Source organism: Haloferula sp. BvORR071 (assembly GCF_000739615.1).
Classification (GTDB): Bacteria; Verrucomicrobiota; Verrucomicrobiia; order Verrucomicrobiales; family Akkermansiaceae; genus Haloferula.
The window spans coordinates 57,672-158,948 of the sequence record NZ_BATP01000025.1; the positions used below are offsets into that span (position 1 = coordinate 57,672).

General features: G+C 63.2%; 77 protein-coding genes and 1 pseudogene (1 of these 78 cut by a window edge). 38 read left to right on the forward strand and 40 right to left on the reverse strand.

The genetic code is table 11. The features are described 5' to 3' along the window. The 5 genes from BV071_RS14130 to BV071_RS14150 form a co-directional block, all read left to right on the forward strand. On the forward strand, positions 1 to 1,306 hold the 3' portion of the coding sequence (locus BV071_RS14130) for a monovalent cation:proton antiporter-2 (CPA2) family protein (RefSeq protein WP_265594432.1). It extends 569 nt beyond the left edge of the window; only the last 1,306 of its 1,875 coding nucleotides appear in the window; the start codon falls outside the window, past its left edge; its stop codon occupies positions 1,304 to 1,306. Between the two features lie 74 nt (positions 1,307 to 1,380). Continuing rightward, the gene (gene wrbA / locus BV071_RS14135) at positions 1,381 to 1,980 is read left to right on the forward strand and encodes an NAD(P)H:quinone oxidoreductase (RefSeq protein WP_035608228.1); all 600 of its coding nucleotides are present in this window, start codon (positions 1,381 to 1,383) and stop codon (positions 1,978 to 1,980) included. A 12-nt stretch (positions 1,981 to 1,992) separates the two neighbouring features. After that, positions 1,993 to 3,522: an alpha/beta hydrolase gene (locus BV071_RS14140; protein ID WP_035608231.1), complete on the forward strand. Its 1,530-nt coding sequence runs from the start codon at positions 1,993 to 1,995 to the stop codon at positions 3,520 to 3,522. Positions 3,523 to 3,597: 75 nt separating this feature from the next. After that, positions 3,598 to 4,299, forward strand: coding sequence for a phosphatase PAP2 family protein (locus tag BV071_RS14145; protein ID WP_265594433.1), 702 nt, complete (start codon positions 3,598 to 3,600; stop codon positions 4,297 to 4,299). Positions 4,300 to 4,361: 62 nt separating this feature from the next. After that, positions 4,362 to 5,135 carry a rhomboid family intramembrane serine protease gene (locus BV071_RS14150; RefSeq protein ID WP_075090915.1) on the forward strand — a complete coding sequence of 258 codons (774 nt, stop codon included), beginning with the start codon at positions 4,362 to 4,364 and terminating at the stop codon, positions 5,133 to 5,135. Between the two features lie 121 nt (positions 5,136 to 5,256). Here the strand turns inward: BV071_RS14150 and BV071_RS14155 are convergent, their stop codons facing one another. Further along, complete coding sequence (locus tag BV071_RS14155; RefSeq protein ID WP_075090916.1) at positions 5,257 to 5,802, reverse strand: very short patch repair endonuclease; 546 nt, start codon at positions 5,800 to 5,802, stop codon at positions 5,257 to 5,259. 26 nt (positions 5,803 to 5,828) lie between these two features. On the opposite strand from BV071_RS14155, the gene BV071_RS14160 reads away from it, so the two are divergent. After that, entirely contained in the window at positions 5,829 to 6,482 is a 654-nt protein-coding gene (locus tag BV071_RS14160) for a protocatechuate 3,4-dioxygenase (RefSeq protein WP_035608237.1), read from the forward strand. 10 nt (positions 6,483 to 6,492) lie between these two features. Here the strand turns inward: BV071_RS14160 and BV071_RS14165 are convergent, their stop codons facing one another. Beyond that, positions 6,493 to 7,365: a cation diffusion facilitator family transporter gene (locus tag BV071_RS14165; RefSeq protein WP_265594434.1), complete on the reverse strand. Its 873-nt coding sequence runs from the start codon at positions 7,363 to 7,365 to the stop codon at positions 6,493 to 6,495. A gap of 159 nt (positions 7,366 to 7,524) precedes the next feature. On the opposite strand from BV071_RS14165, the gene BV071_RS14170 reads away from it, so the two are divergent. Beyond that, on the forward strand, positions 7,525 to 8,295 hold the full coding sequence (locus BV071_RS14170; protein ID WP_035608238.1) for a hypothetical protein: 771 nt from the start codon (positions 7,525 to 7,527) through the stop codon (positions 8,293 to 8,295). A gap of 73 nt (positions 8,296 to 8,368) precedes the next feature. On the opposite strand, the gene BV071_RS14175 is transcribed toward BV071_RS14170, so the two are convergent. Genes BV071_RS14175 through BV071_RS14185 form a run of 3 tightly spaced genes read right to left on the reverse strand, consistent with a single transcriptional unit; the run spans position 8,369 to position 12,753 of the window. Next, on the reverse strand, positions 8,369 to 9,274 hold the full coding sequence (locus tag BV071_RS14175) for a tetratricopeptide repeat protein (protein ID WP_035608240.1): 906 nt from the start codon (positions 9,272 to 9,274) through the stop codon (positions 8,369 to 8,371). An 11-nt stretch (positions 9,275 to 9,285) separates the two neighbouring features. Then, positions 9,286 to 9,960 (reverse strand): DNA repair protein RecO, encoded by a 675-nt coding sequence (gene recO / locus BV071_RS14180; protein WP_035608242.1) that lies wholly within the window; start codon positions 9,958 to 9,960, stop codon positions 9,286 to 9,288. 57 nt (positions 9,961 to 10,017) lie between these two features. Next, positions 10,018 to 12,753 (reverse strand): FAD-dependent oxidoreductase, encoded by a 2,736-nt coding sequence (locus BV071_RS14185; protein ID WP_075090917.1) that lies wholly within the window; start codon positions 12,751 to 12,753, stop codon positions 10,018 to 10,020. Between the two features lie 179 nt (positions 12,754 to 12,932). Here BV071_RS14185 and BV071_RS14190 point away from each other — a divergent pair, with 179 nt between their 5' ends. Together BV071_RS14190 and BV071_RS14195 are read left to right on the forward strand one after the other, a co-directional pair. Then, on the forward strand, positions 12,933 to 14,981 hold the full coding sequence (locus BV071_RS14190) for a histidine kinase (protein WP_035608245.1): 2,049 nt from the start codon (positions 12,933 to 12,935) through the stop codon (positions 14,979 to 14,981). A 4-nt stretch (positions 14,982 to 14,985) separates the two neighbouring features. Continuing rightward, complete coding sequence (locus BV071_RS14195; RefSeq protein WP_035608247.1) at positions 14,986 to 15,624, forward strand: response regulator transcription factor; 639 nt, start codon at positions 14,986 to 14,988, stop codon at positions 15,622 to 15,624. A 59-nt stretch (positions 15,625 to 15,683) separates the two neighbouring features. Here BV071_RS14195 and BV071_RS32965 read toward each other — a convergent pair whose 3' ends face one another. Beyond that, positions 15,684 to 18,695 (reverse strand): GDSL-type esterase/lipase family protein, encoded by a 3,012-nt coding sequence (locus BV071_RS32965; RefSeq protein ID WP_052573350.1) that lies wholly within the window; start codon positions 18,693 to 18,695, stop codon positions 15,684 to 15,686. Positions 18,696 to 18,993: 298 nt separating this feature from the next. Next, complete coding sequence (locus BV071_RS32970; protein WP_265594435.1) at positions 18,994 to 20,061, reverse strand: HD domain-containing protein; 1,068 nt, start codon at positions 20,059 to 20,061, stop codon at positions 18,994 to 18,996. 134 nt (positions 20,062 to 20,195) lie between these two features. Between BV071_RS32970 and BV071_RS14210 the strand changes: the two genes are divergently transcribed. Beyond that, positions 20,196 to 20,768, forward strand: a complete 573-nt coding sequence (locus BV071_RS14210) for a DUF3239 domain-containing protein (protein ID WP_265594436.1) — start codon at positions 20,196 to 20,198, stop codon at positions 20,766 to 20,768. A gap of 89 nt (positions 20,769 to 20,857) precedes the next feature. Further along, complete coding sequence (locus tag BV071_RS14215; protein ID WP_035608252.1) at positions 20,858 to 21,199, forward strand: hypothetical protein; 342 nt, start codon at positions 20,858 to 20,860, stop codon at positions 21,197 to 21,199. A gap of 10 nt (positions 21,200 to 21,209) precedes the next feature. On the opposite strand, the gene BV071_RS32975 is transcribed toward BV071_RS14215, so the two are convergent. Both BV071_RS32975 and BV071_RS14225 read right to left on the reverse strand, forming a co-directional pair. Then, positions 21,210 to 21,653, reverse strand: coding sequence for a response regulator (locus BV071_RS32975; RefSeq protein ID WP_052573352.1), 444 nt, complete (start codon positions 21,651 to 21,653; stop codon positions 21,210 to 21,212). An 84-nt stretch (positions 21,654 to 21,737) separates the two neighbouring features. After that, the gene (locus tag BV071_RS14225) at positions 21,738 to 21,926 is read right to left on the reverse strand and encodes a DUF4250 domain-containing protein (RefSeq protein ID WP_035608254.1); all 189 of its coding nucleotides are present in this window, start codon (positions 21,924 to 21,926) and stop codon (positions 21,738 to 21,740) included. A gap of 114 nt (positions 21,927 to 22,040) precedes the next feature. Between BV071_RS14225 and BV071_RS14230 the strand changes: the two genes are divergently transcribed. Further along, complete coding sequence (locus BV071_RS14230) at positions 22,041 to 22,487, forward strand: hypothetical protein (RefSeq protein ID WP_035608257.1); 447 nt, start codon at positions 22,041 to 22,043, stop codon at positions 22,485 to 22,487. 195 nt (positions 22,488 to 22,682) lie between these two features. Here the strand turns inward: BV071_RS14230 and BV071_RS14235 are convergent, their stop codons facing one another. Continuing rightward, positions 22,683 to 23,192: a hypothetical protein gene (locus BV071_RS14235; RefSeq protein ID WP_035608259.1), complete on the reverse strand. Its 510-nt coding sequence runs from the start codon at positions 23,190 to 23,192 to the stop codon at positions 22,683 to 22,685. Positions 23,193 to 23,637: 445 nt separating this feature from the next. Further along, a complete protein-coding gene (locus BV071_RS14240) occupies positions 23,638 to 25,611 on the reverse strand; it encodes a right-handed parallel beta-helix repeat-containing protein (RefSeq protein ID WP_052573353.1) in 1,974 nt (657 codons plus the stop codon). A 127-nt stretch (positions 25,612 to 25,738) separates the two neighbouring features. On the opposite strand from BV071_RS14240, the gene BV071_RS32980 reads away from it, so the two are divergent. Both BV071_RS32980 and BV071_RS14250 read left to right on the forward strand, forming a co-directional pair. Beyond that, positions 25,739 to 27,799 carry a hypothetical protein gene (locus BV071_RS32980; RefSeq protein ID WP_052573354.1) on the forward strand — a complete coding sequence of 687 codons (2,061 nt, stop codon included), beginning with the start codon at positions 25,739 to 25,741 and terminating at the stop codon, positions 27,797 to 27,799. Positions 27,800 to 27,876: 77 nt separating this feature from the next. Then, on the forward strand, positions 27,877 to 28,608 hold the full coding sequence (locus tag BV071_RS14250; protein WP_035608263.1) for a GDSL-type esterase/lipase family protein: 732 nt from the start codon (positions 27,877 to 27,879) through the stop codon (positions 28,606 to 28,608). Between the two features lie 159 nt (positions 28,609 to 28,767). Here BV071_RS14250 and BV071_RS14255 read toward each other — a convergent pair whose 3' ends face one another. Then, positions 28,768 to 31,686, reverse strand: coding sequence for a hypothetical protein (locus tag BV071_RS14255; RefSeq protein WP_035608265.1), 2,919 nt, complete (start codon positions 31,684 to 31,686; stop codon positions 28,768 to 28,770). Between the two features lie 193 nt (positions 31,687 to 31,879). Here BV071_RS14255 and BV071_RS14260 point away from each other — a divergent pair, with 193 nt between their 5' ends. Then, positions 31,880 to 32,332: a carboxymuconolactone decarboxylase family protein gene (locus BV071_RS14260; RefSeq protein ID WP_035608410.1), complete on the forward strand. Its 453-nt coding sequence runs from the start codon at positions 31,880 to 31,882 to the stop codon at positions 32,330 to 32,332. Between the two features lie 10 nt (positions 32,333 to 32,342). Next, the gene (gene sigJ / locus BV071_RS14265; RefSeq protein ID WP_265594437.1) at positions 32,343 to 33,203 is read left to right on the forward strand and encodes an RNA polymerase sigma factor SigJ; all 861 of its coding nucleotides are present in this window, start codon (positions 32,343 to 32,345) and stop codon (positions 33,201 to 33,203) included. 119 nt (positions 33,204 to 33,322) lie between these two features. On the opposite strand, the gene BV071_RS14270 is transcribed toward sigJ, so the two are convergent. Together BV071_RS14270 and BV071_RS14275 are read right to left on the reverse strand one after the other, a co-directional pair. Continuing rightward, positions 33,323 to 38,305 (reverse strand): autotransporter-associated beta strand repeat-containing protein, encoded by a 4,983-nt coding sequence (locus BV071_RS14270; protein WP_035608268.1) that lies wholly within the window; start codon positions 38,303 to 38,305, stop codon positions 33,323 to 33,325. A gap of 272 nt (positions 38,306 to 38,577) precedes the next feature. Then, entirely contained in the window at positions 38,578 to 40,683 is a 2,106-nt protein-coding gene (locus BV071_RS14275) for a prolyl oligopeptidase family serine peptidase (protein ID WP_081885994.1), read from the reverse strand. A gap of 169 nt (positions 40,684 to 40,852) precedes the next feature. Here BV071_RS14275 and BV071_RS14280 point away from each other — a divergent pair, with 169 nt between their 5' ends. The 3 genes from BV071_RS14280 (at position 40,853) to BV071_RS14290 (ending at position 44,518) form a co-directional block, all read left to right on the forward strand. Continuing rightward, positions 40,853 to 41,470 (forward strand): hypothetical protein, encoded by a 618-nt coding sequence (locus BV071_RS14280; protein WP_265594438.1) that lies wholly within the window; start codon positions 40,853 to 40,855, stop codon positions 41,468 to 41,470. A gap of 12 nt (positions 41,471 to 41,482) precedes the next feature. Next, positions 41,483 to 42,010: a HEAT repeat domain-containing protein gene (locus BV071_RS14285; protein WP_265594439.1), complete on the forward strand. Its 528-nt coding sequence runs from the start codon at positions 41,483 to 41,485 to the stop codon at positions 42,008 to 42,010. A gap of 204 nt (positions 42,011 to 42,214) precedes the next feature. Next, the gene (locus tag BV071_RS14290; RefSeq protein ID WP_075090918.1) at positions 42,215 to 44,518 is read left to right on the forward strand and encodes an FdhF/YdeP family oxidoreductase; all 2,304 of its coding nucleotides are present in this window, start codon (positions 42,215 to 42,217) and stop codon (positions 44,516 to 44,518) included. Between the two features lie 32 nt (positions 44,519 to 44,550). Here BV071_RS14290 and BV071_RS14295 read toward each other — a convergent pair whose 3' ends face one another. Continuing rightward, a complete protein-coding gene (locus BV071_RS14295) occupies positions 44,551 to 45,279 on the reverse strand; it encodes a hypothetical protein (RefSeq protein ID WP_265594440.1) in 729 nt (242 codons plus the stop codon). Between the two features lie 75 nt (positions 45,280 to 45,354). Then, positions 45,355 to 46,128 (reverse strand): formate dehydrogenase accessory sulfurtransferase FdhD, encoded by a 774-nt coding sequence (gene fdhD, locus BV071_RS14300; protein ID WP_052573355.1) that lies wholly within the window; start codon positions 46,126 to 46,128, stop codon positions 45,355 to 45,357. A 27-nt stretch (positions 46,129 to 46,155) separates the two neighbouring features. On the opposite strand from fdhD, the gene BV071_RS14305 reads away from it, so the two are divergent. Continuing rightward, the gene (locus BV071_RS14305; RefSeq protein ID WP_265594441.1) at positions 46,156 to 46,680 is read left to right on the forward strand and encodes a tyrosine-protein phosphatase; all 525 of its coding nucleotides are present in this window, start codon (positions 46,156 to 46,158) and stop codon (positions 46,678 to 46,680) included. Between the two features lie 12 nt (positions 46,681 to 46,692). Here BV071_RS14305 and BV071_RS14310 read toward each other — a convergent pair whose 3' ends face one another. From BV071_RS14310 to BV071_RS14365, 12 genes are all read right to left on the reverse strand, one after another. Then, a complete protein-coding gene (locus BV071_RS14310) occupies positions 46,693 to 48,282 on the reverse strand; it encodes a hypothetical protein (RefSeq protein WP_035608279.1) in 1,590 nt (529 codons plus the stop codon). Continuing rightward, on the reverse strand, positions 48,279 to 50,306 hold the full coding sequence (locus tag BV071_RS14315) for a hypothetical protein (RefSeq protein WP_265594442.1): 2,028 nt from the start codon (positions 50,304 to 50,306) through the stop codon (positions 48,279 to 48,281). The genes BV071_RS14310 and BV071_RS14315 overlap by 4 nt, the downstream gene beginning before the upstream one ends. Before the next feature lie 123 nt (positions 50,307 to 50,429). Beyond that, positions 50,430 to 50,792, reverse strand: coding sequence for a lysozyme inhibitor LprI family protein (locus BV071_RS14320; RefSeq protein ID WP_035608426.1), 363 nt, complete (start codon positions 50,790 to 50,792; stop codon positions 50,430 to 50,432). Between the two features lie 57 nt (positions 50,793 to 50,849). Continuing rightward, the gene (locus BV071_RS14325) at positions 50,850 to 52,439 is read right to left on the reverse strand and encodes a hypothetical protein (protein ID WP_035608284.1); all 1,590 of its coding nucleotides are present in this window, start codon (positions 52,437 to 52,439) and stop codon (positions 50,850 to 50,852) included. Then, positions 52,436 to 54,382 carry a hypothetical protein gene (locus BV071_RS14330; RefSeq protein WP_035608286.1) on the reverse strand — a complete coding sequence of 649 codons (1,947 nt, stop codon included), beginning with the start codon at positions 54,380 to 54,382 and terminating at the stop codon, positions 52,436 to 52,438. The genes BV071_RS14325 and BV071_RS14330 overlap by 4 nt, the downstream gene beginning before the upstream one ends. A 172-nt stretch (positions 54,383 to 54,554) precedes the next feature. Further along, the gene (locus tag BV071_RS14335; RefSeq protein WP_035608289.1) at positions 54,555 to 55,145 is read right to left on the reverse strand and encodes a hypothetical protein; all 591 of its coding nucleotides are present in this window, start codon (positions 55,143 to 55,145) and stop codon (positions 54,555 to 54,557) included. Then, complete coding sequence (locus BV071_RS14340) at positions 55,088 to 56,104, reverse strand: hypothetical protein (RefSeq protein ID WP_035608291.1); 1,017 nt, start codon at positions 56,102 to 56,104, stop codon at positions 55,088 to 55,090. The genes BV071_RS14335 and BV071_RS14340 overlap by 58 nt, the downstream gene beginning before the upstream one ends. After that, entirely contained in the window at positions 56,101 to 58,155 is a 2,055-nt protein-coding gene (locus tag BV071_RS14345) for a hypothetical protein (protein WP_035608293.1), read from the reverse strand. Before BV071_RS14345 ends, BV071_RS14340 begins: the two co-directional genes overlap by 4 nt. A gap of 45 nt (positions 58,156 to 58,200) precedes the next feature. Continuing rightward, positions 58,201 to 59,133: an ABC transporter permease gene (locus BV071_RS14350; protein WP_035608295.1), complete on the reverse strand. Its 933-nt coding sequence runs from the start codon at positions 59,131 to 59,133 to the stop codon at positions 58,201 to 58,203. 15 nt (positions 59,134 to 59,148) lie between these two features. After that, positions 59,149 to 60,669, reverse strand: a complete 1,521-nt coding sequence (locus BV071_RS14355; protein WP_035608298.1) for a sugar ABC transporter ATP-binding protein — start codon at positions 60,667 to 60,669, stop codon at positions 59,149 to 59,151. A gap of 139 nt (positions 60,670 to 60,808) precedes the next feature. Next, a complete protein-coding gene (locus tag BV071_RS14360; RefSeq protein ID WP_035608300.1) occupies positions 60,809 to 61,786 on the reverse strand; it encodes a substrate-binding domain-containing protein in 978 nt (325 codons plus the stop codon). 233 nt (positions 61,787 to 62,019) lie between these two features. Further along, positions 62,020 to 63,801: an L-fucose isomerase gene (locus tag BV071_RS14365; protein WP_035608302.1), complete on the reverse strand. Its 1,782-nt coding sequence runs from the start codon at positions 63,799 to 63,801 to the stop codon at positions 62,020 to 62,022. 158 nt (positions 63,802 to 63,959) lie between these two features. Between BV071_RS14365 and BV071_RS14370 the strand changes: the two genes are divergently transcribed. Together BV071_RS14370 and BV071_RS14375 are read left to right on the forward strand one after the other, a co-directional pair. Continuing rightward, a complete protein-coding gene (locus BV071_RS14370) occupies positions 63,960 to 64,841 on the forward strand; it encodes an AraC family transcriptional regulator (RefSeq protein WP_265594443.1) in 882 nt (293 codons plus the stop codon). A gap of 3 nt (positions 64,842 to 64,844) precedes the next feature. Next, entirely contained in the window at positions 64,845 to 65,609 is a 765-nt protein-coding gene (locus BV071_RS14375; protein WP_035608306.1) for a class II aldolase/adducin family protein, read from the forward strand. A gap of 121 nt (positions 65,610 to 65,730) precedes the next feature. On the opposite strand, the gene BV071_RS14380 is transcribed toward BV071_RS14375, so the two are convergent. Continuing rightward, positions 65,731 to 66,873: a hypothetical protein gene (locus BV071_RS14380; RefSeq protein ID WP_035608309.1), complete on the reverse strand. Its 1,143-nt coding sequence runs from the start codon at positions 66,871 to 66,873 to the stop codon at positions 65,731 to 65,733. Positions 66,874 to 66,917: 44 nt separating this feature from the next. Beyond that, positions 66,918 to 67,382 (reverse strand): ribonuclease HI, encoded by a 465-nt coding sequence (gene rnhA, locus BV071_RS14385; protein WP_035608312.1) that lies wholly within the window; start codon positions 67,380 to 67,382, stop codon positions 66,918 to 66,920. Positions 67,383 to 67,658: 276 nt separating this feature from the next. Here rnhA and BV071_RS14390 point away from each other — a divergent pair, with 276 nt between their 5' ends. Both BV071_RS14390 and BV071_RS32985 read left to right on the forward strand, forming a co-directional pair. Beyond that, positions 67,659 to 68,951, forward strand: a complete 1,293-nt coding sequence (locus BV071_RS14390; RefSeq protein WP_052573358.1) for a nucleoside transporter C-terminal domain-containing protein — start codon at positions 67,659 to 67,661, stop codon at positions 68,949 to 68,951. 79 nt (positions 68,952 to 69,030) lie between these two features. Then, a complete protein-coding gene (locus tag BV071_RS32985; protein WP_052573359.1) occupies positions 69,031 to 70,683 on the forward strand; it encodes an ATP-binding protein in 1,653 nt (550 codons plus the stop codon). Here BV071_RS32985 and BV071_RS14400 read toward each other — a convergent pair. Further along, on the reverse strand, positions 70,680 to 71,102 hold the full coding sequence (locus BV071_RS14400) for a globin domain-containing protein (RefSeq protein WP_035608314.1): 423 nt from the start codon (positions 71,100 to 71,102) through the stop codon (positions 70,680 to 70,682). The two genes, BV071_RS32985 and BV071_RS14400, sit on opposite strands and share 4 nt — an antisense overlap. A gap of 100 nt (positions 71,103 to 71,202) precedes the next feature. On the opposite strand from BV071_RS14400, the gene BV071_RS14405 reads away from it, so the two are divergent. The 4 genes from BV071_RS14405 to BV071_RS14420 all read left to right on the forward strand — a co-directional run bounded on the left by BV071_RS14405 (position 71,203) and on the right by BV071_RS14420 (position 76,308). Next, positions 71,203 to 71,856 (forward strand): response regulator transcription factor, encoded by a 654-nt coding sequence (locus tag BV071_RS14405; protein WP_035608316.1) that lies wholly within the window; start codon positions 71,203 to 71,205, stop codon positions 71,854 to 71,856. A 132-nt stretch (positions 71,857 to 71,988) separates the two neighbouring features. Continuing rightward, on the forward strand, positions 71,989 to 75,273 hold the full coding sequence (locus BV071_RS14410; protein WP_035608319.1) for a hypothetical protein: 3,285 nt from the start codon (positions 71,989 to 71,991) through the stop codon (positions 75,271 to 75,273). Then, on the forward strand, positions 75,270 to 75,962 hold the full coding sequence (locus BV071_RS14415) for a YrzE family protein (RefSeq protein ID WP_035608322.1): 693 nt from the start codon (positions 75,270 to 75,272) through the stop codon (positions 75,960 to 75,962). The genes BV071_RS14410 and BV071_RS14415 overlap by 4 nt, the downstream gene beginning before the upstream one ends. Before the next feature lie 34 nt (positions 75,963 to 75,996). Then, positions 75,997 to 76,308: a hypothetical protein gene (locus BV071_RS14420; protein ID WP_265594444.1), complete on the forward strand. Its 312-nt coding sequence runs from the start codon at positions 75,997 to 75,999 to the stop codon at positions 76,306 to 76,308. A 261-nt stretch (positions 76,309 to 76,569) separates the two neighbouring features. On the opposite strand, the gene BV071_RS14425 is transcribed toward BV071_RS14420, so the two are convergent. The 3 genes from BV071_RS14425 to kbl all read right to left on the reverse strand — a co-directional run bounded on the left by BV071_RS14425 (position 76,570) and on the right by kbl (position 80,642). Beyond that, positions 76,570 to 78,510 (reverse strand): lamin tail domain-containing protein, encoded by a 1,941-nt coding sequence (locus BV071_RS14425; protein ID WP_035608328.1) that lies wholly within the window; start codon positions 78,508 to 78,510, stop codon positions 76,570 to 76,572. A 547-nt stretch (positions 78,511 to 79,057) separates the two neighbouring features. After that, entirely contained in the window at positions 79,058 to 79,225 is a 168-nt protein-coding gene (locus BV071_RS35420; RefSeq protein ID WP_265594445.1) for a hypothetical protein, read from the reverse strand. A gap of 220 nt (positions 79,226 to 79,445) precedes the next feature. Then, entirely contained in the window at positions 79,446 to 80,642 is a 1,197-nt protein-coding gene (kbl, locus tag BV071_RS14435; RefSeq protein WP_035608436.1) for a glycine C-acetyltransferase, read from the reverse strand. A 135-nt stretch (positions 80,643 to 80,777) separates the two neighbouring features. Here kbl and BV071_RS14440 point away from each other — a divergent pair, with 135 nt between their 5' ends. Beyond that, positions 80,778 to 81,536 (forward strand): hypothetical protein, encoded by a 759-nt coding sequence (locus BV071_RS14440; protein ID WP_035608331.1) that lies wholly within the window; start codon positions 80,778 to 80,780, stop codon positions 81,534 to 81,536. 41 nt (positions 81,537 to 81,577) lie between these two features. Continuing rightward, complete coding sequence (locus BV071_RS14445; RefSeq protein ID WP_035608333.1) at positions 81,578 to 82,414, forward strand: hypothetical protein; 837 nt, start codon at positions 81,578 to 81,580, stop codon at positions 82,412 to 82,414. 3 nt (positions 82,415 to 82,417) lie between these two features. On the opposite strand, the gene BV071_RS14450 is transcribed toward BV071_RS14445, so the two are convergent. Further along, on the reverse strand, positions 82,418 to 83,236 hold the full coding sequence (locus BV071_RS14450) for a DUF4328 domain-containing protein (RefSeq protein ID WP_035608335.1): 819 nt from the start codon (positions 83,234 to 83,236) through the stop codon (positions 82,418 to 82,420). Positions 83,237 to 83,375: 139 nt separating this feature from the next. Here BV071_RS14450 and BV071_RS14455 point away from each other — a divergent pair, with 139 nt between their 5' ends. The 3 genes from BV071_RS14455 (at position 83,376) to BV071_RS14465 (ending at position 87,980) form a co-directional block, all read left to right on the forward strand. Next, positions 83,376 to 85,685, forward strand: coding sequence for a hypothetical protein (locus BV071_RS14455; RefSeq protein ID WP_035608337.1), 2,310 nt, complete (start codon positions 83,376 to 83,378; stop codon positions 85,683 to 85,685). An 82-nt stretch (positions 85,686 to 85,767) separates the two neighbouring features. Beyond that, positions 85,768 to 86,208, forward strand: coding sequence for a PTS sugar transporter subunit IIA (locus tag BV071_RS14460; protein WP_035608340.1), 441 nt, complete (start codon positions 85,768 to 85,770; stop codon positions 86,206 to 86,208). Further along, complete coding sequence (locus BV071_RS14465; protein ID WP_052573360.1) at positions 86,205 to 87,980, forward strand: ClcB-like voltage-gated chloride channel protein; 1,776 nt, start codon at positions 86,205 to 86,207, stop codon at positions 87,978 to 87,980. The genes BV071_RS14460 and BV071_RS14465 overlap by 4 nt, the downstream gene beginning before the upstream one ends. A gap of 212 nt (positions 87,981 to 88,192) precedes the next feature. Here BV071_RS14465 and BV071_RS14470 read toward each other — a convergent pair whose 3' ends face one another. The 3 genes from BV071_RS14470 to BV071_RS14480 all read right to left on the reverse strand — a co-directional run bounded on the left by BV071_RS14470 (position 88,193) and on the right by BV071_RS14480 (position 94,799). Continuing rightward, entirely contained in the window at positions 88,193 to 89,749 is a 1,557-nt protein-coding gene (locus BV071_RS14470; protein WP_075090919.1) for a reverse transcriptase domain-containing protein, read from the reverse strand. Positions 89,750 to 90,069: 320 nt separating this feature from the next. Next, positions 90,070 to 91,719 (reverse strand): SWIM zinc finger family protein, encoded by a 1,650-nt coding sequence (locus BV071_RS14475; protein WP_035608343.1) that lies wholly within the window; start codon positions 91,717 to 91,719, stop codon positions 90,070 to 90,072. Further along, positions 91,716 to 94,799 (reverse strand): WGR domain-containing protein, encoded by a 3,084-nt coding sequence (locus tag BV071_RS14480; protein WP_035608346.1) that lies wholly within the window; start codon positions 94,797 to 94,799, stop codon positions 91,716 to 91,718. Before BV071_RS14480 ends, BV071_RS14475 begins: the two co-directional genes overlap by 4 nt. Before the next feature lie 170 nt (positions 94,800 to 94,969). Between BV071_RS14480 and BV071_RS14485 the strand changes: the two genes are divergently transcribed. From BV071_RS14485 to BV071_RS14495, 4 genes are all read left to right on the forward strand, one after another. Next, a complete protein-coding gene (locus BV071_RS14485; RefSeq protein ID WP_265594446.1) occupies positions 94,970 to 95,749 on the forward strand; it encodes a hypothetical protein in 780 nt (259 codons plus the stop codon). A 156-nt stretch (positions 95,750 to 95,905) separates the two neighbouring features. Beyond that, positions 95,906 to 97,834, forward strand: coding sequence for a DUF262 domain-containing protein (locus BV071_RS14490; protein WP_035608351.1), 1,929 nt, complete (start codon positions 95,906 to 95,908; stop codon positions 97,832 to 97,834). A gap of 116 nt (positions 97,835 to 97,950) precedes the next feature. Continuing rightward, positions 97,951 to 98,097, forward strand: coding sequence for a hypothetical protein (locus BV071_RS35425; RefSeq protein ID WP_265594447.1), 147 nt, complete (start codon positions 97,951 to 97,953; stop codon positions 98,095 to 98,097). 183 nt (positions 98,098 to 98,280) lie between these two features. After that, positions 98,281 to 98,796, forward strand: coding sequence for a hypothetical protein (locus tag BV071_RS14495; RefSeq protein WP_035608353.1), 516 nt, complete (start codon positions 98,281 to 98,283; stop codon positions 98,794 to 98,796). A 17-nt stretch (positions 98,797 to 98,813) separates the two neighbouring features. Here the strand turns inward: BV071_RS14495 and BV071_RS14500 are convergent, their stop codons facing one another. Beyond that, positions 98,814 to 99,929, reverse strand: a complete 1,116-nt coding sequence (locus tag BV071_RS14500; RefSeq protein WP_081885997.1) for a glycoside hydrolase family 76 protein — start codon at positions 99,927 to 99,929, stop codon at positions 98,814 to 98,816. A 69-nt stretch (positions 99,930 to 99,998) separates the two neighbouring features. Further along, a complete protein-coding gene (locus tag BV071_RS14505) occupies positions 99,999 to 100,733 on the reverse strand; it encodes a hypothetical protein (RefSeq protein WP_035608357.1) in 735 nt (244 codons plus the stop codon). A gap of 161 nt (positions 100,734 to 100,894) precedes the next feature. On the opposite strand from BV071_RS14505, the pseudogene BV071_RS14510 reads away from it, so the two are divergent. After that, positions 100,895 to 101,277 (forward strand): annotated as a pseudogene (locus BV071_RS14510) (hypothetical protein); the annotation flags it as partial.

Below are 101,277 nucleotides of genomic sequence, written 5' to 3' on the forward strand. Positions count from 1 at the left end.
ATCTTGGCCGGTCTGGACGCGGCCGCTGGCGACCATCGGCGCAGTGGTGCTGATCGTGCTGGTGGCCCGTGTGGCAGTGCGGCCCTTCTTCCGGGCAATCGCGCAGACGCGTCAGCGCGAGGCCTTCACCGCGACCTCCCTCCTCCTGATCATCGCCGTGGCCCTGCTGATGACCAAGGTTGGACTCTCGGCGGCTCTGGGCACCTTCGTCGCGGGCGTGGTGCTGGCGAACAGCGAATACCGCCACGAGCTGGAGAGCGACATCGAGCCCTTCAAGGGTCTGTTGTTAGGCCTGTTCTTCCTCGGGGTCGGCACCAGCATCGATTTCAAGCACATCGCCTCGCATCCCGGGACCGTCTTCGGTGCCTCGGCAGGCCTGCTTTTGCTCAAGGGTGGCCTCCTCTTCGGCTTGGCGCGGTGGCGGGCCAACCCTTCCTGCTCGGCACTGGTCTTCGCCTCGGCCCTCGCGGCCGGCGGGGAATTCGCCTTTGTGCTGATCGCGCTTGCGACCGGAGCTGAAGTCTTCAGCGCGGAAGTCGAGCACACCTTGGTCGCGGTGGTGGCACTGACCATGGCTGCAACGCCGCTGCTGATCATGGCCAGCCACCGCTTCTCCCTGAGTGGACCTCCAGATCCGAAGGAGGAGCGCGAGAGCGATGTGCGGGACGAGGGGGCTTCGGTCATCATCTGTGGCTTCGGCCGCTACGGCCACGCGGTGGGCCGTCTGCTCCACACCCAGGGCATCGAGTCCACCGTACTCGACAACGATCCGGAGCAGGTGGACACCCTGCGCCAACTCGGCTTCCCGGTTTTCTATGGCGACGCGGGCCGGCCGGATCTGCTGCTGACCGCGGGTGCCGCGCGGGCAAAGGTGCTGGTCATCGCGCTGCGCGATCCGGAAATCAGCCTCAAGATCGTCGGCGTCGCGCGGAAGCACTTCCCCCATTTGCAGATCTTCCTGCGCGCCCACAGCCGTCGCGAGGCTTACGATTATCTTGAGGCCGGCGAGGAGCGGGTCTATCGCGAGACGCTGGATTCCTCGCTGCGGATGGGCAGCGATGTCATGCGGATGCTCGGAATGCCCGCCTATACCGCCCAGCGCGCGGCCAAGCTCTACCGCAAGGCCGACGAGACCTTCGTCCGCCGCATGGTGGCCCACCGCCACAACCGCGCGACCTTCCTCAGCGTCGCCCGCGAGTCGCAGGTGATCTTCGATGAAGTGATGCGCGCGGACCCGCTGCAAGGCGTGGACGAAGGCTGGATCCCCCCTGCCAAGGGCGATACCAAGGACGACCTCGTGCCCTGAAGTGGGACAACTTTCGAAGCTGCCCCACTTTCCGCCTGTCACATGGCCCGGCGTTTTCCTAAAACAGGAGAACCATGACCAAGATTCTCGTCCTCTACTACTCCACCTACGGCCACATCGAAACCATGGCGGGCGCGATCGCTGAAGGCGCGCGCTCTGTCGAAGGCGTGGAAGTCAGCCTCAAGCGGGTCCCGGAAACCATGCCGGAAGACATCGCCAAACAATACGGCGCGAAGCTGGACCAGGCCGCCCCTATTGCCAACCCCGCCGAACTCGCGGACTACGATGCGATCCTCTTCGGCACGCCGACCCGCTTCGGCAACATGGCCGCGCAGATGCGCAACTTCCTCGATCAAACCGGCCAGCTTTGGCTGAAGGGCGCGCTGATCGGCAAGGTCGGCAGCGTCTTCGCCAGCACCGGCACCGGTGGCGGCAATGAATCGACCATCCTGACCTTCATCCCCACCCTGCTCCACCACGGCATGATCTACGTTGGCCTGCCCTACTCGGCTCCGGAGCTCACGGACATCAGCGAACTCCGCGGTGGCAGCCCCTACGGCGCGGCGACTATCGCCGGCCCGGACGGCTCCCGCCAGCCGAGCGCGAAGGAACTCTCGCTCGCGAGATTCCAGGGCCAGCACGTCGCCACGATCGCCGCGCGGCTCAAGAAGTGATCCACTGCCGGCGTGAGACGGCTCGCGACCATTGCCCTGACCATCCTTAGCCTCGCCGTGACGGCCTGCGTCCCGGCGAAGCTCGAGCGTTTGGTCGAGAAGCGCCGCGCTCCGCACACTGCGGTGGAGACGGACGAGGACCTCGCAAGAGCCTTCGATGGGGCGAGTGATGAGGCCGCCACCCGATGTTTGGGGCGCTGGATTGAGGAGCAGTATGCCAAGGGCGTTACTGCGGCTGCGGTGCAGGTAGGCAGCCATCGCGTGCACTTCCACCCGGGTGGCGAGGGAATCTTCGCACCCGGCTATTTCGACAAGTTGGAGTGCGTCGATCACTTCCGTGTGGTCGGACTGAAGGACCATCATATCGACGGTGTCGGCGCTGTGATGACAGGACACCGCGAGAACAAGCACACCGAACCCGTCGAGCAGTGGTATCCGCCGGAGGCGATTACGCGGGCGGTCACTGCGGTGGCGGTACCCGGAGCGCCACGCGGCGGGATCCGCGAAGTGGAGATCCGGCTCTACAACCGGATGAAGACGGAGAGCGTGGTGCTCGCGGCCAAGCGGCAGACGCTGGCGGCGGATTTCACGGTGCCATTTGCCAGCTTGCTGGCGAATACCCGCAGCCTGGCGCGGAGCGGCCTGACTTCCGTATTGCAGCAAGACACCGGAAAGAAGACCGGCTTCTACATGACGGAGGAGTACGATCCACATCGTACCCCTTTGATCATGATCCACGGCTTGTTCTCGACGCCGCTGGCTTGGGCGGAACTGACGAACGAACTGCGGGCCGACCCGGCGATCCGGCAGCGCTACCAGATCTGGCACTATCTCTACCCAACGAATGCGCCGCCGCTCTACTCGGCGCGGATCATGCGCCTGCAGCTCGATGAATTCCGCCGCTTCCTCGATCCAGAGGGAGATGATCCGGCGATGCAGCGGACGGTAGTGGTGGCCCATAGCATGGGCGGCTTGCTGGCGAAGTCGCTGGTGGTCGATCCGCAGGAGGCATTCTGGAACCCGATCTTCACCCTGCCGCTGGCAAAGATGAATCTTACCAAGGACGAACGGGCGATGATGAAGGAAGCCTTCTACTGGAAACCTCGTAAGCACGTGGACCGGATCATCTTCTGTTCGACACCCTTCGCGGGCAGCACTTGGGCGGCCTCGTGGGTCGGAAGCTTTGGCAAGCTCTTAGTAGCACGCAGCCATGGCTTCACCGATTTCTTCGAGGAGATCGAAAGGAAGAACCCCGGGATGTGGCAGCCCGCCTACAACTCCACCTCCGACGGCACCGTGAACAGCATCTTGAGCCTGAAACCCAAGCAGCGCTCCATGGAGATTTTCCGGCAATTGCCGGTGGTGCCTACCACGGCGACCCATGTGATCAAGGGCCAGCGCGACCTCTTCGTATCTCCCGAAAGTGCCGACATTGCCGGAGCTGAGTCCACACTGACCGTACCTTCCGGCCACGGCTCATTCCATCACCCGCAGGCTATCGCGGAGATCAAGCGCATCCTCGCGCTGCCAGCGGCGCATTGAACGAGAGCGAGTCGAGGTTGCGCAGGGCCTTGTCCGGGTCCAGCTTTGCCAATGCCTCGCGCCATCCCCGGTTTTTTGATCCACCGTCTCGGCGAATGGCGCCGCAAGCCCCTGGGTCCCCTGTTGCTACTGGCGGCGGCCGCCGGGGTTTTGTTCTTCTTGAAGCTCGCATCCGAGGTTCGCGAAGACGAATTCCGCCGCGCCGACGAAGCGATCCTCCTGATGATGCGCGAGCCGGGCAATCCCGCCGATCCGCTGGGCCCTCCGCGGGTGGAGGAAATGGCACGCGATCTCACCGCGCTGGGCAGCTTGACGATTCTCACCATCGTTTCGACGATTGGGATCTCGTCAGCCTTCTTTGCCGGCCGCTGGAAGCTCGCGCTCGCCGGGCTTGTCTCCGTCTTCAGCGGCATGGCGGTCATGAACCTTCTCAAGAGCACCTACGCCCGGGCGCGTCCCGACCTCGTCGCACATGTCACGACGGTTCACGACGCCAGCTTCCCGAGCGGCCACACGACGATGGCCTCGGTGGTCTATCTGACGCTCGGAATCATGATCGCTCGAACCCAAGCGCGAAAGCGGGTCCGGATTTTTGTGATCGCCCTCTCGATTCTCATCACCCTGGCGGTCGGGATTAGCCGCGTCTACCTCGGCGTCCACTGGCCCACCGACGTTCTCGCCGGCTGGGCCCTCGGCACCGTGTGGGCGGTTCTGTTCTGGTTTGCGGTAGTGAATATGGATTCGCGGAAGGCGCGACTCGCGGCGGCGGGGCACTGAACCTGGAAGCAGGGCCCGGGAATCCCGTGGACCGCGGACCCAGGCTCGGGCATGTTAGGCGCATGTTTTTCCCGATCAGCGACGACAACCGCGAAGTGATGGGCACAGCCTACGTGTCCATCGCGTTGCTTCTGGCGAATGTGGCGCTCTTCATCGTGCAGCTCATGCACCCCGCCTTCACCTACGGTTGGAGCGTGATTCCCTACGAAATCACACACGGCACGGACCTGGTGGGCGTGGCCCACATCAATGCCGGAGGAGCGATCCACGACGTTCCGCAGGTTGCCGGTCCGTCACCGATCTACCTGACAATCTTCTCGGCAATGTTCATGCACGGTGGCTGGATGCACATCGGCGGAAACATGCTCTACCTCTGGATCTTCGGCGATAACGTGGAGCACCGCTTCGGCTCACTGAAATTCCTGATCTTCTACCTCGTCAGCGGCATCGTCGCCACCTTCGCCCAGATCGCCGTGAATCCGCAAAGCGTGATCCCGAACCTCGGTGCCTCCGGTGCCATCGCGGGGGTGCTGGGAGCCTATTTGGTTCTATTTCCGCGGAACAGGGTGAACGCGGTCTTCTTCTTCACCATCGTCTCGGTGCCAGCCGTCTTCGTGATCGGAATGTGGGCCTTCACCCAGTTCGCCAGTGGCTTTGGCTCCATCGCCACAACGGATCAGACCACCGGTGGCGTCGCCTACATGGCCCACATCGGCGGCTTTCTCGCCGGCGTTGCAATGGCGCTATACGCCCGCAAGCGGATGAAGAATCACGAGCCACCCTCGGTCTTCCGGAGGATCTACGAGGAGCAGCCGAGGGTGCGGAGATATTGGTAGGCCCTGTGGAGGGCGGACACTTTTGTCCGCCCAAGGCTTCGGTGGAAGGGACTCCAGCGACAGGAATGTCGCTGCTCCTTACCGAGCGGACATGAGTGTCCGCCCCCCACAGCGCTTCGCGTCATTCAGGCTCCTCCGCCACCCGCGCCCGAAGCACCCTCACCAAGGGCCTCCCTATCAAGGCCGGCAATCTCGCCTCCAGCCACTCCCGTGCCGCGGCATTCTTCACCGCACAGGCCCACAGAGTCACCACGTGCCAGCCCATACCCTGGAGCTGCTTCTCCACCCGCGCATCCCGTGCCTTGTTCCCTGCCAGCTTCGCCCTCCACCACTCGGTCTTGGACGAAGGCATCTTGAAATCCGGGCAATGCTCGTGCCCGTGCCAGAAGCAGCCGTGGACGAAGATCACCACCTGATATTTTGGCAGCACTAGGTCCGGCTTCCCCGGCAGGCTCTTGTTCTTCGGCCCTGTCACCGTGAAGCGGTATCCCAGCCGGTGCAGCATCGAGCGCACCAGTAGCTCCGGCTTGGTATTCCCGCCGCGGATGCGGGACATGACCTCCGAGCGCTTTTCGGGTGACCAGATGTCGGCCATATGGGCAATAGCGCGGAGCTTGGAGCCTGGAGCAAGAAGGAAGAGACCATCGGTGGAATTTCTCGCCTTCATGCTCCTCACAATTCAAGATTCCCGCCATGTACCTGCCCTCATCCCGCCGGCGCTTCCTGCGCAACTTCACCCTCGGGGCCGCCGGGCTCTGGGTCCCGGGTGCCTTCGCCGAGGCGCTCACCCTAACGCCCAAGCAAACCGAGGGCCCCTTCTACCCGATCAATCTGCCGCTCGATACCGACAACGATCTGATCCGCCTGAATGACAGTCTGACTCCGGCGCTCGGCGAAGTCACCCACCTCAGTGGCAAGGTTACCGACGTGCAGGGTAATCCAATCCGCAACGCGCTGGTCGAGATCTGGCAAGTCGACCACAACGGCGTCTATCTCCACAAGGACAGCGGCAATGCAGAGAAGCGCGACTCGAATTTCCAGGGCTTCGGGCGCTTCATGACCGGCTCCAGTGGCGAATACTATTTCCGCACCATCAAGCCCGTCCGCTATCCCGGCCGCACCCCGCACATCCACTTCGCCGTGAAGATGAAGGGCCGCGATAAGTGGACCACCCAGTGCTACATCAAGGGCGAACCGCAAAACGAAACCGACGGCGTAATCCAAGGCATCAAGGATGAGATCCAGCGTACCTCGGTGATCGTGGACTTCGCGCCCCTGCCCGGTGTGACCACTGGCGAGCTGGCCGCACGTTTCGATATCGTGATGGGCTTCACGCCTGCCGCTTGAGGCAAGCGCCTCAGCGCACCTCCCACTCGTGCTCCACACCCTCGGCCGAGCGCGGCTCAAGGTGCGAGATCACCCTGACCTCCGGCCCGAGCAAGGAGGCCACCTTGCTCTCTATCAGCGTGGCAATCTCATGGGCATCGTGCAGGCTGGTTTGATCGGGGAAGACCAAGTGGAACTCCACCCAGTGAATCCGACCGGAATGGCGGTGACGAAGATTGTGATAGGATAGTCCGCGCGCATCGCACTCGGCATCCAGGCAATCGCGCAGCTCCTTCTCCACCTGCAGGTCCGCTTCATCCATCAGGCCACCGAAGCTCTCACGCATCAGCTTGGCTCCCGTCCACAGTAGCTTGCCAGCAGCGAGCACCGCACAGATCGGGTCCCACCATTTCCAGCCGGTGAAGTATACCAGCAGCAGTGCGATGAGCACAGCCGCGCTGGTCCACACATCCGCCAGCACATGGTGACCATTGGCACGCAAGAGGGCGGACTGGCGCTTCTTGCCCACCCGCAGCAGTGCCGAGCCGAGGAAGAGATTCACCACCGCAGCCGCAGCTGTCAGGATCATGCCGATCCCCATGTCGGTGATTACGGAACCCACGAAGATCTGACGTCCCGCCTCATAGACGATCAGCAGTGCGGCCGCACTGATCATCGCCCCCTCGAATCCCGAAGAAAGGAAGGCCACCTTGTCGTGGCCGAAGTGATGAGTGTCATCCGAGGGCTTGTGCGAGAGCCTCAAGGCCCATGCCGCGAAGGCCACCGCGAGAATGTGCGTCACCGATTCCGCAGCATCCGAATAGATCGCCGAGGAGCCGGTGATCACCGCTGCGGTCACCTTTACCACCAGCAGGATGATCGCCACCCATAGGGAAAGTCCCATCACCTTCGATTGATCTTCCGACAGCCCGCTGCTCACGCCGGAAAGCCTGCGGAATCGTCATGGCATGGCAACCATCGGAAAATTCCCTTCATAGGAGCTCGTATAAGTGATTGAATAGCCGTTGTCCGAGTGAAGCGCCTTGCCCTAACTTTCTTAGCCTTGGCTGCAATTGTTTGCGCGGTCTGCTGGCATTACCGCGACTCACTCGGTCGGCTCTGGCAGCAGACCCGTGCCACCGTCGTCGCCCCGATGATCCCCGGTCCCCGGCCCGACCTCGCCCGCTACACCACCTTGAAGGAGGAGGCGGAGAACAAGCGCAAGGACCTGGCCAAGCGCCTCGCTGAGGCCCGCACAGCAGCAGAGAAGGAGAAGGTTCTCACCGAGACCCGCAGCTATCTGGAGACCCTGCTGCCTCAGATGATGCTTTGCTGGCTCGGTACGCCGTGGGACTTCCACGGCACCGCCGAAGGTCCGGGACAGGGCAAGATCGCCTGCGGCTACTTCGTCGCCACCGTGCTCAAGGACGCCGGCTTCCGCGTGGATCGCTACAAGCTCGCCCAGCAGGCATCGCAAAACATCCTCCGTAGCTTCCTGCCCAAGGAAGCACTGCAAGTGCAGGTCGGTGCTCCCTATGACAACTACGCCGCCGCGATCGCGAAGGCCGAGCCCGGCGTGCGTATCGTCGGCCTGGACAGTCACGTCGCCTTCCTCGTCACCGGCCCGGATGGCTTCCGCTTCATCCACTCCTCCGGCTCCAAGCCTTGGTGTGTGGTGAATGAGGACCGCGACAGCGCTGGAGTCCTCGCCCGCTCTAACTACCGCGTCCAAGGTCTCCTCACCGGCGACAAGGAAGTCCTCAAGCGCTGGCTCGCGGGAAAAAAGATCGAGGTGAAGATGGACGGGCCGACGACCGCATCGGCGGGGAAGTGAGGCGACCTTCCCAAGAAAGAAAAAAGCACACGGGCCATTGGCCCGTGTGCCCTGAAAACTTTGTCCTAACGGATCACGCCAGCTCCGGCTCGGGGATCTGAATCCCGCCCGGAACCCGCGCGGCGATCTCCTCGGCATGGGCGTAGTCGCCTTCCGCTTGGAGCACCGCACAGTAGTTCTCCGCGACGGCCTGCAGATCCGAGACGTACTCCACTCCCAAGGTCTCGAAGCCGCTGACGGCCTTCTCAAAGTGGCGGCGTGCCCAGGCACTGTCGCCCGTGGCAAGCAGGGCCAAGGCGAGATTGTTGTGGGACTGGGCGGTGTCGTGGTGATTGTCGCCGAAGTTCTTGCGGCGGGCTTCCAGCGCCATCATGTGCATCTCGCGGGCCTGCTCGTGCAGACCGGCGGACTGATAGAGCGCGCCAATGTTGTTGCACACGGCGGCGGTCTCCTCATGGTCCGCACCCAGTTCGCGGTGCAGGATTTCGAGCGCCTTGAGATACTCGGCTTCAGCGCCTTCGGTGTCGCCCTCGTTGCGCTTCAGCACGGCCAGGTTGTTGGACATCGACGCGATGTCGAGCGAGGCCTGCGGATCCGACATTTCAAAGTAGCGGACGGCTTCCTGCCACAGCTCCTTCGCGCGGATCGGGTGATCGAGTTGGTCGTGCACCGAGCCGTAGCCGGCGTGCAGGCGGCCGAGCTGAAGGCAGCGGTCTGGACGGTTGTCGAGCTGGTCGATGGCCTGCTTGTAGTCGTCGCGAGCCTCTTCAAAGCGGCCCAAGAGGCGATAGACGTCGCCGCGGACTTCCAGCGAGCTGGCAAATTCGTCGATGCTGTCGAGATCGCTGCTGAGCGTCTGCTGTGCCTTGAGGACGGCAGCCGTGGCGGCGTGAACGGCCTCATCGAGGTCGCCGGCGGCAACGAGTTCGTCCACCCGGTTACGGAGGATGTGGATGAGTGTGGTGGTAGGTGAGTCCATGGCGTGTGTATTTACTTTAAATCACCGGATTCCGATTCTGCAACGGGTAATTCCCGCGCGGGTGAAAGTCGTTCAAGGAGCTGGGCGCGCTGGGGTGGCAGACCGCCCAAGGCCTCGCGCAGGGCGGGTGCCACGTGACGGCGCTCCCTGGCAATTCCCAGATATTTAGCCAGTTCCTGCTCAAAGTGCTGCATCGCACGGATCGAGGGGCCCTTCTCAACCACATGGTCGAGGCCTCGTTTCAGGAGTCCGAAAAGCTCAGGTTCCGGATGTTCCCGTTCCACAGCCAGCTCTAGCAAACGGCACCAATACCCCGACAAAAGCATTGCATTGTAATCACCGCGGATCGCTTCCCGGGTCGAGATCGGCGCCGATTCCCGGAGCTGGTGGAGCTCTCCGGTCCGCGCCCGGTTCCAGTGGACCTCGGCGTCAAAAAACAGGTCGAGTTTGCCCGCAAAGGGACTCCTCGGGCTGCGGGCACCCTTGGCCACGGTCTTGATCAGACCGTGCCCCGCCGTGAACCAGTGAACGATCCAACTGGTATCGGTCAGCTTGGTCAGGCGGATCAGGATGCCTTGGCAATGCTCCATGATGACGGAAAGGGAAACCCGGCAATCCGCCGATAGTTTCAATGCGATGCCCGCCAACTTGCCCAGCTTCGCGAATTGCGCAAGCAGGCGCTGCACCTTTAGCGGCCGATTTTCATCCTCTGACGTTCCTTTGCCGACAAGCGGCACTCATGCTCAAGGCGCAAAGGGCGTCCGCGAAATGGACACGCGAAAGAAATTCCCCCCGCTCAGGATCGAGCCAATCGGAAAACGCAGGACCTGATGGGCATCGTCCGCCCCGAGAGCGACATCCGGCTCCGCGCTCGCTTCAGGCTGCCAACTCGCGAGATCTCGGGAGCCCTCGAGGCGCATGAAAAGTTCCCGCGCCTCGCGGTTCCGCTCCACCTCCACAGCTGGTGCAGGGTCCAACAGAAATCGGGTGATCGCCGCCCCGTCCACGACCAGGGGATCACGGCCGGCGAAGAATTCGACCAGGTTGCTCGAGCCATCCTGATCCGGATCGGCATCAGCCCCTGAGATCAGGGGATCCGCCAATTGTTGGGTACGGAAATGAGAGGTTTTCCAAAAATCGAAAGGCCCATCCAGGATCCTCAGCTCCGCGCTGGGCAACTCGCCAATCACATAGGCCGCATCCGCCCCAATCGACACCACCACTGACTCGCTGCCCTCCGCCAGGGAATCCGCTGCAGGTGTAACTGTCAGCGTGGCGGTCCCGGCACCGGCGGGGATCGTCACGGTGGCGGGGAGCGCGGGATAGTCGCTGCCCGCCGTCGCGGCCCCACCGACAGCAAGCTTGATCACCAGCGGCGCGGTGCGAGCGCCCGTGCGATTGAAGCTCAGTTTCGCCGAAGCCGCGAGGCCCGACTGCGGTTCCAACACCGTGCCGTTGGTCGCCCACACGTTCACTACCGGCTGTTCCGGTCCGGCCATAAAGCGCACCGCATCGGCAATCACGTAGCCATTGGTGGCGGTGTTGCGGATGGTAACGCTGCCATTCTGAGTGGAATTGCCCGCAGCGAAAGAGAAGCTGCCCACCGAGACCCACTCGCCGCCACGGGTCTGCTGGTTGACCGTGGCGGTCGTCAGGCCGCCGGAGTGTCGGATGTCCACCGGCACATTGGTGGCGCGGTTGGTGTAGGCTGGCCAACGAACAAAGACTTCATACGTCCCCGCATTGGGAAGAGTCGGCGTAAAGCGCGCGGAGCAACTCCCATTCTGCGTGTTGCCGTCATGGATGTAGTTGCCGCCATAATAGCCGGCGGTGGAAGTCGTCTGCGTCCAGGTGCCCGTGAGCGCCACGCCCGTGGCATCCGAGTTGTCCAGGATGATCCCCGAGGTTTCGGTGCTGTGGTTGTTTGTCAGCCGTTGCCCATCGGCCAGCAACTGCGCCTTCAGCTTGGCATAGGGCACCGCCTGCACCGCCACCTTGTCATCGATCGCGAAGGCCGCGGCAGTCGCCGCCGACTGACCGAGGATCATGAACACCGGCTCCATCCGGATCGAACCGAAGGCGATGTGCGTGGCGGACAAGCTCCATGGCACCAGCAGATTCGTGCACTCACCGGTCTTCGGCACGATCGAACGATAAGAGATCGGATAGGGCCCTGGCACCGCGCGCTGGATGTCGCCCTCATTCTTCACCATCCCGTTCAGGACGATGCGCTGGCAGTTGTGCGAATCCATCGTATAGGCGCCCATCCCGATCGAATCCGGGGCCACCTCGGTGCCCATGCAGTTCTTCTCGGTCATCACGTAGTCGGAGACCATGCGCCGTGCCTCGCGGATGTAGAGCTGGTGCGGCCAGTGATCGGTATCGGGGAACTCATCCTTCGCCAGCCCCCACTGACTCCAGTTACTCCGAATCGCCGCTGGCACGCGCGGATGGTTCTGCACGGTCCACACCAGGCCGCGCTGCCACTTCTCGTGCTGCTTCGCGAGTTGCTCCCGGGTCTCGTAGCTGGCTTCGATCCAATCCGCGGTGGTGCCGCTGATGAAGTCGCAGGAGATGCCGGAGTCGTTGTTGGAATCGGTCTTGCTGTTAGGCACCGGGCGGAGCTTCCAGAAGCGGTCCGTCTGCCCGGCTGCAATCGAACGGAACAGGATCTCGTAGTCGGCCTCGTTGTAGCCTTCCGGCTGCTCGATCATCACGCGGTTCGCCGCCACATTGGTCAGGCACATGCGGTAGCAATAGGCCTGGATCAGCGAGTCGGCGCTACCGTTCGCCCCGGCCGGTGCGGCATTGACTCCGGGCAGCAGTCCGCTCGCCGGATTGCCTGCCACGACAAAGGGATCGATCCCGTACGGCAACTGGTTGCCGCTGGTCTGCGTCTGAATGCCGTCGATCGTCTCGCCATATTGCGCATTCGCCTCGCGGCCGCTGGTGTAGGTGACGTTCGCCTGCTTCATCAGATCGCCTTCGTAAGAGGCATCGATGAAAACCTTGGCGCGGAAGACGTCTCCGCCATTGGTGGTGATGCGGGTGATGCGCCCGTTCTCCATCGTGGTGGAGATCACGTGGCGATCCTTGTAAACCGGCACCTTCGCGTCCGCGATCATCTCATTGAAGACCGCCTCCGCCACCTTCGGCTCGAAGGTAAACTTCGCGCCGCCCAGGCCATACTTCGTCCCGATCCGCGTGTAGAACTCACGCGACATCCCCTGGATGTAGGCATCGCCATTGTTGCCAATGTCCGTGTCCCCAAGCCCACCCGAGCTCAGCCCACCAATGTGATTGTTCACGGTCACCAGCGCGACGCTCTTGCCCATCCGTGCCACCTGCACCGCCGCGGTCACGCCACCGGCAGCGCCGCCGTATACGCAGATATCCGTTTCAATGATCTTGCCGGCATGACTGAGCGTGGCCGTGGCCAACAGGAGAAGAGTAGAAAAGAGACGCTTGTCGGGCTTCATGAATGAAGAGCGGGTGAAGGATCGCCCTCATCGCAAAGGCACGCAGATCCCTCGGGTTTAAACCCCGTATCGTGAGCCCACAGCGGAACTGCCGAATCCCCCTTAGGTAGCAGCAGCCACGAATTTTTTCCGCGACGAAAGGGGGGCATCTTCGGATATGATCCCGCGATTGCACCGGCATGATCGCCCGCCTCCTACTCTTGATTTTACTCGGCACCGCCATGCACGTGGCGGCGCAATCCCCTTCTGCCGCCCCGAAGGCGCGAACCGTGCGCGAGCTGCAAAACGAGGCCACCGCTGAAGCCTTCACCGGCGCGGACGTGGTCATCGAAGCGGTCGTGACCTGGGCCGACCCATCGGCCGGCAAATACTTCTACATGCAGGATGCCTCCGCCGGCATGAAGGTCATCTACCAAGGCGACATCGACCCTGCGGTGGGTGACAAGGTGCGCGTCACCGGTCGACTCAGCCGCGGTCCCTTCGCCCCTGTTATCGAGAACGCCAGCTTCGAAAGCCTCGGCAAGGGCGTCCTGCCCGGCTGCGCCAATGCTTCGGGAGGCGGCCTGCTCAATGGCTCCTTCAACGGCGAACGCGTCGACGTGGACGGCTGGATCCGCACCGCGGAGTTTGTCGACGGAAACGACCTCGTGGTGGTGGTCGACTCAGGGGCCTGCCGCATCAGCTTCCGGATCAGCAACACCACCGGCCTCGATCCCGCGAAGCTCATCGCCTACAAGATCAGGGTGCTTGGGGTAGCAGCATCCTTGCGCGCCCGCAAGGCCACCAACCAACTGGTGGACGTTCAAATCCTGGTGGCCTCGCAAAAGGACATCCAGTTCGGCGAGCGCGAGAAGCAATCGCCCTGGGATCGCCCGCCCACGCCCTTGCGTGAAGTGTTCCGCTATCATCCCGGCCAAACCCGCGCCGACCGCCTGCAAGTCACCGGCACCGTCTTGCACGTCGCAGATGAGATCGCGTGGCTGCATGACGGCGATGCCGGGCTCGCGCTGCGCGGCGCGGATGTCGCCCGCTTGCACCGCGGCGATCGCATCTCCGCCGTCGGCTTCCGGGACATGCTGGATTCCCTCCCGGTCCTCTCCGATGTCATCGTGAGGAAGAGCGACACCCCCGGAACGCCACCCAAGGCCAAGGAGGTGCCCGCATGGCAGCTGGGCGATGGCCTCCACCACGCCGACTTGGTGGCGGTCTCCGGGCTTCTGTTAGATCGGATCCAGACTTCCCTTGAAGGCGGCGGGCAGCACACCGTGCTCGCCCTGCAATCGCCGCGCGGCGTCTTCACCGCGCAACTCGACTCCACCGCAGGTGCCACCTGGGAAACCGGCAGCACCCTGCGCGTCAGCGGCGTCTGCGCGGTACAGACCGATTCCGCGGGCGACCCGAAAAGCTTCAAGATTCTGGTGCCGGATGACGCCTCAATCACCGTCTTAAAGGCCGCACCCTTCTTCACCGTGCGCCGCATGCTGATCCTGCTGTGCATCATCCTGGGAGTGCTGTTGGCCGTCACCGCGACCGCCTTTCTCCTGGCCCGGCGCAACACCCGCCTGCGCACGGAAGTCCGCGAGCGCCAAGCCGTCGCCGCCGAGCGCGGACGCCTCGCCCGCGACCTGCACGACACCCTCGAGCAGGGCCTAACAGGACTCCAGCTCCAGATCCGCGGCCTGAGCTTGTCGCTCGGCAATGGTGCCAGCGATGCCCCGGATCGCATGGAAGCGATGCGCGGCCTGGTCCGCCAATGCCGCACCGAGCTGCGCCAATCGATCTGGGACCTGCGGGCGGACTCGCAGGAGAACTTCGACCTCGGCGAGGCCCTGCAACGCATGGCACAATCGCTCTTCCTCGGCGCTGCCACGCGGGCGGAGTTCCACCAGCAGCGCAGCCGCACGGAGATCCCCGGCCTCATCGCCGATAACCTTTTGCGCATCGGCCAGGAAGCGATGACCAATGTCCTCAAGCACGCCGAGGCCGGCCTGATCCGGATCGAACTCGTGACCACGCCTGAGAGCGTGACCCTCAGCGTGAGCGACAATGGCCAGGGCATCGCCAATCAAGACTCCGCCACCGTGAAGGCCGGCCACTTCGGCATCGCCGGCATGGAAGAACGCGCCGCCCGCATGGGCGCCCAACTCAGCATCGAAGAAAGAAACGGCGGCGGCACCGTCGTCAAAGTCCAAGTCCCTCTCCCCGCTGAAGCCAAAACCCGCTCCTGAAGCCATGAACGCGAAACGCCCTTACAAGATCCTCGTGGTCGACGATCACTTCGTGGTCCGCGCCGGTCTGCGCGACATCCTGAGCCACGAGCCGGACTTCCAGGTCGTGGGCGAGGCCGCGAATGGCCACGAGGCCCTCGCCGCCTACAAGCGCCTGCTGCCGGACGTCACCGTCACCGACCTGCGCATGCCCGTCTGCGGCGGCCTCGAAGCGATCCGCCTGATCCGCGCCGAGCAGCGCCTTGCCCGCATCCTCGTCCTCAGCAGCTACGAGGGCGATGAGGACATCCACGCGGCCCTCGCCGCAGGGGCCATGGGCTACATTCTCAAGCACAGCTCCGACGACCAAATCGTTCCCGCGATCCACGCGCTGCTTCAGGGCAAGCGCTGGATCCCCTTGGAGGTCGCGGGCCAGCTCGCCGCCCGCGAGCGCGGCGAGGTCCTCTCGGAGCGCGAACGCGAGATCGTCAGGCTGCTCGTCAAAGGTGAGGCCAACAAGGAGATCGGCCAAGCCCTCGGCATCACCGAGCTCACGGTAAAGTCGCACATGAAGAACATCCTCGCGAAACTCCGCGTCCGCGACCGCACCGAGGCAGTGACCGTGGCCCTGCGCCGCGGCATCGTGCAATTGCCCGACGCTTGATCGAAAGATGGGAAAGCGTGGTGCCGGGTAACCCATCCCGACACCACGCGGTGCTATGGTCAGGGAGTCACCCGCAAGCGGATGAACTCACTGGCCGCCGACCCCATGGCTGCGACAGACCGCGCCGTGACTTGTTGAAGGGTTCCCGCATCGCCGGTCGCAGTGAGCTCCAGCCAGCTTGCTCCGCTGTGCCATGTTTGCAGGTCATTGCTGACTTCCGGCGTGCCCACCAAGCCAGTGCCTGGAGCATGCGGAAAGCTCATTGCCCCGTAATTCGTGCCGCTCACGTTGACAGGCGCGCTGACGATCGGTCCTTGGTTCGCCACCAGCGGTGCGAGCCCCATGTAGCGCTCTATCAGATTGCTCAAGCCATCCCCATCCGGATCCGCATCTGGTCCGGAGATACTGAGATCTGCCAGGTCCGCCGGACCGAAGCTCGCGCGCTGCCACGCGGCGAAGGGCGAATCATCGGCATCCGCAATCTGCAGCGAGACGCTGGCCGGCGTGCCCCCCTCATAGCCATCGGGAGCCACCGCGGCGATGGTCAGAGACTCGGCATCCTCTGCCACAGCATCGGCCTTCGCCGCAATCGTCAGCTCCACCGATGACTTCCCGGCGGGAATGATCACGCTGGCAGGCAGCCCATCGTAGTCGCTGCCGTTCACCGCGCTTCCGCCCAGGGTCAGAGATACTTCCAGCGGCGCGGCCAGCGATCCGGTCCGGCTCACGATCAATCCGGACTGCGACGCTTGGCCCGTGGTGCCACCCGGCTCGGCCAGACGCCCATTCGTCGCCCGCAGCGAGACCGCGGGCAGATCCACTGCCACTGCATCCGCGATCACGAAGCCATCGGTTCCCGTGGTTTCGATCACCACCTTCTCACCCGGATCACCCGTGAAGGCGAAGTCGCCCAGCTTGTTCCAGACCCCGCCATTGACCTTCTGGCTCACCGTGAGCGCCGTGCTGCCACCAGCGTGATAGACCGTCACCGGCACATTGCTGGCGCGGTTATCAAGCGACGACCAGCGCAGGTAAACTGGATAGGTGCCGGGCGTCGGCAGGAAGAGCTCATAGCTCACCGACTTCGTGCCCTTGGCCGCATTCCCATCGGTCAGATAGGTGGTATTGTAGGCCCCGGCGGTCGCCGAGCTCGACGGCCAATCGCCGACCGCAATTGCTCCCGTGTTGTCGACGATGATGCTCGGGATCGGAGCACGCGGACCGCCGATGGCATCCATCAGCGCCGGCAGCAGGAATTTTTCCTCACCTCCGGCATTCGGATGCAAGCCATCCGGCACCCATGGCAAAAAGTTGCCTTCGCCCTCTTCCAGCAGCGCCTGCCAGCGCGGATGATGGTCCGCCAGGATGAAGTCATGCGCGGCAGCCGCATCGCGATACACCTGCTCGTAGTAGGGCAGCAGCGGCCTCCAGCCGGCATCACCTTCGGGACGACCTGTGACCGGGTTCAAGACCTGCAGGATGATCTCGCATTTCGGCAGCGCAGTCTGGATGCCGGAGATCATGCCTTCGAGGTTCGCCCGCGCCTTGGATACGGGGATGTCGAGGCGAGCCACCGCATCATTGATCGAGAACTCGAGGAACACCACATCCGGTGCGGCGGCGATGACCTGGGTGGCCAGGTTCGCAATGCCATAGTCCGACGCCATCCCGCTGGCTCCGCGGTTGACGAGTGTCGCCACACCCGGCCCCTGCGAATTCAGGATCGAGGTCATGCGCGCGGGCCACACACCGTTGGCTGTCTCGCTCGTGCCGTAGGTCAGCACCTTCTGGGGAAGGCCCACGGACAGCTTCTGGACAAAGCGCGCCTGCGTGGCACGCGCCCCCGTCGGCCGGTCGGAAAGCGTCACCGTGCCGGACGGACTCGGCGGTACGATGTAGCCGTCTCCTGCAATCACCGTGAAGGTCACCGTCTCATCATTCTCATCCACCTGATCGGTATAGGCGGGGATCTGCACTGTTAGAGAGGATGCACCGGCGGGAATCAGCACGCCAGGCGGGATCTCCGGATAGTCGATTCCCGGAGCCGCGGTGCCCCCGGACTGCAAACGGACCAACAAAGGATCGGTGGTCGCACCGGCACGCGTCAGGGTGAAGCTCCCCACCGCATCACCCGCCGTTGAAGGCTCCTGGGCCGAGGCCGAATTCACGGTGAGCGTAACCGCAACTGGATCCGGCACAACCGCCACCAGCGGCAACACTTCGTTCAAGCTGCTGCCAAAGCGGAACTCATCGTACGCAACGGTCTGGCTCACCCCCGCATTGCCGGGGCCGAATTGAATCCCGTTGCCCGAAGTCAGCGTGTAGGTTGCGGTGGTGACAGGCGCATCGGAGACGCGTGAGGTCACATTGCTCGGGCCACTGCCGATCGCGGCACCGTCCAGCTCTGCATCGGTGAAGCCGCCCTCCTTGAAAAAATCGAATTGTGCGGCCGTTAAAACAAAGGTCGTCGCCACGCCCGGCGTTCCTGCGGACAGCGCGGTGCCGACATTCGTGAAACGCCCCAGCACCACGTATGGAGTGTTGGTCGCCAGCGTGGTGGCCGATGCAGTGGACATGTTGTTCGCGTCGTACTGGCTGGAGGTGAAGCCATTCCCCAGGTTGTCCGCATAGGCATGGAAGTAGGATGCGGTGCCACCCGAGGTCGGCGTGGCATTGACCCGCAGCGACACCACCGAGGCGGCATTCTGCGCGGTCACGAGCTTCACCAGATAGCTGCTGTAGAGCGTGCCCGTGACCGTCGGCCCGGTGTAGGCGAAACCGATGTACGAAGCCCGCCCCGTCGCATCGCTGTAAAGACCACTGCCGCCGCTGACCACCAGATTACTGAAGCTCATGCCCGCCTCTTGGAAGACGTTGGCATTCGCGCCGGTCCCGGCACTCGTGACGGTCGCTGCTGCATTGAGGCCCACAACATTGCTGCCAATGGTCTGGCCCGGCAGTGGCGTGGCGCTGTAGCCATCGAAGCCCTGATAGACGAAGGGCGCGGCGGAGGCGATCGATAGACTCGCCACGGAAAAGGCGGCGACCGGGAGGATACGACGGGGTTTCATGAGGTCGGGTTTTGATTCGGGCGTATGGGCATTGCGGCAGCACACGCAAGCGTCCCCTTCAAGGAAGAGTCACCATGCGATGGCGCACACCGGCTTGGGTTTCCATCGCCCCTCACTTGGGTGAGTGACGGGGAAGCCACGGCGGTGCTCCACCGCAGCTTGCGCCACTCTTCACTGACCCGGCCGAATCATCATCCCCCTTTAGTGGGTGCGCTCTCCGCATTGTAGCGGAACGGCTGCGGACCTCCACCACAAGCACCCCACTATGATTCACCGGAGAATTCTCTCCTACGCCCTCTTATAGCAAGGTCTCCTCCGCATCTTCCTCCTCGCTCACCACCGCCACCTCAAAGGCCGGCAAGGGCTCCACCAGATTAGCCGGCAGCGGAAACACCTTCTCATAAATGCCATCTGCCAACTGATTCGCCTGCGCATACGCATCGCGCATCATCTCAAGCTTCGCATCCAAGTTGTCGATGTAGTGCAGCGCGATCGCTTCCGGCGTGCGCGGCAGCACCGGCGATCCGAAAGCCAGCTCCCCGTGATGGCTGCCGATCAAATGCAAGAGATGCAGCCGCACCGTTTCGCTCGCCGGCTCCAGCACCAGCCAATCCTTGGCCACGGGAGACTCCGCAACATCGCGCCACAGCTTGTTCACCAGCTCGATCCCCAACGGGATGTGGCCTAACATCTCACCATGCAGCGTGTAGCCCTGGGTGAAGCCGCGCTCCGGATACTGGTTCTCCCACAGCTTCCCACAGTCGTGGAAAAGCACTCCTGCGATCATGAGATCGCGGTTCAATTCCGGATAGACACTGCAGACCACCTCCGCAGTCCGCATCATCTGCGCCACGTGCTCGGTCAGGCCGCCACGCCGTGCATGGTGATTCTTCCGCGCCGCCGCCGCGCGACGGAACTTCGCGCCCAGATCGGTGATGAAATGCTCTACCAGCGCATGCAGCCGCGGATCGCGGATATTGCCGCACAGGTTCAGGATCGTCTCCCAATCGCGCCGCTGTTTCTCCGCCGTCTTGGCATCGCCCGCGAAGAATGCCTCCAGCGCATCGCCGTCCAGGACTTCCCACGCGATCTGCGTGGCATTCACTCCATATTGGTTCTGCGTCCACTGCGCATCCAGCCGCAGCACCGTGCCATCCCGCATGCTATTCGCCGCCTCGAATAGCGCTGCATCCGACCAGGCGTTCAGATTGAAGCTCCCCGTCGCATCCGCAAAGGTCAGCACCAAGTAAGGCTTCCCCGCCTTCGTCTGGCGCAAGCTGCGCGACTGCAATTCACAATCGACGAAGGCGACAAGCGCTTGCTCGCCCGCCTGCTCCTTGAGCGCAGCCACTGTCAAAAAAGTCACGCGCGCAGCATCCATGCCCCGCGATTCCTGTCACGAAAGATGCGTGAATTGCCGCCGCAATTGCAAAGGGAGCTTTATGACCTCCCTTGGTTTAACATAGAATCCGGGAAACTTCCATGAGCGACAGCAAGACCTTGGACACCTACGCCACACTTCCCGGCGAATTGGAGATCTCGCGCTGGCGCTACCGCGCTTACTTTGCGAGCTGGCGAATGTGGCTTCTTAGCTTTCTGCCCGACTCGGCCGGCCAATGGCCTTTGGTCGGGCGGGACGTGAAGATTTGGGTTCGCTACCGGAAGCTTTTGCAGGTCGGCGACCTTCTTCCCGCGATCGTTTATAACCGGGAGACGGGCTTGGTGGCAGCCTACACCAACCTCCAATGCAGCGGCAATCGTCCTTGGCCGGTCATCAAAATTTTCAGGGATCGGCTCAGCATGTTGCCGAATCTCCAGCATCGGCAGCAGCTCGCCGTCGTGGCGTTTTACGGCGGCAGCGAGGAGAGCAGGGCGGAAGGCCACTGGGACAACATCCATCCGATCGTGGTCGACTGCTTGGTGTCGGATCGCGAAGCCCGTGCGAGAACCCTCGAACGGATCAGCAAGACCAGTTGGCAGGCCCTGGAAGCCGGACTGAAAATGCTGCCGCCCAGCCCGGGCGAGGGCATCTATCACGTCAAGGTTCCCGACGAGCTCGCGTGGGAGGCGTGAGACTCGATCCGGATGCCGCTTGAAATCCCAGCAGGGCCCGGCAATTTCAGCTGTGGTCGCGGCGGCAGACAGCCCAGCCCGCACAGCTCATGCGCATCCCGCTCCAACCCGAAGGCTACTACCGGCTCTCGCAACTCAAGCAGAACCAGGTCTTCGCTGCGGCGAATCGCGGCGGGCGCCTCGTCATCGTGACCGTGCTGGCTTTCGTGATCCTGCTCGCGGCCTCAAATGGCTTCAGCTTGTGGATCTATCATGAAGTCGGCGGCAGCGACATCGCCACGGCCGCCCTGATGTCGACCTTGGGATGGACGCTGTTCCTCGCGCCCCTGCTCGTTAGATTTCTCTCTCTGCCACTGCTCGCGCATTGGATCGGAAAGGAGCTGCAGCGGCGAGCTCAGCTCGAAGACCGCTTCCAGCACGAACTCGACTAGGCGGTCGCCATCACCCGAGATCCCACACTTCCGCACTACGGCTCGGAGCTTCCTCCTCCGCAGGATTCTCCCGCGCTTCCTCGATGTGCTTCTCGATGCACCCGAGGATGGTCCCGAAGTCCGAGGTCTTGCTCACAAAGGGCAGACCGCCCGTCTGGGTCTCGCCGTCCGGCGTATTCGGATTCTCCTCCACCAGTGCGGTCAGCATCAGCACCGGCACATTCTTGAGGTCGGGATCCGCACGCAGCTGCGCGACCACATCCCCGCCATCCAGGCCGGGCATGACCACATCGATCACGCACAGCTCGGGCATGAACTCCTTGGCAGCCTTCAGCGCCTTCGCGGAGTCATTGACTTCCATCACTTCGAAATTTCCCACCTCTTCGAGGTTCGCCTTCAGGAGGGCAGTGAAATCCGGTTCATCGTCCACGATCAGAATCCGGGTGGTATCCATGGTGTCTCCTTTTAAGCCAGCCTTCTGCCATTCGCAAGAAATGCCGGGAGGGTGACGCGAAATTTCGGGCCGGGTGCCCCCCTCCTAACGGAACTGATTCTGCCCCGCCTGATAGGTATAGCCCGCCTTCCCGAGCACCTTCACCAATTCTTTCTCATCCAGACCATGGGTCTTCACCAGATCCTCCAGCGAGTCGCAGTGATTCCTCAGCTCCGTGTTCACCAGCCCGAGCAGGAGATTCGGGTCCATCTTGCGATAACGGGAAAGGTCCACGCCCCAGATTGTCCGGCGGCCCCACCCGCTGGCAAGTGACAGTGCTCGACAACCAATGCTGGAATTTCAGCATTTGAGCTTGCGCCCGCAAACCTCATGTGCTGTTTTTCCAGCATGACCGCACGAGCGTTTGCGACCAATGCCTTCAAGATCGGTGTGATCACCGCTGCGGTGGGAATGTTCTTCCCGAGCTGCAGCCTGCTGTGGTCACGCCAGCAAGCCAACCCCGTGGCCCAGACCATCCTGCCCCGAAACCAGGCACCGGCGGCACCGAGCAATCCACCCGGCCCCGCCGCCACGCACACGGCAGGTGACCGGCCTCTCGCCCAAGGCGATACCACCACCCCCACTCCCGGCGGGCCCAAGCCTAGCGAAGGAACGATCCCAATTCAGGGCAAGATCAGCTACCCGGTCGCCAAGACCGTCCCGGGCCGTGACGGCTTTGTCTTCAGTCCCTTCGACCAGCAGCGGGTCATCGATGTCACCGAGTTCAAGAGCGGTGCCCTCGTCGCCGATCCAACCTTTCCGCTCTCCGACAAGAAGTTCTTCCGGGTGCCCTGAAGCATAGGCACCCATCCCCCCCTTTCCTTGGTGGGAATAACCCGCCGCGCGGCCTGAGCTGGTGACGCGTGGCGAAACGGCGGCGCCGTTCCGGCGGGGCGGGTCCTTGGGAGAAATCGCCACTTCATTTTCTCCCCCGGGCTCCCCAAGCCGGAGCGGCGCAACTGACGCTCACGCCCTTGGGCCCTTGCTCGCTCAAGGTTTCGCCTTGTCTCCAGCCTTCGCCGGGCCCGCTTTCCCCGGCTCATCGCGATAGCCGTAGTCAGTTACCAGGTCATCGTGCGTGTGATTCACGAAGACCGAGCTGCCGAAAGGATGGATATCCCCCAGCACCTTGCGGATCCCGCGCCGCCACAGCTCGATCGCCCCGGCTGCCGCCTGCGCGGCCAGGATCACCGAGGAAGGATTCGACTGGTGCAGGAAATGCGCCTCGTTCTCGACCGAGGTTTCCTCGTTCTCAATGTGTCGCAGCAGCGTCTCGATCCGCGCCAAACGCACGGAATCCGGCTCGCCCCGGGCCTGTGACTCCTCGAAGTTGCGCCGCAGCGCCTTCTCTTCGATTTTCAAGGCTTCAAGCCGTTTCTGGAGATCGTAGCCCGCCGGCAGGCCGATCTCGGAGATCTCCTTCTCAAGCAATTCAAGCTTCGCCTCCACTTCCTCGATCTTCGTGGCAAGCAGCGTGGCGGTATCGGTTTCGGAGTTCATGGGATGCTCTGGAGAATGTTGCACCCTACACTCTAGCCGATTCCCCGCCGCATACCACGCCTTTTTGCCGCTGGAGATTCGGGGTGGACTCCGGTCGGACTCGGGCGAACTTGTTTATCAGTTCACCTCCCGCTTTCCGCATTGAGGCGGACGACTCCCCGGGGCAGCATGGGCTCAAGCCCCAATCATCCCAATGCGTTTCACCGCTACCCTATTGGCTTGCGGATATGCTCTCGCTCTCCCCGCGTCAGCAGCCTGGGAACAGGCTGGGCTTGCCAAGTGCAGCCCAGTTAATGAGCTCGCGGCGACCACTCAAGCTCCCCAGTCGTCTCACTTTCCCCTGCCGATCTTCGCAGGAGTTCTCGTCGCACTGGGCGCGGGCATCGGGTATGCGATTCGACGTCGCAAAGGTTCCTGAGTTTGGCGTTCAGGCCCCTAATCGAGTTCAATGCGCGAAGACCTTCCAATCCACCGGCTCCTCCTTGGCCAGGGCTTTCCAGCGCTCCGCTCCCCTGACTCCCGCGTCCTGAAACAGGAAGGGCCCGATCGGCAGCGGCAAGACTGCCTTCGGATCCTTGAAGGCAAAATTACCTGTGGCGGGATCCACGAAACCGGGATCCGCGATCACTGACTTTCCGTCGTGCCCGCCCACCTGCCAGTCGCTGAACTTTTTGCCGAAGCAGGTGATCTCCCCGCCACCACCGGCCTGCCAGTAGAGATTGCTGTCGCACTCGAAGTTTCCCTTCCCCTGCGCACCTCCGCTCCACAGCGGGCCCTTGTCCCAGAGCACGATATTGTGGCTGAAGTGGAAGGACACATGCTCCTCCGGCCGGCTGAATTGCAGCTGCTGGTCCCGCGCGTAGGCGAAGATGTTGTTCCGGATGATGTTCTCTTTCCCGTAGTGCTGGTGGTAGCCGCCAGTGGTCGTGCGATAGACGAGGTTGCCCTCCGACACGATGCCGGTGCTGCCCTCGTCATTGTAGATGCCCCAACCGCCATAGTCGTAGGAGACGATGTCATGGATGCGGTTGCCGCGCAGCACTGTCCCCTCTGAGGGACCGAGCGTGTAGATCCCGCCCATGTCGCTCAGCAGGCCATTGCCGATGTGGTGGATGTGGTTGCCCTCGATGATGTTGCCCTTGGCCCCCTCGCCTTCGTAGCCCCACATCCAGCCCAGCGAGACGCCCGTGTAGGCGAAGTGGCTGATCTCATTGTGCACCACCCGGTTCCCGCCGCTGCTGCCGATCCACACACCCACCGCGCAGGGGAAGACCTTGCCGCCATCGCGGATGATGCAGTCCTCGATCACGTTGCCGCTGGTCGCCATGCCCTGCTCCATCGTGCCGATCCGCGCGCCGCCGGCCCCGAGGTCATGCAGGTAGCTGCGCAGCAACTTGCAATCGCGGCAGCCCTTGCGGAACCACACGCCATACAAACCCGTGCCGCTGACCTCGCAGTCCTCGATGGTGATGTGTTCCGCGTTATCGACTTGGATCACCGCCTCCACCGGTGCCGCCGCCTGGCTCGGCTCGAAGCCACCCGGAGGGCAATACCAACCGGCATGCGCGAAGCTGATGCCGCGAATCGAGACATGCTTCGCGCCCTCGATCACCAGCAGCTTTTCCAAGCCTCCCGCGATCACCTCGCTCTGCTTCGGATCTTCGCCCGGCCGCGGGATGTACCTCAAGGGCTTGTCAGGATCCCCGTCAGGATTCACGCGCTCGGACAGATACCACTCTCCCGGCTCATCAAGGCCGGCCGGCACGTTCTCGAAGATCAGTCCACTCTTCGTATCCCAGCGGTTCCACGACTTCATATCCTCGCCAATGGTCGAGAAGCTGGAGCCCTCCACCTTCTCGATGAAGCGGCGGGTGTTGTCCCACTTGTGATAGGCCAGCATCTGGACCTTCTCCAGCGACTCGGGGCTCAGGTCACGCAGCCAGCGCAGCGCATCGTCCTCCATCTCCACGGTCTGGCGGAACTTGCCATTCTGCAGTTTCTCCTCCTTCACGCCCTTCATGCGGAAAAAGCCGCTGTCCGGCTCGCGGGCCCGCACGGCCCGCCGTCCGCCGACCCAAAGCTGCTGGAAGGGTGGCCCTTCCAACCTGGCCTGCCAGCGGCCGTCCGCTTCCACGATGAAGCCACCCAGCTTGATGCCGCCGGAAAGGATCACCTTCTCTCCCGCCTTCGCGGAAATCTGCAGATTGGAATCTTCCGGTCCCAGACAGAGTGTCTCCGTGAGCCGGTAGGTGCCACCGGGGAAGACGATCTCGATGAGCTCATCCGGCCTCTCCCGGCGGAGCGACCGGGCCTTTTCCAAGGCCGAGGCCGGGCCTTTGAGGCCCGGTTCGACCTCAATCCGGGCCGCCATCGCCACCCCGCCCGCGAGCGCCAAAACCAAAACCAAACTGCGGAGCATAAGAGGAAGGATACTTCCGCGATAGGGGCGCTATTTCAGCGCAAACCCCGCCAGGTTGCGTAGATGCCGCGCCTAACGGAGGGAATTGCACCTTGAAAATGGGGCCATTTCATTGTCTTTAAGTGAAATGTATCTTTTTCACTCGGCGAAGAACCTCGGCGCGCGATGGACAGGATTGCTCGGGATTATTTCACTGCTTGCTCCGGCCAATCTGAGCGCCGCCGAGCTCCTGAGCCCGTCGCAGGCGGCCGTGAACGCCGCAATCTCCTGCCAGTTGATTAGTTACAATCGCTCGTTCTCCGGCGGCGCCCACACCAACGGAGCATGGTTCGGCGGTGCCTCGATCGCGCTCGCGGTAGCCAGCTACGCCGGGAACACCAGCGCTGATGCTCGCCTGCTGGCCCAGATCCGCCACACCCTGACTCCCGGCAATGAGCCAACGCTGAATGGCGGCTATCCCGCGCAGCATGAGCGCCATGTGACGACGATGTTCGTGATCGCCAAGAACACGCCTCGGATCTGGGACCAGCTCACGGTTGCGGAGAAGGCGCGGATCGACCTGATCGAAAAGGCCGCCCTGGTGGCGGACGCCTTCACCACCAGCGACAATAACCCTTTCATCAAGGCCAACGGCACCGAGTACGCGCTGGACGGGGACGACAACCTGAACCGCGACTGGAACCCGAACTACCGCGAGGGGATGATCGGCGGGGTGGTCAACGGAGTCGCCTACTTCGGCAGCGCGGGGGCGGCGCAGACCTTCCTGTCCAACTACAGCCACAGCGCTTTCGTGGCGGAGCTGAGCGCGAACAACCTGCCGAACATCTACGAGACCTTCAACTGGAAGACTGCGAACTCGACCTCCAAGGCACCCAGCGGCAGCCAGATCGAGACCGGGGTGCGGAGCTACAAGTATTACGGCTCCACGCTGGCGGACTACATGAAGATCTATGAGGCGCTGCTGAACGACACCTACGGCAAAACCGTGAACGCCGGCCTGAACAACGGCGCGGGGATCAGCGGTGCAGGCAAGATCGTGAGCGGTGCAGACACCTTGCCCAACAAGGGTGCGACCGGCATGCTCAAGGAGTTCGAGTCCAGCGATGCCAATGGCGCGCGCAGCTCCTTCGTCTACGCCTTCGACGGCTACCGGCCACACATGAGCAACCAGATCGCGCTGATCGTGAGCGGACTGTGGACAAAGGGGTCGGCCGTCGCGACCAAGGCCGCCAGCCGCATGAACGTCGGCAACACCGACCTGTGGTACAAGGCGGAGAAGGGCTACATCGGCTACGCCAAGGGCAAGGCCCAGGCGACAGTGGACTACCCCTCCTACAGCGGCAGCCGCGGCTTCGCCTACAACCGCTCGCTGTGGGACGACGTGCTGAAGCCCTTCCACGGCTTGGGCAGCGGCAATCCCAACCCGGATCCTGATCCAGAGCCTGAACCGACGCCGCTTTATCCAGCAGGCACGCGCGTGACCACGGATGCGGTCGCCAGCGTGCGCGCCACAGCTTCCGGCACCGGTAGTGTGGTGGGCAGTATGGCGCTCGGCAGCTTCGGCACCGTCTTGGCCGGACCGACCACTGCGGACAGCGTGGAGTGGTGGCAGGTGTATTTCGACAACGGTCTCACCGGCTGGGTGGATGTGGAACAGATCGCCGCAGCGCCAGCTTCGGAGTTCCTCACGACGGTGAACGGCGAATGGCAGAACCGCACGATCAGCGCGCAGACCGGGACCTTCACCATTTCCTTCAACATGCGGCCTGCGGCGGCAAACATCGATGCACTCACCGGTGTCTCGACCTCGGCGGCCTCGGCCTTCGGGAATGTAGCGGCGGTAGTGCGCTTCGCCACCACCGGGAACGTGGATGCCCGCAACGGCGGTGCCTATGCAGCGGCCAATGTCTTCCCCTATCAGGCCGGGGTGACCTACCGGGTGCAGATGACGGTGAACGTCGCCACGCGGACCTACTCCGCCACCGTGGCCGCACCGGGCGGCTCGCCGGTGACGATCGCCAACAGCTACGCCTTCCGCAGCGAGCAGGCCTCCGCCACTTCGCTGGCGAATCTGGCGGTCTTCGCGCAGACGGGCTCTCACACGACCTCCGGGATAGTGATCCAAGGGGCAGGCACCCCGACGCCGCCCAGCGCGCCGACCGGATTGCGGATCGTGGAGAATCAGTGATTGGCCAAGCGGCGCGGCGGGCTGCGATGACAGGCCGCCGCGTATGGTTTCCCGGCTTGGCTGCGTAGGTTCGCACCATGAAGTTGCTGTTCACCGCGCTCGCGCCGATTTTCCTGTTCTCTGCCTGGCTGAAGGCCGAGCCCGCGCCTGCCCCGGCAGCCCCTGCTCTCACCAAGCAGGAGGTCCCCGACCCGAAGCCTGAGCGCTTTGCCAAGGAGATCGATGCCTTCGACGCAGCGGATGCGAACTCGGCTCCTGAGAAGAGCGGAATCGTGTTCACCGGCAGCTCGAGCATCCGGCTGCTGAATATTCCCGAGGTGTTTCCAGAGGTGAAGGCGCTGAACCGCGGCTTCGGCGGAGCGCACATCTCGGATGTGAATCACTACCTCGACCGCTGCCTGCTGCGCTATGAACCGGCGCTGGTGGTCTTTTACTGCGGCGGGAACGACCTGTGGGACAAGAAGTCGCCGCAGCAGGTGGAGGAGGATTTCACGGAGTTCCGCACGCGGCTGTTCAAGAAGGTGCCGGAGGCGAAGCTGTTAGTCCTGGGGGTACGCCCCAGCATCCAGCGGATCTCGATCAAGGAGATCGAGGCGGATCTGAATGCGCGCTTCAAGAAGGCGGCGGACGCAGACAAGCGGATCACCTACATCGCGGGGAGCTGCGACCGCTACCTGGACAAGGACGGGAAGCCCATCCCGGAGCTGTTCGTGCAGGACGGGCTGCACATGAGCAAGGCGGGCTATGCCATCTGGAAGGAGATTTTGACGCCGTATTTGAAGGTGGAGACCCCGGCGGGCGCGCATTGAGGGCGGGAGCGGAATGGCTGCGCCATTCCGGCCGGGACCGGCCCCAAAGGAGGAAGGAAGACGGCGATTTCAGGGCGAACGCGCCCTGCCGGAACGGCGCAGCCGTTCCGCTACGGTGGTCGCTTCGTCCGCACACGGCGTGTGCGGACGAGCTTGAACTCAAGAGAGCGGCGGGAGCTTGATGCCGATTTGTTCGAGCTTGGGAAGCATCTGGGCGGCACCTGCGGAGTCGCCGTCGAAGAGCTTTTGCCAATAGTCTTCGAGGATGATTGTGGGCTCGTCGTCGCGCTGGAGCTCGCGTTGCAGGCGGGTGGCTAGGCTGTGGGTGTCGTTCTTGGCGGCGAGCTGGTGGAAGACGGCGTCTTGCTCCGGGTGGAGCCCATCGACGATTACCCAATCGTGGAAGCTGAAGGAGCCGGGGAAGGTCTTCTGGCCGGTGGCTGCGGCCTCACGGGCTTCGACCACGAGGGGTTCCTTGCGGATCTTGTCGCCGAGTTGACCTTTGGCTCGCACCAAAAGGCGGATGATCTCCCCGGGGCTGAGAAGGCGGCGATCCGCTTCAATGATCGCAGCGCAGGCCGGGTCCATGGCGGCCAGTTTCTCCAAGGCGGCGACTTCCAAGGCGGATTCCAAGGAGGATTGGAGACGCGACGAGGGCGTCTCCTTCGCCGCCTTGCGCAGATCGGCCAGCCACTTGGCGGCATCCGTCGCCTCGCCGATGGAGAAGGGAGAGAGCCGCGCATCCGCGATCACGGACTGGGCCATGCCGCGGGCGCGGGGATCCTGCAAGGAGGCCAAGAGCTTGTCGGCCCGCTCGCAGCCGCCCTTGATCCGGGTGCGGAGTTCCGTGTCGTGCTCCTTCTTGAGATGCTTGGCAAATTCCTCGCGATCGGTGCTGAAGTCGAATTCCTGTTCGGCCGCCTTGGAGCGCAGCTTCTCCAACGATTCGGTGTCGTCGAGGTAGTCGAACAACTCCGCCCCCCACGAGTAGTGGCTGCGGTTCTTGGGTGCCAGCAGGATGGAATTCCAGTAGTGGACGAGTGACTTGCGGAAGTTGGGATCCGCCTTCAAGTCCGCCACCACCTGAGCCTTCTCTGCTTCAGCAGCATAGAGGAAGCGCAGGGCATCCAGACTGGAATCAAACTGCAGCAGCTTGGGATCAACGCGATCTCCAACGACGCGCAGGACCGCGGCGACCAGCAGGGATTCGCCGGCATTCGAGCTGAGGATACTATTGGCCGGCTCCAGCTCCACGGCCTCGGATAGCAGGCGGGCCGAGGTTTCGAAGTCCTCGGGCTTGCCTTCCAAGCGGTAGAGCGAGCGATAGAGAAGAGCGGAGTTGTTAAGCGAAGCCGAGTCCCGCCCCGATGCCTCATAGCCTTTTAGCGCCTCGCGGTAGAAGCCTGCCGCGGCCTTGAGATCACCGGCGATCTCAGCCTTTTCACCGCGTGCCTTGGCGAGGCGGGAGATGATCACCGGGGTTTTGACCGGCGCCTTCGAGAGCCATTCGATTTCCTCGTCGTTGTTGCGGCAGAAGAAGGCACGCATCTCGGCGATCATGGACTTCAGCTCGTCATTTGTGGCCTTGGGGTAAGCTTCGTCCAGGAGACTGCGGGCATCGTTCGACTCGCCCAGATCGCGGAAAATCCGCGCCAGGCCGAGCAGGGTTTCCGGCTTGCGCTTATTGGCCTCCAACAATTCATCGAAGAGCTTGCGGCCTTCGGTCTCACGGCTGGACCAGAAATAGACTTGGCCGAGGAAGAGCCGGTATTCGTCGCTCTCGCCAGCAAGGGATTGCAGCGTCAGGAAGGCCTCCTCGGCCTTCTTCAAGAGGTTGGCACGCTCCGCGGCGTCGTTGCTGGCCTGGGCTAGGCGCAAGCGGGCGACACCGAGATCCATGGTCGGGCGGGCGATCTTGGCGGCGGCTTGGTAGCGTTGGCGGGCGACATGGTAGCCGGGATCCCTTTCCACGCGCTCGGCAAGGTATTCCTCCACCATGCGGATCTGCTCGGTTTCGTCCGCCTTTTCGTAGCGGGCCCTGAATCCCGGAGGTCCTTCGCCGCGATTCAAGACCGCGATTGCTTGCTTGCGGGAATGTTCAGAGGTGCGCTCAAGGGCCGTCTCGGCCTTCTTCCACTCAACCTGGCGTGAGCCGACATAGCGTTCGAGGTGCGGCACGGCCTCAGTCTCGCGGCCGGCGTCCATGAGCAGGCTGCCATAGAGGCGGGCACCCTCACCATCGGCGAGATGATCCTTCGCCGGCTCCAGCAGTTCCAAGGCGCCTTCGACCTCGCCGACTTCCTCGCGGAGGAGGGCCAGCTTGATGCGGGTGGCCTCATCTTCCGGCTTGGCCTTGTGGAGATCCTCCAGGGATTTGCGGAGGGCGGCGTGGACCTTGGGAAGGTCCGTGGGAGTGGGCTCGAAGGCGGAGAGAAGAGTGGCCGCGGTGGCGGGATCACTGCACTGGCCGGCCGCCCTCACGGTGCGGTCGGCGAGGTCGGGGACAAGCGCCCGGGGGCCACCGGCGAGCCTCTTCTTGTCCGCCATGCGGATGGCGGCTTCCACCTGGGCGGGGTTGCCGGAGTCGATCTCTGTGTCCAGCAGGGTGGCCATTTCCTGACGCCACTCGGCGGGATTGCCCCAGCCTTTCTGGAGCATGCCGTGATAGGTCTCCACAGCTTCCAGCGGCTTGCCGGCCTCCACCTGGGCCTTGGCGGCGGCGCGGCCCTGCTTCATGCGGTATTCGGGCGATTGCAGGTGGGCGTTCCACGAGCTGACACCGAACAAGGCGGCAGCGCCGAGCACCACGCACCAGCGCGCGCCGCGGATAAAGCTGCTGCTCTTCTCGCGGCCGAAGAAATACCAGCCGCCACCCTGGGCATCCGCCACGCGGTAGGAATCCAAGGGGAAGATCGGGATGAAAACCACACAGATCCAGCGGGTCTTGACGTAGGTCCCGGTCGGCGGATCGAAATCCCGGCGGCCATACATGCCAACGCCGATGCCATTGATGCGGGCAAGGGCCGGCGTCGACTTGAGCGGCTTCATCTCCGGGAAGCGGCTTTGCAGATCATTCATGGGTGAGGAAGGAGGAGTGGGTGTAACCTGTGCAGGTTGCGCGGGAGTTATAAACTCTTGCGCCTTCCGTCACGCCCGGAATCCCATCTGCCCCTAGGTGGAGGGACGATTCACAAAAATTTCACGCAGGCTGTCACGTCCGGGTAGGCTATCTCGTTCATGATGGTGAGCGCGATGAATGCGCACCAAGGATATGCAACCTCGAATCGATTACTTCAAAGCCGACCCCGCTTCCGTCCAAGCCATGCTGCAGATCGAGAAGCACGTGACCAGCACCGCGATCGAGCCGCGGCTGCGGGAGCTGATCAAGCTGCGCGCGTCGCAGATCAACGGCTGTGCCTACTGCGTGGACATGCACTCGCGGGATCTGCGGAAGGGCGGCGAGACGGAGCAGCGGCTGAACCTGCTGTGCGTGTGGAAGGAGTCGCCGCTGTTCACTGACAAGGAGCGCGCAGCGCTGGCTTGGACCGAGGCGGTGACGCTGGTGTCTCAAACCGGCGTCCCGGATGCAGTATATGAGGAATTCTCGCGCCACTTCACTGAGGCTGAGCAGGTTCAGATCACGCTGCTGATCGGTGTCATCAACTCGTGGAACCGTCTGGCCATCTCGTTCCGGGCCATCCACCCTGTGGTGGCCGCCACCTGACTGACGGGTCGTGACTGACTTGATGGATTCCGCCGCCATTTTCGAAGAGCACCGCGCCTTCCTGCATTCCCTCGCGTATCGCATGCTGGGTATCCTGGCTGATGCCGAGGACATTGTGCAGGAGGCGTGGCTGCGTTGGGTGGCGGTGCCGGCAGCGGAGATCGATGCCCCGCGGTCCTTCTTGGCGAAGACGGTCACGCGCTTGTGCCTGGATCACCTGAAGTCCGCACGGGTGCGGCGGGAGACCTACGTGGGCGAGTGGCTGCCCGAACCGGTGGCAGATGAAGAGACCGGCGCGCCCGGGAGTGACGAGGTGTCGTATGCCATGCTGCACGCGATGGAGCGGCTGACGCCCACAGAGCGTGCTGCGTTTCTGCTGCACGATGTCTTCGGTGAATCCTTTGAGGAGATCGGGAATTTCCTGTCGCGGACGGCGGAGAGCTGCCGGCAGTTGGCATCGCGGGCGAGGAAGCACTTGAAGGCCGAGGCACCGCGGCATGAGGTGGAGGCGGGGGCCGGGCGGCGGCTGGCGACGGCATTCCTGAAGGCGGCGCGTGGCGGGGATTTGGCGGGGCTGAAGCGGCTTTTGTTAGATGATGCGATCTTGATCTCCGATGGCGGCGGCGTGGTGCGCGCGGCCCTGTGGCCGATTTATGGGAGCGATCGCATCGCGCGGATGTATGAGAGCCTGACGCGACGGAACCGGATACCCGACGAGGTGCGGGAGGTTCGGTTCAACGGGCTGGATGGATTGGCGTATGTACGCGAGGGCCAGGTGAGCGACGTCATGTTGTTCGAGCCATGGGGGGCTAAGATTGGGCGGATGTACGTGATGAGGAACCCGGGTAAGTTGGAGCGACTGGGGATTTGAGCAGGCCGCTACGCCGCAAAAAGGGCGACGCTTCGCTGGCAAAAGAATGTCCCGGTCCTCTTGCGAGAACCGGGACATGTGAGGGTTGCTTCTGAGGCCTTGCGCCTGGCTGAGCTCCTTTAATTCTGCGTCACCTTGAAGCGGACGAAGATCTGCTTGTTGCTACCGAGCGGAACGAGGACCTTGACGTCGTCGGCAGCCGCACCGTTTTCGGTGACGGTCACGCCGGGCGCCGGGGTGGGGCTCACCGCGATATCAGTCCAGGACAGGCTATCGAGGGTGGTGGACCACTGGGCGACCTGGGTGGTATCGACCTCCGACTCATCGCTGCGCTTGAAGGTGAACTCGAGGTTGCTGCCGACGATCTGCGACTTGGGCAGCAGGGCACTGCTGTCGGTCGTCGGGTTACCGCCGAGGGTGTATTCGAGCAGGTTGACGATGCCATCCTTGTCCGGATCGCCACCGGGAGTGGTGTCCGAAAGGCCCGGGAAACCGGCGAGCCACTGGGTGTAGCCGCTGGCGACGGCGACGAGGATGAACTTGTTGGTCTCATCATACTGCACGCTGTAGCCAACTGGCAGGCCGGTGACAGCGCCAAAGGCACCGGTGCGGGTGCCCGTCCAGCTACCGACGATGTAGCTGTTCTGGGTGACTCCCGCGCCCGCAGAGGAGATGTTCAAGGTCGCACCGGTGAGGTTGAGGTTGCCGGTGACCTGAAGCACGCTCGCATCAGCACCATCGATCACAGTGGAGTAGCTCCCCGTGAGGGTGAGCGCGCCGGTGCGAAGGGTGGTAGTAGCGCTACCGGGGACCAGACCGCCGGCTGCGGTAACCGCGCCACCCGCCGTGCCATCGCCGGTGATGGTGGTACCCGCAGCCGTAGTCACGGGACCCGTGCCAGTGGCGCTACCGACGCCGCCATTCGAGACGCGGATCGTGCCCTGGCTGAGGGTAGTACCGGCGCTGTAGCTGTTTGCCGCAGCGAGCTCCAAGGTGCCAGGGCCCGTCTTGACGAGGAGCCCGTTGTTGGAGTCGCTGTTTTCCACTTCTGCGGTGATCACGAGGTCCGAGGCGGAGCTGCCGGTGACGTCAGCGACCGTGAAGGTCTTGCTGGCCGCGATGGCGAGGCCTTGGTTGGTGATCGGCTCGGCCGACTGGATGATGGAAGGCGTGCTGCCGCCTACCGTGACGTTGCCATTCAACTGGAAGGACTCACCATTGTAGATGGTGCCCGAGCCAGAGTAGGTGAAGTCGACCGTGCCGCCGTTGAGGGTGACATTGCCGAGGTGGCAGTGGCTGTTGGAAGCCGGTGCTCCGGCGCTGAAGCCGGTAACAATCCGCAGGGTGCCGCCGGCATTGACCACCAGATTGGGCGAGTTCGCGGCGTTCGGCATCGCATTCACACCGCGCACCTCGAAGGTGCCGGTGTTGTTCACGGTGATCAGGTTGCCAGCGCCCTGGCGGTTCACGTTGCCATTGCCATCGACGATCAGCGAGCCGCCGTTGATGGTAGTGCCGGCGGTCGTGCCCATGTTCACCGTGAGCAGCGCAGAGCCGTTGCCCGATTTGATAAGCGGGGCGTTCGGATTGACGCTGCCAGCACCAGTGAAGGTGTAGGGCACCGCAGTGGTGTTGTTGATGGTGACCGATGCCGGGGCCAGGGCGGCAGTGACCGTCACGGTGGCATTGGCCGCGCCAGCCGCATCCGTGAAGGTGACGGTATCACCCTGGTAGAAGGCGCTGGCGGCGGGAGTGGTGTCCAGCCAGTTGGCGGTGGTGCCGATGTCCCAGGTCAGGCCACCGGTACCGGACCAAGTGACGGCCTTCGTGCCGAGATCCAAGGTGGCGGAGTTGGTTCCGACATTGAGGATCGCCTGGCGGAAGCTGGTCGGGTTCGCTACGGCGAGGTTCGCCACGGTGCCGGTGACCGAGCCGTAATTCATCAGCGTGATGACGCCGCCCGGGGTAAGGCCCGGAGCGGGGGTCACGGTCACAGTGGTGATGCCGCCCAGGGTCACATTGCCCGCTACGGTGAGCGGACCGGGCGCGACGAGATTCGCGCTGAATCCGGTGGCTGCACCGGCGAAGTTCACAGCGCCAGCGATGCTGCCGTTGCCACCCAGGCTGGAGCCGTTGTTCACGGTGACCAAGGGGCTGGCGAGGCTGCCACGCACGCTCACGTTTGCGGTATTGATCGTGGTGTTGCCGGTATAGGTGCTGGCTCCGGAGAGCGTGATGCCGGAAGCGGAGCTGGTTCCGCCGAGTTCCAGATTCCGCACGCCGCCGCTTTCGCCAATGGCACCGCCGATATTCAGGGTGGAGCCGTGAGCGGAGATGCGAGCGTCGCCGATCAGGGTAATCGGACCATTGAGGCTGGCACCGTTGGCACCGCGGATCGCGCCGAAGGGCCCGCCGGTTTCAAGCCAGCCGTTGCCCGTGAGGTTGATGGGGTTCGTATAGACTCCCGCGGTCGGCCAGAACTGGCCATTGGTGCCGGTGGTCAGGGTCGCCGTGCCGACATCGTTGACATTATCGAGGTTCACCCGGCTGTTGGTCGAGGTGATCAACCCGCTGAAGCCGCTGTTGTTCCCGCTGATGGTATAGGAGGATTGCAGGTTAGCGCCGGTGCCGTTGAAGTTGACGGTGCCCGAACCCGTGAGGACGTTCGCAATCGCAGCGAAGGAATTGTCGCTGCGGAAATAGGTCAGGTTCGCGCCGGAGGCGATGCCGATCGGGCCGCTGCCGATGGTGCCGGCGGTGCCGCCGGTGCCCACTTGGATGGTTCCGGCCGAGATGGTGCCCGCGCCGGTGATATTGGTGGCGCCGCTCAGGGTCAGGGTACCCGCAGTGGTCTTGGTGAAGGTGCCCGGACCGGTGACTGCGGCGGAGATGGTGCCGGACTCAAAGGTGAAAGGCCCGGTGAAGGGAATCGTTCCGTTCGAGAGGGTGGAACCATTCGTCAGCGTAAGGCTGGAGTGCGCCGGGAAGGTCTTGCCACCGAGGTTGAAGGTACCGCCGGTGACCGAGATCGCGCCGCCGCCCGAAGTGTAATTCAGGTTAGCCCCCAGGGTGAGCGAGCCAGTGCCTGTCTTGGCGATGCTGGTGGCGCCGGTGAGGGTGCCCGCCGCCGCGGTGGCCGCGGTGAGGGTGTAGTCGTTGCCCGTGCTGTTGTTCACCGTGATCGACGCGGGAGCAACGACGCCGGCAACATTGACGGTCTTCGCGGCGGCCGGGGCCACCGTGTCATCAAAGGTCACCGAATCGAAGGCCTTGAAGACATCATTGCTGCCGCCGTTGTTGAAGTTGGCGCTGAGGTTCGTGTCCCAGGTGCCGGCCGCAATGCCTCCTGCGGAGGCATTGTTCCAAACCAGACCGGAACCAAGGCCGGTGACTGTGAACTGGATCTTGTTGCCATTGATCGATGCGCTACCGGTTGCCCGGGTCGCCCCAAAGGCATTGAGGACGGTGGCTACCGTGCCAGTGCCAGTGATGCTGCCCGCGGTCGCCAGATCGTAGGTGCCATTGACGGTACCTGCGCCCAGAATTGGCGAGACGTTGATCGTGCCGCCATCAGCGAGATTGAGCGCGCCGGTGACCGTGGTGGTGCCGGACGGAACCGCTGGCAGGACCAAACCCGAGGTATTGGCGGCAGCGAGCGAAGGCAGGGTTTTACCCGCTACTTCAGAACGGAAGGTGGCACCACTACCCACCGTCACAGCCGAGGTGGAAAGGTTACCATTGGAGCCAAGCACTAGGGTGCCGGCGTTGATGTTGGTGCCGCCCGTGAAGTTGTTGCCCGCGCCGTTGATCAGCAGGGTGCCGAGGCCGTTCTTGGTGATGCCGACACCGGCGGTGCCGGTGGTCATGTTGGCATTGATGGCCAGATCGTTCGCGGCCGCACCGTCGGCGGTGTTGATGGCGATCGTGTTGTCGGGGTTCCCTTCACGCATCACGATGCTGCCATTGATGGTGGCAGGGGCGGTGAAAGGATTGGTCGTGAGAGTGGTGCCGACACCGCCGACACCGCCGAAAGAGAAGCGCCCGGTGCCAGTGGTTTGCAGGGTGCCGCCGGTGAAGTTGTAGGCGAGGGCCCAGCCGTTGTCGCCGTTGGCGGTGTGGTTCACCGTCGCGCCGTTAATGTTGAAGGTATCGACCTTCGCGCCGGCGCTATAGCCGAGGGCATTGGTGAAGCCGAGGGTCACAATGCCCGGGCTATTCGCGGTGAGCGTTCCGCGGATGACGCCGGTACCCCCCTTGTCAGTGGCGACGGCATTGCCGAGCTGGAGGACCGCCGAATTGACCGTGGTGCCGCCGGTGTAGGTGTTGGAGTTGGTGAGAATGACAGCGGAATCGACACTGCCGCCACCATCTGCGGAACGGGCGATGGTCACCGGGCTGCCAGTACCGGAGATCACACCGGTCAGGGTCAAGGTCTTGCCATTCCACTTGCTGCGCAGGGTGGCACCAGATGCGCCGACGGTCAGATTGCCGGAAAGAGTGTGAGTGCTGTCCTCGTTGAGGATGTTGCCACCGTCGACCACGAGGGGGTTGGTGATAGTAAGGGCGGCGGCATTGGCTTGAATCCACAGCTTCAAGGTGCCACCGGTGTTCACATTCACGGTGCCGCTGCCCAAAGCTCCGACCGTGGTGGAGGAAGCGGCCCCGGTGCCGACCGCCAGGGTGCCGCCGTTGATGGTGGTGCCACCGGTGAAGGTATTGATGGTGGTGTTGGAAATCGTGAGCGTGCCGGTGCCGTTCTTGACGACCGTGCCGCCAGTGCCGCCGAGAACACCCGCGCCATTCAGCACCCAGTTCCCGTTGTTGTTCACGGTGGTGGATGTCGGGGCAACGGTGCCCACCAGAGCGATGGTCTCACCGGTACCCGCATCAAGGATCGCCGCATTGGCGTCAGTCCATTGCGAGAGTGTGGTGCCGGCGTCGATAAACCAATTGGTATCACCGGCGGCGGTGCTCCAGTTATTGGTCGTGCCAGCAACTTGCCACGTATAGTTGGCAGCAAGCAGGGGGGAGTTGGTGACGGATGCGACGACGGTGGCCGCCGCGATGGCACCCAAGCGGATGCGGATCGATGGGTTCTTCATGGGTTTATCAGGGGTCGTGGCAAAGGGCGGGTTTTCCCAATTGCCACTTTTATCCTTTCAGGAGAGCCCATGTAATCCAGTCGAAAGTGATCCGATGTCCAAAAATGAGGATTATAGCCGCCAATTTGTAAACACAGGCTTGCGCTTGAGCCCGTTAGAATGAGGCAGGATACGGATTAAACCCGATATCATAAATGCGAAATCCATGACCAAGCCTTCCGGGCCCGGTCATGGATATCAAAGAAACAGTATCGCCATGCGATACTCTTGTCTTACTTAAGTGTCGCTTCCAAGAATGCCCATTCTTCGGCGATGCGGTCGATCATCTTCGACAAGGCTGTGCCTGCGCCATGGCCGGCACTGGTATCGATGCGGATGAGCACCGGCGGGCCGTCCTTGGCTTGGCATTCCTGAAGACGGGCGGCGAACTTGAAACTGTGTGCGGGGACCACCCGGTCGTCGTGGTCGGCGGTAGTCACCAGGGTAGCGGGGTAGCGGGTGCCGGGCTTCAAGACGTGATACGGCGAATACTTGATGAGGGCCTTGAACTCCTCCGGATTCTCGGCGCTACCGTAGTCGCTCTCCCAGCCCCAGCCGATGGTGAACTTGTGGAAGCGCAGCATGTCCATGACACCGACCGCAGGCAGTGCGGCACCGAAGAGATCCGGGCGCTGGGTGAGGCAGGCGCCGACGAGCAGGCCGCCATTGCTGCCGCCCTGGATGCCGAGGCGTGAGGGCACGGTGTATTTCTCCTTCACCAGCCATTCACCGGCGGCGATGAAGTCATCGAATACGTTCTGCTTTCGCAGGCGGGTGCCGGCGAGGTGCCACTCGCTGCCGTATTCACCGCCGCCGCGGAGATTCGCCACGGCGAGGATCCCACCGCGCTCCAGCCAGACGGCGCGGCCGACCGAGAAGCCGGGGCTGAGGCTGATATTGAAGCCACCGTAGCCGTAGAGCAGGGTGCGGTGGCTGCCATCGAGCGTGATGCCCTTCTTGTGGGTGATGAAGACGGGGATCTTGGTGCCGTCCTTGCTGGGGACGAATACCTGCTTGGTCTCATAGGCGCTGCCATCGAAGCCGACCTTCGGGCGGTTCCAGAGTTTGCTTTCGCCGGTCTCGAGGTTGTAGCGGTAGATCGCGCCGGGATCGGTGAAGCTGGTGAAGGAGTAGAAGGTTTCCTTGTCGGTCTTCCAGCCTTGGAAGCCACCGGCATTACCAATGCCGGGCAGGCTCACTTCGCGCACGAGCTTGCCATCGAAGCCGTGGACGAAGACAGCGCTCTTGGCATCTTGCAGATACTCGCAGACCAGCTTGCCGCCAACGCTGCTGACGCCCTGGAGCAAGTCTTTGCCCTGCGGGACGATCTCTTTCCACTGCTCACGTGCCGGCTTCTTGACGTCGATGGCGATCACGCGGCGACGCGGCGCATCCAGATCGGTCTTGAAGAAGAAGGTATCGCCCTGGTTGTCGATGAAGTCGTAGTCGGCATCGGCATTGTTCAGCAGCTCGACGACGGGACCCTCCGGCTGCGACATGTCCTTGTAGAAGATCCGGCTCTTCGGATCGGTGCCATCCGCGACGTGGATGATAAGACGTTTGCCATCCTCGGTGAGGCCACCGCCGAAGGCCCAGCGTGGCTGGTCCTTGCGCTCATAGATCAGCTTGTCCTCCGCCTGCGGGGTGCCGATCTTGTGGAAGAAGAGCTTCTGGAACTCATTCTTCTGGGTGAGCGCGGCTCCGGGTGCGGGCTCATCGTAGCGGCTGTAGTAGAAGCCGCTGGCATCCTTGGTCCAGGAGATGCCGCTGAACTTGATCCACTTCAAGTGATCGCCGGTGTCCTTGCCCGTGGCGACGTCACGGACGAGAATCTCGTTCCAATCGCTGCCACCGCGGGAGATGGAGTAGCCGAGGAGCTTGCCGTCCTCGCTGGGCTCGAAACCGGCGAGTGCGACGGTGCCATCCTCGGAAAGCGTGTTCGGATCGAGCAGCACGCGGGATTCGCCGTCGAGGGTCTCGGAGACCTTGAGGACGGACTGGTTTTGCAGGCCGGTGTTATGGGAGAAGAACCAACGTCCGCCGAATTCCTTCGGGGCTCCGGTACGCTCGAAGTTCCAGAGATCGGAGAGGCGTTTGCGGATCTCGTTGCGCTGAGGGATCGCATTCAGGAAGTCCTCGGTCACCTTGTTCTCGGCAAGGACCCAGGCCTTGGTTTCCTCGGAATTGTCGTCTTCCAGCCAGCGATAAGGATCGGCCACTTGGGTCCCGTGGAGTTCGTCCACGACGTCCACTTTGCGGGTCTGCGGATAGTCGATCGCGGCGGCAAGAGACAGCGAGGGAATCACAAAGCTTAAAAGGGAGGGAATATTGGCGTTCATTCGATTGCTTTCGATCTGCCTCGAAAGCGGTGCACAGGCGATCTTTTTTGCCTGAATTCCTTCACTTTTCCGCCACCTGCACCGCGACTCCAAACTTGAGTAAAGGCGCAGATTGCACCGCTCATATCCATTTGTTGTGTTCCAAATGACTCAATACCAAGCCATGAAAATGAAATCCCTCCGCACATTGCTGCTGGTCGCCGCCATGGCGCTGCCAGCCCTCCCCGCCAGCGCCACCGTGCCGGCGCCGCTGGTGCTAAATTTCACCTACTATGCGCAGGTGTCTGAAAACCTGGACGGAAACGGCAACGTCCATGGCGTCGTGCAAGCCGCTCGCCTCGACTCGAAGGCCTTGCTGAAGCTGCTCTCGCTAGAGACGGGAATCATCTTCCCGAAGGGTGCCAAGATCATCATCTATCCGGATGGAGACTCGGCCGTGGTCGACAAGCACGGCGAGTTCATCGTGGACACGACCGAGCTGCTGTTTGCGGACTTCGGCAATTCGCTTTTTGACGGATTTTTCAACGTCAACACCGACCACGAGAAGAGCAATATCTTCATGACCTTCACCCTGACTTTGGATCTACCGGAGCAAGGCTTGTTCCTGGAGATGACCGGACTGGCGAGAGAGAACTTCAAAGCCTCCAAGCCCGACAAAAACGACAACCAGAAACAGAAGGGCAGCATCAAGGTGAACGTTTCCGGTCAGGGCGCGCTTGAGGAGGAACTGATCCTCGGCGATGGCACGGTCAAGCTGAACGGCAAGGAAACGGTCAATGTGGACTAAGCGTCGGGGACCATGACAGCCTCCCGTAAAACACTTGCCGCGGGCATCTTGGTTTTGCTCGCGGCGGTGCTCCTGCCATGGGGTGTGAAGCAATTCTCCTCCCCTCCCCCCGGGGGGGAGAATGCAGCGCCATCCCATACCCGTACGGCCGCGACCACGCGGCCGACCGCCAAGCTCCTCGCCGCGGATGCATCCCTGCCCGCCCCCCAGATTTGCCCTCATCCTGCTGGATCCGAGGAGCACCGGACATGGTTGCAGGACCGCGGCGAGGCTCTGATGGATCTATCGTGGAATGACGACAAGGAGTCGCTCGACCTGATCCTGGCCGAGTTTTCGAATCCCGATCCAGAGATCCGTGCCGACGCCCTGCAAGCGACGCTCAACTTCGCCAGCCAGGATGCGATCCCACGGCTGGAGAGAGTGGCGCTGGCGACGGACAGCGCCGAGGAACGCCAGAAGCTGCAAGACGCCGCGGAATATCTGAAGCTGCCATCGATCACGGAAGTCCTGGCGAAGCGGAAGAAGACCGACACCAAGTGAGTGAGGTCTGGCCGTTGGGACTTCCTCAGGCGATCTGCCCCCAAAGCATGGTGCCCACGGCGCTCGCCTCCTCCTCTCCGGGGAGACCCAGCGCGAGCGTCGCGGTCGCCACGTGATGCCCAGCGGAGCCACCGGACGTCCTAACAGGAAGCGGCGGGCGCTTTCCTTTTGCGCCTCGCCGTAGTGGCCCTTAGCTTGCCTTTGATGAGCGAGGGGGACGAAGGCAATTTCAAGAAGCCCAAGAAAGGCGCGGCGGGACTACCGGCGGTGGTGGCTTCGTTGAAGCATGTCTTCGGCAAGGATGGCGTGGTCCGCGGGACGAAGGCTCTGATGGGTTTGAATCAGGCTGGCGGCTTCGACTGTCCGAGCTGTGCTTGGCCTGATCCCGATCGTGACCGTTCGTTTGCGGAGTTCTGCGAGAATGGTGCGAAGGCGGTGGCCTCCGAGGCAATGAAGCGGACGATCGGGAAGGAATTCTTCGCGGAGCATTCGGTGGCGGACCTGATGGCGCAGACGGATGCCTGGCACGATGAGCAAGGGCGGCTGGCGGAGCCGATGGTGCTGTGGGAAGGCGCGAGCCATTATGAGCCGATCACCTGGGACGCGGCCTTCGGCATTCTGGCGGAAGAACTGCGAGCCCTGCCCTCGCCCGATCAGGCGATCTTCTACACCTCCGGGCGGGCGAGCAATGAGGCGGCCTTCCTCTACCAGCTCTTCGTGCGGGCCTACGGGACGAACAACCTGCCGGATTGCTCGAACATGTGCCACGAGTCGAGCGGGCTGGCGCTGAAGGAGGCAATCGGCGTGGGCAAGGGCACGGTGACGATGGATGATTTCCTGGAGGCGGAGGTGATTCTCTGCGTGGGCCAGAATCCGGGGACGAATCACCCGCGGATGCTGAGCACCTTGGAAGATGCGGTGAAGAAGGGCGCGAAGCTGGTGGCGATCAATCCGCTGAAAGAAGCAGGCTTGCTCGGCTTCGCCCACCCGCAGCATCTGACGGGCTTACTGGGAAGGGCCACGGCCTTGAGCTCCACCTACCTGCAGGTGAAGGTGAATGGCGATCTGGCTCTGTTCCGAGGGCTGGCGAAAGCATTGCTCGCGGCGGGTGCTGAAGATTCGGATTTCCTCAAGGAGCACACTGTGAGCTACGGCGAATACCGTAGCTTGGTGGAGGCCACCCCTTGGCCGGAGATCGAGGCCTTGTCGGGCATCGCCCGCGCAGACATCGAAAAGCTCGCCGGGCTGATGGCTGCGGGCGGCAAGCGCGTCATCACCTGCTGGGCGATGGGCCTGACGCAGCACCGCAATGCGGTGGCGACGATCCGCGAGATCGCGAACGTCCACCTGATCCTCGGCGCGGTGGGCAGGCCGGGCGCGGGCCTGTGTCCGGTGCGCGGCCATAGCAACGTGCAAGGCGACCGCACAGTGGGCATCTTCGAAAAGATGCCGGAGAGCTTCCTCGCAGCGCTGGAGAAGCAGGCGGGCGTCACCATACCGCGACAGCATGGCTTCGACACGGTGAACTCAATCCTGGCGATGCACGAGGGCAAGGCAAAGGTCTTCTTCGCACTGGGCGGAAACTTCGCACAGGCCACCCCGGACAGCGCCTTCACCGCGGCGGCCCTGCGCAAATGCCGCCTGACCTGCCACGTCTCGACCAAGCTGAACCGCAGCCATCTGATTCCCGGCCGGCGGGCACTGATCCTGCCCTGCCTCGGCCGCAGCGAGCAGGACGAGGGGCGCTTCGTCAGCACGGAGAATTCAATGGGCATCGTCCAATCCTCCGAGGGCAAACTGGAGCCAGCGGCGGAGGACCTGTTGAGCGAAGTGGATATCGTCGCGCTGATGGCGGAGACGGTGATCGGCGATGTGGGCAATATCCGCTGGGGATGGTTGGCGGAGGACTACGATAGGATCCGTACTTGGATCGAGGCGGTGGTGCCGGGCTTTGACAACTACAACGAGCGCGTGCGGCAAGCCGGCGGCTTCTACCTGCCGAATGCCGCAAAGGAACGGCGCTGGAACACGCCGGACGGGAAGGCGCATTTCTCGGTCGCGACGATGGATGCCTTCAAGGTTCAGCCGGGACGTTTCCTGCTCCAGACCCTGCGCAGCCACGATCAATTCAACACCACGGTGTATGGCCTGAACGACCGCTACCGCGGGATCTCCGGCATGCGCGACATCGTCTTTGTGAATCCCGAGGATCTCGCGGCGCTAGGCATCAAGCCGGGCGAGCGGATCGATGTCACCAGCCATTGGGACGATGGCGAGCGCCACCTGCGTGGCTTCCGGGCGATCCCCTATGAGATGCCGCGCGGCATGGCGGCGGCTTATTTTCCGGAAGCAAACGTGCTGGTGCCTGTGGGACATGTCGCTGAAGGCAGCAATACGCCCGCGAGCAAGAGCATCGAGGTGAGTCTCATGCCGGCGAATGCGGAAAGGAAGGAATCCGCCGGGCGGGGTGCGTTCTCGAAGGCCAAGGAGGGGAGCGTAATTTCCTAAGCACCGCGGCTCCCCTTCCCCTCCTGCCGCGGTCAGGCTGTGGCGAGGATGACGTCTTCGTTCTTCAACTTGCCAATGTAGTCGCGACGGTAGACGTGGGCATTCGGATCGATCACCTGCATCGCGGCATCGATCTTCATGAAGCTATTCGCCAGACCGCCGCTTTCCTCCCAACGGGTCATCGTGAAGAGCCCCGGCTGATAGACCTGGCAATAGAGCGTATGATCGAAGTCCTCTTCCTCATGCACCTTGCCATCGTGGATGTGCACCGTGGGGAAGAACAACTCAGCTCCACGGCGGGTGGGAAAGGTGAAGGCCATGGGATGCACCTTGTGCTCACCCTTCCGCAGCTTGAACACCGCGAAGCCATAGTCGGCATACTGCGGCAAGGCCTGCCAAGTGCCCTCGGGCAGGCGGAAGCGGGCATCCAGCCGGGCAAAGTCCTTCACGGTGGGAACGAAGGAGGCCTCAAAGGCCCCAACCTGCTTGACCTCCAGCACCGCGCTCGCGACCGCCGGTGCCGAGTTGCTATCGCTCGCGGCGCGCAGGGGCTTCGGCATGGGGAATCCCTTCCGCAGGTCACTGAAGAAGTCCTCGTACTTGGAGAGATCGATGAAATTCACCGCCTTCTCGCCGCTGCCAAGCACGACCGGCAAGGGAAGGATCATCGCCAGATCCGCCTTGGCACCCATTTCCATTTGATAGACCAGCGCCTGACGGCCCGCTTCCGACATCCGCGCGAAGATCCGGGTTCCGCGCACGAAATCAACATTTCCGCTGAAGCAACACATGGGCTTGGCGTAGCAGGCGGGAAATCGGCGCACCAGACGAAAGCGCTAGAGGACGAGCCGTGCCGCCCCCGCATAGACACGGAAACCCGGCGGCCGGAGGAAGCCGACCAGCGCTTGGTTCGATTGCTCCGCGAACTCGATCGCCAGTGAGGAGGGTGCAGAGATCGCTGCCACCAGTGGGATGCCTCCTGCCAAGGCCTTCTGCATGATCTCAAAGGAGACTCGGCCGGAGACCAGGAGAAAGCACCGGGAAAGGTCGAAGCCTTCCCCCATCGACCAACCGAGAACCTTGTCCACGGCATTGTGGCGGCCGAGATCCTCACGTACGACGTGCATCGTACCATCGGCTCCGAAGATCCCCGCGGCATGCACCCCGCCGGTGCGGGAGAAAACTGATTGGGATGCGGACAGGAGCGGCGGCGCGGAGAGCAGCGTTTCCTTCCCGAAAACCGCACCATCCGGCAGCGCCGGCAGAGAGCGCATCACCGCTTCGATGCTCGCCTTGCCGCATAGGCCACAGGAGGAGGCGCTGAAGACGTGGCGGGTCAGCTTGTCAAAATCCACCTCCACCCCGTCCGCGAGGAAGACCAGCGCGTGATTCTCCCGGGAATCGACATCGATGCTCCGGACCTCCGTGGAGGAGGAGATCACGCCCTCGCTGCGCAGGAAGCCCAGCGCCAGCTCCGCATCGTGACCGGGCGTCCGCATGGTCACGGCGATGGAGCGGCCATCGACGATAATCTGGAGCGGTTCCTCGATCACCACCTGGTCCGGCTCCGCCCGGCCCGCGGCATTGGTCGTCATGACTTGCTTGTCCATCGCTGCAGTTTGGTTATGCTCGCCCCCGTGAAACGGAAAGCCCCGTTTATCCTCTCCCTCGCCGTCGGCCTCCTCCTCGCTGCTTGTTCCGCGCCCGCGAACTTGCACCGGGTGGATGTAAAGGTCTGGCGTTCCTCCCAGCCGCAGAAATTCCAGTTCGATGCCTTGGCCAAGGATCAGGGCATCGGCGAGGTTCTCAGCCTGCGGCGTTTTCATTCCGATGAAGACAAGGTGGGCAGGCTTGAGCGGCATCAAGTGCGGATGAATGCCGGCAAGATCCGCGACCGAGACATCGTGGCCGCGCTGCGCGTGATAGCCTCCGCGGAGAAGCCGGTGCTGGTTCACTGCCTGCACGGCTCGGACCGCACCGGAGTGGTGGTCGCGATGTACCGGATGGTGGTGCAAGACTGGCCGCGCGAGAAGGCGATCGCGGAATTCACCGACCCGCAGTATGGCTACCACGACGGCTGGTTCCCGAATATCCGGGAGTATCTGGAGACCGTGGACGTGGCAGCGATCCGTCGAGAGGTCTATGCAACAGGCGCACAGTAGGGCCACTGTCCTCTATTGACCCGCGGCGCTCATCTCCTTTTGCCATGCTTGGGCGGCGACGGAATCATCCGCCGACCAGGTGCTGACGATGCGGGCGACCAGCTCCGGCTTGCGCGACGCCGCAGGCAAGGAAGCCGCCAAGCGCCCTGCCGCCTGAGGGTCCACCTGGATCAGACGATCCCAAATGAATTGGGCCGACGACCCTGCAAGCCGCTCCGGAGACCGCGACAGGAAACGTAAGGTCTGCTCGGGATCGCGGGAGGCGTTGTCGTTCCGAGCAAGATCGTTCAACAGCTTCGTCCGCTTCTCTTCCGGCAGTGAATCCCACAGGCCTTCCGTTTCTTCCGGCGCGCTCTTCATCTGCGCGAGCACGGCATCGGCCTTCACGATTCCAGCATCCGCAGACTCTCCTTCTTCCTGCGGGCCCTGCTCACCGAGCAAGGGCCGCAAGCTAGTCGCCTCTTCGGGAGACAAGTTCTCCATCAAGCCGGGCAACTTGCCGCTCCTTGCCTTGGCTTGCAGGAAGCTGGTCGCCGCGTCGGAGAATCGGCTCGTGGACGATGCTGGCTCGCTGGCCAATCGCTTCAAGACATCCTGAGGATGGCCTTGGATCCACGCGGCCATCGCGGTATCCTTGATGAGTGAGCTTTGATTCTTGGGGACATTGGCGTCGATCCAAGCCAGGCTTTCATCGAGGTTGCCATTTTCACGGGCCATGCGGCTCGCGATCCGGCTGGCGGCATTGTAGACGTGGTTCTTGTCGCTGATCTCCGGGACCATCTGAATGGCGGCGTCCAGATCGCGCTCCGCGAGTCCCTGTGCCAGTCCCGCGGCAACCCCGGGAGGAAGCGTCGAGTAACGTTGCTTCGCCCATGCCAGCGCCTTGGTCGGATCGCTCTGGGCCAGGGACGGCAGCATGGTTGCCAGATGCGAGGCCGGCACGGCGCGCGCATCGGCGATCTGTTTGAAGAAGCCGAAGACCTTCTCCGGATGGCTTGCCGCCACGCCTGCCAGGAATTGGTTGAAGGGCTCCGACCCCATGAAGACTCCCGGCTGCGACCGAGCGAGCGCTCCTCGCCGCTCCAGCATCCACTTCAAGCCAAGCTCGGGATTCTCGCGGCCAATGCCGCCGAAGTAGAGCGGCGAACTGCGGGTGAAGCTGTTAGAATCGCGCTTGATCGCGAAGGGCGGCTTGCCGTCCATCAGGAGAGGAAGCGCCCGCTCCGGATCCCAGGCACACCAAGTCGAGGCCAGGTATTTCGTCTCGAGCCCGTTGGCATTGAGCTCCCGGAAGATGGCTTCGGGGTCCGTGCGCAGCAGATGCTCGCCCAGCCAATCGCAGTCGAGTCCGCCACTCCCGGTCGCCATCCACTCGTCGAGCAGGGCCTGCTGTTTCATGCCTGCATGCCTGCGCAAGGTGGCCCAGCTTTCGGGAGCTGAGGCTGCGCGCTGCCTTTTCTCCGGCTCGGAGCGGACCGTGGCTTTGGCAGGGATTTGCGGCGCCGCGGCGGGGGAGCGGGAATCGCGCGAGCCCGAGCTCAGCCCACCGGCAAGAAAGGCCAGGACCAGCGAACCGGCTACAATGATGATCTCCTTCTTCATTGCTGGGCCTGATTGATGACTTCCTGGACCCCACCTCTCACGGTGTCCTTTCGCCACGAGGGCACCTGCATGCGGGGATCGTCCACCAAGGCGAGCGCGGCAGCCGGATCCCGCTTCGCCATCTCGGAGAGCAATTCGACGAGGCTGTCTATGCGGGTGTCCTGATTTTGAATCGCGAGGATGCCCGCGATCAGGTCAGGCGCGCTGGCGGGATCCTCCGCATAGAACTTCCCGGCGAGAACCCGCAGCGCACCGGCCCGCGCGACTTCATCCTCCGGCCCGAGGCCCTGCCACCACTCGCGCACCTCATTCCACGACTCCTCTGCCCACGGAGTGAGTACCTGTTGATAGAGATTGGGATTCACCTCGGCGGGCGGCACCGCTGCCAGATAGGCCATGGCTGCCTGCGGCGAGGAGTTGGCCATGCTGCCGGCGATGTCGCCGTGGGCCTGCGGACGCCAAGCCTCGGGCAAGCGTTGGACTTCCTTGCTCGCAGCGGCGGGATCGGCCAGCGCCTGTTGCCGGATCGCCGATACCAACCAACGGGTGCGCAGTTGGTCGGGAAGCCCGTCCGCAATGCTCATGGCGGCGGCCGGATCGGCAGCCGCCAGCGACGCCGAGATGAAATTGGTCAGGTTGGTCGCGAAGTTTTCATCCTTGAGACCGCCAAGCATCTTGGCCGCACGGGCCGCAGCCTCCGGTGACATGCCGCGCAGCGCCTCTTGGAAGGGACCGACCACCGAGAGGAATCCGTATTCTTGGGCGGGCAGCGAGAGCAGCCAGCCCATGGCAGCCTCGGGATCCTTCGCCAGCCAGGTCCCGGCCGCCTTGGAGATCAGCAGCGTGCTGTCCGCCATCGAACTTTGGTTCGGCGGGCTGAGGTCATGCAGCATCTGCATCCCTTCCTGCGGAGCTTCTTCAAGCAACGCCATGGCCGCTTTCTCGAGCACCGCGGTCCGGCCCGGGAAGGTCCTGCCGAATTGATATCCTTGCATGCCCATGGACTCCATCCCGCTGTTTCCCGCGGCGAGCAGGGAGATAACCTTGCGCGGATCGCTCTCGGCGATGGGCATCAGGACAAGCTGCAGCGCCGCCTGCTTGGCCGCGCCGTCCGGCAACTTCGCTTGAACCCACTCCAAGGCCGCCGCCGGATCGCGCTGCGCCCACCCCGCGGCGATCTCGATCGCGACCATACTGCGGGCCCGCGAGGGCGGCAGGGAATCGTAGAGCGCCATCGCGAGCGTGGGATCGTCCCGGACCAGCACCTTGGCTAAAGTGGAAGCGATGGCATTGCGCAGCTCGGGAGTGCGGACTGAGGGCAGCAGCGCCTGCATCGCCGCCGGATTGGCAACTACCAGCCCGGGAACCAGCCGCGATAGATCGCCGATGCCAGACTTACCCGAAGCGAGGATTTGCGAGAGATAGCGAATCGCCAATTCGGGGTCCGACTTCGCGAGCTGCGCGATCGCCGCATAGACGCCGCCATCCTTCCCGCCCGCCAGCCACTGCTCCAGGACCGGCACCGGCTCGACCGTAGGCAATGCAGAGCTGTCGACGTGAGCGAGCAGCTCGCGTAGGACTTCCTGCTGTGGGATCGGCACGGAGGGATCGTCGATCCGCGCTTGCAGAAGCTCCGGTCGCTGGCGGGCCAGCCAGCCCAACCAGCGGCGCGAGGTGGAGATACCGTCGCCACCGCCGGGCAACTCGAAGATCAACCGGGCGAGAGTGGCCGGATCGATCTCCGCCAGGCGTAGTAGCAGAGCCTCGCGGAGCATGACCGGCAGCTTGTCCAAGCTTCGCCCGGCGAGGAGGGCCTCGCACTCGGCAAGGCTCGCGCCTTCCAGCCATCTCACCGTAGCGGCCACGTCACTGCTGGCAGCCATGGCGGCGGCCGAAGCCCGGCCAAGTACCGCCACGGGTGCGGTGGCATCGTGCTTCACAGGAGCCCCGGAGAACACCGCCCTGCCAGCAAAGAAGGCGCCCGGCAGAGTGGCCGCGAGCAAGGCATGTCTCCAGCGAAGCATGAGATAACATGCGCTGCGATGGAGCAGCAGCGTCAAGCGCCGATCAAAAAACCCGTGTAAAAAAGAGGTCAAATGCAATTGAGGCCCGCCATGCCATGCATGCTGGCCCGGATCGCGGGACCTCTACTTCTCCTTGTCCTCGATCAGGTATTGCTTGAGCGCCTTCACACGCTCCTGGGTCAGGCTGGCGCGGATGCCCTCATGGACAAGTGGCCACATGCTGCCGCCGCGCGCTTCGGCATCGGCCCGGAAGTCGGCTTCGGAATCACGGAAGAGCACCCAGGCTCGCTGCGAGCGCTTGAGCTTTTCCTTCGCCTCGTCGTCCAGCACATCGAGGACCTTGGCATAGACCTCGTTGAGTTCCTTGTCGGCCTTGGTGAACGCGGCCACGGCTTCGGCATTCATCTCCTGCTGCGTCTGGGCGGAGGAAGGCGCGATCGTGCCGGCAAGCAGCAGGGTCGAGAAGAAGAGGGGGCGGATGCTCATGCACCGATCATGGCGGAAGGTGGCGGACATGCAAGACGGGCCATGCCTGCGGCGGAGTCACTTCCCGCCGAGCATCTTTTCTTTCCAAGCCGTTGCCGAGGTCGAGTCGTCCACCTTCCAATTTCGCCAGACGCTATCGACGGCATTGCTCCGCGCTTCGCCGGGCGGCATCGCTTCCACCATCCGCACGGCTTCCGCGGAATCAAGTAGAGTCAAGCGGGCGAGGCCCTTGTGGCCTCCCTTGCGATCGATCCCATCTTTCGAAGCGCCCACAATCTTGAGCATCAGGCGAGGATCGTCGCCAGCGGCGAAATTGTCGCCGTTCACCGTGCTGGCCAATTCTTCACGCTGATCTTCAGTCATCGACTTCAGGATTTCGCCAGCCGCCGCGGGATCCTTGCCCAGACGCTTGAGCCATAGGAAAGATGTGGTCGGATCAACCTCAGGATCCGGTGCCAGCAGGCCGTTGGCAGTCAGGAGTTCCCGGAGCTTGGTCGCTTGATCCGCGGGAAGGGCATCCACCACGGCGATCAAGTCCGCCTCGCGCCCCAGCGACTGAACGATGCCTAGCGTCTCCCCGCCCCGCGCTTCGCCCAGCAGTTCGGGTTGTTTGAGGATCCGCTCGATCGCTTCGTCCTTGTGATGCCATGCCCACATGCTCCAGGCATTTCCCTTGAGCTCCTCTACTTTTCCCGGAGGCGCGTTGTCTTCGATCCACTTGTAGCTCGCGTCGATGCCGCGATCGGTAAGTGCTTGGGAAATCCAGTAGGCCGGTTCACGACGGTCATCCGCGTCGCCGGACATCATCCCCTGATAGATCTTTTCCGCCCTTTCCGGATCCGTCTTGGCCATGCCCTTCACGAGCTCGTGCGCTACCTTGTCCGGCAGCGTTCCGAAGTGTTGCTCCGCCCAATCGGTCGCGCGCGCGGGATCCGCCGCCGCCAAGGCTCCGAGCACAGTAGAGAGATTGGACTCGGGAATCTTGCCATCGGCGACGATGCGCTCGAAGTAGGCGGCCGCTTGCTCCGGATGGTCGGCCGCGATCCCGCCAAGCAGGCTGGCAAAGAAACCGGCGCTGCGCTGCTCCGGCGGCAGATCGAGGATCATCTTCAGCCCCTTCTCCGGAGCCAGTCGGCCCATCCCCGTGAAGCTCAAGGGTCCGCCCATGCTTCCGCCGTTAGAAGCCTTGCCGACAAGCGGCTTGGCCGCGAGCAGCGCGGTCAATGCGCCCTCCGGATCCCAGAGGCACCAATACAAGGTCACGTTGTCGGACTGGAAGTCCCGACAGTGGTCGCGGACCTCACGCAGGGTTCCGGCGGGATCGACCTTCAGCAGATGCTGGAGCAGCCAAGCCTGCTCACCATTGAACACCGCTTGCGCACCGCCATTCACCAATGTGACAAGCTCCGCCTGCAATTCCGCCGGGCTGGCATGGGCCCGCTCCTTGAGTGCCTTCCATGTCCGGGGTGGAGCCAATGGACGCTTGATCCGCTCTTCACGGGTGGATGCCTTGGTGGGGGCCGCTGCTGTTTCCTTCTGAGGAGGGGCCATCGCCTCACTCCCTGCAGGTCCAGGAGATGAAGTCTTCCATCCCGCCAGGGCGGCCAGTGGCAAGAGAATGGCAGCAATGTAGAGGTCGCGCTTCATGGCTTCGTGCTGACGCTCTCAATCCGCTGCTTCAGGTATTCCAGATTCGAGGCGGACAGCTTCAGCTCCGGATTGGCGATCATCTCGTACGCAGCCTCGGGCGAGGTCTTCGCGATGCTCGCGGCCAGGTTGCTTGTCGCCTCCATGCGATATTGCTCGCTCGGCACGGCCAGGATCATGCCGACGATCTGTGGAGCAGTGGAAGGGTCGGCCTGATAGAGCCGGCCGACGACAAGTGGCAGGCTTCCGCTGCGGGCCTTGGACTCACCCGGCGGCAGGTTCTGCCACCACGCCATTGCATTGTCAGGCTGGCTCTCCAGCCAAGACCTGAAAACATCCTTATAGACCGTCGAGTTCTTGGCGTTGGCAGGCAAATTATCGAGGAAGGCAACGGCATCCTGTGGCGACTTGTCAGCCATCTGCCTGGCAATCGTGGCGTTGGCGTTGGGCCACTCTTTCTCCGGCAGACGCCCGACCTCTTTCGCCGCGGCCGCGGGATCCGTGATCATCATCTGATTGATCACCGCTCCCGTCCAAGCCGCGCGCAGCTCTTGGGGAAGCGTTTCAGCGATATCGAAGGCCGCTGCTGGATCGGCCCTGGTGAGTGCCGGCGCCATCGCTCGCACGAAATTGCGGGCAAGATAAGGGTCCTTGAAACGATCGAGGGCGGCGAGCCCCTCTCTCGCTCGCTCAGGGGACAAGTCATGGAGAGGCCCCGATAGCCGCCCTAGGATGGCCTGGCAAGTTTCAGCCGTCTGGGAACTCAGCCACGCAATGGCCGCAGCTGGATCATTCTTGAGCCATGCCCCCGCGGCCTTGGCTGCCAGTTCGCTCATCTCGATCACGGACCTCGGTTGGTCTTGGGAAATCGCGGCGATGCCTTGATCAAGGATCGCGAAAGCCGCGCGGGGATCGGAGTCCACAAGAGCGATCAGTGCCCGCTCCCTGAGAGCGTCGGGATTGTTATTGCCCACCCCACCTTCGCCGAATCCCATCCCGCCGAACTTTGTCTGATAGGAGTTGAAGTAGACTTGATCATACTCGCCGTCAGTTCTGGCTCCCAGCAGAGCCAGCACCCGCTTCGGATCACTGGTGGCAAAGGGCGCCAGCGCAAGCGCCAGGGCCGAGCGCCGCACCGCCCCCTCCGGCAAACTCTTCTCAATCCATGCGAGCGCCGCATTCGGATCCTTCCGCGACCACGCCGAGACCAACTCCAGGGCCACCATGCTACGGCTGCGAGAAGCAGGCAGCGAATCGTAGAGCGCCACCGCCGCCGCGGGATCATCCTTCGCCAAAGTCCGCGCGAGCACGGATGCGATCGCCATGCTCGACTCAGGCGAGTTGGCCTTGCCGATCAGGGCCTGCACCCGGGCCGGATCCGCCTCTGCCATTTTCGCGAGAAAGGCCGGACCATCCAGGAGCACCGGCAACTGCCCGCCCTTCATGAGCAGCTCCAGATAGTCCAGCGCGAGATGCGGATCCGTCTCGGACAGCTTGTGGAGGGCAGAGAGGACCTGCCGGTCCTCGCCTTTCTCCAGCGCGGCTTCGAGGATCTTCCGCGGATCCTTGCGCTTCTCGGATTCGGCCGTTTGCAGCGACGCTATAAGGATCTCCTTGAGCGGGCCGGAGAGGGCCCCATCCGCCAGCTTCTTCTCTAACAGCTCCGGATGAGCCAGAGCCAGCCACTTCATCCAAGTCTCCCAACTCGCGATTCGCGAGGGCGAGGACCCGAGAAGCAGCTCCAAGAGGCGCGCAGGGCTCAATTCCGCCAGCCGCAGGAACAAGGCCTCGCGGAGCAAGGGATCGAGGTCCTCCAGCTTGTGCGCGGCTAGCAGCGCCTCGCAGTCTGTTAGACTGGCGGCCTGCGCCCACGCGACCGCTGCCGCCGGGTCATCCGGGAGCGGCTTGGACGCGGCAGCTCCCTTCCCTGCCGCTGCCGACACAGCCCCGGCACCTCCCGCAAGAGGAGCGGATCTGGACAGGGCGCGAGCCCCGAAGAAAGACGCCGCAGCCCCAGCCGCGAGCAAAGCATGACTTTTCCAACGAATCACTGTGTTATCATGCCATGCCATCTCATTCCCGCCGGAAGTCAAGACGGCGGGCCCGATTCCTCGGCTAGCTCTTGGGCGCCACCCGCTCGCCCCACTCGGTAGCGGCGGCTTCATCGTCCACTGCCCAGTTCTCGCGGAGCGCCTTGATCATCTTGTCGCGGCTCTCGCCGGGAGGCATGTCCTCCACCAGACGCGCCGCGGCCCGGGGATCTGACAGGGAAAGCCGCCCGAGGGCCCTCCTCCCACCCTCCTTGCCTAGATCCGCTTTGGCTTCGACCAAGCGCTTGAGGACGAACGCAGGGTCGACCGGGAAGCCACTATCACTGTTCATCAATTCAATCATTTGTCCCCGCTGCTCCTCGCTGAAGGATTGCCACTGTGCCTCGGCTTTCTCCGGGTTCTGCCACATGAGGGTAAGAACCTGCTGGTGAGAGGGCTGCGCATCAGGCTCGGGCGGGGCGGCACCCACGATCTGCAGCGCCCGCTTCAAGGAAGCCGCCTGCTCCTCTGGCATCTGCTGCGCAAGGCCCATCAGTTCATCGCCCCGGCCGCTGGTCTTCACCAGCTTGGCGAGCTCGTAACTCCGGTCACTCGCGATCAGGTCGGGATTGGCAGAAGCCGTCCCATGGCCGCATCCGGATTCTTGCGCGCCCAAGCCACCAGTGCCTGGGCCTTTGCCCCGGCCAGATTCGCGGGCTCGACGTTCCGCTCCACCCACTGCCAGGTGGCATCCAGATCGCTGCTCTTGCGCGCCAACTGCACTTGGATCTGATAAAGCGCGCTCCCTCCGGGCTTGGGCGAAGTTTCTTCATACAAGCTCGCGGAACCGGCGGGATCGTTCTTGGACATGCCCTCCAGCAAGCTCGCCATCAGCTTCGCAGGGACTGGATCATACTGGCCCTTCGCCCAGTTGAGGGCCGCCTGCGGATCGGCGCTCGCGACAAGCTGCACCATCCACCCGAGTTGGTTCGCGGGCGGCTCGCCCTTCGCCAGAATCCTCTCGAAGCAATCGAGCGCCTTCCCCGGCTCCGCACTGGCGACCCCCTCAAGCAAAGTCGAGTAGTCCCTTTCCCTGAGCTGGGATGCCGGCAGAGCGTCGATCATCGCCAGGCCCTTCTCTGGGTCCAGCGCACCCATCGCGGTGAAGCTCACCGGCGGACGCGGGTCGTAGAAGTCGCGGCCTTTCCACGCGAAAGGCTCCTTCTTGCCCAAGAGCAGTGGTAGCGCCCGTTCAGGATCGGTCGTGCACCAACGCCGCGTCACCTCCGCCAGCATGCCGCCATCCGCGCGCCGGTAAATCTCGCGGAACAGCCGCTCCGGATCGGTGGCCAGCATCTGGTCGATCCGCCATGAATCGAACTGGTTTGCCCCTCCAACGAAGAGATCCTCCAGCAACTCATCGGTCGACATTCCGGCTCGCCGGCGAAGGATGCTCCATGCTGGCGATCCAGACTTGCCCGCGCCACGGCGCGACTCCGCCGTGCGGTCTCCTGCCTTGGTCGGTGCAGCAGTCTTGGCCGGAGTTTGCACTGAGTCTGGAGAGCCGCCACCGATCCGCCCGGCAAAAAATGCCAGCGGCAACACGATCGCCCCGATGAGAAGATTCCGTTTCATCGCTGCTGCTGTTCCTCCAGGTAGCGCTGGAGCTTCGCCCGGGCTTTGCCGAGTCCTGCCTCCGGCAGTTCCATGCCCGGTTGCGCCGCCAGCGCCTGTGCCGCCTGCGGATCCTTGCTCGCCATCCCCGTGATCAAATTCTGGAAGGCCTGCATGCGCAGACCTTCATCGGGTATCTGGCCGATCTCCCCGATCAGACGCTGGCCGGTGGCAGGATCGCTGCTGTAGATCCGCCCCGACATCATCGAAAGCGCGGCCGAGCGGGCGACCCCATCCTGATCGGTGAGGCGGCTCCACCAGTCATTGACCTGCACCAAGCCGCCGGGAGACCAGCGTTCCAAGGCCTGCTGATAGAGCGCGATGTCCTGCTCGGCAGCAGGCATCTGCTGAAGGAAAGTGACGGCACGGTCAGCCTGCTCCTTGCTGGCGATCGTCTCGCTCAGCTTGCGGCGCTGCGCTTCCGTGAGCCGGTTGGCGGCAGCCGTGGCAAACGCAGGATCCGTCTCCAGGCATTTCGATATCGCTGCATTCAGCCAAGGCTGCTGGAGGGCATCGGGAAGTTTCTCCACTTCGCGAAAGGCCAAGGCGGGATCACTCAAGGCCATCGATGAGGCGAAGCTCCCGGCGAGCCGCGCGGCCACCTCCGGATTGCTCACCGAGCTCAAGCTGCCCGCTGCTTGGGCGATCGTTTGGATATCCAAGTCGGCCAGTGCGCGGGTGAATCCGGAGGAACCGCCCAAGGCCACGGCTTCCTCTCCTTGGGCCGCCGCGATCCAGCGGATCGCCGCCGCAGGATCCCTGCCAAGCCACTGCGCCGCACCCTTGGCCAGCGTGCCCCAATCGGTCTGGCGACCATACTCGACCTTCGCGTTGCTGCGAACCAGCTCCAGGGCCGCATCCGGCTGGCTCGCCATCAGGGCCAGCAGCGCGCGGTCACGGACCGAGTTCGGGGGAGCATGATCACTACCGCCACCGACCCCTTGGGAACCACTGCCGGTCATGTAATAGGCAAAGGTGCTTCCCGAACCCAGCTCCCTCGCCCGCGGCAGCAGTGCCAGGACCTTCAGCGGATCGCTCTCCGCAATCGGTGCCAGGTACAGCGCGAGCGCCGCACGCTTGGCAGCACCCTCTGGCAGCGTCGCCTGCACCCATGCCAGTGCCGCCGCCGGATCGCGCTTGGCCCAAGCATCTGCGATCTCGATCGCTGCCGTGCTGCGCGCCCGCGAGGGCGACATCGATTGATAAAAGGCCACCGCCAGCGCCGGATCGTCACCCGCCAAGACCTTCGCCAGGGCAGTGGACGCCTGCATTTGCTCCTCCACCGAACGCATCAGCGGCAGCAGCGCCTGCATGGCCGCCGGATTGGCGCGGGCCAGGCGGAGATAGAACCCGGTCCCCAGGGAAACGGAGCGCCAGGCACTGCCTCCCTCCTTGAGAAACTCGGCAAGATAGTGGATCGCCTGATCGGGATCGCTCTCCGAGAGCTGAATGAGAGCCCCCCTCGCAGCCTCGCCTTGTTCAGCAAGAGCCTTGGCCAGGTCGGCCGGGGAATCCGGGAAACGGGTTCTCCCGATCAAAATCGCATTCTCCAATGCATCGCGCAGCGCCGGAGAAAGACTCGCGTCCGCCAATTTCGCGTCGAGCAGCTCGGGATGCTCCCTGCCCAGCCAGAAGATCCAGCGCTGCCAGGAAGCGAAGACGCTGCCGCCGCCCTTTACGTCCATCAGCAGATCTGCCAGCCGCTCCGGAGCCACTTCGGAGAGTCGTTGCAAGAGGGCCTCCCCCGCCAACGGCTCGAGATCGCGCAGTCTGCGGCCTCCCAAAAACTCCTCGCATTCCGCCAAGCTGGCGCTTTCCAGCCGGCGCACCATCGCGACCCCACCCAGCTCGCTAGCCGGCCCCCCGGATACGGGTTTCGCCGCCCCGGCATTCCCTTGGGGCTCAACCCCCGATACCGGATCACCACCCGGACCACGGGTCATCCGGCCCGCCGCAAAGGCCGCCACCGCTCCGGCGGCCAAAAGGGCATAACTTTTCCACTCCGGCATCATGCGATGCCATATCAAAGCCGCCGCGAGTCAAGCTTGTCGCTTCGCTCAGGCTTTCCGGTGACGCAGGCGGTCGATGATCACGGCGACGATGATGATTACGCCGGTAATGATCTCCGTCCAGGGCGTCGGAATGCCGTTCAAATTGCAGCCCATGCGGATGGTGGTCATCAGCAGCGCACCGATCAGCGCACCGAGCACCGTGCCTTCACCGCCCGAGAGGCTGGCACCGCCGATCACCACGGACGCGATGACATCGAGCTCCAGACCCACCGCCGTGGTGGGATCACCCTGCGAGGACTTCGCCATCAGCATGATGCCGGAGAGCGCCGCGCAGACACCACCGATGATGTAAACCAGCAGCTTGGTCAGTGGCACATTCACACCGCAGAGCGTGGCGGTGTTTTCATTCGAGCCGACCGCAAAGACATGCCGGCCGAAGCGCGTGGAGCGCAGCACCAGGGTGAAGAGAATCACCAGCGCGATCATCATCCCGACGCCCCAAGGGATTCCCGCCCCACCCATCCACGGCTTATAGGCGGTCACGTTGAAGGGCAGGTTCACCGGCGATCCCTCCGCCCCAACCTTCGCCGCGCCACGGAAGATCTGCATGGTGCCAAGCGTGATGATGAAAGGCAGTTGCTTCAGCCCCGTTGTCAGGCCGCCATTCACCAGTCCGCAGAAGCCGCCGAAAGCGAGCGTTCCGACGAAGACCAGCGCGGGCGGATAGTTGTGCTTCACCAGCATGGCCGCGACCACGCTGCACAGCGCCACCACCGAGCCCGCGGAAAGATCGATACCACCGGATACAATGATCAGCGTCATGCCAATCGCCGCGATGCCCACGATCACCGTCTGCGTGAGGATATCGCGCATCACCTCCGCATGGAACATGGCGGAATTGAAGGCCCCGAAGATACCGTAGATCAGCAGCAGCGCGACAAAGGGACCGAGGATGGTGAGGAGCGATTTCAGGCGCATGGGAGAGAGGGAAGATCAGGGGAGGTCGACGGCCTTGCCGGTGGCCACCAGCATCACGTCATGCGGCGTCAGCTTCTCCACCGCCACGGCGCGGGTCAGGCGGCCCTGGCTCATCACCGCGATGCGGTCACAAACGCCGAAGAGCTCGGGCAGATAACTAGAAATGATCACCACCGCACGCGGCCGCTTGGCATCGGTGACGACTTCATTGATCGCTTCGTAGATCCGCGCCTTCGCCGCGATGTCGATGCCGCGGGTCGGCTCATCTAACAGCAGCACGTCGACGTCGTATTCCAAGAGGCGCGCAAAAGCTGCCTTCTGCTGGTTGCCGCCGGACAGCGCGCCGATTGCCTGCGCGGGGCCCTGGCACTTGATGCCGAGGCGCTCGATCCAGCGAGCGGTTGCCTGCTTCTGCCGGGAAGGGAAAACGGTGCCCACCTTGCCGAAGCGATCCAAGCAAGGCAACGTCACATTGTCCGCGATCGAGAGATTCAGCGCGAGGCCCTCCTCCTTGCGGTTCTCGCTGAGCATGCCGACGCCCTGCTTCCAGCGCTTGCGCGGCTTCGAGTGCTCGCCGCCGGCAGCACCACTGATCTTCACCGAGCCGGACTTCACCGCATCCAGGCCGAACAAGGCGCGCAGGAATTCGGTGCGCCCGGAGCCGATCAGGCCGGCAATGCCCACCACTTCGCCGCGGCGCAGTGTCATGCTGGCATCGGCAGGCTTCTTCTGCCCCGCGAGTCCGGAAATTTCTAACAAGGCGTCACCCGGCGTGCGTTCACTGCGCGGATAGAGATCCTCTACATCGCGGCCGACCATCATCGAGACGATCTCCTCGGGTGCGGTCGTGGCCACATCCCGGGTCCCCACCACCGAGCCATCGCGCAACACGGTCAGGCGCGAAGCGAGACGCTTCACCTCCTCCAGGAAGTGCGAGATGTAGATGATCGAAATCCCCTGCCCCTTCAGGCGGTCGATGAGTTGGAACAAGCGCTCGATATCCTTCTGCGCCAGCGAGGAAGTCGGCTCGTCGAAGACCAGCAGCTTGCAACCCATCGCCAGCGAGCGGCCGATCTCCACCAATTGCTGCGCCGAGACCGACAGCTTGCCCGCCTTCACCTCCGGGCGGATCTCGGGATGATCGAAATGCGCCAGTGCCTCAAGCGCCCGCGCCCGCATCATCTTGCGATCCACAAAGGGGCCCTTCCGCGGCTCCATCCCGAGCACGATGTTCTCCTCCACCGTCAGGTGCGGCGCGATCGAGAGCTCCTGATAGATCATCCCCACCCCGCGCGCCCGCGCATCGAGCGGATGCCGTGGCTGGTAGACTTGGCCATCGAAGCTCATCTCGCCCGCATCCGGCGCATGAGCACCGGAGAGCACCTTCATCAGCGTGCTCTTGCCCGCACCATTCTCACCGACCAGCGCATGCACCTCCCCCGGCAAGACCTCAAGGTCCACCCGGCCGAGCGCGATGGTCGGCCCGAAGGTCTTGCGGATGCCCCGCATTACCAAGCGTGGAGGAGTATCGGACATCAGCGGTTCAAATTGATAGGCACCACGAATCACACCAATCCAACGAATCCCAAACAGAAGGCATCGAGTAGGTTTTGCTCCCCGCGAGGCCCTTCTTCATTCGTAAGATTCGAAAGATTCGTGGTGCCTTCCTTTGTCTTCAAGGAACCTGCGTCTTGATCAGCGCAGCCACCTTCGCATCTTCCAGATTCGCCGCCGTGATCAGAGTCGCCCCGGTATCGATCACCGGCTCCACCTTCTCGCCCTTGAGCTTCGCCACCGCGGTCTTCACGCCGAGGTAGCCCATGTTCACGGGATCCTGCAGCACGCTGCCCTGCATCTCGCCCTTCTTCAGCGCATCGATGAAAGTCGCATCGCAGTCGAAGCCGACGAACTTGACCTTGCCGGCCTGGTTCTTGCCGCGCAGCGCCTGGAGCATCCCGTAGGTGCTGGTCTGGTTGCTGGCGAAGATCCCCTGCACCGTCAGGCTGTCACCCGAGGTGAGGCGGGTCAGCAGGTTGGTCGCGGTGTCCTGGGCCTGGCTGGCGGTGGCACCCGCATACTGCTCGGAGCTTACCACCTCGATGTCCGGATAGTTCGCGATCTCCTTCAGGAAGCCTTCCTCGCGCTGCTCGGTGGAGGCACTGCCCTGCGCATAGCGCAGCACGGCGACTTTGCCCTTCTTGCCCAAGCTTTCGGCCAGCGCCTTGGCAGCGATCTTCCCGCCCTCGCGGTTGTCGGTCGCCACGTAGCTCGAAATGAAGTCCGCGCTATCGGCCAGTGAGGAGTCAATGATCACCACCGGCTTCTTCGCCGATACTTCCTTCACCACATCGCGCAGCGCAACCGCATCGAGCGGCGCGACGACAATCGCGTCGTTCTGCAGCGCCTGGTTCTTCACCAGGTCGATCTGCTGGCTGCGGTCGTCCTCCTTCTGCGGCCCGATGAAGGTGACCTTCACGCCGAGTTCGGTGGCAGCCTTCTGCGCGCCCGCTTCCACGGACTTCCAGAAGATGTGGGTGGTCCCCTTCGGGATCACGGCGATGCGGGTTTGGCCAGAGCCGCCTCCGGATTTGTCATTGTTGCAACCGGCTAACAGGGCGGCCGCGGTGAGGGCGAAAAGCGTGGTGGATTTCATCTTGGGTTATCGATCTATCCGAAACTTGGGCAATGGATTCCGGAAAGTCACGCATACGGGTGACCCGGCCGGAAACTCTCGGCTGTGTCAGGAGGCAGCCATAAACAGATTTAAACCGCGAATGGACGCCAATGGGCGCGAATGAAAAGCCCCTTTTGCGGGGACGCGGTACCCCTTCGGGTAGTCCTTTCTCTCTTCATCTCAAAATTCGCGTCCATTCGCGGCTTCAAAACTCAAGCCCTCCCGTAAAGCGGGCCGTAGTTCGCGCAGGCCCGGAAATCCGCTCCTTCCAGATCCGCGGTCCCGAAAGCCCGCCATGCCGCCGGGCGGAAAACCCGCTCCTCGCTGACATTGTGCATATAAACCGGGATCCGGAGCATCGCCGCCAGCGTGATGTAGAGGTGGCCGATGTGGCCGTGGCTCATGACACAATGATTCGCACCCCAGTGGTTCATCACCTCGTAGGCGCTGCGGAAGGCTCCCTTGCCGGTCAGGATCGGGGCAAACCAAGTGGTCGGCCAAGTCGGATTCGTCCGCTGGTCGAGCGCGTCATGCACATCCTCCGGCAGGTCGATGGTGTGGCCCTCGGCGATCTGCAGCGCGGGGCCGAGACCATCGACGAGATTGAGCCGGATCATCGTGGCCGGCATGCCGCCGCGGGTGCGGAAGCGCGTGCTCAGGCCACCGCCGGGGAAGTATTCGGTGATCGAGGGATGCCAGGTGGTGGCCTTCAGGCACTTCTCCACCTCCGCCTCGCTGATATCCCAGAAGGGCTTCATCGCGGGAACACCATCAACTTCCTGCTGACCGGTGCCATCCAGCGCCGCCGGGCCGGAATTGATCAGGTGCAGGATCCCATCCGCCACCAACGGATGACTGAAGGACTTGCCGCTTGCACGCTCGATGGCCGCTCCACTCCAGTAGGTCCGCAGGTCCGCGAAGATCTGCGCGGTATGGGTGAGCAGCGAGCCGAAGAGCATGCCCGCACCGTTCAAAGCATCGTTCTCTGTCGCCAGAATGTAGGGCGCGCGCTTGCCATTCCAGTCGAAGGAGGAATTCAGGATCGCCTCCATGAAGTCACCGTTCGGGAAGTGGTCAGTCCACTGTCGCTGGCCCTGGAAGCCCGCGGCGATCGCATTGTGGCCTTGGGCCTGCTCACCGAGACCCATTGCTGCCAGCTTCGGATTCCCCGCCATCAGGTCGCGGGCAATCAGAGCCATCTTCACGCTGTCCTCCCACTCGGAATCGATCTGCTCGCGGCTGCGCGTGGTCTCCGGCGAGTTGTAGTCCTTGCCCTCCGGGCAGTTGGCCTTCACCCAGGCGAGCGCCTTCGCATACTCCTCTTGGTCGTACCAGCCCTTGCGCATGCGCCCGGCGAATTCGCTCATGTCGACCGCCTCGACCCGCATGCCGAGCCACTTCTCCCACATCGCGGGATCCACCACCGAGCCGGCAATCCCCATCGAGGTGCCACCCATCGAGAGGTAGCTCTTGCCGCGCATCAGCGCGACCGCCAGGCCGCAGCGGATGAAATCGAGGAGCTTGCCGCGCACATCATCCGGGATCTCCGTATCGGTCGCCGCCTGCACATCCTGGCCGTAGATTCCGAAGGCCGGCAGGCCCTTCTGCGCATGGCCCGCGAGCACCGCCGCGAGGTAAACCGCGCCTGGCCGCTCGGTGCCATTAAAGCCCCACACCGCCTTCGGCAGATGCGGATCCATGTCCATGGTCTCCGAGCCGTAGCACCAGCAAGGCGTCACTGTCAGGGATACGCCCACGTTCTCACGCCGGAATTTGTCCGCGCAGGCCGCCGCTTCCTTCACCCCGCCGATGCAGCTGTCCGAGATCACGGACTCCACCGGGCTGCCATCGGGATAGCGCAGCTCGCGGGCGATCAACTCGGCCACAGCACGGGCCTGTTGCATGGTGCGTTCTTCAAGCGATTCGCGGACGCCGCCGAGACGACCATCGATCGCCGGGCGAATGCCCACCTTGGGATAGGGCGCAGGGTTCATGCTCCGGAAATAGTGGAACGGAAGCGCACTTGTCACTCCAGAAATGGATAAATTTGCTTAGACTATTTTCCTTAATGGAGCCCTATCGGCGATTTCCACTCACCAACATGGATGTTTTTGCTTCCAATTCATCACAACCATGGAATAGCAAATCCATCGTGTCGCCCGCCCCTGATCCCACTCCCGCCTTCCTGTCACGTCAGGTGGAGTCGTCACGGGTCTTCTTCTTCGATGATCCGGACAGCTCCGGCTTCGAGGTGAAATGCGGTGGCATCGAGCATTGCCAGCCGGACTACCGCATCGACCGCGAGAACTTCCCTTGGTTCCTGCTCGAGTTCGTGCACGGCGGCCGGGGGACTCTCGCGCTCGGCGAACAGGAAGCCTCGCTGAAGCCGGGTGTCTTCTTCCTCTACGGGCCGGGAATGCCGCATCACATCGCCACCGATCCGGCCAAGCCGCTGGTGAAGTACTTCGTCGGCTTCTCCGGCAGCGAGGCCGCAGCCTTCCTGGAACGCTACGACCTCCAGCCCGGCACCATCTCCCAGTGCCTGAAGGCCGAGCCGATCCGCCGCGCCTTCGATTCCCTGATCGAGCGCGGCTCGCGGAACTCCAGCTACTCGCGCCCACTCTGCACCGCGATCGTCCAGCAGCTCCTCTTGATGTGCCGCGAGGACGCCGTCGATGCCGAGGGCACCGACACCCGCGCCTTCGCGACCTTCAGCCGCGTGAAAGCGCACATCGAAGGCCACTTCCTCGAACTCGCCTCGCTGGAATCGGTCGCCACCGCCTGCGAACTCGACGCGCCCTACATCTGCCGGCTCTTCAGCCGCTTCCACGACGAGAGCCCCTACCAGTTCCTCACCCGCCTGCGCATGCAGCACGCCGCGGTGCTGCTGCTGGAGGAAGGCACCAGCGTGAAGGAAGTCGCCCACGCCACCGGCTTCCCCGATCCCTTCCACTTCTCCCGCGTTTTCAAATCCATCCACCGCGTGCCGCCCTCGCGTTTCCGCCAGGCGATCCACGCCAAGCAACCGCGCTAAGCCATGTCCACTGCCGCCACCCTCCAAGAACTCGTCCAGCTCTCCCGCGAACTCGGCCGCGAAGACCGCCATCTCGCGATCCTCGGCGAGGGCAATACCTCCTCCGATCTTGGCGACGGCAGCTTCCTGGTAAAAGCCTCCGGCACCTCCCTGAGCACCATGTCCGCGGATGGCTTGTCCCGCGTTTCGCACGCGAAGGTGGATGCCCTGTTAGATCGCAGCGACCTCAGCGAGCAGGACATCGAGGACGGCTTGGTCGCCTGCCTCGCGGACCCCACTCACAAGAAGCCATCGGTCGAAACCTTCCTCCACTCGCTCTGCCTGCGCGAGCCCGGCGTGAAATGGGTCGGCCACACCCACACCGTTTCCGTGCTCTCTATTCTGGCGAGCAAGCTGGGCTCCAAGCCCTTCCTCCGCCACGTCTGCCCGGATGCCATCGTCGTCTGCGGCCGCCATGTACTACTGATCCCGTACATCAATCCCGGCCTCGACCTCGCCATCGCCATCCGCGACGGCCTCGCCCGCTTCCGCGCCGAGCATGGCAAGCCACCCAAGGTCATCCTTATGGAGAACCACGGCCCAGTCGCCCTCGGCTCCAGTAGCGCGGAAGTCCTGAACATCATGCTGATGCTCGACAAGTGGGCCCGCGTGCTCCTCGGCAGCTTCGCCGCCGGCGGCCCGAACTTCCTCTCCGAGGAAGACGCCGCCAAGATCGACCAACGCCTCGACGAAGCCTACCGCCGCAAGATGATCGAGGCGAAGGCGTGAAGTGCTTCAGCCGAACAGCGCCCTAACACCCGGGTGCCTCTTAGCCGGGTGCGCGGAGCCACTGGCCCGCAGAACGGTCCCCAACTGCCCGCAGCCCCATCCAGCTCCGTAGACCCCAAGCTCAGAAGCCGTAATTCACCGCTAGTTTCCGTTCCGGCTTGCGAACCGGCTTCCCGGTCGCATCGATCAAAACCGGCGTGACCGCGACCGCAACCCGCGAACCGTCGGGCAGCGTTTGCACCGACAGGCGGGTGCCGAAGTCAGGCGCATAGCCCGCGTCCTCAATGTGCACGTGCTTGCCGCCATTGGTCCTGCCTGCGGTATCCGAATAGGATGTTTTCAGAAGATGGCCTCCTCCCAAGCTTCCCGCTTGCATGCGAAGAACCTTGCCACCCATGGGAGATCTCGTGTCTTCGCTCCAGTCGCACAGGCCAACCTCATACTGACGAGTCGTGATCGAGGGAATTGTCTGAACCTTCACCCCTCTGCTCCTTTCCAAATCCTTGAGCAAGCGCTTCGCGGTCTTCTCGTCAAAGCCACCACCAGAGGGAGCGGTCCACTTGGATCCCGCAGGAATTTCGAAGACCTGCGCCTGCATCTGAAATTGCACCGGCAAGTCACCGATGGTCCCGGCGATCGCCGAAGAAACGGCGAGCACATCCCCGGCGCTACGGGTTTCCATGCTCAGCTTGCTCCCTGTAAGCGAAAACCGGGTGGAATCGTCGAGATCGATGCCGAAGTTGGTCAAGGCGCTGCGCACATCCCTCGCATTCCCCTTTTCACCCAAGCGCGCCACAAAGTCAGGCGGCACCGAGAAGGTCTCTTTCACCAGCTCCCCGTTTTCCTGCACACGCGGGGCCTTGAAGCGGTAGGTGCTACCATCTCGCTCCACGGTCATTTCCGCGGCAGCGGCGATGACCCTGACGGAATTGTCCAAGGTCCGGGGTGCCTCCAGCTTGACCCGAAGGGGCTTCTCCGGTCCCGGCGGCAGCTCGAAAGCGAGCTTCAGGGGCTTTTCACCGGTCTTGCTGCAGAGCTGCTCATAAGAGACCCGCACCTTGTCCAAGGCGGCCGATGGCGTCAGCCCGCTGACCTTGATCTCCTCCACCAAATAGAAGTTCTTCAATGGATCGGCCTTGGAGGAGGCCATCGCCTTCCCACCGGACTGGCTATTCTGCGCCGCACCAAATCCACAGCTACTGCCGGTCCACACCCACGCGAAGGAAGTCAACGCGATGCCCGCGGTCGCCAACAAGTTCTTCATAACTCGCCATGCTGCCGGGAACTCATCCCTTGGCAAGCAGGCTCTCAGTCTTCGAAACCCGCATCCACCAGCAGGTTCCGCCCGGTCGCCGCACCCACCGCGAGCACATCACAACGCTCGTTCTCCTTGTGACCCGCGTGCCCGCGCACCCATTTCCAGGTCATCTTGTGGATGTCCGCCGCAGCGGAAAGACGCAGCCACAGATCCTGGTTCTTCACCGGCTGGTTGGAGGCCGTACGCCAGCCCTTCGCCTTCCAGCCCTTGATCCAGTTCTTCACCATCGCATCGATGACGTAGCGCGAATCGGACAGCAGCTCGACCTCGCATGGCTCCTTCAAGGTCTCCAGCGCCACAATCGTCGCCAGCAGCTCCATCCGGTTGTTCGTAGTGCGAGTGTAGCCCTTCGCCAGCTCCAGGCGGTGCTTGCCGCAGACCATCACCACTCCATATCCGCCCGGTCCGGGATTTCCCCGGCAAGCCCCATCGGTATGGATCGTCACGCGCCGCATTAGCGCGCGGAGGGAAGCGGGGATTTCACCCCTCGGCTAGGCTTAAAGGCAGTGAACCGCGAAAAACGCGAAACTCCGCGAAATCCAAACAACCATCAAAGGCATCCCTGCTTCCTGCCTTTCAAATTTCGCGGCCTTTCGCGTTTTTCGCGGTTAAGAATCCGGCCCCCCTACTACTCCGTAACCGAAGAGAACTTGGCGGCCATCCAAGGATTTGCGAAGAAGCCGATGCTCCCGGCCCGTTCCCTGCTAGCGCCTCCCGCCGCCTAACCGCCTATGCTCATCGATATCGCCCGCGCCATCCTCGGTCTCGCCGTTCTGATAGCTTTGGGCGTGGCCTTCTCGGAAAACCGGCGGGCCATCGATTGGAAATTGGTCGGCGGCGGGCTCCTGCTCCAGCTCATCCTCGCCCTGCTCTTCCTGGTCGTTCCCGGCGGCAATTGGATCTTCGACCAGCTCGCCGCCTTCTTCATCTGGGTCACCGACTTCTCCCAAGAGGGAGCGAAGTTCGTCTTCGGCCCGCTCGCGGATCCGGCTTCGCTCGGCCCCGTCTTCGGCGGCGGCAAGGCCGTCGTCTTCGCCTGCTACGTGCTCCCCACCATCATCTTCTTCTCCGCACTGTGCTCGCTGCTCTACTACTGCGGCATCTTGCAGAAGGTGGTGTGGGCCTTCGCATGGGTGACCAAGCGCTTCATGAAGCTCTCCGGCGCGGAGTCGCTGGCAGCGGCGGCGGAGATCTTCCTCGGCCAGACCGAGTCGCCGCTGATGATCAAGCCCTACATCGACCGCATGAACCGCAGCGAGATCTTCGCGCTTATGACCGGCGGCATGGCCACCATCGCCGGGGGCGTGCTGCTGGCCTACATCGGCTTCCTCGGCGGCAATGATCCGGCGCAAAAGATCGCCTTCGCCAAGTTCCTGCTCTGCGGCTCCTTCATGGCCGCACCCGCCTCGCTGGTGGTCGCCAAGCTCCTGATCCCCCAGACCGAGCAGATCGATGACTCGCTGCACGTGCCGAAGGACAAGCTCGGCGCGAACCTGCTGGATGCACTGGCCAATGGCACTTCAGAGGGCCTCAAGCTCGCCGCCAATGTCGGCGCCATGCTTATTGCCTTCATCGCCTTCGCCGCGCTGGTGAATGGCTGCCTGGCGAAGATCCACCCGAACCTCTCGCTCGATATCCTGCTCGGCTACCTCTTCGCCCCCGTCGCTTGGATCATCGGCGTGGAAACCGCGGACATCTCGAAGGTCGGCTCCCTGATCGGCACCAAACTGGTCTTCACCGAATTCCTCGCCTACGAGCAACTCGGGAAGCTGAAAGCCGCCAGCGGCTTGGCCCCGAAATCGATCTTCCTCGCCACCTTCGCGCTCTGCGGCTTCGCGAACTTCGCCTCGATCGGAATCCAGCTCGGCGGCACCGGCAGCATCGCCCCCGGCCAGCGCCCGACCATCGCGGCACTGGGCTTCAAGGCGGTCCTCGCCGGCACCATGGCCACCCTGATGACCGCCACCCTGGCGGGCGCAATGTATCACTGGGCGGCGGGCGCGATGTATCAACTCGCAAAGTAAGCCTGACAGCCTTTCCCACATTTCGGATTTTCAGGGGGCCCTCAGGACGCTAAGCAAGCGCCCCCTCCCCGGGATACGCATGAGCGCCGAAGCTTCAGATCTGCAGCGGCCGGCCAGCGAGCAGCTTGACTCGCTGATCGAGCGCATCGGCGTGGTGCCGCTCGAGGAAATCGTCCGCGACCTGCTGCAGCACAGCGCAAATGCCCTCCAAGTCGAGCGGGTCGGCTACTGGAGTATGGAAGGCGGCGGCCGCGCGATCTGCCGCGAATACCAGTTCGAACTCTCCGGCAACCGCTTCGACAGCGACAAGCTGCGCCTCGAATCCGCCGATTTCCCCTCCTATTTCAAGGCCCTCCACCACGGCTCGAACCTCGTCGTGTCCGACGACACGATGGAGGACCCGCGCCTGACCGAGTTCCGCGAGACCTACTTCAGGCCGCTCGGCATCCGCGCCATGCTCGATGCGCCGGTCCACCGCCATGGCCGGCTCTTCGGCGTGGTCTGCCACGAACACGTCGGTGAGACCCGCCACTGGGCGCCTTCCGAGGTCGATTTCGCCCGCTATGTCGCCCAGTGGGTCGCCTTGGCGGTGGAAATCGATGGCCGCCAGCGGGCCGAAATCGCCCTCCGCGAGAGCCAGGCACGCTACCGGATGGTGCTCGAGCACTCGCCGACGCCGACCTTGGTGCTCGATCTGGAAGAGAACGGCCGCTTCTTGGAGGCCAATGACGCCGCGGCACGCTTCTACGGGGTCACCCGCGAGCAATTGCTGGCGGGCGGCCCGGTCGATTTCAGCCCGGAATTCCAGCCGGACGGCCGCGCCAGCACCGAGTCCGCCCGCGAAAAAATCAGCCTCGCCCTCGACGGCGAGGAGCCGCGCTTCGATTGGGTCCACCTCCATGGCGACGGCCACCTGATCCCCTGCTCCGTCCACCTCGCCCGCATGCCAGGCCGGATGAACCCGCGGGTAATCGCCACGGTCATCGACAAGACCGAGCAACTGCGCACCGAGGAAACCATGCGCCGGGCGCTGGAGAATGAACGCGAGCTGAGCGACCTGCGCTCCCGCTTCACCGCCATCGTCTCCCACGAATTCCGCACTCCGCTCGGCGTGATCATGTCCGCCATCGAGCTGCTGCGGAACTACCACGACCGCCTGGACGTGGACCGCCGCAGCGATCTCTTCGAGGACATCCACACCGCCACCAAACGGATGGGCGACCTGATGGAGCAGGTGCTGGTGCTGGGCGGCGCAGACGCCGGCAAGCTGGCCTACACCCCGGAGCCGATGGACTTGGCAGCGGTCTGCGAGAAGCTGATCGACGAGTCGCTCTCCGCCACCGTCCGCAAGTGCCCGATCGAGACCTCCTTCGCTCCGGATCTAACCGGCGCGACCGGCAGCGAGTCGCTGCTCCGGCATATCTTCTCCAACCTCCTCTCGAACGCCGCGAAATACTCCCCTGCAGGGACCCCCGTGGAATTTTCGGTGCAGCGCGATGACGACCATGCCGTCTTTACCGTCCGCGACCGCGGAATCGGCATCCCGGCAGAAGACCAACCGCGGATGTTCGAAGCCTTCCACCGCGCGCGGAATGTGTCGGACATCGCGGGCAGCGGCCTCGGCCTGCTGATTACCAAGCGCTGCGTGGAACTCCACGGCGGCAGCATCGGCTTCGAATCAGCGGCCGGTGAGGGCACCGCCTTCACCGTGCGATTGCCGGTATTTGCTTAAGCCGCCGCCGCATGCTGCGCCACATAGCCCAGCATCGTCCCCGCAATCCTGTGGTAAAGCGCCACCCATGCCTGGCGGACTTCGAGCGTGTAAGTCTCGCCAAGCACCTCCTCCAGCATCGTGGTCAAGGCGCTGCCGATGGTGGCGTAGTGCCGCGGCCGGAGGCCGTATTCCGAGAGACGGGAGCCGAGCTCAATCAGCGTTTCTTCCAGCTCAGCCGGCGCATCGAGGAGCTCGACGGCACTGCCAAGCATGGACATCAGCTTGATCGATTGCAGTTCCACATCGGTCTTGAACAGCGGGCTCAGACCCGGGTCGAGTGCGAAAAGCTGTTCATAAAACAAGGGGGCGGCGAGCTCCGCGTTGCGTTCCAGTTGGTGGAAAGACTTGCGAAGCCGGCGAATTTGTTCTGCGGTCATCACGGTTACAGCAGAGCAGAACGGCGGGATCTACGCACTACGACTTTGGTCGGATGCTCTGTCTCCAGCTTCGGCCTGCCACAACTGTCCCGCCCCAGCCATGAAGAAGATCCTCGTGATCGAAGACCAGCCGCAGATGCTCCGCAATCTGGCGATGATGCTCGGCTTCGAAGGATATGAAGTGACCACTGCTCCCAACGGCCAAGCCGGGGTGGAGCAAGCTCTGGCTGCACCGCCGGACCTGGTGATCTGCGACGTGATGATGCCGGAGCTCGACGGCCACGGCGTGATCCAGACGCTTCGGAAAAATCCCGCCACCGCCACCGTCCCCTTCATTTTCCTGACCGCCCGCAGCGACCGCGAGGATGTCCGCACCGGCATGAATTCCGGCGCGGATGACTATTTGGTCAAGCCGGTGCCGCGGGAGGAATTGCTGGCTGCCGTCGAGGCCCGTTTGACCCGCTCCGAGGCCGTGGAAGCCCGGATCCTGGCCGCGGCCACCGCCGGCGGCTTCGCCCCCGATTTCTCCTCCCACGAGCCGCTGCTCTCCTTGGGCCTGACCAACCGCGAGGCGGAAGTGCTGCTCTGGGTCTCGCAGGGCAAGAGCAATGCCGACGTGGCCTCGATCCTGGGGATGAGCGAAAAGACGGTGAAGCAGCACCTCGGCAGTATTTTTACGAAATTAGGGGTAGAAAACCGCAACGCGGCGGCGCTTCAAGCGGTTGAAGTGCTCGGCAAGCCCAAGGCCGTCTAAATCGCTGCGGAAATTTTCGGATTTCACGATTCCGGGAGTCGCGTAACGTTTTCGTAACCTTCGGCCGCCAAGCTCGTATTCCCCCGGGCCTAAAATCGGCGTCCCCCGGGTTCCGCTCGCACCCACCCCTGCATGAAATCCCTGCTCGCACTCGCGGCTGGCGCCCTGATGGCTCTGGCGCTTCCGGCTAGCGCCACGCTGCGCCTGAACGAGATCCACTCGAACCCCGCCGGGGCCGATATCGTCGGCACCAATAATTACGAGTACATCGAGATCATCAGCAGCACTCCTCAAGAGAGTTGCAATACGTGGCAGGTCATCTTGATCGACAATGACGGCGGCAGTATCGGCCGGGTCGATGCGATCTGGAGCCTCGACGGTATGACTACCGGGACTAATGGGATTCTGCTTCTGGGAGTAAACTACGGGGTGGCGCCGAAGGGGGGCCCATGGGCCGCGCAGGTCCCCGCAGCCACAGAGTGCCGGAGCATTGCGATCCCCGCTGGTAAGGACGGCCTGATCGAGCCAAACCGTGCCTATGCGATCCTGCTGGCACAGAACTACACCGGCGTGGTGGGTTCCGACCTCAGCACCCTCGACGTAAACATCAATACCACCTTCAAGAATAATAACTTGCGGGATTCCGTCGGCCTTAACGAATACAAGTTCAATACCTCGGACCAAGTGCCGCCGGGCCCGGTCGCCAATCTTAGCCAGTCGAATTACTCCCCCGGCAATGTCTCGCGGCTGGTGGGGAATTCCACGGTCAACAGCGCCTCCGCATGGTTCGGCGGAACGGTGATAGGCAACACCGGGACCTCGGTTTCCTTCGATCCGGTCCAGCGCTTCGGCACGCAGGTGAATCCGGTAGCCACGCCCGGAGCACCCAATACTCCGCCAACCATGGCCGATGTGCGGATCAACGAAGTCCACGTCGATCCGGGCGGCCCTGACAACAACAACGAGTACATCGAACTGCTCAAGGTCGGCGGCGATGCATCCACCGGTGAAGGCTACCACCTGCTGGTCATCAATACGGACGCCAACAGTGACACGAGCTGCGGCACGGACCGCTCGCAGGGCGTGATCGTCGAGGCCTGGGACCTCTCGCAGGTCCAGTTCGGCTCGAACGGCCTGGCGATGATCGGCCAGGACTACGACAAGGGTCTTTCGCCGTGGCGTGACCATGTCGCCGCCGGGACCATCCTGTCTGACATCGGCAGCAGCACGGACGCAGCCGCCATCAAGCTCGGGAGCGACGACATCGGCAACGAGATCTGGACCAAGGTCGCCAACGTCTGCCAACTGGACCGTACCAACAGCGGCTTCACCCTGCTGCTGGTAAAAGGCTTCACCGGCACGCCCTTGCAGGACTTGGACCTCAACAACGACGGAATCCTGGATGCCACGCCGTGGACAGAGATCACCGACAGCGTGGGCTACAATGGCAGCGGCAATACCTACGCCCCGGCCAACGTGAGCCAGGCTGGCTACCTGCCCGACAACATCTCGCGCAAGGCAGGCAATACCACCGCTAACAGCGCCGCCGCCTTCTACGGCGGATCCATGGGCGGGAACAGCCCCTACGATCTGGATTTCAGCTCGGAATTCTTCGGCGGCTTTCGTGGCCAAGCGACCCCCGGCCGCTTGAACCTGTCCGCCGCGGTCACGACACCCGCGCCCCTCCGGATCAACGAGGTGAACTTCGATCCGCCTGCGGACGCCGCGGAATTCATCGAACTCGCCAGTAACGGCACGGATGCCATCATCCCGACCCAAGGCTACCACCTGCTGATAGTCTCCACCGCAGCGGCCGATCGCGGCACCCTGCTGCAGGCTTACGACCTTTCCGGCTATTCGACCGGGCCGAACGGGCTGCTGCTTCTCGGCGACAACTTCCCGGCGACGATCGGCACGCTCTTCCCGCCCCACACGGTCCGCGCCGATACGGCGGTCGAGAGCGGCCCGCCCGGCTTCACGGCCGGTCAGCTTCCGGACCAGGACTTCGCGGTCCTGCTGGTCACCGGCTTCAGCGGCGCGCCGGGAATGGACCTGGACGCCAACAACGACGGCAGCATCGACGCCGGGCTCGGCTTCACCATCGTCGATGGCGTGTCGCTCGGCACCCTGATCCACCCGGCAGTGACCAATCTCGCCGCCGGCACCGAGCTAGACAATATCTCGCGGATTCCAGGCAGCTCGAACTGGTATGGCGGCACGATCTCCAGTGGCCTCGCCTTCAATGCGCAGGGAGCCTACGGCCCATGGACGGGCAGCGTAACCCCCGGCCAAGGCAACCACGCCGCCGCACCCGCGGCCACGCCGGTCCTGATCAACGAAGCCAACGTCAATCCGCCGGGCGATGACCTGAACTACGATTTCGTCGAGCTGCTGGCCACCGGCCTCAAGGCGCAGTCCACCAATGATCTGACCTTGCTGGTGATCGACACCAGCGCAGGCGACACCGGGACCGGCAACATCGGCGAGATCAACCGGGTCTGGAACCTGGATTCGTTGGCGACCGGGGAGAATGGCTTGCTCCTGCTCGGCAATGGCTACACCCAAGCCCCCGCTGGCGGCCCCTTCGCCGCATTGAAGGCCGCGCTCACCGCCACCGGTGACCCGCGCGGGATGGACAGCGACGCCCTGGCGAGCAACGATGGGATCGCGCTGGTCTTGGTGAAAGGCTTCAGCGGCAAACTCGGCCAGGATCTCGACTTGGAAAATGACGGGATCCTTGATGGCTCCCCACCCTGGACCCAGGTGGTGGATGCCTTTGTCTTCAGCTTGCCCACGTCCGGTGCCACCTATGGCTTCCCCAACCTGAACCAAGGGACCTACCATCCGGACAACCTCTCACGCGGCAGCCGCGCCGCGGACTGGGTGGCCAATAGTGTGAACGCGTGGTACGGGGGCAGCCTGACCGGCGGCACGGGAGATTCCACCATCTACAACACCGCCAAGGTCTTCGATAACACCGGCGTGATCGCCAACCCGGCGGCAACCCCCGGCTTCCACAATCTGGGCGGCAACCCGAATGATGAGGTGGACAATGACCTCGACGGCCAGGTCGACCTCATGGAGCAGGCTTTCGGCACCAACCCGGGCCTGCGCAGCTCGATCCGCTACCCCCAACCGAGCCTGGTCGAAGTCAGCGGCCAGCGCTATCAGGCCTACACCTTCCCGCGCCGCAAGAGCGGCACCGGAACCGCTGCGGATTACAGCGCCGGCGGCTACCGGTATCAGATCGAGCTGTCCACGAACCTGGCCACCTGGACACCCGGCGGTGCCGGAGTGGTCCAGGTTTCCGCGGTCGACGACGGCAACGGAACGACTGAAACCGTCACCGTTAGGCTTGCCACGCCCGCCACCAACGATACTAAGGGATTCCTGCGCCTGAAGACCACCCGCCCATGATCGCGAAAATCCTGCCCCACTGGCTGACCCACGGGACCCACGACTTCTCGGGCATCCTTTTGTCCATCAGCGTGACTCTGGTGCTGAGCTTGGGCGTCGCAGCCCTTCATCGCTTCACCTCGCGGGGTTCCGGCCACACCCAGGACTACTCGCACACGCTGATCCTGATCGGCGTGGTGACCGCGGTACTGGCGGCGGTGATCGGCCGCCACGGGCACGTCGGCGTGGCCATGTTCGCTGCCTTCTCCCTCGTCCAGTTCCCTGCGAACCTGCGGCGCTCGATGGATATGGCCTTCATGTTCTTCACGATTGCCTTGGCGATCGTCGCCGGAACCGGCCACTACCAGCAGGCAGTTGTCGTGGCGCTGCTGGGCGGCGGGCTGATCTATGTGCTGCACCGCAAGAATGCCTTCGCACCGGCGCACGCCAGCCACACGCTCACCGTCACCCTGCCGGGCGATGCCGATTTCGAAGCCGTCCTCTCGCCGGTCTTTAGTGAGCACACCGCCAGCAACACATTCCTCAACTCGATTCCACAAATCGGGAAGGACATGAGCCTGATCCGCTATGGCCTGGTCCTGAAGGAAGAGACCCGCCTCCCGGCCTTCATCGAAGCCCTCCACTCGGCTTGCGGGAACGAACGGGTGCACCTGGAAACGGAGCAGACGGAGTTTGATATAGAGAGGTGAGCCAAGCGGCCCGGCTGCGATGGAAGCACTAGGTTTGGAATCCATCGCCCCCGCCCTCACCGGCCAAGGCTACTTCGTGAAGTGCATCGCGACCCAGTCGGTCGCGGTGTTCTTTCCGGGAACGATCCAGCACCGCGACGTCAAGCGCGACGGAGTCTCTTACGAGGACGACTATCGCGGCAATGCGCTGGCGGCCACCATCACACCCGGGATGATCGACGTGCGGTTTCACCAGGGCTATGCGGATCCCTTGGTGAAGGCGCTGTTCGATCAACTGCTGGCCCTTCCTGAGATGAAGTGGGCAGCTGGCTTCACGGTCCGTTATCAGGGGCGGATATTGAGATGAAACGAGGGCTCCCTCCATCCCGCAACCATCATCCCCATCCCGAACAACGCCTCTTTGACGCCAAACAACCAAGGCAAGAGGCCGCTACGGCAATACCGGCCGCCGGGATCTGTGCGGGGGCTTCGGGTAAACCCGGGGCCCTGCCGCGACCGGCGGTCGGATTTATAATACTAGAAAGCTAGTAGGCGAATCCCCAAAGGGCGGCGTGAGTTGCGAGCACTTTGAAGGGAAGCGCGATGCAGCCGTTCTCGGAGTCGGCCTTCAGTTTTGCCCCCCTGGGGTCGGGGTTGCGGAAAACGTCCAGTCGATGGCGGCGTTATCGGTCTCGCTGCCATTGGGCGCACGGCTGAGACTGCCGGTGGAGTTGGTGTCGGCCACGCTGGCGGGGAGCACGGTGCCTTCCGCGAGGTTATAAGTGCCCGCAGTGCCGGCGACGGTCGCGGCAGTGATGGCACCCTCGTAGGAGAAGGCATCCACGGCGAGCTGGGTGGAGGTATTGAGGAGCAGCAAGCCGTCCGGAGCTCCATTTTGAATCATGTCTTGGCTCGACCAGTTAGGTGGTGTGTAGCGGATGGATGGGGCGGGGACGGTCACGCCGCCGCCCGCGATGACCAGATAGCCGTTGGCCGGTATGCTCCCGCAGGGAGCGAGATCCACGCGGTAGTATTCGCTCGCGGTGGCTCCATTGATGAAGACCAAGGCCTGATTCGCAAGATTGATGGGAGCGGAGGTGGGATTGTAAATTTCCACGAACTCCGCGGTATCGGTGCCCGGATTGTCGTAGTCCACTTCATTGATGACAAGGTGGCTGGGGGCGGCGAGCGTGATCAGCGATTGGTGGGAGAAGGCTCCCAGCGTTGCCGTCACCGTGACTTCCCCGGCAGAGCCGGAGCCGGTGAAGGCAAACGTCGCCGAGGATTGCCCGGTGGGCACGGTGACGCTGGGGGGCGCAGTCCCTAGAAGGGGATTTGAAATGCTCAGGCTGACCGTAGTGTCCGCCACTGCCGGTGCTCCCAAGGTTATCGTCAGAAAGGTGCTGGCGTTGGGGGGCAGCGTCGCCGCATTCGGCGTCAGCGTGAAGCCACCGGCGTCCGGCGTGGTGGGCAGCTCGACCTTCACGGAAGCGAAAAGCCTGTCCGGCGGAGTGCTGCCAAGTGATTCCGCCACTACCACCCTTTCCCAAGCGCCGTCGATGGTCGTGACGGATTCGGCAGCGCTGAAGGGAATGAATGAGCTGAGCGTGGAACTGAGCTGCGGGGTGTAGACCAGACCGGAATTCCGCCGTCGCAGGTACTCCACGCTCAAGGTGGTCCCAGCTCCACTGCCTCCATGGATGATGGCGGGCAGGCCCTGGATCCCAGTGCCCGGCGTCAAGGTGCGTCTATCCGGATTGCTGCCATCGAGATTGAAGGCGTATTTCAAGAGGTTCGACACGCCATCGTGATGCGGCTCCGCCCATGTCAGGGCATCCCCACCTGTGAGAAACGCACTTGCCGCCCATTGCTGGTAGCTCTGTAAGGTGGCATTGGGCGGCGGGCCTGCCGGGTTCGGGAGATCCGCTGCATCCCGGGGTTCTACTTTCGCGACACCGTCGCGGATCGCCAGCGGTCCGGTGACGCTGGTGAAGATCCGCCCCTCCCAAGGGAAGGGATTGGCTAGGTAGAACAGGTCATCCACCCGCAGGCCGGCATCGACCAGGAACTCATTTCCCGCAGGATCCAAGGAGGCCACCGTCACTTGGTTCACCTGCACCAGCACTCCCTCCAGCTGATGGCTCCGTGGACCGCCGGTGGCGATTTGGGCAGCGGTCACGACCACTGGTGCAGGCGGTGCCTCGATTACCTGGCTGCTGATTACCGGGGTGGCATCCGTCAGGCGGATTCCGTCGCCGACATACACAACCGTGGCGGCGGGGATCTGGATACGCTGTCCAGGCAATACCGGGAAATTGCCTGCCAGGAAAATCCCGGAATAGTCGGCCCCGGTGTAGCCATTGTCGCCCTGCTTGACCTGAAGGAAACACCCTTCATCACTGCGCGCCGTAATCAGGGCATCGCTCAATGAGACGGATTCGCCCTCCGGAATCGTGCCCATCTTGATCTGATAGATCGATGCGGGAATGCTCGCCAGGGCGGGGGAAAAGCCGAGAGCCAGGCAGGAAGAGAGATGCACTACGACGGAGCGGAGAGAGGCCGGGTTCATGGAGGCTTCAGGAGAATTGGAGCGGATCCGCCACTGACAGTTTCCGCATCATGAAAATCCAAGGACGGGAATCGTGCGCACACTAGAGTATCAGAAATAGTTGAACAGCCTTTACTAATATTGCCGCGCCATACAGGCAACCAAGCGCAGGCGAAGCGCACTCGCTCAAGGTGCTGCCTCGACACTCTTCGTCCCAACGGCACAGCTCAGAATGCGCGCTAATTAAAGGACCTCTACCGCGCCGAAGGTGCATCCTATCGTAGCCCGGGGCATCGTCCCGGGAATCCCGTATCGGCGACCACAAGAGCACTGAAAGTGCGACCTAACGGGGCGATTCCTCGGATTATCGGGGCCTTCTTGCCTTTGATTCGTGTGATTGGGTTTTATTCGTGGTGCCTCCTGCCTTTGGCAATAGTCACCTCGACCATCGGACTTGGTATTAAATCACCCCCTCCTTCGCCGTCTCCACAAACGCCTCGATCCCCTTGTCCAACTGCTCGCGCGTATGCGCCGCGCTGATCTGCGTCCGAATCCGCGCCCTTCCTTCCTACCGCCGTGTCGGAGCCTCCCGGAGACGCTGAATCCGGCGGGACATCTCTTGTTCCTCGCGGAGCTCGAAGGTGAATCCGAGGATCGCCACCAGCAGCAATGCGAAGGCAACGATCCGCTGGACTCTCGACCCCGCGACCAAGGCCACGGCGGCACAAACGCCCATGCACGCAAAAAATCCCGGGCACGAGCAGCCCGCAAATAACGCGAGAGGGAAAATCACGCCATAGATCACAAATGCGCAACGGGCGACGCTGCGCTGCAAGGGCGTGGGATCGCGCTTCTGCGAAATCCCCGCGGGATCCTCCTTCGGGCTACTATAGGGATCTTCCGTCAATCCACGACTCTTACACCGCGGGCTGAACGGGGACAAGGAAGAGCCGGGCTCAGATCACCCCCAGCTCTTTCCCGGTCTTCACAAAGGCCTCGATCCCCTTGTCCAACTGCTCGCGCGTATGCGCCGCGCTGATCTGCGTGCGGATCCGCGCCTTGCCCTGCGCCACGACCGGGAAGAAGAAGCCGATCGCATACACTCCATGCTCCAGCAGCTTGTCCGCGAACTCCTGCGAGAGCGCCGCATCACCCAGCATCACCGGGGAGATCGGATGATCCTTCCCAGCGATCGTGAAGCCGGTACCCGCCATCGCATTGCGGAAATACTCGGTGTTGGCCTTCACGCGGTCGGCTAGTTCGGTCGAGGCTTCGAGCATCTCGAAAACCTTCAGCGAGGCGGCCACGATCGGCGGTGCGATGGTGTTTGAGAACAGGTAGGGTCGCGAGCGCTGGCGCAGCAGCTCAATGATCTCCTTCTTGCCGGAGGTATAGCCTCCGGAGGCACCGCCAAGCGCCTTGCCCAAGGTGCCAGTGGTCACATCGATCTTGCCGAAGAGGCCGCAGTGCTCGTGCGTGCCACGGCCGCGCGCTCCGAGGAAGCCGGTCGAGTGGCAATCATCGAAGTGAACCAGCGCGTTGTATTTGTCCGCAAGGGCGTGCACCTGGTCGAGGTCGCAGATGATGCCATCCATCGAGAAGACACCATCGGTGGTGATCAGCTTGAAGCGCGCGCCATCGGCATCGGCGGCCTTGAGCTGGCCCTCGAGGTCGGCCATGTCGTTGTTCGCATAGCGGAAGCGCTTGGCCTTGCAGAGGCGCACGCCATCGATGATCGAGGCATGGTTGAGCGCATCGGAGATCACCGCATCTTCCGCGCCTAACAGAACTTCGAAGAGCCCGCCGTTCGCATCGAAGCAGCTCGGGTAGAGGATGGTGTCCTCGGTCCCGAGGAACTCCGAGATCTTCTCCTCAAGCTGCTTGTGGATCGTCTGGGTGCCGCAGATGAAGCGCACGCTGGCCATACCCACGCCCCAGCGGTCCACGGACGCGCGCGCGGCGGCGACGACTTCCGGGTGGTCGGCGAGGCCGAGGTAGTTGTTCGCGCACATGTTGATCACCTCGCGGCCGTCCTTGAGGCGCACGATCGAGTTCTGCGTCGAATCGATCAGGCGCTCGCGCTTGTAGAGCCCGGCGGATTCGATTTCGGAGAGCGTCGTGCGGAGGTGGGAAGCGAGCGCGTCGGAATACATGGCGGCCTCAGCTTGAACGGCAAACGGGGCCGACGGAATGCTGATTTCGCGCAGAGAAGCTGCGGAAACGGTGCGGCTGCGCATTTTGACCGAATAGATCACGGGCGGCATCCGTTTCAGACAACATCCCCATCTATGAAAACCTTGCTCCCCCTTGCGCTCTGTCTCTTGCTCCCGTCCATCGCCCCGGCCCAAGAGGCGGTACAGGATCCCTTCGCCCCCACGCCCGCCACGCCGGCGCCGGTGGTGGACCAAAATCCGCCGGTCCGGCTGCGCCTCGAAACTTGGGAGGCCCCGGCGCTGGAGGTGGCAAGGAAGCTCGACGAGGTCGTGACCGCCAAGGATCTGGCGAATCTGCGGGAGCAGTGCCTGGGCGGCGCGCCGGGGGTCGCGCTGGTGCTGAGCAGCGCCATCACCTCCGCCACGCCGTCCAAGGTCAGCGCGGAATCGATCACCGAGAGAATCTACCCGACGGAGTATGAGCCGCCCGAACTACCCGGCAGCTTCTCGGGGGAACCCGACAAGAAAGATCCCGCGAAAATTTGGCCTCAAATCGTAAACGAGGCCCTTCAGAACACGACGCCGACTTCCTTCGAGACCCGCAACACCGGTCTCACCCTGGAAGCTGAAATCACCTCGATCCCGGATATGGACAAGACCTGGAGCGTCCGGATCGCGATGGACGATGTGCACCATATCGGCACCGATCACTTCGGTGTGGATCTCCTGAAGGTCGAGATGCCGATCTTCAATAGCTTCCGCAACACCGGCGAACTCCGCCTCAAGGAGGGCGAGTGGCAGATCCTATCCGTGATGGAGCCGCCGCGCGGGCTGGAGAACAAGCCCTCCGACAAGCGCTGGGTCACCTTGGTCCGACTGGATGCGCTGCGGTGAATCGATGGAAACGGAAGCCCCCTTTTTTCTCCAATCATCCGATGAGAACCTACCCTCTGCTCCCACTGCTGGTCCTGTTCCCGGTCTTGGCCCTCGCCCAAGACAACAACAAGCCGGCGGAAGCCCGCACCCCGGTGCCTGCCGACGGCACGAAGAGCGATGAGGGCAATGCCGATCCCTTCGCCGGAGGAGGCAAAGCCACCAATCTGCCGATCAATGCCGACCGCGCCACCCAAACACGGGCACCGCTGCAGTTCCGGATGGAAACCTGGGAGATCACCGCGCTGGACTCGGTCCGCTGGCTGGATGGCGTGAAGGATCCCGCGGCCCTCGCGAAGCTGCGGGATGATTTCCTCACGACGAAGCTGCCGGCCAAGCTCATCTTCAGTCCGGTGATGGCGATCGACCAATCGACGAAGGGCAGCAACGAATCGATCGCGGAGTGGATCTATCCCACCGAATACGAACCACCGGAACTCCCGGCCGCCCCGCCCGCCGGAGGAGCAGCGAAGCCCCCGAATGAATGGCAGAAATGGCTGGAGTCCACAGCCGGCAAATTCGCCTGCCCCACTTCCTTCGAAACGCGGAACACCGGCCAAACCCTGGAGGTCGAAGCCCAACCCGTGACGATCGATGCCAAGAAGTGGGACCTCGCCATCAGCTTCGACTGTGTCGAGGCCCCGGGCTCCCTTCACTATGGCGAGAAGGATTCGCTGATCGAGATGCCGATGTTCCAGAGCTTTCGCACGGGCGGTCTGGTGCGGCTGAAGGAAACCCAGTGGCGCCTGCTCTCCGTGATGGAGCCGCCGCGCGGGCTCGACGGAAAGCCATCCGACAAGCGCTGGATCACACTGGTGCGGATCGATCCCTCGGAGTGAATCTCAGGCCTCGCCGCCTTCCGGCTCCACGGGCGCCGGGGCGGCTCGCCGTGGCGGCGGCGGTGGCACCAGGCGCCCGGCCGGCGGTTTCACCGGCCGAGGTGCTGTAGGCATGACATTCGGCAGCATCCGCGGGCGGCCATCGGCGGATGCCGCAGGCACCGGGCGAACGACGGAGCCGGCAGGAAGCGGCGGCACATAGGTGGGCCGCTCATGATCGGGCAGATCCGTCCAGCGGAAGGCCGCTTGGGTGATGCTGATCCGCGCGATCAGCCAAGTGACAGCTCCCGCAGCGGTGAGAACCGCGCCGATGGAAACCCAAGCCGCCTTCGCATCGGCATCCGACCATCTTAGGGAAACATTCCAGGTCAGGAAGGAGATCCACCAGACGATGGGGACATAGGACATTTCGCGGGCCGGACGATGACGGAAGGTCGATTTCACCACTTCTATCATCACCAGGCAGGGTGCAGCCCAATTCACGAAAGGGATGAAGAAGCAGCCGACGGCCCAGCCCGGACTGCTCACGCCACCGCCACGGTGCATCTTCTTCGCGTTGGTGGCGCAGGCGTGGAACCAAACCAGAAAGGCCACGATGGCGATCAGGCGACTCCCGGTCAGCAGGGCCGAGAGGATATCCCGGTCATACCACGACGGCGGCACGAAGGCGCTGCTGAGAAAGATCAGCAAATTCACCAGGATCATCCCGGCGGCAAAACCGCCGCGCAGCCGCGGATCGATCAGCGGCCCCTTCTCCTCCGGGACTGGCGGCGACGCCGTGACCGGCGGGAGATAGGGATTGTTCGCGTCTTCGGGATCCATGCAAAGGCGGGCATCCCTTGGCATAAATCTCCGGGATATGCACGACTTGTCTGAATCGTCACAATAACGCGGGGCGGATTTCTCTGCAACTTCACACGGCCCTCATGCAATCTCGCCGCGCCCTCGTTCCACTTGCCGCATGCAACGCCATCTCCTCGCCAGCCTCTTGCTCCTGCCAATCGTCTCCCAAGGCGGTGACTACATCCGGGAATTCTACGGGGCCCGCGAACTTGAGAAGAGCGGGAATCTGGAAGCCGCGACAGCGGGAATGCAGCGCAGCTTCGAGCTCGCAATCGCAGATGGCAATACCGACTACGCAACTGCCGCCGGTGCGAATGTCTGCGAGTTCCTCTATCGTAACGGCAAGGTGATCGAGAGCGGCAAGTCCGCCCGCACCGTGCTGGACGCGCTACAGGCATTCCCGGCGGACAATAAGACCGACCCGCGACTCTCGACGATCTTCGGCTATTTGGAGCGCGGCCTCAATGCCGAGGGCAAGCTCGGCGCGGCATGGCAGGCGAACCGAGCCGGATATTTAACCCTGGGCGGCGGACATCCGGCCGCCACCGCAGACGGCTCGTCGATCACCCTGGATCATGTGAAGTGGCTGTCGCCCGCCCTACGCAGCCGTGGCTGGCGTCTGCTTGAGCGGGAGTCGGAATACTTGGACTATGCCGGGCGCTCCGTGGAGGCACGTGCGCTCTTGGATAATGCGGCTGTGCATCTCAAAGCGCAGTGGAGCCGGTTGGACAAGAACGAGCGCTTCTACGGCTTCAAGGTGCTCGCCAGCCGAGCAATGCTGTTGGATTTCCTCGGCTACGAGGCGGAGGCCATCGCCGCCCAGCGCGAGCTGCTGGACCTTCCCGCTGAAAACGAAGACGAGTCCAGGCAGCGGCTCAATCTGCGCCTGAATCTGCTCCGCAATCTCTCCCAGTGGGAAGGCCCCTCCGAGAAGATCCTCGAGGAGGCACGCGGCATCGCCGGGATCCTGGCGGCGGATCACAATCGCGACACCGAGCGCTTGATCGCCAAGATGGAGCTCGATCTCAAGGAATCACAGGCGGCCCGCGACGCCCTCGCCGCAGATGCCAAGCGCCACGCCGCGGAAGGCTACGAGACCGATGCCGCCTATGCTGGCCGCGATAGCCTGATCGCCCGCGCGGAGCATGGCGAAGACAATCTCGATGCCGAGTTCGCCACCCTGCTCACCAAGATGCGCGCGCTCGGCAGCAAACGCGGCGAGCCCTTCCTCTACCGCGAATACGGCGAGTATCTGCTCGATCGCGGCCGACCTGCGGAAGCGATCCCGATGATCACCGAGGCGCTGCGCTTGACCCGCGCCTTCCACTGGACCCTCCACGAACCCGCCCTTCTTCACGATCTCTTCAACGCGCGCCTCAAAGCCGGAGATACCGATGGCGCCCGCGCGGTGCTGGCGGAACTCGAAGCCTGGCTGAAAGCCAATCCGGACGCACCCGCCGGACGCCGCTCCCGCGCCCTGAACTTGATCGCCCTAGAGAAGGCGCGACTCGGGGACAAGGACGGAGCGCATGCCGCCTACGAACAAGCCCGCGCCGCAGCGCATGACCTACCCGACTACCAGAAGCGCTATCTCACCCCCGAGCTGGAGAAAGAGGCGCTCGCAGAGGCACCTACCGCACCGCTCCCACCAGCAACCGAAGCCCCCCAAGTGCGCCTACAACCCGTGGAGGTCCACAGCATCGCCGCACCCGGCCAAGCCGCACGCACCCGCTTCGTCGCCTTCAACCCCGCGGCCACCGCGACACACGGCGAGCTGGTGATCGAAGGCCCCGGCGCAGAAGCCAGCGGCAACAAGCTACACTTCCACGCTGGCTCGCCCGTGAAGGCACTCAAGATCCCACAGACCATCTCCGGAGGAGGAGAATCGGTGCTGCCGGTCACCATCGCCGCGAACGAAGGCGTGACCGAATCGCAGGTGAAGCTCTCGTGGACCAGCGCGGGAAACAGCATCCCCGCAAGCACTTGGTCTATTCGCTGGACCTCGGATGCGAAGGAAACTGTGGTCCTGGATGCAAGTTTGCTGGAGGCCAATCCCTTCCGCTCGGTCTCGCTCTTCCACGAGATCGGCATGCCAGTGGGCCAAGCCGCCGCCATCCCCTTCCGCCTGCGCTCCAAGTCGGCCTTGCGTTTCGAATACTATGACTCCCGTAGTGGCGAGCTGCTGGCCATCGACGCGAATGGCAACGGCGACTTCACCGAGGCCGGCGACCTGCACATGAGCAGCATGGACGGCGTAGCCGCCGCAATCCTGCCACGCGGACCGGGCAAGGATCTGCCGGGCGTGGAAGTCCGGATCTTCTCACCCAACGGCGAAGCCCTGCCCTTCGTCTCCCCCGCCCTGCCGCTGCAGTCGGAGGTCTATCGCGACGGCGAATGGATAACTGAGGCCGACAACTTGCTGCGCTAAGGATTCGATATTCCCAGCCCGCTCCAAAGCGCGCGACGCTTTTTTGGTGCCGGAAGGCCCTGGCCGTCGTAAGGATCAGGCAATGCTTGCCTGCACCCTGCCAAGCGATACCCCGGTGACCCTGGGGCTCGCGGCTCCCAGCGAAACTGCCCTGATTGAAGAGGTCGCCGCCACGCTGGCCGGCCATCCCGCGGTCTCGGACCACCGGCGCTTTGTCCACGCAGTGCTGGAGCGCCAAAAGGAGAACCCGCCGCTGTTAGGCAACGGGGTGGCACTGCCACACGCGCGGACTCCGGCGGTGAAGGAGATCGTCTTCGCAGCCGCGCGCTGCGCGGAACCCGTGCTCTTCGGTGAAACCCCGGTGCGCCTCGTCTTCCTCTTCGGCGTGCCGCCTCACCGCATCGCGGAGTATCTGGCGATGACCGCCTTCCTCGCCCGCCGCCTGCGGGATCCGGCGGTGTTGCAGGCCTTGCTCGATGCTCCGGATGAGGCATCATTCCGGCAGCATCTTCAGGGATCATGAGCTTGCCCGCCGGAACGCCCGCCGAATTGGGCACTAGCACCCGCCGCCTGGTCCGGCTGCGGATCTGGCTGGCCGAACGGCTGCGGGTGGGCGATTCGCAGCTCACCTTGCTCTGGGCGGCGCTGGTCGGCCTCGCGGGCGCATGGACATCGATCGGCTTCAAGGAGGCCACCGAGTGGCTCCACGCGCTGCTCACCGGCGGCCATGCCGAGAGCTATGTCGAAAGCTTCAAAGGACTGCCGGATTGGAAGCGGATCGCAGTGCCCGCATTCGGCGGCCTGCTGGCAGGCACCACGCTCTGGCTCGGCAGCCGCTACAAGGCGAAGGCCCACTCGGCGGACTACATGGAAGCCGTGGTCGTCGGCGATGGCAATCTGGCGGTGCGGGTCAGCCTGGTGAAGTCCGTCTCAGCGTGGTTCTCCAGTGCCTCAGGCGCATCGATCGGTCGCGAAGGCCCTCTGGTGCAACTCTCCTCGCTCGCCGCATCGCTCGCCGGCCGCTGGCTCTCATTCCCCCTCGCCCGCAAGCGCCAACTCGTCGCCTGCGGTGCCGCGGCAGGGATCGCGAGTGCCTACAACGCACCCATCGCCGGAGCCTTCTTCGTGGCGGAAATTGTCCTCGGTTCGATGGCGATGGAGGCCTTCGGGCCACTGGTGATTGCCTCGATCGTGGCAACCTTGGTCACGCGCTCCTTCTATGGAACAGAGGCCATCTATCCGGCGCCGGTCTTTGTAATGAACTCAAACGCCGAGCTGCTCGCCTACCTCCTGTTAGGCTTGGCCAGCGGCTTACTCGTACCGGTCTTCCTGCGCCTCTTGAAAGCAGGCGAGGCCTGCTTCGACCTTCTCCGCCTGCCGGCACCCGCGCGCTTGATGCTCGGCGGGCTCGTGGTGGGAGGGATCGCGATCTTCCACCCTGAGGTCGTGGGAAATGGCCGCGCGCTGGTTTACTCGGTGCTACACGGCCCCGGTGCATGGCAGCTTCTCGCGGTGGCGCTGGTCTGCAAGCTGCTCGCCACCGCCGCGACCTTCGGCTCCGGCGCTGTGGGCGGGGTCTTCACTCCTACACTCTTCGCCGGCGCGGCCTGGGGCTATCTGGTGGGCGTCGCGAGCGCCGCGCTTTTCCCATGGGCCGGGTTGAATCCGGACTACTTCGCGCTGGTCGGCATGGGTGCCTTCCTCGCCGCCTCCACCGGTGCCCCGGTGATGGCCATCATCATGCTCTTCGAGCTGACCCTGAACTACCAGGTGCTGATTCCCGCGGTGATCGCCAGCGGCGCCGGCTACTATCTCTGCCGTAGCATGGGCGTCCGTCCGCTCTACGGCGAAGCACTCGAACGCAAGGGCGCCGCCGCTGTGGCCCAACACCTCGCAACCCTCAAGGTCGGCGAACTCGTCGCGAAAGACAGCACCTGCCTGCCCCCGCAAGCCAGCTTCGGCGATGTCGCGAAGGCCTTCCTCCAAAGCCGGCATGATTCATTGCATGTCGTCGATGCGAGCGATCGCTTCCTCGGCATCGTCTCCTTGCACGACATCAAGCCTTACCTCGACCAGCCCGAGCTCGAATCACTCCTGATCGCACGGGACGTCATGCACGAAGAAACACCGCGGCTCGCCCCCGGCCACACCATGAGCGAGGCACTCGACCTCTTCTCCGCCGCAGACGTCGGCAGACTACCAGTAACCGCACCGGATGGCTCCTTCCTCGGCGCCGTCACCCGCTCGGACATCCTCCTCTTCCTCGCCGGCAAGCCGCGTTCAGCAGAGGCATAAGGAGCAGCGACATTTTTGTCGCTGGCACCGCCCGGGCAGAGCAATTCTGGTGGCAGCCCTTCCTCCGATCCCGATAGGGATCGAAGCTACAGTAGCCGGGGGTTGAGGCGAAGCCGACACCCCCGGTTTGCCGCGATAAAAACGACTCGATCCCGAAGGGATCGCAGCGCGTTCCGATTCACCAAACGTTCTCCACGGAAGCAGCTCAACCCCTACTTCTTCCCGAACCACCTCATCACCTTCGAAAGCAGCCCACCACCTGACTCCTGCACCTCACCCCCGGCCTTCTTCTCCTCCGCCCGCTTCACATAAGTCCCCGGCGGCAGCGGCGGCGGCACATCCACCTTCTTCGCCGGATGCCGGATCTCGTGCCGGTAGCCATGCTTCGCCGCCAGCTTCATCGCCTGATCATACAGCGGCGCATAGCGCTTCTCATCCACCATGCTCAGGAAGTTCGCGAATCCACTGACCCGCGCCAAAATCCTCTCCCCGCTTCCACGCCAAGCACAAGCGGCAGGCCCCTTCGCCTCCAAACGATGCAACAAGGCCCGGAAGGCCCGCACATCCTCGCGCGGCACCGATAACTTTTGATTCACCACCACCCCGGTGACTTCGTGGCGGCGGCCCTTGCCCATCGTCCGCAGCTTGTCCGGATGGATCTGGAAGCCTTCCTCCTCGATCACCCGGCGCACCTGCCACAACAACTTCCGCCCCGCATCGCGATCCCCGCCTTGCGTGGAGAAAGTCAGATCATCCGCATAGCGCGTATAAGCAAACCCATGCTTCTTCGCGATCCCCGTCATCCGCGCATCCATGCGCCTACAAAGCAAATTCGTGATCGCCGGACTCGTCGGTGCCCCCTGCGGCAAATGCCTTACGCCCGTAGCCACCTGCCATGTCTCACCATCGAGATCCACTTCCTCCACCGGCGGCTCGGTGCAAAGCTGCGCGAAGATCGTCGCAATCGAACGCGAATACCCGAGCGCATGAAAAAGCCCGAACACCCGCGGCCAGGTGATATTCGGGAAGAAGTCGCGCAGATCGAGATTGATCATCAGCGAGGCCCCGATGTGCGGCCCCGCATTTGTTAGAATCGAATGCTCCGTCCGGAAGCCATGGGCCGCCGCGTGCACCGGCACCTTCTCCAGGATCTGGTGCAGGATCCAGTGCTGCGCCTGCTTGAGCCGCGGCATCGGCGCCGAGATCAAGCGATGCCCGCCGGTCTTCTTCGGCATCAGGAAACGGCGGTAGTGCCCGCCCTTCGCCACCTTGCGGCCATAAGCCAGGAAACGCAGCTCCCCGATATTGGTAAGCATCGCCTGCGCCAGCGCGCGGTGCGTCGCAAAGTCCGGCAGGCCGTGGCGCAAGAGATGCCCGACACGCGACTCGATCTTGTTGAGCTGTGTCGATGCACCTTCGCCGAGGAAGAGGATCTCGTCCTGCTTGCGTCGCTCCCACGCGGCCGCCTTGTCGGCACGCGCCTGTTCGCGCTTCGCCTTGTTCTCCTTCTGCTTCTGGCGTGAAGCTGCCAGCCGCTCGCGGCGCATCTCCTTCAGCGCCGCCTCGCGATTCTTGTAGAGCCGCTGCTTCTCGTTGAGCTCCCGCAGCTCCTTGACCAGCTCCCCCTCACGGCGGATCAGCTCCTCGGAAGCCTTGGTCTCGGCTTGCCCCGGCTTCCAGAAGCCGGTGCGCACCATCTCCTCCAGGGTATACTGGTCCTTGCCCCCGCGGGCGCGGATCTGGTCGTAGAGTTCCTGGCGGCTGGGCATGGCGCTACTCTGCAGGAGAGAAGAGAGAAACGGACAGCGGCGGGCGGCGTCTTCGTACAACTCGGAGGACCGGGCTGCTCAACTCGAGCGACCCCTCACTGGTGTCGCTATTTCGCCTCACGGAGGCAGCCCCGGAAATAGCGACACCAGTGAGAAGGGTCGCATAGTCACGAGCTGATCGGTGAAGCGTTGCTAGGCTGTGAACATGGACGGCGAAACGCCGACCGGATGGCAAGATCCACACCCCCGCCGCTGTCTGAAATGATTTACGCCGCGCGCTCCGCACGGCGGAAGGAAAATATGTCTCCACAGTTGTCATTTTACTTCGTGGCTGTGGAGGGCTGCTTCGACTTCGCGATGCGCAGCGCGATGATGTGCGCGCAGGGCCCCTTGCGAAGCTGGTTCTGTTGATAGAAATTGCAGGAGCACTTGGCCTTCACCAGGCGCTCGTCGGCATCGATCGTGGCATCCACCTGATGGTGATACTTGCCATCGGTCACAGTGCCCTGGAGATAGCGGCCATCTAGGCGCTGTTCCTCGCGCGCCATCACCCCGCCATGCTTCACCAGAATGCGGGCATTTGCCTCCAGTTCATTGGAGAAGCGCAGCTTGTCGAGCGGCAGCGGCTCGCGGCTCAAGGCCCGGGCGCGCCACAGATCACTGTTGGAATCCTTCACCACCAGCCCCGCTTGTGTGCCTGCGATCAGTGCACCCAGCACATCCGCCTGCGCCATCCCCAGCTCCGCGGCCAACGCGGATGCTGGCGAAAACCACTTCCGCCCCAACGCCCCGAGCACCATCTCCGTCGCCTCCGTGGAGACGGCATGGCGCGGCGCGAGCAAATCGAACATCCCGTCGCGCGACCAGTCGTTCGCGGTCCAGCCGGAGAGCCCGAGCGTGAAGTTCATCTCGCCCATGTCCACCTCCCAGAAGGAGGGCATCCCGTAGCCTAACAGATTCACCCGCACCCGCCTTGCGACCGGAATCATCTGCTCCAGCACCAGCAAACGGCGGCGGCCCCACAGGCGGATCTCCACCTTCTCCGTGGCGTGATGATGCGAGCGACGGCAGACAATCTCCGTGCCCCAAGGATCCACCGTGATCACCGGTGGCTGGCCCGGCGTAAGTTGGAAACGCAGCGAGCGAGGCCCCTTCTTCTCCTTGCGCCGCTTCAGGGGGAAACAGATCGCATGGAAGTCCATCGGATCGAGATCCACCGTCGTGCCATCGAGCGTGATCGCCGAGCTGACTTGCAGGAAACCGCGCACCCAGGAGTCAGGCACATCGATCTTCACCTCGCGGTGCGCAGGATCGGGGCCGGTTTGAACCTCGAATCCCTCCGGATCAATCGCCAGCTCCGTCTCCTTGTAATCGCGGATTTTACGAAACTCATCGTACAAAGGCGCGGAGTAGTCGATGTTCGTGGTGCCGCAGGTAAAGTCGCCGATGCTCTGGAAAACCTCATGCTTGCAGGAGAGCCGCGCGTAGCTCGATTCATCCTGGCTGAAGCACTCGAAGAAGACCTGATCCGGATGCACCGTGATCACGGGATCGAGGATGAACCACAGGTCGCGGTCCGTCTTGTAGATATGGTCCCAGTAGCGCTTCCGCGCATCGTGGAAGGCCTTCATCATCCCCATCTTGCTCTTCCGGACCTCAGAGAGCTCCAGGTTCACGGCGGCCACCCGGCCCTTGATATCCGCGCTCTTCGCCATGAACTCGGCGAGCCATGCCTCCTCCTGCGTCGCAGCCCACTCCTTGTAGTCGCCTCGTTCCTTCGGCTTCCAACGCAGATCGCCCACCACCACTTCATGCAGCGCGCAGATCGCCTCGCGGAAGGGCAGCTTGCTGCGCAGGCGGCCCTTGAAGCCCATCGGCGGTCGGTTGCCGTCAGGCACGAAGCTCATCGCCGTCGCGCGCGGAGTCGCGTGTACCTTGCTGAAGCCGCGGTATTGATACTGGAAGATCATGACGGCACGTGAATGGGAACGCTCACCGGCTTGAGCGGATTCGGGATCGCTGGCCACTGCCGGCGGATCGCATCCAGGATGCGGATCATCTCCGCCTTGTCCTGGATCGCCACCGTGCCGGACTGACGGGCGAGCAAGGGGGTGACCTGCCCGGCGATCGCTTCGGCAGCCAGCGCTTCCCTTTCCAGGAAAGCCAGCACCCGCTGCTTCGCAATGCGGCCTGCACCGATGCGCGACAGCACGGTGCGGAAATAAAGATCCAAGCTTGCGATCCGCTCCGCCGATCCGCTGGCAAAGCGCTCCAGGTAGTTCGTAGCGAAAAGCTGGATCTCCGTCGATGGATGCTGGCTGAAGCGCGCGAGGTAGAGCGGCCCGTCCTGCTCTTGGAAGAGCCGCGTGACCAACTCCCGCCCGAAATCGCGGACGCGCTGCTGGTTCGAGTCGCAAATGGCCACCAGCGCTTCCGGCGTCCAATCGCCATCGCGGATCTCGCGGCGGCAGAAAGCGAAGGCGCGCTCGCGGGTGTCATCGAAATCGCTCTCCAGCAAGCCGAGCACCATCCCGGGATCGTCGCGCAACTTCTGCGGGCTGCGCTCCAGCCGCTCGAAGGCCCACTCGCGCAAGGCCACCAGCGAATGCACCGCCCATTCGGCAAGTTGCTCGGTATCGTGATTGTCCGTCTGGCGCTTGAGGATCTCGAAGCCCAGCGATTGGCCGTAGCCGTACTTCGACTCCAGCATCCGCGGATAAGAGTCAGCAGGGATCACATCCAGCTCCGCTACGAAGGGCCCGGAGAGCAAGCGATAGACCGATTGATGCAGCCCCTCGAAGCTCTCCGCGCGGAACAGCAGCGGATACCACTGGATCACCAGCTCGCGCGCGGCCTCGCGATTGTAAGCCGCAGCGCGCCCCAACAATGGCTCGGCACCTTCGCGAAGTTCGGGATGCGTTGAGACCGCACAAGCAGCCAAGGTCTCCGTGCGCTCGGCCAACTCGTGGGCGGACAACTTGCCTAGCAGCTCCATCCCGAGCTTGCGCACCGCGGGAAATTCCGACGACAGCGCGGCCAGCAGGATATTCTCCGGCAGGCCCGAAACCGAGGGCCTCTTCAACAGGATCTGCACCGCCAGCAACTGGCAGGCCTCCAGCGGATGCGCCGCGAGCTCGGCGAGATGGGTGACAGGCAGCGCCGCGACTTCATCCGGTGCCAGCAAGAGCAGGAAGTCCACCGCCGTGCCGGACTGTGGCGCATCCTCCGGGTCCATCGCCAGCAGCGCGGAGATCACGCGCGCCGTGAAGTCACGCTGCACCTGCGGATCGATCCGCGTCGCGCGCAGGATGTCCCGCACCGCGATCCGCGCGTCCTCATGCGCCAGGAAAGCCGCGGAGGCCAAAAAGTTCGCATCCGTGGTGGCGGTCGATTGGCAGGCACTGAGCCAGGCGATGCCATGCACCCGCGCCTCCCCCAGCCCGGACGCCAGCATCGCATGCAGCAGCAAAAGATCCGGCGAACCGGGATTCCAGCGCGCCTTCGCGATCTCCAACCCGAGGGCACTCGTCTCTGCATGCCATGAACCTAACAAGTCTGCGATGAAGCTGATGTCCGCCTCCTCCAGGAAGACCGGATTCGCGCGCCAGATCCGCAGCGCGAACTTCTGCACCACCGCGCTGCGCGCATGCCGCAGCAGGTGCATGATTGCATCCGGTGCCTGATCCCAGAGTTCCGGGAAAGCCTCCTCGCGCCCGACCAACTCGCTGCGCCGCCCTCCGGCATAACGCCACGAGTTCTGCCGCGGATTCAGCTCCACCGCATCGAGCCCTCCCCGCAACAACCACAGGAAGCCGAGGCTCTGCTTGTGGGCCGGATAGTAGCTGCGGACTTGCACGCTGCGCCGCGCGGCGCGGTCGTAGGTCCAGTTCTCGATGAAGGTCTCATCGGGAGAATCCACCGAGTCGTCGTAGGCAAGCAGCAGCCCGGTCGCCAAGGGCACGAACAGCGCAGCCTCTCCGCTCTCTCCGGCGGTCTTGAGGAAGCGCATCGGCCGCCGCCGCAGGTAGTTCCGCGTATTCGGCATGAAGGCCGGCTTGGGGGCGTTCCTCGACCTGTAGTCGTAAAGCGGGCTGTTCGGACTGCTGAGATCGAAACGCCGTATCACCTGGCCATAGAGCTCCGCATCCAGCTTGAACTCCGATGCCTTTAGTACTTGGCGGAAGAAGGGCATCGTCCCGCGCCCGACCGGCAGCAGGCGGATCATCTCATGGACGATCTCCCGCACCCAGCTGCTGCGGCTCGCGAGCAGCAGCAACTTGGCCGGAAATTCCACATCGCCGATGTTGCGCAGGAAGGGCTCCACCACCGCGCGGAAAGCCTGCGGATCACCGCTGGAGTAGGCCTCGCCAACGCTACTTGGCAGCGATTGAGCCACCTTCTCTTCGAAGCTGCCATCATCCGGCGTCAGGGCAGCCCGCGCCTCGGCGACCATGATCCGCACCCACGCTTTCTTATCGCTGGCACGATCGGCCAAAAGATCCATGGCGACGGCATGGCGGGCCTCGCCGCAACGCCCGAGCGCCCACGCGGCACACCACAGGTCCATGGGATCCGTCAGCCGGGCACACAGCCCGGCGATCGAATCCGCCGCCTCCCGCATCCGCCAGGCCCCTGCCCGCCAGATCACGCGCGAGAGCTTCCAAACCCGCTGCCCCTTCTTGAGCGGCTTCGGGGACTTGCCCTCCGCCTCTTCAGCCAAGCGCTTCAGAATCGCCCGGCGCTTCGGATCATCCACCGCCGGTGCCGATGAAGCAGCCCCCACCGGGATCTCCTCCCGCATCCCCGCCTCACCCTCCACCCGATAGCCCTTGCGGGTCTTCTCCCCGACCAGATCATCGAAAATCTGCTCCGCCTTCGCCCGCGATTCCGGAAAGGGCGTCTTCGTCCCATCCCGCAGCGCCGCCCCCCGCCGCCCATAGCGGAAATTCACCAGGAACTCCCCCGCCCCCGCCTCGCACAAATCCACCTCATAGACCTTGTCGGAATTCCCCTCGCGGAAAAAGAGACGGCTTTGACGGACGAGCTTCAAGGAGTTGAGGAGTCGTGAGGATCAAGGAGATAGGCCACAGAGCTGTTAGACACCACCCCTGCGCACCTGTGTATCGCCCCCATACCAAGCAGCTCCGCCCCCACACGGACAAGCCCAAAGGGCCACGAAAGCCGCGATCACGGAATCTTCACATAAACGATCACCAAGGGTTGCTTTCGCCCCTCGACGCATTCAATCCGGTTCTTCAATTCCGTCGTATGCCTGCGCCTTATCAGCAACCTCACTGGAACGCCTTCATTGAGATTCCTCCAAACGCCCAGCGGGCGGTGGGCCATGCGCCCGCGTGCTGGGCAAGCAAGCTGCCGGATGTTCCTCCTCATTACATGCTGCCGACGGGCCCTCTGCCCCGGACTCAGCTCCGGCGGATCTGTCGGGATCCCCGGACTCCTGTTTTGATTGCATACCTCTGCGTGATGGCTTGGGGAGGCCAGGGGCCAGCCAATGCCGTCCTGACATGGAAAAGCCGGACTCTTATCGAGCCGATCCTGACAAAACTCAGAGCCGGAGGCTTGGACGGGTTACAAGCATACCAACTCTTCACGGCCGGAAGGAAGTCGCGTTTTCCCGGACTCGGGCCGTCCTACTTCACCAAGCTGATCTACTTTTTCAGTCCGCCGGGACGGAGTCTCTACATTGTGGACAACTACGTCCTGGCTTCCATCGAGATCCTTACCGGCTTGCCTCACCGTTACCGGGCCACTCCTGGAGGCTATGTGGCGGCCTGTCGTGAGATCGATGGGATGCGGAAGATTCTCAGTGGATCCGGAGCCCGGATGGAGGCCCGCCTGTTCTCCGGAAAAAACAAAGACTGGCGCCGGCATGCTAACCAGCAGGTGCTATCGAGGTCGGGAGCGGATGGATACCGCAATCAGATGATGCAGGTCTATTCCACTGGTAAAGATCCCATCCCTCCCGCGGCATTCTGGTAAGCTCAGGGCGTCAATCGGCCCCAAAAGAACCAACATCTATCGGTGCCACTTCAGGTCGTGATCGGCTGAAGCCATTGGCGAGCCGGATAATATTCTAGCAAGACCGTTCCCAGTGGAGCGTTCGTCTGATATGACCCCAATCTAACAACACAACCCATGCCGATCGAGGAATCGCCCGCCGCGCCGACATTTGAATCCATCTTTCTGGGGGACGGTGGCCCGAGGCTGATCCGGATCCCGGACTACCAGCGCGCCTTCACTTGGGAGAAGAAGCAGATCGATCTATTCGTCGGGGATCTCGCGAAATTCAGGCCGCGCCCGGATGACTACTACTACGGTCACTTCATCATTGAGGCGGAGAAGGGGACCTGGGAGCTGGTGGACGGCCAGCAAAGGATCACGACCTTCATCCTTTTCCTGATGGTGTGTCGTCACTTGGCTCCCGCCACCGGGCACCGGGCGCTCGGCTTGATCGAGCGCTTTGCCACGGTGAACTATGACCGGCGGGCGCTGGAACTCATCCAAAACAACCTGGGTGCCCTCTTCGAACTGGGTGCCACGCTTTCCGGGAAGGATGAACACGCCGATAAGGAAATTTGTGAGGCCTGCCGGCTCGATCAGAGGGAATTCACTCGCTCCCAGAAAAGAATCGTGTTGGCCTTGGCCCGCTTCCACGAGGCCTTTGCCTCGGCGACTTTGGATCGCGCTGAGATCGCGGCCTACATCGACGTGGTGACGCGTTCCAACTGCTCCTATCACCCGGCGAAAAGCAAGGCGGTGGCGGTGAGTGTCTTCGAGATGCACAACACCCGCGGCGTGGGGCTGACCACCATCGAGATCGTGAAGGCCAAGCTGACCCGCTTCGTCTACGATCACCTGGAAGGGGATCGGGACGCTGCGGTGGCGGAGATCCAAGCCCACTTCGGGGAAATCTATCAGATGGAGGAGCTGCTCGAGCAAAGTTCCTTCCGCGGCGATCTGACCTTGGAGCAGCTTCTGCGCCTGCACCTGCGGGTCATCGACGACGGGACCAAGAACGGGGAGAAGATGTTTGAATCCCCGGCTGTGAACGCCAGTGTCGACGATCTGATCGAGTATTTGGAGAAGCGGCTGCACTTTGTGGACCTGGACAAGAAGCAACCTAGGTCCAAAGCTTCAGGTGTCGAATATGCCCGCGCGGTGGCCCGCGAGTTCAAGCAATCCGTCCGCTTGGCCAGCAGCTTCCTGCCAGCATGGGATGATGGAGAGCGGCTGGTGGGTGATGTCCTGATCCTGGAGCGGGAACTCAGTTGCCAGTTTTTCCTGCTGATGGCGCGGAGGATTGCTCCGGAGGCTGGCGAATCTTTTGGAAAGCTGGGGCGGCAGGTGCTGGTCCTCTGGGAGCGGCTCCTCTTCACCCGGGATTTCCACGACAAGTACTACCGCCTGAGCTATCGCGACAATTTCCCAGGGCTCTTCGAGGAGCTTTGCCGGGAAGGCGCGGATCCGGCGACGGTGCTCATGAGCTACGTGAAAGATGGCTTCCGAGGCGGTGACGTGACCAAGGATCTCCAAAAGGTGGTGTTGGACTATGCAACCACCTACAAGCCGCACGTCCTCAACAACGCCTTTTACTGGTGGCGGGAAAAGATGATCTACGTGATCTACAAGTTCGAGATCCGGGCCGGAGCGAAAGTCCGCCAGACCATGAAGAGGGTCATTTCGGTGGAGCACATTCTTCCCCAAGAATGGGATTGGAAGTGGATTGACGGTTATGGGGGAGACGCTGGCGAGCCCGGCGAGGAGCTGAAGGAAAAGCTCCTAAAGGAAATCGGTGCCTTCATTAACGGCATCGGCAATCTGCTGCTCCTGACCCGCGGCGAGAATTCATCGGTGGGCAATCTTCACCCGGCGAAGAAGACGTATAGCGAGAGATATGACGGCGGCACCTACACGGCGCATCTGGAGTCGCGGGAGAAGTGGCTCCAATCCTCGCAATGGCAGCCCCTCATCCTCCAGCGCGGCACGGAGATTTGGGACTTCATGGTACGGGAGATGATCGGGATTCCCATGGAATCGCCTGACACGGCCAGCAGCGGGAACTAAGCAACCGCCACACGCGGCATCGACATGTGCCGCGTGGGATGCCATGACCTCCCTGTTAGTCCCGCGAATTCCCCATCAGCCAGATCGGCAAATCCGAAAGCAAGACCCAGCGACGGGTGATCCGCTTGTCTGTGGAGGAGCTGGGCTACCGCTATGCCGGAGACTGGCGGGACCGTCTGGGAAACTCGAACATTGAGCCGGAGTTGCTCGGGGCACATCTGGCGGGGCTGGCTACAGTGCCGATCAGATCGCCCGGGCACTGAAGGTGCATCAAATCTCGTGATCGCAGTGCCCGACGCAACATCAAACCGAAATGGAAACCGGCTGGAGTCGCGCAAATCGATCGGGTTGAGCCGCCCCTTTCACGTCCCCAACAATTCCCCTCTGGGTTGAAACCAAATACTCGCAATCAGCAATTCAAGGAGGCACTTTAGCTAGTGCTCCCAATGAAACACCGCTTCCAAAAGCAATTTTTGCCTTGGATCGCCTGTCTCGCAACTACCGCGATCCATCTTCCTCTCCAGTCGAGCGCCGGGGAACAGGTCGCACCCACCGGCATCTCCATCGACGTTGCAGTCACCGAGGAATGGGGAGCAGGACGTCCCATGGTCCGGCTCCACAATCATACGGATCACACCATCAGCTTTCTGAGCTACGGGGTTACAGGCGCATGGAAGGTCCGCGTCTTCAACAAGGAAGGCACTGAAATCGGATCCGCCGGGTTCCAACCATTTAAAGGCGGAAGCAATGCAACGCGTCGGATCAAACCGGGAGAAACCGACCAGATGCTACTCGATATCCGCTGGGGCATCCTCAAGGACACTGACATCCCGCCAGTGTGCCGGGTCGAAATCGAGACCCCTCCCTTCTTCGGTGAAGAAGACGCCCACACCTCGGCGAAGCTCGTCGTTCCCATGAAGCTGCTGGAAGAACCACCGCCAGCCAAGCCCCCCGGCGAATGACTCGGCGCCAATCGCCCTCACTTCCCCTTCACCTTGTCCGCCGCTTTCCAAAACTCCTTCCCCTCCGGCGTGGAGTGATCCACCAACAACCACAACTCCCGCGCCAATGACGCCTCTGTAATCAGATCCTCCGCCGGACCCTCCTTCCACTTCGCGTAATGCGCCTCCGCATCGGAGATCGCGCGCTTGAGGTAAACGTCCTGCCCCGTGTGGCGATAAAGCTCCAGGTCCGCCTCCACCATCAGGTGTGACCACTTCAGCGGATCGCGGTATATCTTCTTCTGCCCGTCCAGCATGCCATCCGCGGCCTTGCCCATGCGCAGGGCTTCATCGAGGTAGAATTCCTGCCCGGTGCGTGTGTGCAACGAGAGGAAATTCCGCAGCATCAGCGCTGAGTTGTAGGTGAGCTGGCCTCCATTCACCTTCCCGGTGGACACATCAATGTTGTCGCCGAACAGACCGTTGTCGCCCTGCAGGGTCTTCACCGTCCACACCACGATCTTCTCGCCCTGCGCATTCCACTTCGCCGCTTCCGGCTCCTTCTTCCATCGTGCCAGGCGGAAGCAACCGAGGGCCGCTGGCGCATTCACGCAGGTGTTCTTGCCGTTGCCCTTGTGCTTCTCGTGCCACCAGATGCCACCGCCTGCTTCCTCATCCCAACCACTCAGGACGAAATCCAGCGTCTCCTCCGCCCGCTTCAGGTACTTCGACTCCTTCGTCGTCTCGTAGGCTTCCAGGAAGGTCAGCACCATCCACGCGTTGTCGTCATAGTACTTGTCGCTGCCGCCCTGGGTGCGTGCCGGCTCGTAGCCGGGGATCTTCACCTTCACGTCCCAATAGGCATCCATCGCCTCGAAGAAATCGCGCTGGATCGAACGGAAGCGTTTGTCGTGGCGGGCAGCCGCGACCAACGAGGAGAACATCACGCCATTGCCCCAGATCAGCTCGGGATCCTTGCCCCCCGCCTTGGCCGAATAGAGGTGCGACTTGCGGTCCCAGAACTTGTCCTGGATGTGATCGGAAACTTCCGTTGCCTTCGCCAGGAAAGGCGACGCGGTCTGCGCGCCCAGCGGCAACACCGCAAGCAACAGAGCCAATCCAGCACGGAACCAAGAACAGCGGGGCGTTTTCATCGGAGGAGAGTCCCTCTCTAGCCAGCGCCGCGGAAAAACCCAGCGCCAAGCGTGCCCGCTTCTTTCCGCTTATCGGCTCTCCTCCGGCAACGCCGGGGCCGATTCCGCGGCGAAGCTGGCGATGATGTCGTTGAAGTCCCGCTCCGCCGCGCTGCGGTGCGAGAAAATCGTCCACATCAGCATCTGATAATAGGTGCTGTGGGTCTCGATCACCACTTGCTCGTAGGCGGTACGATGGCCGCCTTGGACCCCGGTGATGCTGCGGCGGATCGCCCGGTAACCACCCACCTGGATCGTCTTCGGCTCGGAGACCTTGCTGTCCTGCAGCGCCTTGCCGAGACCTTCCGTCACGAAGACATCGAAGTCCGACAGGCTGGTCGGGAAGCTCGCCCGACCAGTCGGCAACACCATCACATACTGCTCATGCATCTTGTCGCCGACGGCGATCACCGCAGCCGGATGCAGCTCCGGCATCTCGGACCATGAGCCCGGAATCTTGATCGAAACCTTGCCGTCCGCGCTGGCCACCTCCCGCGGCAGCGCTGCTGCCTTCCCGGTCTTCGCCGCACTGGCCACCGCCTCGGTCACCATCGAGACAGCCCAAGTCAGACCACCCAGCATCGCCAGCCCGGACAGTGCCGCGGAGAGCATCCAGCCCCGGGTGCGCAGGCGCGCTGCCTTCACCACCGCCACCACGAAGAAGATCAGGGCACAGAAACTGAAGCCCAGCAGCACCACCACTCCCAGCAGCCGGCTGTAGTTCTCGCTCGCCTCAGGAGAGACCGTTTCCGCGATCCATTGCACCCGCGCGGATTAGCCCCCGGGGCTTGCAGCCACAAGCCAAATGGCCCCCGGAAACGGCTCACAAAACTAGATGCTTGCCATTTTAACTTTGTGATACAAAGTAAGTCCGATTTTGCACCTCACGACCAATCTGCGCCCCGGAACTTTGCCCCACAAAGCCCATGCCTGCAAGCATTTCACCCACACACTATGAATTCCGCCGCGCCCAAACCTCCGGCCACAGCCCCGAAACCCGCGCCGCCCTCGCCAAACTCGACCTGCGCCTGAAGCGCGGCGCGGTCACCATGCTCGGCCCCCTCGCCCCCGATGCCGCGCTCTGCGAGTTCTACCGCCGCCGCGGAGTGCTCGAAGGCAGCGCCACCGAATACCGCGCCCCCACCCACACTGTGGTGGTGCCCCTGACCGGCCTGCCGAAGGCCTGCCTCCGCAAGTGGCGCGACCATGGCCACGATGTCCTCGACCTAACCTTGCCAGCAGTGAAGCGCGCCCAAACCTCGCTGGCCCTGCTCGGCCTCGAGCACTGCAAGCAAGTGGTGATCGGCAG

Coding starts and splice junctions, on each gene's coding strand:
- BV071_RS35420 (WP_265594445.1), bottom strand. CDS start 79,225: ATGGGCGTTTGTGCCGCCGTGGCCTTGGTCGCGGGGTCGAGAGTCCAG.
- BV071_RS14490 (WP_035608351.1), top strand. CDS start 95,906: ATGCCGATCGAGGAATCGCCCGCCGCGCCGACATTTGAATCCATCTTT.
- BV071_RS14320 (WP_035608426.1), bottom strand. CDS start 50,792: ATGAGCATCCGCCCCCTCTTCTTCTCGACCCTGCTGCTTGCCGGCACG.
- BV071_RS32975 (WP_052573352.1), bottom strand. CDS start 21,653: ATGGATACCACCCGGATTCTGATCGTGGACGATGAACCGGATTTCACT.
- rnhA (WP_035608312.1), bottom strand. CDS start 67,382: ATGCGGCGCGTGACGATCCATACCGATGGGGCTTGCCGGGGAAATCCC.
- wrbA (WP_035608228.1), top strand. CDS start 1,381: ATGACCAAGATTCTCGTCCTCTACTACTCCACCTACGGCCACATCGAA.
- BV071_RS14365 (WP_035608302.1), bottom strand. CDS start 63,801: ATGAACCCTGCGCCCTATCCCAAGGTGGGCATTCGCCCGGCGATCGAT.
- BV071_RS14260 (WP_035608410.1), top strand. CDS start 31,880: ATGCAACCTCGAATCGATTACTTCAAAGCCGACCCCGCTTCCGTCCAA.
- BV071_RS14360 (WP_035608300.1), bottom strand. CDS start 61,786: ATGAAATCCACCACGCTTTTCGCCCTCACCGCGGCCGCCCTGTTAGCC.
- BV071_RS14230 (WP_035608257.1), top strand. CDS start 22,041: ATGACCGCACGAGCGTTTGCGACCAATGCCTTCAAGATCGGTGTGATC.
- BV071_RS14345 (WP_035608293.1), bottom strand. CDS start 58,155: ATGATGCCGGAGTGGAAAAGTTATGCCCTTTTGGCCGCCGGAGCGGTG.
- BV071_RS14280 (WP_265594438.1), top strand. CDS start 40,853: ATGAAATCCCTCCGCACATTGCTGCTGGTCGCCGCCATGGCGCTGCCA.
- fdhD (WP_052573355.1), bottom strand. CDS start 46,128: ATGGACAAGCAAGTCATGACGACCAATGCCGCGGGCCGGGCGGAGCCG.
- BV071_RS14340 (WP_035608291.1), bottom strand. CDS start 56,104: ATGAAACGGAATCTTCTCATCGGGGCGATCGTGTTGCCGCTGGCATTT.
- BV071_RS32980 (WP_052573354.1), top strand. CDS start 25,739: ATGTATCTTTTTCACTCGGCGAAGAACCTCGGCGCGCGATGGACAGGA.
- BV071_RS14475 (WP_035608343.1), bottom strand. CDS start 91,719: ATGATCTTCCAGTATCAATACCGCGGCTTCAGCAAGGTACACGCGACT.
- BV071_RS14470 (WP_075090919.1), bottom strand. CDS start 89,749: ATGCCCAGCCGCCAGGAACTCTACGACCAGATCCGCGCCCGCGGGGGC.
- BV071_RS14185 (WP_075090917.1), bottom strand. CDS start 12,753: ATGAAGCCCGACAAGCGTCTCTTTTCTACTCTTCTCCTGTTGGCCACG.
- BV071_RS14495 (WP_035608353.1), top strand. CDS start 98,281: ATGAAACACCGCTTCCAAAAGCAATTTTTGCCTTGGATCGCCTGTCTC.
- BV071_RS14240 (WP_052573353.1), bottom strand. CDS start 25,611: ATGCTCCGCAGTTTGGTTTTGGTTTTGGCGCTCGCGGGCGGGGTGGCG.
- BV071_RS14160 (WP_035608237.1), top strand. CDS start 5,829: ATGTACCTGCCCTCATCCCGCCGGCGCTTCCTGCGCAACTTCACCCTC.
- kbl (WP_035608436.1), bottom strand. CDS start 80,642: ATGTATTCCGACGCGCTCGCTTCCCACCTCCGCACGACGCTCTCCGAA.
- BV071_RS14445 (WP_035608333.1), top strand. CDS start 81,578: ATGAGAACCTACCCTCTGCTCCCACTGCTGGTCCTGTTCCCGGTCTTG.
- BV071_RS14235 (WP_035608259.1), bottom strand. CDS start 23,192: ATGAACTCCGAAACCGATACCGCCACGCTGCTTGCCACGAAGATCGAG.
- BV071_RS14400 (WP_035608314.1), bottom strand. CDS start 71,102: ATGACCGCAGAACAAATTCGCCGGCTTCGCAAGTCTTTCCACCAACTG.
- BV071_RS14155 (WP_075090916.1), bottom strand. CDS start 5,802: ATGAAGGCGAGAAATTCCACCGATGGTCTCTTCCTTCTTGCTCCAGGC.
- BV071_RS14440 (WP_035608331.1), top strand. CDS start 80,778: ATGAAAACCTTGCTCCCCCTTGCGCTCTGTCTCTTGCTCCCGTCCATC.
- BV071_RS14450 (WP_035608335.1), bottom strand. CDS start 83,236: ATGGATCCCGAAGACGCGAACAATCCCTATCTCCCGCCGGTCACGGCG.
- BV071_RS14390 (WP_052573358.1), top strand. CDS start 67,659: ATGCTCATCGATATCGCCCGCGCCATCCTCGGTCTCGCCGTTCTGATA.
- BV071_RS14460 (WP_035608340.1), top strand. CDS start 85,768: ATGCTTGCCTGCACCCTGCCAAGCGATACCCCGGTGACCCTGGGGCTC.
- BV071_RS14315 (WP_265594442.1), bottom strand. CDS start 50,306: ATGCTTCGCTGGAGACATGCCTTGCTCGCGGCCACTCTGCCGGGCGCC.
- BV071_RS14355 (WP_035608298.1), bottom strand. CDS start 60,669: ATGTCCGATACTCCTCCACGCTTGGTAATGCGGGGCATCCGCAAGACC.
- BV071_RS14190 (WP_035608245.1), top strand. CDS start 12,933: ATGATCGCCCGCCTCCTACTCTTGATTTTACTCGGCACCGCCATGCAC.
- BV071_RS14415 (WP_035608322.1), top strand. CDS start 75,270: ATGATCGCGAAAATCCTGCCCCACTGGCTGACCCACGGGACCCACGAC.
- BV071_RS14405 (WP_035608316.1), top strand. CDS start 71,203: ATGAAGAAGATCCTCGTGATCGAAGACCAGCCGCAGATGCTCCGCAAT.
- BV071_RS14455 (WP_035608337.1), top strand. CDS start 83,376: ATGCAACGCCATCTCCTCGCCAGCCTCTTGCTCCTGCCAATCGTCTCC.
- BV071_RS14500 (WP_081885997.1), bottom strand. CDS start 99,929: ATGAAAACGCCCCGCTGTTCTTGGTTCCGTGCTGGATTGGCTCTGTTG.
- BV071_RS14255 (WP_035608265.1), bottom strand. CDS start 31,686: ATGAATGATCTGCAAAGCCGCTTCCCGGAGATGAAGCCGCTCAAGTCG.
- BV071_RS14150 (WP_075090915.1), top strand. CDS start 4,362: ATGTTTTTCCCGATCAGCGACGACAACCGCGAAGTGATGGGCACAGCC.
- BV071_RS14275 (WP_081885994.1), bottom strand. CDS start 40,683: ATGAACGCCAATATTCCCTCCCTTTTAAGCTTTGTGATTCCCTCGCTG.
- BV071_RS14195 (WP_035608247.1), top strand. CDS start 14,986: ATGAACGCGAAACGCCCTTACAAGATCCTCGTGGTCGACGATCACTTC.
- BV071_RS32985 (WP_052573359.1), top strand. CDS start 69,031: ATGAGCGCCGAAGCTTCAGATCTGCAGCGGCCGGCCAGCGAGCAGCTT.
- BV071_RS14375 (WP_035608306.1), top strand. CDS start 64,845: ATGTCCACTGCCGCCACCCTCCAAGAACTCGTCCAGCTCTCCCGCGAA.
- BV071_RS14285 (WP_265594439.1), top strand. CDS start 41,483: ATGACAGCCTCCCGTAAAACACTTGCCGCGGGCATCTTGGTTTTGCTC.
- BV071_RS14270 (WP_035608268.1), bottom strand. CDS start 38,305: ATGAAGAACCCATCGATCCGCATCCGCTTGGGTGCCATCGCGGCGGCC.
- BV071_RS32965 (WP_052573350.1), bottom strand. CDS start 18,695: ATGAAACCCCGTCGTATCCTCCCGGTCGCCGCCTTTTCCGTGGCGAGT.
- BV071_RS14350 (WP_035608295.1), bottom strand. CDS start 59,133: ATGCGCCTGAAATCGCTCCTCACCATCCTCGGTCCCTTTGTCGCGCTG.
- BV071_RS14425 (WP_035608328.1), bottom strand. CDS start 78,510: ATGAACCCGGCCTCTCTCCGCTCCGTCGTAGTGCATCTCTCTTCCTGC.
- BV071_RS14325 (WP_035608284.1), bottom strand. CDS start 52,439: ATGAAGCGCGACCTCTACATTGCTGCCATTCTCTTGCCACTGGCCGCC.
- BV071_RS14290 (WP_075090918.1), top strand. CDS start 42,215: ATGAGCGAGGGGGACGAAGGCAATTTCAAGAAGCCCAAGAAAGGCGCG.
- BV071_RS14250 (WP_035608263.1), top strand. CDS start 27,877: ATGAAGTTGCTGTTCACCGCGCTCGCGCCGATTTTCCTGTTCTCTGCC.
- BV071_RS14165 (WP_265594434.1), bottom strand. CDS start 7,365: ATGGGACTTTCCCTATGGGTGGCGATCATCCTGCTGGTGGTAAAGGTG.
- BV071_RS14380 (WP_035608309.1), bottom strand. CDS start 66,873: ATGAAGAACTTGTTGGCGACCGCGGGCATCGCGTTGACTTCCTTCGCG.
- BV071_RS14215 (WP_035608252.1), top strand. CDS start 20,858: ATGCGCATCCCGCTCCAACCCGAAGGCTACTACCGGCTCTCGCAACTC.
- BV071_RS14175 (WP_035608240.1), bottom strand. CDS start 9,274: ATGGACTCACCTACCACCACACTCATCCACATCCTCCGTAACCGGGTG.
- BV071_RS14465 (WP_052573360.1), top strand. CDS start 86,205: ATGAGCTTGCCCGCCGGAACGCCCGCCGAATTGGGCACTAGCACCCGC.
- BV071_RS14410 (WP_035608319.1), top strand. CDS start 71,989: ATGAAATCCCTGCTCGCACTCGCGGCTGGCGCCCTGATGGCTCTGGCG.
- BV071_RS14310 (WP_035608279.1), bottom strand. CDS start 48,282: ATGAAGAAGGAGATCATCATTGTAGCCGGTTCGCTGGTCCTGGCCTTT.